The sequence below is a fragment of the Halobellus limi genome, from assembly GCF_004799685.1.
GTDB classification, from domain to species: Archaea; Halobacteriota; Halobacteria; order Halobacteriales; family Haloferacaceae; genus Haloquadratum; species Haloquadratum limi.
Window position 1 is genome coordinate 446,051 of record NZ_CP031311.1, and the last position, 108,979, is coordinate 555,029.

General features: G+C 66.8%; 117 protein-coding genes, 4 tRNA genes and 1 pseudogene (2 of these 122 cut by a window edge). 66 read left to right on the forward strand and 56 right to left on the reverse strand.

Translation table 11 applies throughout. The annotated features are described in order from the left end of the window. The 5 genes from rpoA2 to DV707_RS02235 form a co-directional block, all read left to right on the forward strand. On the forward strand, positions 1-753 hold the 3' portion of the coding sequence (gene rpoA2 / locus DV707_RS02215; RefSeq protein WP_103990815.1) for a DNA-directed RNA polymerase subunit A''. It extends 483 nt beyond the left edge of the window; the window shows 753 of its 1,236 coding nt (coding positions 484-1,236); its start codon lies off the left edge, out of view; its stop codon occupies positions 751-753. A gap of 3 nt (positions 754-756) precedes the next feature. Beyond that, complete coding sequence (locus tag DV707_RS02220; RefSeq protein WP_103990814.1) at positions 757-1,179, forward strand: NusA-like transcription termination signal-binding factor; 423 nt, start codon at positions 757-759, stop codon at positions 1,177-1,179. A 115-nt stretch (positions 1,180-1,294) separates the two neighbouring features. Then, a complete protein-coding gene (locus DV707_RS02225; protein ID WP_394337394.1) occupies positions 1,295-2,227 on the forward strand; it encodes a mechanosensitive ion channel family protein in 933 nt (310 codons plus the stop codon). 218 nt (positions 2,228-2,445) lie between these two features. After that, a complete protein-coding gene (locus tag DV707_RS02230; protein WP_089768796.1) occupies positions 2,446-2,874 on the forward strand; it encodes a 30S ribosomal protein S12 in 429 nt (142 codons plus the stop codon). Between the two features lies 1 nt (position 2,875). Next, the gene (locus DV707_RS02235) at positions 2,876-3,490 is read left to right on the forward strand and encodes a 30S ribosomal protein S7 (RefSeq protein WP_103990813.1); all 615 of its coding nucleotides are present in this window, start codon (positions 2,876-2,878) and stop codon (positions 3,488-3,490) included. A 161-nt stretch (positions 3,491-3,651) separates the two neighbouring features. On the opposite strand, the gene DV707_RS02240 is transcribed toward DV707_RS02235, so the two are convergent. Then, the gene (locus tag DV707_RS02240; RefSeq protein WP_103990812.1) at positions 3,652-4,416 is read right to left on the reverse strand and encodes a DUF5781 family protein; all 765 of its coding nucleotides are present in this window, start codon (positions 4,414-4,416) and stop codon (positions 3,652-3,654) included. A gap of 233 nt (positions 4,417-4,649) precedes the next feature. Here DV707_RS02240 and DV707_RS02245 point away from each other — a divergent pair, with 233 nt between their 5' ends. From DV707_RS02245 to DV707_RS02305, 13 genes are all read left to right on the forward strand, one after another. Beyond that, positions 4,650-6,839 carry an elongation factor EF-2 gene (locus DV707_RS02245; protein ID WP_103990811.1) on the forward strand — a complete coding sequence of 730 codons (2,190 nt, stop codon included), beginning with the start codon at positions 4,650-4,652 and terminating at the stop codon, positions 6,837-6,839. A 155-nt stretch (positions 6,840-6,994) separates the two neighbouring features. Then, positions 6,995-8,119 carry a sensor histidine kinase gene (locus tag DV707_RS02250; RefSeq protein ID WP_103990810.1) on the forward strand — a complete coding sequence of 375 codons (1,125 nt, stop codon included), beginning with the start codon at positions 6,995-6,997 and terminating at the stop codon, positions 8,117-8,119. A 240-nt stretch (positions 8,120-8,359) separates the two neighbouring features. Further along, positions 8,360-8,983 carry an amino acid-binding protein gene (locus DV707_RS02255; protein WP_394337393.1) on the forward strand — a complete coding sequence of 208 codons (624 nt, stop codon included), beginning with the start codon at positions 8,360-8,362 and terminating at the stop codon, positions 8,981-8,983. Continuing rightward, the gene (locus DV707_RS02260; RefSeq protein WP_103990809.1) at positions 8,980-9,939 is read left to right on the forward strand and encodes a homoserine dehydrogenase; all 960 of its coding nucleotides are present in this window, start codon (positions 8,980-8,982) and stop codon (positions 9,937-9,939) included. The genes DV707_RS02255 and DV707_RS02260 overlap by 4 nt, the downstream gene beginning before the upstream one ends. Before the next feature lie 161 nt (positions 9,940-10,100). After that, positions 10,101-11,366: a translation elongation factor EF-1 subunit alpha gene (gene tuf, locus DV707_RS02265; protein WP_103990808.1), complete on the forward strand. Its 1,266-nt coding sequence runs from the start codon at positions 10,101-10,103 to the stop codon at positions 11,364-11,366. Continuing rightward, the gene (gene rpsJ / locus DV707_RS02270) at positions 11,367-11,675 is read left to right on the forward strand and encodes a 30S ribosomal protein S10 (protein ID WP_049985148.1); all 309 of its coding nucleotides are present in this window, start codon (positions 11,367-11,369) and stop codon (positions 11,673-11,675) included. Positions 11,676-11,860: 185 nt separating this feature from the next. After that, positions 11,861-11,932: transfer RNA gene (locus DV707_RS02275), tRNA-Ala, on the forward strand. Positions 11,933-12,214: 282 nt separating this feature from the next. Beyond that, positions 12,215-12,481, forward strand: coding sequence for a DUF7563 family protein (locus DV707_RS19365; protein WP_455429284.1), 267 nt, complete (start codon positions 12,215-12,217; stop codon positions 12,479-12,481). Continuing rightward, positions 12,478-13,002 carry a hypothetical protein gene (locus tag DV707_RS02285; protein WP_103990806.1) on the forward strand — a complete coding sequence of 175 codons (525 nt, stop codon included), beginning with the start codon at positions 12,478-12,480 and terminating at the stop codon, positions 13,000-13,002. Before DV707_RS19365 ends, DV707_RS02285 begins: the two co-directional genes overlap by 4 nt. After that, complete coding sequence (locus DV707_RS02290) at positions 12,999-13,619, forward strand: DUF488 domain-containing protein (RefSeq protein WP_103990805.1); 621 nt, start codon at positions 12,999-13,001, stop codon at positions 13,617-13,619. Before DV707_RS02285 ends, DV707_RS02290 begins: the two co-directional genes overlap by 4 nt. Continuing rightward, a complete protein-coding gene (locus tag DV707_RS02295; protein WP_103990804.1) occupies positions 13,616-15,376 on the forward strand; it encodes a DUF7845 domain-containing protein in 1,761 nt (586 codons plus the stop codon). Before DV707_RS02290 ends, DV707_RS02295 begins: the two co-directional genes overlap by 4 nt. An 803-nt stretch (positions 15,377-16,179) precedes the next feature. Further along, positions 16,180-16,440 carry a hypothetical protein gene (locus tag DV707_RS02300; RefSeq protein ID WP_103990803.1) on the forward strand — a complete coding sequence of 87 codons (261 nt, stop codon included), beginning with the start codon at positions 16,180-16,182 and terminating at the stop codon, positions 16,438-16,440. Between the two features lie 123 nt (positions 16,441-16,563). Beyond that, positions 16,564-17,019: a universal stress protein gene (locus DV707_RS02305; RefSeq protein ID WP_103990802.1), complete on the forward strand. Its 456-nt coding sequence runs from the start codon at positions 16,564-16,566 to the stop codon at positions 17,017-17,019. A 363-nt stretch (positions 17,020-17,382) separates the two neighbouring features. On the opposite strand, the gene DV707_RS02310 is transcribed toward DV707_RS02305, so the two are convergent. From DV707_RS02310 to DV707_RS02320, 3 genes are read right to left on the reverse strand one after another with little or no spacing between them, the layout of a single operon-like run. Beyond that, positions 17,383-17,988, reverse strand: coding sequence for a site-specific integrase (locus DV707_RS02310; RefSeq protein WP_103990801.1), 606 nt, complete (start codon positions 17,986-17,988; stop codon positions 17,383-17,385). Between the two features lie 48 nt (positions 17,989-18,036). Next, positions 18,037-18,417, reverse strand: a complete 381-nt coding sequence (locus DV707_RS02315; protein WP_160113916.1) for a PIN domain-containing protein — start codon at positions 18,415-18,417, stop codon at positions 18,037-18,039. Continuing rightward, positions 18,407-18,646 (reverse strand): antitoxin VapB family protein, encoded by a 240-nt coding sequence (locus DV707_RS02320; RefSeq protein ID WP_103990800.1) that lies wholly within the window; start codon positions 18,644-18,646, stop codon positions 18,407-18,409. Before DV707_RS02320 ends, DV707_RS02315 begins: the two co-directional genes overlap by 11 nt. A gap of 261 nt (positions 18,647-18,907) precedes the next feature. Here DV707_RS02320 and DV707_RS02325 point away from each other — a divergent pair, with 261 nt between their 5' ends. From DV707_RS02325 to DV707_RS02340, 4 genes are all read left to right on the forward strand, one after another. Beyond that, on the forward strand, positions 18,908-19,192 hold the full coding sequence (locus tag DV707_RS02325; protein WP_136361784.1) for a ribbon-helix-helix domain-containing protein: 285 nt from the start codon (positions 18,908-18,910) through the stop codon (positions 19,190-19,192). 43 nt (positions 19,193-19,235) lie between these two features. Beyond that, entirely contained in the window at positions 19,236-19,460 is a 225-nt protein-coding gene (locus DV707_RS02330; RefSeq protein ID WP_103990798.1) for a type II toxin-antitoxin system RelE family toxin, read from the forward strand. A gap of 171 nt (positions 19,461-19,631) precedes the next feature. Beyond that, a complete protein-coding gene (locus DV707_RS02335; protein ID WP_136361785.1) occupies positions 19,632-20,255 on the forward strand; it encodes a hypothetical protein in 624 nt (207 codons plus the stop codon). Between the two features lie 55 nt (positions 20,256-20,310). After that, entirely contained in the window at positions 20,311-21,315 is a 1,005-nt protein-coding gene (locus DV707_RS02340; protein ID WP_103990797.1) for a Cdc6/Cdc18 family protein, read from the forward strand. A gap of 27 nt (positions 21,316-21,342) precedes the next feature. Here DV707_RS02340 and DV707_RS02345 read toward each other — a convergent pair whose 3' ends face one another. Next, a complete protein-coding gene (locus DV707_RS02345; RefSeq protein ID WP_136361786.1) occupies positions 21,343-22,245 on the reverse strand; it encodes a hypothetical protein in 903 nt (300 codons plus the stop codon). 216 nt (positions 22,246-22,461) lie between these two features. Between DV707_RS02345 and DV707_RS02350 the strand changes: the two genes are divergently transcribed. Continuing rightward, positions 22,462-22,740 (forward strand): hypothetical protein, encoded by a 279-nt coding sequence (locus DV707_RS02350; protein WP_103990796.1) that lies wholly within the window; start codon positions 22,462-22,464, stop codon positions 22,738-22,740. A gap of 71 nt (positions 22,741-22,811) precedes the next feature. Here DV707_RS02350 and DV707_RS02355 read toward each other — a convergent pair whose 3' ends face one another. From DV707_RS02355 to DV707_RS02365, 3 genes are all read right to left on the reverse strand, one after another. Further along, a complete protein-coding gene (locus DV707_RS02355; protein WP_136361787.1) occupies positions 22,812-23,030 on the reverse strand; it encodes a hypothetical protein in 219 nt (72 codons plus the stop codon). 5 nt (positions 23,031-23,035) lie between these two features. Next, positions 23,036-23,434: a hypothetical protein gene (locus DV707_RS02360; protein ID WP_103990794.1), complete on the reverse strand. Its 399-nt coding sequence runs from the start codon at positions 23,432-23,434 to the stop codon at positions 23,036-23,038. 64 nt (positions 23,435-23,498) lie between these two features. Continuing rightward, complete coding sequence (locus DV707_RS02365; RefSeq protein ID WP_200820873.1) at positions 23,499-23,753, reverse strand: MarR family transcriptional regulator; 255 nt, start codon at positions 23,751-23,753, stop codon at positions 23,499-23,501. A gap of 417 nt (positions 23,754-24,170) precedes the next feature. Here DV707_RS02365 and DV707_RS02370 point away from each other — a divergent pair, with 417 nt between their 5' ends. Then, entirely contained in the window at positions 24,171-24,476 is a 306-nt protein-coding gene (locus tag DV707_RS02370; protein WP_136361788.1) for a hypothetical protein, read from the forward strand. A gap of 11 nt (positions 24,477-24,487) precedes the next feature. On the opposite strand, the gene DV707_RS02375 is transcribed toward DV707_RS02370, so the two are convergent. Beyond that, positions 24,488-24,790 carry a hypothetical protein gene (locus DV707_RS02375; protein WP_103990791.1) on the reverse strand — a complete coding sequence of 101 codons (303 nt, stop codon included), beginning with the start codon at positions 24,788-24,790 and terminating at the stop codon, positions 24,488-24,490. 101 nt (positions 24,791-24,891) lie between these two features. Between DV707_RS02375 and DV707_RS02380 the strand changes: the two genes are divergently transcribed. From DV707_RS02380 to DV707_RS02395, 5 genes and pseudogenes are all read left to right on the forward strand, one after another. Continuing rightward, positions 24,892-25,230 carry a hypothetical protein gene (locus tag DV707_RS02380; protein ID WP_103990790.1) on the forward strand — a complete coding sequence of 113 codons (339 nt, stop codon included), beginning with the start codon at positions 24,892-24,894 and terminating at the stop codon, positions 25,228-25,230. Further along, positions 25,223-25,981 (forward strand): DUF6884 domain-containing protein, encoded by a 759-nt coding sequence (locus tag DV707_RS02385; RefSeq protein WP_103990789.1) that lies wholly within the window; start codon positions 25,223-25,225, stop codon positions 25,979-25,981. The genes DV707_RS02380 and DV707_RS02385 overlap by 8 nt, the downstream gene beginning before the upstream one ends. Continuing rightward, entirely contained in the window at positions 25,974-26,147 is a 174-nt protein-coding gene (locus DV707_RS18405; protein WP_160113915.1) for a hypothetical protein, read from the forward strand. Before DV707_RS02385 ends, DV707_RS18405 begins: the two co-directional genes overlap by 8 nt. Beyond that, entirely contained in the window at positions 26,144-27,181 is a 1,038-nt protein-coding gene (locus DV707_RS02390) for a tyrosine-type recombinase/integrase (protein ID WP_103990788.1), read from the forward strand. Before DV707_RS18405 ends, DV707_RS02390 begins: the two co-directional genes overlap by 4 nt. A 337-nt stretch (positions 27,182-27,518) precedes the next feature. Further along, positions 27,519-27,835, forward strand: a pseudogene (locus tag DV707_RS02395) (RPA12/RPB9/RPC11 RNA polymerase family protein). Positions 27,836-28,270: 435 nt separating this feature from the next. Here the strand turns inward: DV707_RS02395 and DV707_RS02400 are convergent. Next, a complete protein-coding gene (locus tag DV707_RS02400; RefSeq protein ID WP_103990786.1) occupies positions 28,271-28,660 on the reverse strand; it encodes a RidA family protein in 390 nt (129 codons plus the stop codon). Positions 28,661-28,873: 213 nt separating this feature from the next. On the opposite strand from DV707_RS02400, the gene DV707_RS02405 reads away from it, so the two are divergent. Then, positions 28,874-29,338 carry a hypothetical protein gene (locus tag DV707_RS02405; protein WP_103990785.1) on the forward strand — a complete coding sequence of 155 codons (465 nt, stop codon included), beginning with the start codon at positions 28,874-28,876 and terminating at the stop codon, positions 29,336-29,338. Positions 29,339-29,343: 5 nt separating this feature from the next. On the opposite strand, the gene DV707_RS02410 is transcribed toward DV707_RS02405, so the two are convergent. From DV707_RS02410 to DV707_RS02435, 5 genes are all read right to left on the reverse strand, one after another. Continuing rightward, complete coding sequence (locus tag DV707_RS02410) at positions 29,344-30,207, reverse strand: hypothetical protein (RefSeq protein ID WP_103990784.1); 864 nt, start codon at positions 30,205-30,207, stop codon at positions 29,344-29,346. 148 nt (positions 30,208-30,355) lie between these two features. Next, positions 30,356-30,649: a stress response translation initiation inhibitor YciH gene (gene yciH / locus DV707_RS02415; RefSeq protein ID WP_049985144.1), complete on the reverse strand. Its 294-nt coding sequence runs from the start codon at positions 30,647-30,649 to the stop codon at positions 30,356-30,358. A gap of 159 nt (positions 30,650-30,808) precedes the next feature. Further along, positions 30,809-33,016 (reverse strand): transglutaminase TgpA family protein, encoded by a 2,208-nt coding sequence (locus DV707_RS02420; protein ID WP_103990783.1) that lies wholly within the window; start codon positions 33,014-33,016, stop codon positions 30,809-30,811. Continuing rightward, positions 33,013-34,350 (reverse strand): DUF58 domain-containing protein, encoded by a 1,338-nt coding sequence (locus DV707_RS02425; protein ID WP_160113914.1) that lies wholly within the window; start codon positions 34,348-34,350, stop codon positions 33,013-33,015. Before DV707_RS02425 ends, DV707_RS02420 begins: the two co-directional genes overlap by 4 nt. A gap of 44 nt (positions 34,351-34,394) precedes the next feature. Next, positions 34,395-35,369 (reverse strand): AAA family ATPase, encoded by a 975-nt coding sequence (locus DV707_RS02435; protein WP_103990782.1) that lies wholly within the window; start codon positions 35,367-35,369, stop codon positions 34,395-34,397. Between the two features lie 441 nt (positions 35,370-35,810). Between DV707_RS02435 and mutS the strand changes: the two genes are divergently transcribed. Together mutS and mutL are read left to right on the forward strand one after the other, a co-directional pair. Beyond that, positions 35,811-38,636 carry a DNA mismatch repair protein MutS gene (gene mutS, locus DV707_RS02440; RefSeq protein ID WP_200820872.1) on the forward strand — a complete coding sequence of 942 codons (2,826 nt, stop codon included), beginning with the start codon at positions 35,811-35,813 and terminating at the stop codon, positions 38,634-38,636. Beyond that, entirely contained in the window at positions 38,629-40,341 is a 1,713-nt protein-coding gene (gene mutL / locus DV707_RS02445; RefSeq protein ID WP_103990780.1) for a DNA mismatch repair endonuclease MutL, read from the forward strand. The genes mutS and mutL overlap by 8 nt, the downstream gene beginning before the upstream one ends. Positions 40,342-40,377: 36 nt before the next feature. Here the strand turns inward: mutL and DV707_RS02450 are convergent, their stop codons facing one another. Then, positions 40,378-40,728, reverse strand: coding sequence for a DUF7573 domain-containing protein (locus DV707_RS02450; RefSeq protein ID WP_103990779.1), 351 nt, complete (start codon positions 40,726-40,728; stop codon positions 40,378-40,380). A 91-nt stretch (positions 40,729-40,819) separates the two neighbouring features. On the opposite strand from DV707_RS02450, the gene DV707_RS02455 reads away from it, so the two are divergent. Then, positions 40,820-41,065 carry a hypothetical protein gene (locus DV707_RS02455; RefSeq protein ID WP_103990778.1) on the forward strand — a complete coding sequence of 82 codons (246 nt, stop codon included), beginning with the start codon at positions 40,820-40,822 and terminating at the stop codon, positions 41,063-41,065. Between the two features lie 81 nt (positions 41,066-41,146). Here DV707_RS02455 and DV707_RS02460 read toward each other — a convergent pair whose 3' ends face one another. Together DV707_RS02460 and DV707_RS02465 are read right to left on the reverse strand one after the other, a co-directional pair. Beyond that, entirely contained in the window at positions 41,147-41,899 is a 753-nt protein-coding gene (locus DV707_RS02460; RefSeq protein WP_103990777.1) for a coenzyme F420-0:L-glutamate ligase, read from the reverse strand. A 128-nt stretch (positions 41,900-42,027) separates the two neighbouring features. Beyond that, positions 42,028-42,543, reverse strand: a complete 516-nt coding sequence (locus DV707_RS02465; RefSeq protein WP_103990776.1) for a metallophosphoesterase family protein — start codon at positions 42,541-42,543, stop codon at positions 42,028-42,030. A gap of 57 nt (positions 42,544-42,600) precedes the next feature. On the opposite strand from DV707_RS02465, the gene DV707_RS02470 reads away from it, so the two are divergent. Beyond that, on the forward strand, positions 42,601-44,016 hold the full coding sequence (locus tag DV707_RS02470; RefSeq protein ID WP_103990775.1) for an NUDIX domain-containing protein: 1,416 nt from the start codon (positions 42,601-42,603) through the stop codon (positions 44,014-44,016). A 169-nt stretch (positions 44,017-44,185) separates the two neighbouring features. On the opposite strand, the gene engB is transcribed toward DV707_RS02470, so the two are convergent. The 7 genes from engB to DV707_RS02505 all read right to left on the reverse strand — a co-directional run bounded on the left by engB (position 44,186) and on the right by DV707_RS02505 (position 50,043). Next, entirely contained in the window at positions 44,186-44,806 is a 621-nt protein-coding gene (gene engB, locus DV707_RS02475; protein WP_103990774.1) for a GTP-binding protein EngB, read from the reverse strand. A 111-nt stretch (positions 44,807-44,917) separates the two neighbouring features. Further along, positions 44,918-45,415, reverse strand: a complete 498-nt coding sequence (locus DV707_RS02480; RefSeq protein ID WP_103990773.1) for a redoxin domain-containing protein — start codon at positions 45,413-45,415, stop codon at positions 44,918-44,920. Positions 45,416-45,453: 38 nt separating this feature from the next. Beyond that, positions 45,454-46,020, reverse strand: coding sequence for an NUDIX hydrolase (locus tag DV707_RS02485; protein WP_103990772.1), 567 nt, complete (start codon positions 46,018-46,020; stop codon positions 45,454-45,456). A gap of 35 nt (positions 46,021-46,055) precedes the next feature. Then, positions 46,056-46,523, reverse strand: a complete 468-nt coding sequence (locus DV707_RS02490; RefSeq protein WP_103990771.1) for a DUF5809 family protein — start codon at positions 46,521-46,523, stop codon at positions 46,056-46,058. A gap of 312 nt (positions 46,524-46,835) precedes the next feature. Beyond that, the gene (locus DV707_RS02495; RefSeq protein ID WP_103990770.1) at positions 46,836-47,327 is read right to left on the reverse strand and encodes a DUF5810 domain-containing protein; all 492 of its coding nucleotides are present in this window, start codon (positions 47,325-47,327) and stop codon (positions 46,836-46,838) included. Positions 47,328-47,394: 67 nt separating this feature from the next. Then, positions 47,395-47,886, reverse strand: coding sequence for a GNAT family N-acetyltransferase (locus DV707_RS02500; RefSeq protein ID WP_103991250.1), 492 nt, complete (start codon positions 47,884-47,886; stop codon positions 47,395-47,397). A 177-nt stretch (positions 47,887-48,063) separates the two neighbouring features. After that, positions 48,064-50,043: an aconitate hydratase gene (locus DV707_RS02505; protein ID WP_103990769.1), complete on the reverse strand. Its 1,980-nt coding sequence runs from the start codon at positions 50,041-50,043 to the stop codon at positions 48,064-48,066. A 284-nt stretch (positions 50,044-50,327) separates the two neighbouring features. On the opposite strand from DV707_RS02505, the gene DV707_RS02510 reads away from it, so the two are divergent. From DV707_RS02510 to DV707_RS02530, 5 genes are all read left to right on the forward strand, one after another. Then, positions 50,328-50,795: a deoxyuridine 5'-triphosphate nucleotidohydrolase gene (locus tag DV707_RS02510; RefSeq protein WP_103990768.1), complete on the forward strand. Its 468-nt coding sequence runs from the start codon at positions 50,328-50,330 to the stop codon at positions 50,793-50,795. A gap of 133 nt (positions 50,796-50,928) precedes the next feature. Next, the gene (pan2, locus tag DV707_RS02515; protein WP_103990767.1) at positions 50,929-52,158 is read left to right on the forward strand and encodes a proteasome-activating nucleotidase Pan2; all 1,230 of its coding nucleotides are present in this window, start codon (positions 50,929-50,931) and stop codon (positions 52,156-52,158) included. Positions 52,159-52,302: 144 nt separating this feature from the next. Next, positions 52,303-52,773 carry a pyruvoyl-dependent arginine decarboxylase gene (locus DV707_RS02520; RefSeq protein ID WP_103990766.1) on the forward strand — a complete coding sequence of 157 codons (471 nt, stop codon included), beginning with the start codon at positions 52,303-52,305 and terminating at the stop codon, positions 52,771-52,773. Positions 52,774-52,826: 53 nt separating this feature from the next. Beyond that, entirely contained in the window at positions 52,827-53,207 is a 381-nt protein-coding gene (locus DV707_RS02525) for a DUF5811 family protein (protein WP_103990765.1), read from the forward strand. A 142-nt stretch (positions 53,208-53,349) separates the two neighbouring features. After that, positions 53,350-54,246, forward strand: a complete 897-nt coding sequence (locus tag DV707_RS02530; RefSeq protein WP_103990764.1) for an alpha/beta fold hydrolase — start codon at positions 53,350-53,352, stop codon at positions 54,244-54,246. 69 nt (positions 54,247-54,315) lie between these two features. Here DV707_RS02530 and infB read toward each other — a convergent pair whose 3' ends face one another. Beyond that, the gene (infB, locus tag DV707_RS02535) at positions 54,316-56,124 is read right to left on the reverse strand and encodes a translation initiation factor IF-2 (RefSeq protein WP_103990763.1); all 1,809 of its coding nucleotides are present in this window, start codon (positions 56,122-56,124) and stop codon (positions 54,316-54,318) included. Between the two features lie 228 nt (positions 56,125-56,352). Between infB and DV707_RS02540 the strand changes: the two genes are divergently transcribed. Further along, the gene (locus DV707_RS02540) at positions 56,353-56,610 is read left to right on the forward strand and encodes a PRC-barrel domain-containing protein (RefSeq protein WP_103990762.1); all 258 of its coding nucleotides are present in this window, start codon (positions 56,353-56,355) and stop codon (positions 56,608-56,610) included. Between the two features lie 16 nt (positions 56,611-56,626). Beyond that, on the forward strand, positions 56,627-57,085 hold the full coding sequence (locus tag DV707_RS02545; RefSeq protein WP_103990761.1) for an NOB1 family endonuclease: 459 nt from the start codon (positions 56,627-56,629) through the stop codon (positions 57,083-57,085). Between the two features lie 37 nt (positions 57,086-57,122). Here DV707_RS02545 and DV707_RS02550 read toward each other — a convergent pair whose 3' ends face one another. Further along, entirely contained in the window at positions 57,123-57,869 is a 747-nt protein-coding gene (locus DV707_RS02550; protein WP_103991249.1) for a CPBP family intramembrane glutamic endopeptidase, read from the reverse strand. A gap of 121 nt (positions 57,870-57,990) precedes the next feature. On the opposite strand from DV707_RS02550, the gene DV707_RS02555 reads away from it, so the two are divergent. Then, positions 57,991-58,392: a DUF6276 family protein gene (locus tag DV707_RS02555; RefSeq protein ID WP_103990760.1), complete on the forward strand. Its 402-nt coding sequence runs from the start codon at positions 57,991-57,993 to the stop codon at positions 58,390-58,392. 105 nt (positions 58,393-58,497) lie between these two features. Further along, positions 58,498-59,307 carry a class I fructose-bisphosphate aldolase gene (locus DV707_RS02560; RefSeq protein WP_103990759.1) on the forward strand — a complete coding sequence of 270 codons (810 nt, stop codon included), beginning with the start codon at positions 58,498-58,500 and terminating at the stop codon, positions 59,305-59,307. 611 nt (positions 59,308-59,918) lie between these two features. Here the strand turns inward: DV707_RS02560 and prf1 are convergent. After that, positions 59,919-61,169, reverse strand: a complete 1,251-nt coding sequence (gene prf1 / locus DV707_RS02565) for a peptide chain release factor aRF-1 (protein ID WP_103990758.1) — start codon at positions 61,167-61,169, stop codon at positions 59,919-59,921. A 120-nt stretch (positions 61,170-61,289) separates the two neighbouring features. Here prf1 and minD point away from each other — a divergent pair, with 120 nt between their 5' ends. Next, a complete protein-coding gene (gene minD / locus DV707_RS02570; protein ID WP_103990757.1) occupies positions 61,290-62,774 on the forward strand; it encodes a cell division ATPase MinD in 1,485 nt (494 codons plus the stop codon). 53 nt (positions 62,775-62,827) lie between these two features. After that, complete coding sequence (locus DV707_RS18555) at positions 62,828-62,971, forward strand: hypothetical protein (RefSeq protein WP_170216804.1); 144 nt, start codon at positions 62,828-62,830, stop codon at positions 62,969-62,971. Between the two features lie 130 nt (positions 62,972-63,101). On the opposite strand, the gene argS is transcribed toward DV707_RS18555, so the two are convergent. Next, the gene (gene argS, locus DV707_RS02575) at positions 63,102-64,856 is read right to left on the reverse strand and encodes an arginine--tRNA ligase (protein ID WP_103990756.1); all 1,755 of its coding nucleotides are present in this window, start codon (positions 64,854-64,856) and stop codon (positions 63,102-63,104) included. Positions 64,857-65,087: 231 nt separating this feature from the next. Between argS and DV707_RS02580 the strand changes: the two genes are divergently transcribed. The 3 genes from DV707_RS02580 to DV707_RS02590 all read left to right on the forward strand — a co-directional run bounded on the left by DV707_RS02580 (position 65,088) and on the right by DV707_RS02590 (position 67,580). Further along, a complete protein-coding gene (locus DV707_RS02580) occupies positions 65,088-65,798 on the forward strand; it encodes a DUF120 domain-containing protein (protein ID WP_103990755.1) in 711 nt (236 codons plus the stop codon). Next, on the forward strand, positions 65,795-66,556 hold the full coding sequence (gene ribB, locus DV707_RS02585; RefSeq protein ID WP_103990754.1) for a 3,4-dihydroxy-2-butanone-4-phosphate synthase: 762 nt from the start codon (positions 65,795-65,797) through the stop codon (positions 66,554-66,556). Before DV707_RS02580 ends, ribB begins: the two co-directional genes overlap by 4 nt. Positions 66,557-66,650: 94 nt before the next feature. After that, the gene (locus DV707_RS02590) at positions 66,651-67,580 is read left to right on the forward strand and encodes a branched-chain amino acid transaminase (RefSeq protein ID WP_103990753.1); all 930 of its coding nucleotides are present in this window, start codon (positions 66,651-66,653) and stop codon (positions 67,578-67,580) included. Positions 67,581-68,064: 484 nt separating this feature from the next. On the opposite strand, the gene DV707_RS02595 is transcribed toward DV707_RS02590, so the two are convergent. Next, positions 68,065-68,652, reverse strand: a complete 588-nt coding sequence (locus tag DV707_RS02595) for a DUF502 domain-containing protein (protein WP_103990752.1) — start codon at positions 68,650-68,652, stop codon at positions 68,065-68,067. A gap of 128 nt (positions 68,653-68,780) precedes the next feature. On the opposite strand from DV707_RS02595, the gene DV707_RS02600 reads away from it, so the two are divergent. Beyond that, on the forward strand, positions 68,781-69,320 hold the full coding sequence (locus DV707_RS02600) for a CDP-2,3-bis-(O-geranylgeranyl)-sn-glycerol synthase (protein ID WP_103990751.1): 540 nt from the start codon (positions 68,781-68,783) through the stop codon (positions 69,318-69,320). Positions 69,321-69,499: 179 nt separating this feature from the next. Here the strand turns inward: DV707_RS02600 and DV707_RS02605 are convergent, their stop codons facing one another. Both DV707_RS02605 and DV707_RS02610 read right to left on the reverse strand, forming a co-directional pair. After that, a complete protein-coding gene (locus DV707_RS02605) occupies positions 69,500-70,372 on the reverse strand; it encodes a metallophosphoesterase family protein (RefSeq protein ID WP_103990750.1) in 873 nt (290 codons plus the stop codon). Next, complete coding sequence (locus DV707_RS02610) at positions 70,372-71,142, reverse strand: hypothetical protein (protein ID WP_136361789.1); 771 nt, start codon at positions 71,140-71,142, stop codon at positions 70,372-70,374. The genes DV707_RS02605 and DV707_RS02610 overlap by 1 nt, the downstream gene beginning before the upstream one ends. A gap of 457 nt (positions 71,143-71,599) precedes the next feature. Between DV707_RS02610 and pyrE the strand changes: the two genes are divergently transcribed. The 5 genes from pyrE (at position 71,600) to DV707_RS02635 (ending at position 76,425) form a co-directional block, all read left to right on the forward strand. Next, positions 71,600-72,124, forward strand: a complete 525-nt coding sequence (gene pyrE / locus DV707_RS02615) for an orotate phosphoribosyltransferase (protein WP_103990748.1) — start codon at positions 71,600-71,602, stop codon at positions 72,122-72,124. Positions 72,125-72,269: 145 nt separating this feature from the next. After that, positions 72,270-72,989 carry a phosphoribosyltransferase family protein gene (locus DV707_RS02620; protein WP_103990747.1) on the forward strand — a complete coding sequence of 240 codons (720 nt, stop codon included), beginning with the start codon at positions 72,270-72,272 and terminating at the stop codon, positions 72,987-72,989. 141 nt (positions 72,990-73,130) lie between these two features. Further along, the gene (locus DV707_RS02625) at positions 73,131-74,519 is read left to right on the forward strand and encodes an NCS2 family permease (RefSeq protein ID WP_103990746.1); all 1,389 of its coding nucleotides are present in this window, start codon (positions 73,131-73,133) and stop codon (positions 74,517-74,519) included. 100 nt (positions 74,520-74,619) lie between these two features. Further along, complete coding sequence (locus tag DV707_RS02630; protein WP_103990745.1) at positions 74,620-76,035, forward strand: aryl-sulfate sulfotransferase; 1,416 nt, start codon at positions 74,620-74,622, stop codon at positions 76,033-76,035. 132 nt (positions 76,036-76,167) lie between these two features. Beyond that, positions 76,168-76,425 carry a glutathione S-transferase N-terminal domain-containing protein gene (locus DV707_RS02635; RefSeq protein WP_103990744.1) on the forward strand — a complete coding sequence of 86 codons (258 nt, stop codon included), beginning with the start codon at positions 76,168-76,170 and terminating at the stop codon, positions 76,423-76,425. A gap of 108 nt (positions 76,426-76,533) precedes the next feature. Here DV707_RS02635 and DV707_RS02640 read toward each other — a convergent pair whose 3' ends face one another. Beyond that, positions 76,534-77,511 (reverse strand): transcriptional regulator, encoded by a 978-nt coding sequence (locus DV707_RS02640; protein ID WP_103990743.1) that lies wholly within the window; start codon positions 77,509-77,511, stop codon positions 76,534-76,536. 127 nt (positions 77,512-77,638) lie between these two features. Between DV707_RS02640 and DV707_RS02645 the strand changes: the two genes are divergently transcribed. Continuing rightward, on the forward strand, positions 77,639-78,916 hold the full coding sequence (locus DV707_RS02645) for a tRNA(Ile)(2)-agmatinylcytidine synthase (protein ID WP_103990742.1): 1,278 nt from the start codon (positions 77,639-77,641) through the stop codon (positions 78,914-78,916). A gap of 38 nt (positions 78,917-78,954) precedes the next feature. Here DV707_RS02645 and DV707_RS02650 read toward each other — a convergent pair whose 3' ends face one another. Beyond that, positions 78,955-79,407 (reverse strand): DUF7382 domain-containing protein, encoded by a 453-nt coding sequence (locus tag DV707_RS02650; RefSeq protein WP_103990741.1) that lies wholly within the window; start codon positions 79,405-79,407, stop codon positions 78,955-78,957. A gap of 75 nt (positions 79,408-79,482) precedes the next feature. On the opposite strand from DV707_RS02650, the gene DV707_RS02655 reads away from it, so the two are divergent. The 3 genes from DV707_RS02655 to DV707_RS02665 are packed head-to-tail and all read left to right on the forward strand — an operon-like array spanning position 79,483 to position 81,383. Further along, positions 79,483-80,646 carry an ATP-binding protein gene (locus DV707_RS02655; RefSeq protein WP_103990740.1) on the forward strand — a complete coding sequence of 388 codons (1,164 nt, stop codon included), beginning with the start codon at positions 79,483-79,485 and terminating at the stop codon, positions 80,644-80,646. A gap of 21 nt (positions 80,647-80,667) precedes the next feature. Beyond that, positions 80,668-81,009 (forward strand): CrcB family protein, encoded by a 342-nt coding sequence (locus DV707_RS02660; protein ID WP_103990739.1) that lies wholly within the window; start codon positions 80,668-80,670, stop codon positions 81,007-81,009. Next, entirely contained in the window at positions 81,009-81,383 is a 375-nt protein-coding gene (locus tag DV707_RS02665) for a fluoride efflux transporter FluC (protein ID WP_103991248.1), read from the forward strand. The genes DV707_RS02660 and DV707_RS02665 overlap by 1 nt, the downstream gene beginning before the upstream one ends. A gap of 196 nt (positions 81,384-81,579) precedes the next feature. Here DV707_RS02665 and DV707_RS02670 read toward each other — a convergent pair. From DV707_RS02670 to ahaH, 16 genes are all read right to left on the reverse strand, one after another. Next, a tRNA-Asp gene (locus tag DV707_RS02670) sits at positions 81,580-81,652 on the reverse strand. Between the two features lie 22 nt (positions 81,653-81,674). Continuing rightward, positions 81,675-81,747, reverse strand: a tRNA-Asp gene (locus tag DV707_RS02675). A gap of 22 nt (positions 81,748-81,769) precedes the next feature. Next, positions 81,770-81,842, reverse strand: a tRNA-Asp gene (locus DV707_RS02680). A gap of 256 nt (positions 81,843-82,098) precedes the next feature. Further along, complete coding sequence (locus DV707_RS02685; protein WP_103990738.1) at positions 82,099-82,782, reverse strand: V-type ATP synthase subunit D; 684 nt, start codon at positions 82,780-82,782, stop codon at positions 82,099-82,101. A 36-nt stretch (positions 82,783-82,818) separates the two neighbouring features. Further along, positions 82,819-84,042 carry a Brp/Blh family beta-carotene 15,15'-dioxygenase gene (locus tag DV707_RS02690; RefSeq protein ID WP_200820848.1) on the reverse strand — a complete coding sequence of 408 codons (1,224 nt, stop codon included), beginning with the start codon at positions 84,040-84,042 and terminating at the stop codon, positions 82,819-82,821. Positions 84,043-84,046: 4 nt separating this feature from the next. Next, entirely contained in the window at positions 84,047-84,865 is an 819-nt protein-coding gene (locus DV707_RS02695; protein WP_103991246.1) for a lycopene cyclase domain-containing protein, read from the reverse strand. Between the two features lie 143 nt (positions 84,866-85,008). Next, positions 85,009-85,704, reverse strand: coding sequence for a bacteriorhodopsin (locus DV707_RS02700; RefSeq protein ID WP_275046274.1), 696 nt, complete (start codon positions 85,702-85,704; stop codon positions 85,009-85,011). 138 nt (positions 85,705-85,842) lie between these two features. After that, the gene (locus DV707_RS02705) at positions 85,843-87,612 is read right to left on the reverse strand and encodes a PAS domain-containing protein (protein ID WP_103990736.1); all 1,770 of its coding nucleotides are present in this window, start codon (positions 87,610-87,612) and stop codon (positions 85,843-85,845) included. A gap of 159 nt (positions 87,613-87,771) precedes the next feature. Further along, the gene (locus tag DV707_RS02710) at positions 87,772-89,205 is read right to left on the reverse strand and encodes an ATP synthase subunit B (protein WP_103990735.1); all 1,434 of its coding nucleotides are present in this window, start codon (positions 89,203-89,205) and stop codon (positions 87,772-87,774) included. A 1-nt stretch (position 89,206) separates the two neighbouring features. Further along, complete coding sequence (locus DV707_RS02715; RefSeq protein WP_103990734.1) at positions 89,207-90,976, reverse strand: ATP synthase subunit A; 1,770 nt, start codon at positions 90,974-90,976, stop codon at positions 89,207-89,209. Between the two features lie 3 nt (positions 90,977-90,979). Further along, positions 90,980-91,306, reverse strand: coding sequence for a V-type ATP synthase subunit F (locus DV707_RS02720; protein WP_103990733.1), 327 nt, complete (start codon positions 91,304-91,306; stop codon positions 90,980-90,982). Next, positions 91,303-92,349, reverse strand: a complete 1,047-nt coding sequence (locus DV707_RS02725) for a V-type ATP synthase subunit C (RefSeq protein ID WP_103990732.1) — start codon at positions 92,347-92,349, stop codon at positions 91,303-91,305. The genes DV707_RS02720 and DV707_RS02725 overlap by 4 nt, the downstream gene beginning before the upstream one ends. Next, the gene (locus DV707_RS02730) at positions 92,346-92,927 is read right to left on the reverse strand and encodes a V-type ATP synthase subunit E (RefSeq protein WP_103990731.1); all 582 of its coding nucleotides are present in this window, start codon (positions 92,925-92,927) and stop codon (positions 92,346-92,348) included. The genes DV707_RS02725 and DV707_RS02730 overlap by 4 nt, the downstream gene beginning before the upstream one ends. A 25-nt stretch (positions 92,928-92,952) precedes the next feature. Further along, positions 92,953-93,192 carry a hypothetical protein gene (locus DV707_RS02735; RefSeq protein WP_103990730.1) on the reverse strand — a complete coding sequence of 80 codons (240 nt, stop codon included), beginning with the start codon at positions 93,190-93,192 and terminating at the stop codon, positions 92,953-92,955. 225 nt (positions 93,193-93,417) lie between these two features. Continuing rightward, complete coding sequence (locus DV707_RS02740; protein WP_103990729.1) at positions 93,418-95,667, reverse strand: V-type ATP synthase subunit I; 2,250 nt, start codon at positions 95,665-95,667, stop codon at positions 93,418-93,420. Further along, entirely contained in the window at positions 95,654-95,986 is a 333-nt protein-coding gene (ahaH, locus tag DV707_RS02745; RefSeq protein ID WP_103990728.1) for an ATP synthase archaeal subunit H, read from the reverse strand. Before ahaH ends, DV707_RS02740 begins: the two co-directional genes overlap by 14 nt. Before the next feature lie 133 nt (positions 95,987-96,119). On the opposite strand from ahaH, the gene DV707_RS02750 reads away from it, so the two are divergent. Then, the gene (locus tag DV707_RS02750; protein ID WP_103990727.1) at positions 96,120-96,743 is read left to right on the forward strand and encodes a methyltransferase domain-containing protein; all 624 of its coding nucleotides are present in this window, start codon (positions 96,120-96,122) and stop codon (positions 96,741-96,743) included. A 62-nt stretch (positions 96,744-96,805) separates the two neighbouring features. Here DV707_RS02750 and DV707_RS02755 read toward each other — a convergent pair whose 3' ends face one another. After that, positions 96,806-97,303 (reverse strand): type IV pilin, encoded by a 498-nt coding sequence (locus DV707_RS02755; protein ID WP_103990726.1) that lies wholly within the window; start codon positions 97,301-97,303, stop codon positions 96,806-96,808. A gap of 207 nt (positions 97,304-97,510) precedes the next feature. Continuing rightward, entirely contained in the window at positions 97,511-98,881 is a 1,371-nt protein-coding gene (locus tag DV707_RS02760) for a DUF7096 domain-containing protein (protein WP_136361790.1), read from the reverse strand. A gap of 277 nt (positions 98,882-99,158) precedes the next feature. On the opposite strand from DV707_RS02760, the gene DV707_RS02765 reads away from it, so the two are divergent. Continuing rightward, complete coding sequence (locus tag DV707_RS02765; RefSeq protein WP_103990724.1) at positions 99,159-100,532, forward strand: helix-turn-helix transcriptional regulator; 1,374 nt, start codon at positions 99,159-99,161, stop codon at positions 100,530-100,532. A gap of 151 nt (positions 100,533-100,683) precedes the next feature. After that, positions 100,684-101,526, forward strand: a complete 843-nt coding sequence (locus DV707_RS02770) for a polyprenyl synthetase family protein (protein ID WP_103990723.1) — start codon at positions 100,684-100,686, stop codon at positions 101,524-101,526. Between the two features lie 33 nt (positions 101,527-101,559). Here the strand turns inward: DV707_RS02770 and DV707_RS02775 are convergent, their stop codons facing one another. Beyond that, the gene (locus DV707_RS02775; RefSeq protein WP_103990722.1) at positions 101,560-102,690 is read right to left on the reverse strand and encodes a DUF373 family protein; all 1,131 of its coding nucleotides are present in this window, start codon (positions 102,688-102,690) and stop codon (positions 101,560-101,562) included. 139 nt (positions 102,691-102,829) lie between these two features. Between DV707_RS02775 and DV707_RS02780 the strand changes: the two genes are divergently transcribed. Then, positions 102,830-103,825 (forward strand): radical SAM protein, encoded by a 996-nt coding sequence (locus DV707_RS02780; RefSeq protein WP_103990721.1) that lies wholly within the window; start codon positions 102,830-102,832, stop codon positions 103,823-103,825. Positions 103,826-103,966: 141 nt separating this feature from the next. Here DV707_RS02780 and DV707_RS02785 read toward each other — a convergent pair whose 3' ends face one another. Beyond that, entirely contained in the window at positions 103,967-104,653 is a 687-nt protein-coding gene (locus tag DV707_RS02785; protein WP_103991245.1) for a hypothetical protein, read from the reverse strand. Positions 104,654-104,835: 182 nt separating this feature from the next. Between DV707_RS02785 and DV707_RS02790 the strand changes: the two genes are divergently transcribed. Both DV707_RS02790 and DV707_RS02795 read left to right on the forward strand, forming a co-directional pair. Next, positions 104,836-105,333 carry a TRAM domain-containing protein gene (locus tag DV707_RS02790; RefSeq protein WP_103990720.1) on the forward strand — a complete coding sequence of 166 codons (498 nt, stop codon included), beginning with the start codon at positions 104,836-104,838 and terminating at the stop codon, positions 105,331-105,333. Positions 105,334-105,414: 81 nt separating this feature from the next. After that, positions 105,415-105,927 (forward strand): Tfx family DNA-binding protein, encoded by a 513-nt coding sequence (locus DV707_RS02795; protein WP_103990719.1) that lies wholly within the window; start codon positions 105,415-105,417, stop codon positions 105,925-105,927. Between the two features lie 39 nt (positions 105,928-105,966). Here DV707_RS02795 and DV707_RS02800 read toward each other — a convergent pair whose 3' ends face one another. Both DV707_RS02800 and DV707_RS02805 read right to left on the reverse strand, forming a co-directional pair. Beyond that, positions 105,967-107,172: a mannose-1-phosphate guanylyltransferase gene (locus DV707_RS02800; RefSeq protein ID WP_103990718.1), complete on the reverse strand. Its 1,206-nt coding sequence runs from the start codon at positions 107,170-107,172 to the stop codon at positions 105,967-105,969. Continuing rightward, positions 107,172-107,474: a DUF7091 family protein gene (locus tag DV707_RS02805; RefSeq protein ID WP_103990717.1), complete on the reverse strand. Its 303-nt coding sequence runs from the start codon at positions 107,472-107,474 to the stop codon at positions 107,172-107,174. Before DV707_RS02805 ends, DV707_RS02800 begins: the two co-directional genes overlap by 1 nt. 228 nt (positions 107,475-107,702) lie before the next feature. Here DV707_RS02805 and DV707_RS02810 point away from each other — a divergent pair, with 228 nt between their 5' ends. Further along, on the forward strand, positions 107,703-108,632 hold the full coding sequence (locus DV707_RS02810) for a replication factor A (protein WP_103990716.1): 930 nt from the start codon (positions 107,703-107,705) through the stop codon (positions 108,630-108,632). Position 108,633: 1 nt separating this feature from the next. Beyond that, positions 108,634-108,979 carry the 5' portion of an RPA family protein gene (locus DV707_RS02815; protein WP_103990715.1) on the forward strand. 311 nt of this gene lie beyond the right edge of the window, so the window shows 346 of its 657 coding nt (coding positions 1-346); it begins with the start codon at positions 108,634-108,636; its stop codon lies beyond the right edge, outside the window.

The window sequence follows — 108,979 nt, forward strand, 5'->3', positions numbered from 1 at the left end:
GTCGACCTCAACGAGGAGACGCTCGAAGAGCGGTGGCCGACCGTCGACAGCACGGACACCGTCGCCCAGGAGATCGCCGAGACCATCGAGGACTCCCTCGGGGTCAACACGCGTCGCTCGGAGACGCTCATCGAGTTCGGCCCCGACGAGCCGAGCTACCGCCGGCTCCTCCAGCTCGTCGAGGAGCTGCGCGAGATCGTCTTCAAGGGGTTAGAGGACATCTCGCGCGTCGTCATCCGCAAGGAGGACAACGAGCGGACCGACGGCGAGGAGTTCGTCCTCTACACCGAGGGGTCGGCCTTCGGCGACGTCCTCACGATCGAGGGCGTCGACGCCACGCGGACGACGAGTAACAACATCCACGAGGTCTACCGAAACCTCGGCGTCGAGGCCGCCCGCGAGACCATCATCAACGAGACGATGGAGACGCTGCGCGAACAGGGCCTCGACGACGTGAACATCCGGCACCTGATGCTCGTCGCCGACATCATGACGAACCGCGGCGAGATCGAGTCGATCGGGCGCCACGGCATCTCGGGCTCGAAGGACTCCGTCCTCGCCCGCGCCGCGTTCGAGGTGACCGTCAACCACCTGCTCGACGCGGCCGTCCACGGCGAGGAGGACGACCTCGACGGCGTCATCGAGAACGTCATCGTCGGCAAGCCGGTCTCGATCGGGACCGGCGACGTCGACCTCCGGATGGGGTCGATCGAGGCCGACGGCGGCGTCGAGCTCGATCCCGCGGACGACTGACCGATGCGGATCACGCTGTCGGACGACGCGCGCCGGTACATCGCCCGCTTCGAGGACGAGACGGGGGCGACCGCCCGCGACTGCCTCGTCTACGACGAGCGGGTCGTCATCCTCGTCGCGGCCGGCGAGATGGGTACCGCGATCGGTCCCGGCGGCGAGCACGTCCGCGCGGTCGAGGAGTCGATCGGCCGCGACGTGGAACTCGTCGAGGACGCCGACACGCCGGTCGCGTTCGTCGAGAGCGCGCTCGCGCCCGCGGCCGTCCGACACGTGACGCTCTCCGAACAGGGCGGCGAGCGGATCGCCTACGCCGAGGTGCCGGACGCCGACCGCGGCGTCGCCATCGGCACGGAGGGGAAGAACATCGAGACGGCGCGGACGCTCGCCGAGCGGCACCACGAGATCGACGACATCCAGTTGACGTAGCCGCGTTCGACCGCCGCCACCGACTGGGATCTCGCTCTGTCGACCGCCGCCGACCGGGAGCCGGCGTTCCCGCTTCCACGCCACACTTTTTGTCCCGGTCCCCGTCTGTCCGGTCGTGCTCTCCGAACTGTTCGGGCCGGTTCTGGCGGGGACGACCCAGATCGTTCCGCCCGGACTGTTCGACGGGGTCGTCGCCGAGTCGTACGCCGACCTGGCTCGCGGCCTCCTCGGATTCGTCGTCGCCGCGGCGGTGACGTACTCGCTCGGCCGCCTCGTCGTCGTCCCGCTCGCCGTCCGCATCGTCGCCGCGCGGAACCGGAACAACCCCACGATCGCCTCGGCGGCGCGGACGTACGCGCACGCCCTCGTCGTCGTGGTCGCGGGGTTCGTCGGCGTCGCCGGCGCGGGCCTGTGGTCGCTCCTGACGAACCTCTCGATCGTCGTCGCCGCCCTGACGCTCGTCGTCGGCGCGGCGAGTCAGGACGTCGTCGGCTCGCTCACGAGCGGGCTGTTCCTGGTTTCGGATCCCGACTTCAACGTCGGCGACTGGATCGCCTGGCCCGGCGGCGAGGGCGTCGTCGAGGAGATCGACTTCCGGGTCACCCGGGTTCGGACGCCGAACAACGAGACGATCACCGTCCCGAACACCGAACTGACGGCGAACGCGCTCACGCGACCGTACGGCCGCGCTCGGTTCCGCGTCACGGAGACGGTCGACGTCGCCTACGGCGACGACGTGGAGCTGGCGCTCCGCGAACTGACCGAGGTGGCCCGCGAGGACGACCGCGTCCTCGACGATCCGTCCCCGACCGCCACGCTCGTCTCGTTCGAGGGGAGTTCGGTCCGCACGCAGGCGGAGTTCTGGGTCGAGGATCCGATGGACGTCGACCTCGTGACGCTCCAGTCGGACTTCAGACGCCGGGTGAAGTCCCGGTTCGACGAGGTCGGCCTGACGCTCGGGCCGCCCTCGGGACACGAACTCAGCGGCGAGCTCGACGTCGCCGTCGAAGGGGAGCCGACCGCTGCGTCCGGCGACGACCCCCGGTGAGCGGCGCTCGCCGACCGCTCCGCGAATCGAACTGTCGAAGGACCCGAAACGACACGCTCTCCGTGCCGTTCAGTCGCTCTCCTCCGACGAGTGACCGTAACCGAGACCGAAACGACGCCCTCAGATCCGTCCTTAGGGGTCGCTAACCCGCCCTGCGGCCGTCTCGCCGGATCCGAAAAGGGAGGCTTAAGTAGCTCCGCCGGGAACTCAGGGTCACTATGGCGAACGGCAAATACGCCGCGCGAAAACTCAAGCAGGACCGGCAGAAGCGCCGCTGGTCCGACTCGGAGTACGCGCGACGCGAGCGCGGTCTCGGTGCAAAGTCCGACCCCCTCGAGGGAGCCCCGCAGGGGCGCGGAATCGTCCTCGAGAAGGTCGGGATCGAAGCGAAACAGCCCAACTCGGCCATCCGAAAGTGCGTCCGGGTGCAGCTCATCAAGAACGGGAAGCAGGTCACCGCCTTCTGTCCGGGCGACGGCGCGATCTCGTTCATCGACGAGCACGACGAGGTCACGATCGCCGGGATCGGCGGCGCGAAGGGTCGTGCGATGGGCGACCTCTCCGGCGTGAACTACAAGGTCGAGAAGGTCAACGGCGTCTCGATGATCGAACTGGTCCGCGGCAACGCAGAGAAACCGGTGCGCTAAGATGTCCGAGAGCGAAGCCCCCGAGCCGGATTCCCCGGCCGACAGCGAGGAAGCGGAGACGAACGCGCAACTGTTCGGCGTCTGGGACGTCACCGAGATCGAGTACTCGGACCCCTCGACGGAGCGCTACATCAACGTCACGCCCATCGCGCACACGATGGGACGACACGCCGGCAAGCAGTTCCAGAAGTCCGAGATCAGCATCGTCGAGCGCCTCGTCAACCGCCTGATGCAGACCGAGGAGAACACGGGCCACAAGCAGAAGACGATGAAGATCGTAAAGGAGGCCTTCGAGATCGTCCACGAGCGCACCGAGGAGAACCCGGTGCAGGTGCTCGTCCGCGCGGTCGAGAACGCCGCCCCGCGAGAGGAGACCGTCCGCCTGAAGTACGGCGGCATCTCGGTCCCGCAGGCCGTCGACGTCGCGCCCCAGCGCCGCGTCGACCAGGCCCTGAAGTTCATCGCCGAGGGCACCCAGCGCGGCTCCTACAAGACGCCCCAGAGCGCCGACGAGGCGCTCGCGCAGGTCCTCATCGGCGCGGCCGACTACGACGTCCAGTCGTACGCCATCGGCCAGAAAGAGGAGTCCGAGCGCGTCGCCGAAGCGGCACGGTAACCCGTTCGCACCCGACGTTCGGTTTTCTCTCCGTCCTCTCTCCGTTCTCTCTTCGTCTACTCCTCGCCTTCTCTCCGTTCTCCCGCTCCGCTCGTTCGACAAGCGACGGCGTTCCGGACCTTCCGCGCTCCGCTCGTACCGCCGGACGTACGTCCGGAATCTCAGTCGGCGGCGACGTCCCCGCCGGGGTCGCCCACGACGTACGCGCGGGTGGCGTCGACGAGCGCCTTCCGGTAGTCGCTCGCGGAGGGGTCCTCCCCGAGCGTGCGGAACCGCCGCTTGAACGCGTCGAGGTCGACGCCCGGCGCGTCGTCGGCGGCGGCGTGTGCCAGGTCGTAGATGCGGTGGTCCCTGTCGACGACGTCGTGGCGCTCGACGAGTCCGAGCGCGAACGCGGCGTTGACGGCGGTGATGTCGGGATCCGACCCGGCCGTGACGCGGCGCGAGTCGGGCCACGGCGAGGGGTCCGGGCGCGTCGCCACCGCCCGCGCCAACTCGGATTCGAGGAAGGCGACGAGTTTCGCCGGCGGCATCACAGACAGGGTGATGTCGTCGGCGTAGATGTCCTTCATATGGTTCGCGATCTGATAGCAGTGAGCGACCTTTCGGCGTTCGACCGACTCCCCGGAGAGGGCCAGAAAGAGCGCCTCCTCGGTCTTCATGTGGTGGGAGGCGTGGCCCTCCTCGTTGCGGGCCATGTGTGCGAGTTCGTGGACCACCAGCCCCCGAGCCATCGCGCTCGTCGCCGCCTGTCGCGAGATGTTCAGCACGTGGTGGTCCTCGTAGTGGGCCGCCCAGGTCCGCTCGTCGGGATCGGACCTGACGTCGACGTACACCGGCAGTTCGAGGTCGTACTCGGTCTCGAACAGGTCGCCCGCGCCGAGAAACGGGTCGGCCGGGACGTCGCCGCGTACTCGAAGGTCCATGTGTGTCCTTCTCAGGGAGTGATCGACCAAGACTCTTGCCCCGCCGTTCCGGTCCGCACCGTCCGGATCGCGTCGGGACCCGGTGTCGGGGGCATGTCGGTCGCGCTTGGCTCGACCGACGGCCGGCCGTGTGACAAACCGAAGCATACCCGCGTATCGACGGTCGTATCCGTCGATTTCGGCATCGGCAAAACACTACCCTTTTGACCCTCCTACCGGTACTGGGTCGTATAATGGGCCGACGAAAGAAGATCGTACAAGAGTGTGAGCAACTGATGGACAAACCGGAGCAGATCCGGAACATCGCCATCGCGGCTCACGTCGACCACGGGAAGACCACACTGACGGACAACCTCCTCGCCGGGGCGGGGATGATCGCCGACGAGGGCGAGGCGACCCGGCTGATGATGGACACCGAGGAGGACGAACAGGAACGCGGGATCACCATCGACGCGGCGAACGTCTCGATGACCCACGAGTACGAGGATCAGAACCACCTGATCAACCTCATCGACACGCCCGGCCACGTCGACTTCGGTGGCGACGTCACGCGGGCGATGCGCGCCGTCGACGGCGCGCTCGTCGTCGTCGACGCCGTCGAGGGCGCGATGCCGCAGACCGAGACGGTCGTCCGGCAGGCGCTGCGCGAGGGCGTCAAGCCCGCGCTGTTCATCAACAAGGTCGACCGACTCATCTCCGAGCTCCAGGAGGGGCCCCAGGAGATGCAGGAGCGGCTGATGGACGTCATCGGCGACGTCAACGAACTCATCCGCGGGATGACAGAAGAGCGCGACGACGTCGACGACTGGACGGTCTCCGTCGAGGACGGCACCGTCGCGTTCGGCTCGGCGCTCTACAAGTGGGGCGTCTCCGCGCCGTCGATGGCCCGGACCGGCATCGGCTTCCCCGAGATCATCGAGATGGAACGCAACGACGAGCGGCTCGAACTGCACGAGCAGTCGCCGCTGTCGGACGTCGTCCTCGACATGGTCGCCGAGCACTTCCCCAACCCGCTCGACGCCCAGCCCCGCCGTATCCCGCGCGTCTGGCGCGGCGACGACGAGTCCGAGCTCGCGGCGCAGATGCGCGAGGTCGACGCCGACGGCGAGGTCGTCTTTATGGTGACGGACATCTCGATGGACCCCCACGCCGGCGAGATCGCCACCGGACGGCTGTTCAGCGGCACGATCAAACAGGGTCAGGAGCTGTACGTCTCGGGCACCGCGGGCAAGAACCGCGTCCAGTCGGTCGGGATCTTCATGGGCGGCGAGCGCGAGGAGCTCGACCGCGGCGTCCCGGCGGGGAACATCGCGGCCGTCACCGGCCTGCGCGACGCCATCGCCGGCTCGACGGTCTCCTCCGTGGAGATGACGCCGTTCGAGTCGATCGAGCACATCTCCGAGCCGGTCATCACGAAGTCCGTCGAGGCGAAGAGTATGGACGACCTGCCGAAGCTCATCGAGACGCTCCAGCAGGTCGCGAAGGAGGACCCGACCATCAGGGTGGAAATCAACGAGGACACGGGCGAGCACCTCATCAGCGGACAGGGCGAGCTCCACCTCGAAGTCATCACCCAGCGCATCCAGAAGAACCAGGGCATCCCGGTCCAGACCGGTGAGCCGATCGTCGTCTTCCGCGAGGCCCCCCAGCAGCAGTCCCGCGAGGTCGAGGGCGTCTCGCCGAACCGGCACAACAAGTTCTACATCACCGTCGAACCCCTCTCCGACGACATCGTCGAGGCGATCAAGCGCGGCGAGGTCTCGATGGACATGCCGGAACTGGAGCGCCGCGAGGCGCTGCAGGAGGCCGGGATGGACAAAGACACCTCCCAGGAGGTCGAGCACATCCACGGGACGAACATCCTCATCGACGACACGAAGGGGATCCAGCACCTCAACGAGACGATGGAACTCGTCATCGAGGGGCTCGAGGAGGCCCTCGACGACGGTCCGCTGGCCAACGAGCCCGTCCAGGGGTCGCTCCTCCGCCTGCACGACGCGAAGCTGCACGAGGACACGATCCACCGCGGCCCGGCGCAGGTCATCCCCGCAGTTCGGGACGCCGTCCACCGCGCGCTCATCGACGCCGACATCAAACTGCTCGAACCCATCCAGAACGTCCGAATCGACGTTCCCTCCGAGCACATGGGCTCGGCGTCCGGCGAGATCCAGGGCCGCCGCGGCCGCGTCGACGACATGTTCCAGGAGGGCGACCTGATGGTCATCGAGGGCATCGCGCCCGTCGAAGAGATGATCGGGTTCTCCTCGGACATTCGCTCTGCGACCGAGGGCCGCGCCTCGTGGAACACCGAGAACGCCGGCTTCCGCGTGCTCTCCGATAACCTCCAGCGCGAGAAGATCATGGAGATCCGCGAGCGCAAGGGAATGAAACTCGAACTGCCGCAGTCCGTCGACCAGTTCTAGGCCGCGTCCGAATCGACTCTCGGCCGCGCGCCTCGACTCGACGGCTGCGACCGTCGGCCCGCCGACGTCGCCGTTCGATCCGCTCTTCGCAGACGATTCTCCGTATCGATACTCGGGCCAGTACTTTCAAGCGACTCTCCGTCCTGCGCGCACCTATGCGCACTCGAATCGTCTCTCTTCTCGATCAGATCGGATTCGGCTCGCCGCCCGAGTCGATCACGCCGACGAACCCCTCCGCCCTCCGCGTCGCCGCCAGCGCCGTCGTCTCTCTGACCGGCCTCGCGCTGCTCGTCCCGAACCTCTTTCCGGTGTTCGACGGCGGGGGCGCGTTCTCGATCGCGCTCGGCCTCGTGGGGGCGCTCGTCTCGCTCGGCCTCGTCGCCGTGGGCGGCCTGCTGTACTACAGCGGCTTCAGCGACCGCAACGCGGTCCGGATCGCCGTCTGGAACGTCCTCGGCGTCGCCGTCCTCGGGAGCGTGATGCTCGCGCACGCGATCGCGCAGAACCGCCTCTCGGGCGGCATCGCGCCCTCGATGTTCACCGTCGGGAACCTGCTGGCCGTCGGCGCGGCCGCGCACGTCATCATCGGCGTCTACGACGCGCGTCGGGTCCGCGCCGAGCAGCTCGCCCGCGAGCGACGGCGGACGGCGGTCCTGAACCGGGTGCTCAGACACAACCTCCGGAACGAGGCGCAGGTGCTCGCGGGTCACGCGGACATCGTCGCCGGCGTTCCCGACGCAGAGCGGATCCGTCAGTCGGCGGCGGTGCTGAAACGCAGCGCCGAGACCGTCGGCAGCCTCGCTGAGGGCGCGAAGACGATCACCCGCGAACGCGACAGGGCGGCCGAGGAGTACGGACCGACCGATCCGGCGGCGGTCTTGGAGGCCGCCGTCGAGCACGCCCGCGATCGGTTCCCCGGGAGGTCGTTCGAGTTCGACGCGCCGGACGACCTCGACGCGACCGTCCGCGCCAGCGACGGGCTCCGGACGGCGCTGGACGAACTGCTGGAGAACGCGGCCGAACACGGCGAACCGCCGATCGAGGCGTCGGTGCGAGTCCTCCCGGACACGGTGGAACTGGCTATCACCGACCACGGCGACGGGATCCCCGACCACGAGCGGGACGTCGTCGCGGGCGAGACCGACATCACCCAGTTGACGCACGGGAGCGGACTGGGGCTGTGGGTCGCGAAGACGGTCGCGGGCACGCACTGGGGGTCGCTGTCGTTCTCGGCGACCGACGACTCGACGACGGTGACGCTGTCGGTGCCGCGGGCCTAGCCCGACGGCGCCGGGATCGACCGCCGGCCTTTCGCCGCCGGCAATGCGTGCCATCGACGAAGGCTTATATCGGTCCGGGAGTTGACGTTGGGGTATGTGTACGGAAATGATCTCGCGGTCCGGACCCCCGCTCGGTGGGGGCCCCGGAGTCGCCGTCTCCCGACGCGTATCGCGCGGTGATCCCGTCGGACGTCTCGCTCCGGCGGACGAGGGCTCGAACTCCAAGGGAGTGACCCACCTGTGACGTCCGCGCTCGGATCCGACGCCGAGTCGGACGCGGAGTCCGACGCCGACGCGGAGCGGGCGTCCCGGTCTCGCGGCGGGATCGACGACGCCGGCGACGCCGAGCGCGACCCCCAGCCCCACACGATCCGCCTCGAACTCGCGGACGAACCGGGGCAGTTGCTCGCCGCGCTGGAACCGATCTCGGAGAACGGCGGGAACCTGCTTTCGATCTTCCACGAGCGCGGCAACGTCACGCCCCGGGGTCGGATCCCCGTGGAGGTCGACGTCGAGGCCACGCCGGACCGCTTCGACGCGATCGTCGACGCGCTCCGCGAGGAGGGCGTCAACGTCGTGCAGGCGGGTGCGGAACACTACGCCGAGGAGGTCGCCGTGCTGCTCGTGGGCCACCTCGTCGACACCGACCTCTCCGATACGCTCCGCCGGATCGAGGCCAATCCGGCGACGTCGATCGCGGACTTCTCGCTGAACGCGCCGGAGGGCCGGAGCGACACGTCGAGCGCGCGTCTCCGGATGGCGACGCGGGCCGGCGAGACGGCGGCGGCGCTGGACCTCGTCCGCGCCATCGCCGACGAGAAGGACCTCCACGTCGTCGAACCGCTCGCGGGGGGTGCGGTATGAGCGACGGAAAGCGCCTCGCCGTCATCGGTGCGGGCGCGGTCGGCAGTTCCGTCGTCGACCTCGCCGCGGAGTACGGCCACTCGGTCGTCGCGTTCGCGGACTCCGCCTCGGCGGTCGTCGACGCCGAGGGGATCGACGCCGGGGCAGCGCTGGACCGGAAGTCGAGCGAGGGAGTCGTCGGCGACGACGACCCGGACGCGGCGCTCGACTCCGAGTACGACGTGCTCGTCGAGGCGACGCCGACGACGCTCGGGGACGCCGAGCCCGGGTTCTCACACCTCGCGTCCGCCCTGGAACGCGACCGCCACGTCGTCCTCGCGAACAAGGGCCCGGTCGCCGAACGGTACGCCGACGTCCGGGAACTGGAGCGCGAGAGCGCCGGCGAGGTCCGGTTCGAGGCGACGGTCGGCGGGGCGATCCCGATCATCTCGACGGTCGAGGACCTCTCTTCCTCTCACGTCACCGCCGCCCGCGGCGTCCTCAACGGCACGGCGAACTTCATCCTCTCGCGGATGGCCGCCGAGGGGATCGACTACGAGCACGTCCTCGCGGAGGCGCAGGATTTGGGCGTCGCGGAGGCCGACCCGACGTTCGACGTCGAGGGGACCGACGCCGCGCTGAAGTGCGTCATCCTCGCGAACGTGCTCTCGGCGGGCGAACGGGAGTTCACGCTCTCGGACGCCGACGTCGAGGGGATCACGAACGTCCCCGGTAGCGCGCTCGAACTCGCCGCGGAGGACGGCCGGACGATCCGGCTCGTCGGCGAGGCGACGCGCGACGGCATCCGCGTCGGGCCGCGCCTGGTCCCACAGAACGCCGCCCTCGCGGTGACGGGGACTCGGAACATCGTGCAACTGGAGACGACGCACGCGGGACAGCTGAACCTCAGCGGACGGGGGGCTGGCGGGCCGGAGACGGCCTCTGCGGTCCTCGGCGACGTCGGCCGGCTCGACTGAGCGGCGGGGGAGGATCCCCCCTTCACCGCCGATATCGCCCGTGGTAGATGCTCCCACAAACCGCGATACGGCGGCGTTTCGGCCGTCTACGTATCGAAATGGTTTTAGGGCTTTCTGGCTAAAGAAGCCGGTACAGAGCGCCTTAGCGCGTGACCCACACTATGAGTGACAAACCGCACCAGAACTTGGCCATCATCGGCCACGTCGACCACGGGAAGAGTACGCTGGTCGGGCGACTCCTGTACGAGACAGGATCCGTCCCCGAGCACGTAATCGAGCAGCACCGAGAGGAAGCCGAAGAGAAGGGCAAAGGCGGCTTCGAGTTCGCCTACGTCATGGACAACCTCGCCGAGGAGCGCGAGCGTGGTGTCACCATCGACATCGCCCACCAGGAGTTCGACACCGACGACTACTACTTCACCATCGTCGACTGTCCGGGCCACCGTGACTTCGTGAAGAACATGATCACGGGCGCCTCGCAGGCCGACAACGCGGTGCTCGTCGTCGCGGCCGACGACGGCGTCGCGCCCCAGACCCGAGAGCACGTGTTCCTCGCCCGCACGCTGGGCATCAACGAGCTCATCATCGGCGTCAACAAGATGGACCTCGTCGACTACAGCGAGGACTCCTACAAGCAGGTCACCGAGGAGGTTCAGCAGCTCCTCAACCAGGTCCAGTTCAACTCCGAGGACGCGACGTTCATCCCGATCTCGGCCTTCGAGGGCGACAACGTCGCCGAAGACTCCGAGAACACGTCGTGGTACGACGGCCCGACCCTGCTCGAAGCGCTCAACGCCCTGCCGGAGCCGCAGCCGCCGACAGACGCGCCGCTGCGCCTGCCGATCCAGGACGTCTACACCATCTCCGGCATCGGGACGGTCCCGGTCGGGCGTATCGAGACCGGGACGATGAGCCCCGGCGACAACGTCTCCTTCCAGCCGTCGGACGTCGGCGGCGAGGTCAAGACCGTCGAGATGCACCACGAGGAAGTGCCGCAGGCCGGCCCCGGTGACAACGTCGGGTTCAACGTCCGCGGCATCGGCAAGGACGACATCCGCCGCGGCGACGTCTGTGGCCCCGCCGACGACCCGCCGTCGGTCGCCGAGACGTTCAAAGCGCAGATCGTCGTGATGCAGCACCCCTCGGTCATCACCGCCGGTTACACGCCGGTCTTCCACGCCCACACGGCGCAGGTCGCCTGTACGATCGAGTCGATCGATCAGAAGCTCGACCCCGCCTCGGGTGAGGTCGCCGAGGAGAACCCCGACTTCATCCAGTCCGGCGACGCCGCGGTCGTCACCGTGCGACCGCAGAAGCCGCTCAGCATCGAGCCGTCGGGCGAGATTCCGGAGCTCGGTTCCTTCGCGGTCCGCGACATGGGGCAGACCATCGCGGCCGGGAAGGTCCTCGAGGTCAACGAGCGATAGATGCAGCAGGCACGCGTCCGTCTCGCCGGCACGAGCCCGGACGACCTCGACGACATCTGCGACGATGTCCGCGAGATCGCGAACAAGACGGGGGTCAACCTCAGCGGACCGATTCCGCTGCCGACGAAGACGCTCGAAGTGCCCGCGCGGAAGTCCCCCGACGGCGAGGGGACGGCCACCTGGGAGCACTGGGAGATGCGCGTCCACAAGCGTCTCATCGACATCGACGCCGACGAACGCGCGCTCCGTCAGCTGATGCGGATTCAGGTGCCGAACGACGTCAGCATCGAGATCGTCCTCGAAGACTGACCGGTCGGACTCACCGACGACACGACGCCCCCTTTCGACCCGACGTCGCGGTCTCGCGACGACACAGGGTGTGGCGCTAAGGCGTCGACGTCACTTCGTGACGTCTCTTCGTTGTGGTGTGATCAGCACGCACGCGGGAGACGAAACAGAAGGTACAAATGACGCGCCGCCTTCGGACGTAATGCGGGCTCGTAGATCAGCGGTAGATCGCTTCCTTCGCAAGGAAGAGGCCCTGGGTTCAAATCCCAGCGAGTCCACTCCCTTCTGGCCTTCTCGCGAAGGCTCGGATACCTCGCTCGTGAGCGCCTCGCTCAGTATTCTTCACTGAGCGACCGGTGTAACAAACCCTCGAAGGATGTGAAGTTCGCCACCTTCGGGCTCGATCCCCGCGCCGTCCCCGAAGGAAACGGCGATATCGGAGGCAATTCTCGGTGCTCTGAGACTCGCGGTCAGCTTATCTGCGAGTTCTGCGGCGGAGTCATCGAGAATCCCAATCAACGCTGTCCTGCTCTCGATGACGGGAGGTGCCGATCCCTATGATGGACCTCTCACGAGGTTCGTCTTCCGGGCCCTCGGAGTGCCTCCACTGCGGTTCTCACGTGAGCCGGAACTTCCGGCGTACCTTCGGCGACGACGAGCAGCGGGCGCACCGCTGCCTCGCGTGCGACAGCCGCCCGCGCGTCCAACAGGGCTCTGCCGCCGGTCGTACTGTTCCCTATCCGGATCCTGAGGATCAACGCGAACGGAACAAGGGCCCCCGCGTTCGTGCCGCTGAACGGGTCGCCAACCGAGGTGAGGACTTTTGAGTCTCACTTCCGATCCCGAGCCCGCGGATCCCAAAGAGATCGGGAGGGACGTTGAGGGTCGTGTCGTCGACGCGCTCGGTCTGATTCGCGCGGCGGACGATCCCAACGCGTTCTACGATGCCGTCACGACCGGCGTCATCGCACCTGAGACCGTCGACTGTGAGGTTCCCGTTCAGTTCGGTGTGCCGCTGATTCAGACGGGCATCGAGATCGAGACGAAGGGAACGCGACGTCGAATCTCCAACGGTGAAGAACGGAGTACGTTCGGACGGTGGGTGTTCAAAGGGCGAGATCACGGACAGCACGCGAAGCTCCTCGACGCGAACGCCTACTACGCGCTCACCGCCTACGACGTCGTCGACAACGCGCGAGTTCTCCTCGCGATCGCGATCATTCCAGCCTCGCTCGTCGACGAACACCTCCGCGATCGGTGGTACTCGATCGATCGAGCAGAAGGGACGATCGCCCGGCTCTCTTGGAAGCACATCTTCGACGACCTCGACGGAGGTGACGGCCGGTGATCCGGTCGACGTACTTTTCGGCACTCGCGAACGGCGACGTCGAGCCCGCCTCGGAGTCGAAGGTGATCGCGGTCGTCCGCCGTGATCCGCCCGAGTGGACGGAGGAATTCGTCGATCGTCACGTGCCGACGCTCGCGCCGCCGGAGGATCTCCTCGACTCCTACAAGACGGTCGAAGAGGCCGCCGAACGAGACAACCACGATGACCCCCGACGCGTCGCGTGGGAGAGCGTCGGCTTCGAGGATCGGTACCACGATCATCTCGATACGGGTCCGGTCCAGCAGGTTCTCGAAGCGGTCGAACAGGAAGCCACCCAGCGCGCCGTGTGGCTCGTCTGCTGGGAAGCGTCCGAACGGTGGTGTCACCGACGACTACTCCGACAGCGGCTTCAGGACGGCCACACCGAGACGTTCTCGACGGACGTCTCACTCCCGCCGAAGGAAAACGAGTACCCAGGTCATCGCATCGACGAGATTGCGTGTCATCCAACCCAGCACGAGTTCGTCGACGGGCCCGCGCCGCACACGAAGGTCTGTGATCGCTGCGGGCTCGGGTCGACGACGATCACCGACTTCCTCGATCAGGATTCGGGAGCTTCAGGAGTTGAGAGCCGATGACTGCGGGGAGGTTCATCGAGCCGCAGTCCCACGAAGCGGATATTCACTTCATCTTCGCCGAGGACGGGCTCGATCCCTACTACGCGCTCAATGCGGTGATTCGGAAAGAGCACGACGATTGGCAAACCGAGGGGAAGCCCAAGACGACGATGGAGTTCAGAGGCGAGACGTGGGCGCTCGTCGCTGACTACGATCAACAGCCAATCGATCCGTGGAGTCACGAGAGCTACCGAATGGAATCCGCCCCGCTGTTTCGGATCTACTTCGCCGCGAAAGACGCATTATACGACGGGAAACCGGCAGATCAGTCGGGGAAGGTTCGGGGCGGAACGATGACGATCCGGCCTCGATGGCCGAATATGACCAAGGACGGTGGGACACCGGTCCGTGGTGTGCCGGATCTTGGAAAGCCGTATATCGACGTTCAGGTGCAGGCGTCGAACATCGAGCATAGTTGCTATCCAGAACTCGTCAGAACAGCGATGGCTGCGTTCGACGTCTCCCACCGGTACTTCGAGAACCCGCACGAGATGAGCAATATCAACGACTTGGCTCGGTACGTCCGCGTGCGCCGCTCGAAGTCGAGTCCGCTGTACGCCGCGGACGGACCGATCGCCCGGACGCACGCGGTTCTGGAAGCTGGCCAGGAAGGGTACCGAAAACATGTCGAGGACCACACGAAGGTTCCTGGCTATCACGTTAGCACGATCGTCGATGACAAGCGAGCCCGCGATATCATCCCGGGTCAGCAGCTCGGAAAGGAAATCAAACACTACTACCCGAGAGATCCCTCCTACTACGAGCCCGGAGACGCGCTATACCACCCGAAGCTCGAAGTCGCCTATCAAACCGCACGGACTGATGAGACGCTTCGATGGAGCGATCTCGACGAGGCGGTTCGCGAACTCGACGAGGCGATCTACAACTACCTCGACTGGGCGGATCTGCCGGTCCGAGCCGACGAGGAGACGTTCAGATCCGACGAGTATTTCGATGCGTCGGCGGAGTCGCACCGGTCGGTAAAACTCGTCGACTGCCCGCTCCCCGACGTCGAGGACGAACAGGAGCACGTCGTAATGCGACTGTGGGGGAACACGCTCGAATCCGATCGCGATCTCATCGACTCGCTCGTCACCGACGGTGGGAAGCCGACTCGCGAGGAATTGGCGAATCGAACCGGTTACTCCTATCGAACGGTCCGCCGGTTCGTGAACCGCTGCGAGGACGTCGTGCGCGACGCCTACGATGGACTGAGCATCGACTCGAAGCACAAGGAGCAACTGCTGATCGACCGCGTTCGGACGGCGGAATCGCAGTTCCGCGAGAGCGTCGAGCACGCGGTACTGAACGCGGCCGACGTCGTCGAGAACCGAGGCCGCTCGAAGTGGTCGGAGGTCAAACAGCGGTACAACGTGAGCCTCTCGGATGGAAAGACGAAACAGGTTCTCGACGTCGGATACCGTCCCGAGGACCGCGAGGATCTGGCTGACGTGATTCGATCGATTCGGCTCGCCGCTCGCGAACGCTTTCGATCGATCCGGCGGTTCGCCCTGGAGGTGACGACGATCGACGGGGAACACCGCCGAATCCCGAACCTCGAATCGTGGAGACCGGGCGCGGCGAAGACGACACGAGAAATCAGTAAGCCGGACTGGGTCGACGACGCCGAGCAGCTCGCGGACGAGCGTTACGGTCGGGCGCTCGACGACCTCGCAGACGCGCGACGTCGGAAGGTGATCGACGAAGTCACCGAGTAGCGCGGTCGGTCGTGAGAGGCATCACTATCCTGAACCCTCGAATTCGGGGCTCGCGCGACAAATCCTCGGTTTTATCGCTCATTTTCGTGTCATTTTCGCGGTGATTTCCTCGACTCGGAGATCTCGACGTCGAGGGCGACCGGCCGGGGGGAGGCCGATCGTCCCTTAGCAGGTGTGGCTAAGGCCACGGACCCAAAAGACACCGCACACCCTCGGACGAGTCAGCGCCGCGCGCCCCTGGAGGGCGCGCAAAAAATCGGGCCCCTACGTGCGTGAGAGCGGATCCGCGCTTCCCCACGCGGCTGTGGCCTCGACCGCTCGCACGGACGGGCAGTATCCGCGGAAGCGCGCTCGACCCCCCGCGCGTCCTGGTGCGCGACGCCGTACGCGGACCCCCGCTCGTCTGCCTGGCTCTACTCAGCGTCGAGGCAATGACACATACATAATAATACAATCATATCGTATTATGTATATTTCGTCGACGTCGCTATTCGGGGGGTAGGGGGGTGGTCGCCGTGGATGTTAATCCCGCGCGCGTGTGCGAAGCGATCGATCGCGGCGCTCGCGATCGGTCTATCAGCGGCCGGAGGCGTAGATCCCGATCTCCGATCCGGGCTCGGTCGCTTTTTTTGATATTCGCTCGTAAAACCGATTTTCGTGTTGCACCTACTCCCCCCATTCGCCGTGATCGAGCCGAACACCGTCGCCGGTAAATCAAAAGAAGATTCGGCTAACCGGGATGTTTCCTCGTGAGATGCTGTTCGGGAGATAGTTTTATCATAGGTGGTTGTCACGCGACGGCTATGCAGAAACTCAGAAAAGACAGCGGTTCCGGCGTCGTCACGATCCCGAAGCAGTATCTCTCGCTCGACGACGTCATTGAGGACGGCGAGTTCGGCGAAGAGGTGGCTGTTTCCGTCGAACGCCTCGATCGTCGATGCTACGTGGTTCGGATTCCCGACGACGGTGGACTTCCCGATCTCACGGAGACGGAGTTCGTCGAGCGGCTCGTCGGCCAACGGCTACTCAATTCTGACTTGTCTCGATCCAGTCTCGCGGACTGATTTTCAAACTGGATTGAAATTCTCAATCCGGTCAGTACAGGGGAATCACGTAACGGCCAATAGGGCAATAAGAATGAGGTGATTTGGCGGAGGATCTATATTTTGAGGCATCGAAAATAGAGTATGTCCAACAGCTTATTTCAGACCACGGTCGTTCCAATTGGTGATCCCGACGATGCCGCAGACACTGCACAAATTATCGGGAAATTCATTCCGAAAGGTGGTAAGATCCTCGTCGCTCACGTCGTTGAAAAAGGTGGGGGCGCTCCTGATAAAGCGAGCCTTGAGCAACGTGAACAGTTCGCTGAAGACGCATACAATACCTTCGTTGAGACGTTGCCAGATGGAGACTACTCCATTGAATTTCTCCCACTGTACGGACGGGATGTGGCCGAGACGATTATTCAAGGGGCTGAAGAAGTCGATGCGACTGCCATCGCATTCGTACCCCGAGGTGGAAGTCGGTGGATCAAGTTCCTCACTGGTGATGTAGCACTTAATCTGGTTGAAAACAGTTCTATCCCCGTTATTTCATTACCCCACAAAGACGCACAGTTGGAGACGAGTCAACATTCGTGAATATTTTTAATTATCTTGGATTTTGTCCCAAGCTTCCGCACACTCTTGGCAAAGATAGCCTGTGAAATCGTCTACCTCATATTCGGATACTGTCGTATCCTTCTCACATCGTTCACACCTCATTGTTTTATGACTCTTGAGCGGGCGGAGAATTAATTCTTGATGAAACAACGAGCCATAATTTCGTCTGATATTCCGTCGATTCTCGGGGCGCTGTGAATCCGGCACAAGTGCTTATTTACACGGCCTCTCTTGTTCATTCGAGAACCAGATTCAGCCACGGCTATAGACGTCCAACACGCAGTCTTTATCAATTGACTCTTTCACCTCAAGTAGTCTGGAAAAAATCTTCTATAGAGTAATTCAAACGAGCCCCGCTTCTTCGAAGGCGTCGTTGACGACGTCGGGCGTCGGGGCGTTTAGATACGGCTCGATCGCCTGAAACGAGTCCCAGCCGCCGACTTGCATCACCACGCGTGGATTCACCTGCTCGTCGACGAGGAGACGCTGGGCGAAACGTCGGCGGAGGTCGTGGCTGCTCACGTACTGGAAGTCCTCGTCGACCGTCTGCTCGGCCGCCCGTTCGGCCGTGCGCTTGACCACGTTTCTGATCCCGCGCTCGGAGAGCGGCACCAGCGGCTCCTCGCGGCCGATGTCCTCGGCGGTCTGATATCGATGGACGTCGCCCTCGACGTCCTTCGGGAGGTACGCATCTCGCGGCTTCCCGCCGCTCCCGGTGGTATCCTTCCCCTCGGGAACTCGGAGGCGGTAGTGCTCTCCGTCGTCGGTGCGCTTGACGTGCTTCGGACAGATCTGCGGGATCTCGAAAGCGCGGAGTCCGACGTAGCCGCCGAGTTGGATCACGAGATCGTCTCGGTGCGTCGCCGCTGCTCGGCGGAGATCTTCCAGCTCGTCGTCGGTCATCCACACGTGGTACTGATCAGGCTTCGAGGTAGCTTCTAATCTCATCTCGTCTGGCTGGAGAAGGATAGCAAATAAGCCTACGGGAGCGGCCGGTCAGTAGGTTTCGACGTCGACGCCCAACGTCTCGAAATCGTCGACGTTCCGCGTCAAAACAGCCTCGTCTTCGCGTTCCGCAGCAGCCGCGATCGCTGCATCACCCTTCCCAACGACGTTACCGGATTCCCCCAGCATCCGTCCGGCACGGCGCGAAAGATCGACGTCCATCGGAATGAACGGAAGCGCCTCGATTATTCGTCGAATCTGACGCTCTTCCTCCTCGTCGGCGACACCCGTTCCGATCCCGATATATAACTCCGTGACGGTCATCGCGGGGAGCTTCATCACCACACCGCTCTCTTCCAAGGATTCGGCTTTCTGTTCCGCACCTTCATCGCCGGCGAGGAGATCGAGGACGAACGCCGTATCAAGTATCACGGAATCGCTCCCGCAGCTCGCGAACCTCCTCGACGTCGCGCTCGTCGGCCTCGTCGATCGCGTCTCGCATCGTGTCGACGTCTTCGGTATCGAGGAGTCCGGCGAGGTCGGTGATCGACGGTCGATGAGTGAGGCGGTCGACGGCCTCCGAGAACGTTTCGTCCTCGCGCTTGTGCGCCTCGATATAGGCGTACGTATCCTCGTCGAGGCGGACCGATTTCGTTCCCATAGCTGTAGAAACAACCGTGTCGGGCTTGAATCTGATGCTGGACTGCACTCTGTTGGGTCTCTGGGTGATCTCACACTGCCCTCCCGCTGCTACGTCGGTTCCGAGTTCTCTGGAGAAGGTTGCAAGATGGAGCTACGGGAGCGACGTGATCGGTGCGGAATCAGGGTCGGATTCGGCTGTTCGTTTCCGACTTGAATAACAAATCGGTAGGTGCCCTGAACAGTGGGAAAGCTAATCTGTGAGACAGACGTCTCACAGCATATGAGCACCGACACCGACGGGCCTGAGAACGGGCGAATGGTGAAGATCGACGCCCGTGTTCCGGCCTCGGTACTGGAGGAGATCGACGAGGAGTACGAGCGCCGTGGGTACGCCTCGCGTTCGGAGGCGATCCGTGACGCCCTTCGCGATTGGCTGAACCCGTCGGTGACGCTGTCGGAGGAAACGATCGACGCCCTGGAGACGAGCCGCGAGCAGCGCGAGCGTGGCGAGACTCGATCCCTCGACGACGTCGCGGAGAAGTACGACGTCGACCTCGACGAGTAGTCACGAATGCGGAGGTCGAGATTACGCCGCAAGCAGACGAGCAGTGGCACAACTCGAAGACGAAGCCCGCGAGCGGATTCTGAAGAAGCTCGCCGAGGCGCGAGAGTGGACCGATCACCGCCTCGATCCGCTCAGTGGATGGCCCTACTACAAGCTCCGCGCCGGTGACTATCGGGCGATCATCACGTGGCATCGCGAGGCCGACGTCCTCGTCGTCGAGGCGGTCGGGCATCGGCGAAACGTGTACGATCGGCACCTCCCGCCGTAGGGAAGCGTACGAAATTCCAGACAGGTCGGAGATCTGCTTTACCTCTTAAATCTCAAGTGACAGCTACCGATTCGTCCGATTCTCTGGCGAATTGTAGTTATCGAGAATAAGTAGCCGAGTGCCTAATTCACTTTTTTGTTGAAGCCCCGTAGAAGTCAAATTCACAAAATAATGCCAGACGACCAATCGCCATTCAGAGAGCTTCTTGAAGGGGTTATTCCTATTAACAAAATTTCAGACACCGTTGATCTCCTAAGATCACCTAGATGGCGTGATTTCTTCATTATGATCTATGGGGTAGGGCTTGTTTTCAGTATATGTAGTGTGGCTGTCTTGATATTAATAGCACTATTTGCTCAAGTCTCGACTTCCAACGGTGCCCTGGGTTCACTAAAAACGTTTTTTCTAAACGCAGGAATTCCAATTCTCGCAATTTGGTTTTTAGCTAACTATATTGCCAGAGCAGTCAACGCCACCATCGAGCCAAGACTACCCTTCGAAGACGAAGCCGAAGAACTAGCGAGCCACTTCGACAAATATCAAGGAAGGCCCGCTTTTGAGACACTCGTCACAATAATTCACACTCTGACTTTTTTCCTGTCTCTCAAGATCCTAATTCTGTACCGGAACAATTTGATAGTCCCGTACCCAGATGTCACCGACATATCTACGCTCGCTGTGTCGATCGTGATTTTCTCGTTTGACCTCGGATATATTGGCCTGTTTTTGTGTATAATTTATCAATCAATGGAATTTCTCTTACGCTTGTATGAAGTACTGATCGATGATATCTGATCACTTCCACTCCGGACGGCTCGCCTACAAGTAATCGAACCGAGTACGCCGAGCCGTGATCCGAAACGCCCGCGTTCTCAAGGAAGAGTGGGTTCCGGAGGAACTTCACTACAGAGAAGGTCAGCTCCAGAACTTATCAGCACACCTCAATCCCGTCGCTCGCGATCTCGTTTCGTCGACGGTGATGATCACCGGCCCGTCCGGAACGGGGAAAACGACGATCGCGAAGTACATCGTTCGCCAGCTGGAGCAGGAAGTCCTCGGGATCCGCTGGGGGTACGTGAACGCGATCTCCGAAACCTCGATGTCCTCGATCGTCTACTCACTTCTCCGCGACGCCGGCCGTGCGAACGATCTCCGAGCGAAGGGAACGCCGAGAGGGGTGTTGTTCGATCGCCTTCGCGACCTCGATGATCACTTCATCGCGATCGTCGACGAGATCGACGTCCTCGACGACGAGAAAACCATTCAGGCGCTCTGGGAAATCCCGAACGTCACGCTCGTACTGATCTGCGTCGACGAGGACGACTTCTTCGCCGATCTAGATTCCACCGTCGCCTCGCGGATCCGTGGCGCGGCGAAGGTGTCACTGGAGCGGTATCACCACGAGGAACTCGTCGACATTCTCTGGAGTCGGATCGACACGGGCCTAGCGTCGGGCGTCGTCGACGAGGAGACCGTCGAGTACATCGCCGACGTCGCTGCGGGGGACGCTCGCCACGCGATCACGCTGCTCCGCCGTGCGATCCGTGAGGCCGTCGAGAAGGGAGACGAGCGGCTGACTGTTCAGCACGTCGTGCCGGTTCGGGAAGACGCACGTGAGGAGATCCACGAGCGCCACGTGGATACTCTTGGGACGCACCAACGGCACCTCTACGAGATCATCAAGGACGCTGGGGAGATCGACGCGTCGACGTTGCACGCTCGGTATGAGGATCGGGTTCAGGATCCGAGGGTGAGGAGCACGCGACGGAAGTATTTGCAATCGCTGGAACACTACAATCTGATCGAGTCGTCGGGGTTGGGGCGTGGAACGAAGTATAGTTTCAGGCCTCCATAATACCTGTCTCGTGCGATAGCCCGGAACTCATCCATAATTTTCTAACCAATCGTGTGGAACATCGCACTTGGGACATCGTTTCCAACCTTCCTCGTATGGGTAAAATTCGTAGCCGCAATTGTCACAGGAAATCTCAACCAATACTCTTGTAGTTCCTACCTCCACCTCTGATTTATCTCGATCGGACCAACCTATGGGAAGTACGTTTGAGATATATTGATTCGTGTAGTCTTCATAAACGCGCTTAAGCTCTCTACCATACAAAGCCGAGAGAACTTCGCCACCACACCTGGAGGCCTTCTCGATATCAGGGAAATCAGACTTTGGCCTTGTCGCTAATGATCGCCAATCGTGAGCAAACCGATTCCGTACTTTGGCCAGTGTTCGAAGTTTGTCTCTCTCAATCTTGCTAATTAACTCCTCTCCCCGGTATGCAGATTCTAAACAGAGTTCCCACGAAAGGAAATTCCCATTACTGTCTTTCCACTGGCCAATCTTCATTTTGATGAACGTTTCTATAAACGCAGATTGTCTAAGAATTGCAGTATCGTATTTCCCTTCTTCTAAGAGTTCATTTTGCATTGTGCGTTCATACCTAAGCATAGGAATGAATGGACCGTCAACTAGATTCGACTCTTGACTCAGAAATTCAAATATGTCATATTCAATTTGGTATACTATTCTTATGAACGGGCGTTGATCGGTTGAAAGTGGGTATTTTAATACCTTTATCCGATCTTCTAGAGTCTGATTTTCACCGAGCAGCCCGCCACGTAGCATCCGTTCATTCGCTTCTCTCTTTTCTTCTGACGATGGTCTGCGGAAACCTATAGCAATCTCAAAGTACTCTTCGCATAGTCTAACGAGATCGTCCGAATGGCCTTGCACTGATATTCGTCGATCTTTTGGAAGAAAAGGCGGATCTTGCATATTCACTACTATCTCTAATTGACATTAAAACACACTCTCGATCACCTCATTTCCGATATTCCGATAATCGCATCACAGCTCCATTTCCGATATTTCCGATATTTTGCCGTCTGCGGACCCCTAGTGTACCTAAGAACGCCGAAATCGCCATTTCCGTTCCGTTTCCGATATGACGCCCGGTTTCACTTTTTACATACCCATTGACGCACCGCGTGGATGCAACGAATACCACCAAATCCACGGAACGCGGACCACGTCACGAGGATCGAACCCAACGTCATCGACGAGGCTGACGTCGGAACGATCACACTGTCCGTCTTCGACAATCGGGACAGCCGTGTCGTCGTCGACGGCGGAAGCGACACGTGGGAGTTCGTGATCAACGAGGAGATCGCGTACTCTCGCTGGGACCATCACGAGCTGCCTGATTGGATCGAGCCGGTCCTCTCGCAGATCGGGATTCGAGCCTTGCGCGCCGAAGAGGAGGGCGTGTGATGCGGCTACGGCTCAGGGTGATCGTCCTCGTCGACGTCGCCCGCGAGGAACTCACGACCGAGATTGATCGGTCATTTCAACATTCGACGGCCTGCGAGAGTCTCCATAAGACCGATAACGATCAGGAAGGCCACGGTCGCAGTCAGGAGCATAATCATCATCTCGCTCAGGAACGGTATCCTGAGTCGTTCGACAAAGTCCAGTCGGGGGACGAAGTAGAACGTGAGTGCCGCGAGAGCGATCTCTATGGGGAGCAACCACGAGTCGAGTATCTCCCGGAATTGTCCCACCGACATTATTCGATCCCTAGTGGAACATCATCGTCGTCGCTATTAGAATCTTCTTCCGGCCTGCCTTGGACGTACACAATCCGAAGCAAAAGAAAAAGACCAACGCCGAGAGCCCAAGCCGCCAGTGTGAGCGTGTTCAGCCGTGGTGAGAGCCACTCAACACTCACCCGGTCGGTCAGTTCGCTGAGTGTATTCACTGCGGCTACTAACAACAGGACGCTGGAGCCCGAGACCAAAATAAACCCAACTCGCGCGTATCCGGTTAACGGCTCGTCGTCATTCTCGAACAGTCGGCGGACGATCAGTTGGAGCAGGATCGCGACCGCAGGGAGCAAGAGCGCAATCAACTCGACGAGGCGTAACCCTATCGAGAGACCCGTCGTAGTTGAGGCCGTCGTCGCCATCGTTGTCTACGAAAGCTATGGGCATCCATATAAAACGTCAGATGCCAACCTAGAAATTCGCTTGTTACGGCTCGGGGAGATCATCCTCGCCGACGTCGCCCGCGAGGAAGTCTCGACCGAGATCGGTCAGCTCGTAGATCCCGTCATCGCTTTCCAGAAGTCCGGCTTCGGTCAGCACTCGAAGCCGTTTATAGACGTACTGCCGGTCGTACTCAATGTTCTCAGCGAGCATCTTGGGCGAGATCAATATATCGTGGTCCTCCAGAAAGAGAAAAATCTCGTAATCAACGGGCGAGAACCACGATATTCGCTCTACCATCTCTTCGATTTTATCTCTCGACATAGTGCAAAAATCACCATCATCGTTGTTAGTTCTAACTACGTTCATATTCTCAATAAGAATACGTTCGTAGTCAAGATTTATATAACCGCAGTTGTATCGTGGATAGTGACGGCGCTCACCGGATACTCTGGGTCTGGAAAATCTCCGGACCACTGCCCTAAGCAGCGGTCCGGTGAGTGGTCGTCAGATCCTATGACAACCGACTCTAGCAATGTCGGGGCAGCGGATAAAACCCCCGACACGGCGGACGCATCGACGACGAACGACACGTGCGGAATCTGCGGGCGCGAGGTCACGGGGATCTCCGCGCGCGCTCCCGGTCGGCGCACGCTCGAACCGTGCGGTCACGCTGTCTCGTTCCTGAGCGCGGGCCAACTGCGAGCGCGTGAACGAATGAGCGAAAGTGGGCGAATGCTCACCGACGGCGGCGAGCAGACCCTGCAGGGCTACGATATGGCCGAGCACGTCGACGTGGAGGCCGCCGTCAAGGCGATCGAGGAGTCCGACGACGTTCGGGACGTGTACCTCGACGTCGTCGCTGGGTTGACGCAGTCGATGAAGGTGATCGTCGGCGGCGACAACCCGAGCACGATGGCGTTTTACGACGCGCTCCGGGAGCACGGGCTCACGATTCGGTGGGCAGCTGTTCGACCCGACGGATCACTTCGCGTGGCCCTCGATGCGGGGAAAGGCGAATGATCCGTTCGACGTTACCGGTTGTCGACGAAGCAGTCTGTGTCGAGGGCGTCGATCTCGGCGTACATCTTCGATTCGACCTCGGCGATCTGCTCGTCGTCTCCGCTCATCGGGACATCCGCGAACGACTCCGCGAGGTGGTCGAGCGTGGCGTAACAATCGAAGCAGACGACCGCGGCCGGCCCGTGCGGGAAGTAATCGAAGTCCCGGTTCTCACGGAGGTACTGCCCGAGCCTGTTGGGGAACGAGAAGTACTCCGGGTGCTCGCCGAGCGACTCCCCGCAGCGGGCGCAGTGATCGGGTTCGGATTCGGACATTGTGACAATTCAGGTATGAGATACGACGAGCAAGAGCTTTCGGGTGAATCGGAGAACCGGCTACGAACTGACGGGTACGGCGACGAGGACGGTGGTCGGCGATGAGCAGCACCGAGACGTTCACCCGCCTCGACGTCGACGAGCGCCGCGATCTCCTCGAACGCGTCGAGGCGATCGAGCCCGGCGCGCGGGTGCGGATCTCCTACGATTCCGCTCGAAGCTCGAACGATCAGACGGTGGAGGCTCGCGTCGTCGACCAGGACGACGTCGCGCTGTACGGTCGCACGAGTGATCTGAAAGGAAGCGTCTACGTCGACGTCTGGAACCTCGACGCGAAGTACCACGCGGGCATCGTCGTGAAGACGACCGGCGGACGGCTGTCGAACCGAGAGCCGAGTCTGGGCGAACTCCTCGACGTCGAGGTGATCGACGATGAGTGACTCGAAGACGCTCGTACTCGTCGGCTGCGGCGCGGCGAAGCGAGACGAGCCCGCCCCGGCGAAGGATCTCTACACGTCGACGTACTTCGCGAAGAAACGCGAGTACGCCGAGACGGTCGGCGACGCGTGGCTGATCCTCTCGGCGGAGCACGGGCTCATCGCCCCCGAACGGGTGATCGATCCGTACGAGACGAGTATCGACGATCTCGACGACGATGCGCTCGACGTGCTCGCGCACGACGTCGGATTGTCGCTGATCGATTGGACCACGAACGAGATCGCGAAGGGCTTCGACGTCGAGGAGATCGTCGTGCTCGCGGGTCGGAGGTACGTCGATCCGCTTCGGGAACGCGACGCGTTCTCGGCGGGGATCTCTCCGGCGGTCACGTTCCCCCTCCAGACGAACGATCTCGGTGGGATCGGCGAGCAAATGCGTTGGCTCGCCGAGCGCGTCGAGGCCGTGAGCGCGGAGCAGCCGAGTCTCGTCACTGACGGCGGAGAGTATCCACACCCGCTTGAGGACGTCGACGGCCTCGAAGAGATCGAAGTCGAGTGCGCCGTCGCGATCGAGACGCCCGACGAGCCGGCATACTGCGGCGGGTGGAGCGACACGGTCGAACTCGCCGCGCCCGCCCAGTTCGATCCTGATACCGCGCGGATCACGCTTCCGGGCTTCAGTTGGGAGTGTCCCGAGTGCGGCCAACCACACGAGTTCGAGGTCGAGGGAATCCGGGTGAGTAATCTTGTCTGAGCGATCCGGAGACGTCGTCTATCACGTCGTCTGCCACGGGTGCGACTACGAGGACGTCGTCGAGGACGATCGCGGGCTCGCGGTGACGAGCGAGATTCTCCACCGGAAGCAGACGGGTCACACTGTCGAGTACGCGGAGATCGGCCCGGGTGGTCTCACACGATGAAGGACGAGGAGAACCACGAGCGCCGTCGTGACCACTTGAAGCCGATGACGCCCGAGGAGGGCGTTGAGCGCTGGCTGGAACAGCGAGAGCCGAGCGTCGCGAAGTCGACCTTTCAGAACAACCAGACCACGATCGAGCAGTTTCTCTCGTGGTGTCGGGACGAGGGAATCGAGAATCTGAACGAACTCACCGGCCGCCGCATCGCCGACTACGTGCATCACCGACGCCAGGACGTGAAGCCGATCAGTCTCCAGAAGGAGCTGTCCGCGGTTCGGCTCGCACTCGCGTATTGGGCGGATATCGACGCCGTCGAACCAGGCCTTCGGGAACGCGTTCACGCGCCGGAGGTCGCTGACGGTGCCAAAGCGCGAGACGTGAAGGTCGATACGGAGGTCGCCGAGGAGATCTTGGGGTTCTTGGAGCGGTATCGGCGCGCTACCCGGGAGCACGTGGTGTTAGCCCTCTGGTGGCAGACGGGGATCCGACTCGGTGCGATTCGGGGTTTCGATCTGAGGGACCGTCGACCGGATGATCAGGCGCTCGCGATCAAACACCGACCCGAGGAGGATACGCCGCTGAAGAACGGCCGTGAGGGCGAGCGCTGGGTTTGGCTCGGTGAGGGCCTCTATGACCTCGTTCAGGAGTACATCGATATCCATCGGATCGATGTACGCGACGAGTATGGCCGTCAGCCGCTGTTCACGACTCGACAGGGGCGGGTGAGCGATTCGACGCTCCGGGACCTCTCGTACCGTTGGACCCAGCCGTGTCGGTGGGACGAGTGTCCGCACGGTCGGGAGCAGGAGTCGTGTGAGGCCTACGGGACGCCGAACACACCGAGTAAGTGTCCATCGACACGATCGCCGCACGGGTGGCGTCGCGGCTCGATCACCGATCACTTGGCTCGCGGTGTTTCGCCCGAGGTCGTTTCTGAGCGGATGAATGTCTCGCTCGAAGTGTTGTATCGACACTACGACGCTCGACAGCCGGACGAGAAGATGGCTGTTCGCCGTGAGCACCTTCAGGAAAAATAAACCGATGAGAGAAGTCATCAACGCGAAGCACGATTTAGATAGTCGCGCAGTTTTCCGATCAACACTCTCCCAGCGAGTCCACTCCCTTCCCGCCTTCTCGCGAAGGTCTCACTTCTTCGCTGGAGAGCCCTTCGCTCGACAATCTTCGCGGAGCGCAGACGTCCGTCGACGAGCGATCGTCGCTCTCGAGACCCTCCATCGCAGGCTGCTTATACTGTCGGCTATCCCGTTCAGAGCGCGTCATAGAAACTTCTCCCGTCTGTCTATCCTCAAGCGTGCGACCACGACAGGTCGGAAGTTAACACATATATCCGACAACTGCGTATTCCAGTTTTATATGCGATTCTGTGACGAGTGTGGTTCGATGATGCACACGGAGGGCGACACGTGGGTGTGTCGCTCCTGTGAGAACGAGGAGCCGCGGGACTCGCAAGCAGAAGCGGCGATGGCGACCCAGGATGTACAGCGGGACGGGGGGCACCCGCCGTGGCCGACGCGACCCAGGGCTCCACCGAGACGATGCAGGAGCCTTGTCCGGACGAGGACTGCGACGGCGACCGAGCCTACTACGAGATGATGCCGAAGCCGGGCGGCTCCTACGAGGTTCGGCTGTTCACCTGTGTCGAGTGCGGCTACAAGTGGCGCGAGTCCTGACAGCGCATCTCGCGAACCCCGCCGCTTACATATTACAGAGACCCCCACGTCAGGCTCTCAGCTCCCGGATGATCTCGGTCTAGTCCCACACATCGATTCCAAACCGACTCCCACGACGTTCTTGAGGTTATCAACACCCTCTGTCACGAGAGCCTTCGTTGGGATGTTCCTTCTCCCGATTATCGGTACGGTAATCGTTGGAATACTCTCTCCCGAAACGGAACCGAAGACGGGGCGGTGATCGGACTCCTCGGTCACCCAAAACGCTCGATTCGACTTCTGTGTCTCGCACCGGCTTCTGTAACCTACATATCCCAACATTTTCTACCGGTTGCACCACGGAAACTCGGCTGTGAATGGGTCTACGACGCGCGGAGTTCGAGACATTCGCGATCCTTGAGTCATCGAACGCTTCACGGATTTACGGCCGGCCGCTCAGCCGTCCACGACCGCGACGGCCTCGACCTCGACGAGGAGCTTCGGATCGATCAACCGACTCACCTCCAGCATACTCGTCGCCGGGCGGATATCGCCGAAGTACTCGCCGTGCGCGTCGCCGACGGCCTCCCAGTCGTCGATGTCGGTGACGAACATCCGGGTCCGGACGACGTCCGCTAACGAGCCATCGGCCTCTCCGAGCGCTTCCTCGACGTTCGCGAGCGCTCGCCTGGTCTGCTCGTAGGGATCGCCCTCGCCGACGACGTTGCCCTCGTCGTCGGTCGCGGTCGTACCGGAGACGTGAATCTGAGAACCGATCCGGACGGCCCGGGAGTAGCCGACTCTCGATTCCCACTCCGTGCCCGAAGAGATTCGGCGGCGTTCCATACGTTCTGGCTGCGCGCCGGTTTGAAACGCGTTTCGGGTGATCGGAGGCAGTGTTCAGATACGCGATTGCCGGCCGGGAACCCGTCGTTGGGTGGGAGGCTGAAAGAGAGCGTTCGAGGGCGTCTCACCGTCGGTTTCACTTCTCTCGCTCCCCTCTGAACAGTACCTGAAGCCTCCAGTAAACTTTTGTCACCGTTGTCGAATCACGCGTGTATGGCAGTACTCGTCTTCGGGGTGTGGCTTCTGCTGTGGGGGGTCGTGGGGGCGTCGCTCGTGATCACGACGACGACGCCGGCACCGACGACCGCGCTCGGTCTCCTGTTTCAATCCCCCGGCCAGTTCTACCTGGAGGGCGTTCTCACCCTCCGTCAGTTCGCGCTCTTGACGACAATTCCCGCCCGCTGGACCGACGTCGGCTACGCGGTCGTGGCGACGATTCCGCTGATGATCCACTTTTCGCTGGTCGGTCTCGCGGCCGATTTGACGGTAGCGCGTTCGTCCGACGGCCCCGGGTTCGTCGAGATGATCTTCGTTGTCGGAGTGCCGCTCGCGCTCCTCGCGCTCTTCGGCGCGGCGGCACTCGAACTCGGCGCGCAACTGCTCGTCGTCTCGATCCTCGCCCTGGGCGTCGGATTCCTCACGCTGTTCCTCGCCAAAGGGCTCGCGGCACTCGGGTGAGTCGCTCACGGCCGGCCGATCCGGCGGTGTCGCTGCCAGAGGTAGTACCCACCGGCGGGGACAGAGACCATCCAGACGAAGGGCAGGAGTATGTTGCACAGGTGGGCGACGGCCACGCCGGTCCACACTCGGCGGTCGGGGCTCCAATCGGCGTCGCTCTCGTCGACGGCCCGTGCGTCGAGATACAGCGAGAGGCTGAACACCGGGATGAGCAGGACGCCCCCGACGAGCGAAAGGACGAGCACGAACGGCAGCAACGCACCGACCGACGGCGCGACGTCGTAGACGAATGCCGCGTTGTCCGGCGTGCCGAGCGTCGCGAAGACGATCGGTGCCGACACGAGGACCACCGCGTAGGTCGCAACCGTGAGCGCGACGCCGTAGTACCACCGAGAGACGCGCCCGGATCGCTGCGATCCCGTCTCGTGGGGCGCGTCCGCCTCACGGGAGGTGTTCTCGTCGGTGGTATCGTACCACCCGTCACCGTCGTAGACGTCGCTTGCGACGTCGCCGGACGTCTCGGTGGATCGCCACCGTCGCAACAGGTACGCCGAGCCGACGAAGAGGAGCAGCGGCGAGTCGACGAGGGCGAGCCCCGCGATGGGGACCACGATACCGACGACGCCCCAGAGCCGATAGTTCGGCGACCACGACTCCGCGCTCCGGCCGACCGCGCGGGCGTCGAAAAACAGCGACACCGCGAACACGGGGATCAACAGCATACTCACCAGGACGAACACCGCGGGGACGAAATCGAACGCGGTCGGCGATCCGCCCGACTCCGGGAACAGCAGCTCGAGACCGATCCAGCCGAGGACTTCGAGGAGCGGAGGGAGGGCGACGCCGACCCACCAGTCTGAGTCGACCATACGGACGGCGCGGGCGCGAGCGTGAGAACGGTTTCGGTCCCCTCGCCCGCTAGTCGTCTAGTCGCCGCGAACGGCACTGCCGCTCGGCGGAAGATGGGTGTTGAAAAGTCGCCCGACGCGCGGTGCGCAGGTAGCGGTCAGGTCCCGATCACGCGACGTTGAAGCCCTTGTCGCGGAGGAAGTCCTCGACGCGACCGGTGTGGTTCCCCTGGAGTTCGATCGAGCCGTCCTCGACGGTGCCACCGCAGGCGAACTTCGACTTCAGATCCGAGGACAGGCTGTCCATGTCTACGTCCTTGGGGTCGAACCCTTCGATGACCGTTACCTCTTTTCCGTAGCGGCGCTCGTCGATGCGGATGGTGATCTCCTGGGACTCTTTGGCGACGTCCTCGCAGACGCAAAGTTCCTCAGGGAGTCCGCACGTCGAGCAGACTTCCGACATTACAGTCCGAAACTACAAGATGGGGATATTAAACAGTATCGGGACCCCGCGGCGGTCACGCCCGCCGCTGTCGCGCTCGTCGCCTCGTCTGCGGCGCGCGCCGCTGGCGAACTGACGCCGGGAGGGACCGGTGCGGCCGCCCCACCGAAGCCACCGGACTCACCGAAGCCACCGGAGGATCGGCGTCGACGCGCGAACCAGCCGATCGACCGTCGACACCGCCTCGTCGGCCTCGCGCTCCGTGACGCCGTCGCCGTACTGCGCCCGTTCGTACAGTTCGACGACCCGTCTGGCTTCCGCCGCCGAACGCGACTCGCCCGTCGGCAGCGATTCGACGTAGGCCCGCGGCGTCTCCCCCGGACGGCGCGCTCGGTGCTCCCGTTCGAGGAGGGTGCCCAGCCTGTCGTAGGCGCGGCGAACGTCGGAGTCCGGGTCGCGACGGCGCTGGAACTGGACGGAGAGCAGTCCGATCGCTCGCTCCGCCATCGTCGTCCGGCGTGCCCCCGCGGCGACGCCGACGAGGCCGATCAGCGCGACGACGAGCGTCCGCCGGGTGGGCATCGTCGGGAACGGACCCGCTCCGCCGTCCGATGGGCCCGCGGTCGGCACGGCTTCTGCGAACCCGTCGGCGGGGGGCTGCGTTCCGTTCGTCGGGTCCGTGGTGGTGACCTCACCCGGCGTCGACGGGCTCTCCGCGCCGGTGCCGTTCGGGGTGTCGGTCCCGTTGCTCGGTATCGGCGTCGTCCCGTTCGGCTCGCCGTAGTCGATGTTATCGAGGCCGCTCTGTTGCGCCTCCGCGATCCGGGCGTCCTCTGCGGTCTGTCGCGGTCCCGACGGCGTCGGATCGAACCGGACCCAGCCGGTGTCGGGGAAGTAGACCTCGACCCACGCGTGGGAGTGGAGACCGCGGACGACGTGCGTGCCGTTTCCGAGGTCCTCGCCGGAGGTGTAGCCGGTCACGAAGCGCGCCGGGACCCCCTGCGAGCGGAGCATCACGACCATCGTCGTCGCGTAGTAGGTACAGTAGCCGGCGTCCATCTCGAAGAGGAAGGCGTCGGCGACGTCGCCGGTCGGGCGCGGGACGCTCAGGGAGTACTCCTTGTTCTCTTCGAGGTAGGACTCGATCGCGACGGCCTTGTCGTAGGGCGTCTCCTCCTCGCCCGCGACGGTCTCGGCCCGTTCGCGGACGCGGTCGGTCGTGCTCTCCGGCAACTGGAGGTACGACGAGGACACGCGATCGGGGTAGTCGGTCCCGGCCGCCCGGAGCCGCTCGCTCGTCGAGTTCGGCACGCGACTCGTGACGGTGTAGTTCTCGCCGGCCTGCAACGTCGTCTCCGGTCGGATCCCGCCCTGTGGGGTGACGACCGTCTCGGACGCCACCGCGCCGCCGACGTCGACCGGCTTCCACGCCGCCGGGAGGATCGAGAGCGGCGCCTCCGCGGTGACGGTCTGTTCGAGTTCGCGCGTCGACCCCGGTGGACCGGAGAGCCGACCGTCGTACGGGCGCGTGTTGCCCGTCCGGACCCAGCCGTCGCCCGTGTAGCGATCGTAGGCGGCCGTCTGCCAGTACTCGGACCGGGGGCTCTCGACCGTGAATCGAACGTCGGGCGAGAGGCGGATGCTCCCGACGATGTCGACGTTGTCCCGGGACTCGACGATGCTGGCCTCGACGGTCGGCGCGCCGCGGTCCGGCAGGAGCGGCGACCCCGCCGCCCCCGGGACGACCGAGAACGTCGCCGAGACGACGATCATCGCCGCGAGCAGCGCGGTCAGCACGTCGGCCTGCGCCAGTCCGCCGCCGTGACGCTCGAACGTGGACGCCGCGACCGTCGTCGTCGCCCCGAGCACGCCGACGACGGTCGCCACGGCGTCGGCGTCGCCGGTCAGCACGACGAGCGCGAGCGCGAGGCTCCCCGCGACCACCGCCGAGACGTACCGCCGCCTGACGGCGAGATACCACGAGAGGAACACCGGGCCGGGGACGACGGCGATCGCCCACACCCCCGCGCCGACGAGGCGGAGGATCGACAGCCCAGTCAGCAGGGCCAGCGTGTCGTTGACTACGCGCTCGGGCGTCAGCAACGCCACCTGGCTCTGCGGCAGCGCGAAGAGGTAGGTCAGAAGGCCCAGAAACAGGAGTCCCGAGGTGACTCCCAGCGCCACGCGGACGCCGACGTACCGCCCCACGAGCGCCGCGAGCGCGATCGACGCGACGACGACGGCGGCGAACTCGGGACTCCCGCCGACGACGTCCGTGACGCGCCACAGGACGCTCGCGTAGGCCCCGGTCAGCGCAGTCAGGCCGACGAACGCGAGGCCCCTCTCGCCGTCGACGCGCCGCGACCGTCCGCCCGGAATCGAACTCATCTCGACACCGCTCCCGACCCGTGTTCATCCGGGGCCTCCCTGTGCTCGACGCTCGCCGCCGCCTCCGGATCTGCGACGGGTCCGGTCGCTCCTCCGTCGGCGGCGACGGATCCGGTCACCCCTCCGTCGGCGGCGACGGATCGGGTGGCCCGCCCCTCGACGACGTCACCGCCGTCGACCAGCGTCTCGAAGTCGCGTTCCCGGCCGTCGAACCGGACCGTCGTCGAATCGGCTCCGGCGACGATCTCCACGTCGGCCGATTCCCTGGGGACTGGGCCGCCTTCGACCACGGCGAGGTGATCGAGCAGTTCGCGGCGTCGACCGGCGGCCGCCTCCACGCTCCCCGAGGGTGTCGTCAGCGTGACGCCCGCTCCGTCGCGAACGAGCGAGAGGCACACCGACGCGGCCGCTTCGGCCATCGCGTCGGCCGCGCCGTCGTCGTTCGTCCGCGCGCTTCCGTCTCCTGTACCCCCACCGTCGTCTTCCGGCCGCTCCACGCCGACTCTCGTCTCTCCGGTGACGGTCCCGGCGGCGACGGTGACGTGTTCGGGGTCGGCGTCGGCGGTGAACTCCCGGACCACGAGGCCGTCGCGCTTCGCCGAGGACTTCCAGTGGACGTCCCTGAGCGCGTCGCCCCGCACGTACTCGCGCAGGCCGTCGAACTCGTCGCGCCCCGCCGCGGAACGGGACCGAGACGCCGCCCTGAGGTCCGCCCGGACGGCACCCGACAGCGACCGCACGCGCGGGAAGGCGACCAGCGCGTCGCGGGCGTCGACCTCGCGGGTCCGTTCGACGAGTCCGAGGACGTCAGTCGCGACGACCGACGCGGGACCGATCTCGTGCTCGCCGCGACGCTTCGGGGTGACGTCGTAGGTCACGGCGTCGCCGCCGACGGTCGCTTCGATCACCGCTTCCCGGTCCCCGGCCGTCGTCGTTCCGCTCCCGGCCGTCGCCGCTCCGTCCCCGGCCGTCGTCGTTCCGCTCCCGGCCGTCACCGCTCCGTCCCCGGCCGTCGCCGCTCCGTTGTCCCCCGGCTCGCCCCGAACGTCGGCCGGGAGCCGGTCTCTGACCGTGGCGGGATACGACTCCGGCGCGTCGAGCGTCAGTTCGACGACGCCGGTCGTTCCGGACTCGGCGGCGGGCGGGAGCCGCCGCTCGATCGACGGTTCCGGTGCGCGCCAGACCTGGACGACCGCCGCGACCAGCGCGACCGCGATCGGAAGCACGACGGCGTCGAGCGTCCGCGGCCCGAACACCGCGCCGGCGGCGAGCGCACCGGCCCCTACGGCGAGGACCGCGTACCCCCGTCGCGTCGGCCTGAGGTTCGGCGTCATCTCGTTTCCTCTCACCTGTCGTTCCGCTCGCTCACGCCCCTCGGTCACTCGACGGCGACGTCTTCGAGCGCCCGCTCGACGATCTCTCGTCCATCGACCGACGAGTCCGTCCGGATCCGGTGGCTCAACACCGTCGGCGCCTCCGTCTGAACGTCGTCGGGGAGGACGTACCCGCGACCCTCGAACATCGCGCGGGCCTGCGACGCCCGGACGAGCGCGATCGCCCCGCGCGGACTCGCCCCCAGGCGGGCGTGCTCCCGCGTGTAACCCGCCAGCCGCGAGACGTACGCGCGGACGGGTTCCCGCACGGTGACGCCGGCGACGGTCGCGCGCGCTCGGCGGACGTCCTCGACGGTGGCCACCGCGTCGAGCGACTCGATAGGGTGCTCGCCGGCGACCCGCCCGAGCAACTCCGTCTCCTCGGCCTCGGTCGGATAGCCGAGGCGGATCTTCTTCGTGAACCGGTCGACCTCGGCGACCGGCAGCTCGTAGGTACGGCCGGGTTCGACGTCGTTCTGCGTCGCGATGACGGTGAAGGGGTCGGGAACGGGGTGGGTCTCGCCGTCGACGGTCACCTGTCCCTCGGCCATCACCTCCAGCAGCGCCGCCTGCGTCTTCGGCGGCGCGCGGTTGATCTCGTCGCCGAGGACGACGTTCGCGAACACCGGGCCGGGCTGGAACTCGAACTCGCGGGTCTTCTCGTTGAACACGCTCACGCCCGTCACGTCGGAGGGGAGGAGGTCGGGGGTGAACTGCACGCGGTTGAACGAGCAGTCCAGCGAGGTCGCGACCGCGCGCGCGAGCATCGTCTTGCCGACGCCGGGGACGTCTTCCAGCAGGAGGTTGCCGCGGGCGAAGAGCGTGACCAGGATGTGTTCGATGGCGTCGCGGTGGCCGACGATGACGCGCTCGACGTTGTCGACGATCCGGGTGGTCAGCTCGGTCGCTTCGTCGATGTCGAGCCGCGAGACCGAACTCGACCGCGGTTCCGGGTCTGGGACGGCGTCTGCGTCAGTCATGGATAGGGCAGCGTGTGCGAGTCGGGCCGGTCGGTCGACGGGCCCGACACGCTATCGTGGGTCCATAACTCCCGCGCACACGTAACTCTGCTGGGCGTCTGCGCCGGCTCCGAACGTCCGATCGGCCGCGTCCGGAAGCACCTCCGTCCGCGACTCGTTCCCGCCGTCGCCGACGCATATGTCCGTTTCGCCGCCGGCCCACCGCCGCGTCCCGCGCGGGTTTCCCGTCCGCTTTTGGTGTTCGACCGCCGTCCGATAGGTATGGAACGGGCGGAGTCCGACACGGACCGCGAGGCCGAAGCGCGCGTCGGGAGCGACGACGTCGACTCGGCGTCGGAGTCCGACGCTGTCTCGGGAGCCGACGGAGCCACGGGCAATGAGTCGACGACGCCCGCCGCGGACGGGGAGTCGGAGCCCCGCCCCGAGGGGCCGCCCGAGAAGATGCTCGCGCGTCGCGAGGAACTCACGCCGATGCTCTCGCAGTACCTCGATCTCTGTGAGGCCCACCCGGACGCGCTCGTGCTCTTTCAGGTGGGCGACTTCTACGAGGCGTTCTGCGAGGCCGCAGAGACGGTCGCCCGCGTCTGCGAGGTGACGCTCACCCAGCGCGAGGACTCGACGGGCACCTACCCGATGGCGGGGATCCCGATCGACAACGCGGCGTCGTACCTCCAGTCGCTGCTCGATGCGGACTTCAGAGTCGCCGTCGCCGACCAGGTCGAGGACGCCGAGGAGGCCTCGGGACTGGTCGACCGCGCGGTGACGAACGTCGTCACGCCGGGCACCGTCGTCGACGACGAGCTGCTCGACCGCGCGAGCGCGACGTACCTCGGCGCGCTCGTCGGCGGCGAGCGCGGCGACGATGACACACAAAAATCGACCGACAACACCGGCTCGGCCGCCCTCGCGACGCTCGACGTCTCGACGGGCGAGTGTCAGGTGACGAGCGCCACCGAGGACCGGATCCGCGACGAACTCGAACGCCTCGCGCCGGCGGAACTCCTCGTCGCGTCCGCGACTGACGTCGACGCCGGATCCCTGGGGTTCGAGACGATGGTGACCGATCACGAGGCGGCGGCGTTCGACCTCGACGAGGCGGACGAGACGCTCTCGGGGTACGTGTCGGAGCCGACGGCCGTCCTCGATTCGCCGGCCGAGCGGCGCGCCGTCGGCGCGCTCCTGGCGTACGCGGAGTACACCCAGGGCGACGACGGCGCGCTCTCGTACGTCTCCCGCGTCCGGCGGTACGACCTGCGGCGATCGCTCCGGCTCGACGCCAACGCGATGCGCAGCCTCGAACTGTTCGAGTCGCGCCACCCCGGCCGGGGCGAGACGCTGCTCGACGCACTCGACCGGACGGCGTGTGCGCCCGGCCGCCGGAAACTGGAGGCGTGGCTCCGCCGGCCGCTGATCGACCGGGGAGAGATCGAGCGCCGCCACGACGCCGTCGGCGAACTGCTCGACCGGCCGCTGGCCAGGGAGACCGTCCGCGACCACCTCGCGGGGGTGTACGACCTCGAACGCCTGGCCGCGCGGGTCTCCCGCGAGCGCGCGAACGCCCGGGACCTCCGCTCGCTGAAGGCGACGCTCGACGTCGTCCCGGAGGTGAAGGCCGCGCTCGACGACGCCGAGTCGGCGGCGCTCTGTGACCTCCGGGGCGACCTCGACGAACTGCGCGAGGTCCGCGACCTGATCGACCGGGCGATCGTCTCCGACCCGCCGCAGGAGATCACCGAGGGCGGGGTGATCCGTGAGGGGTTCGACGACGAACTCGACGAGATCCGCGCGAGCGAGCGGGAGGGCCGCGAGTGGGTCTCCTCGCTGGAGGAGCGCGAGCGCGAGCGGACCGGTATCGACTCCCTCGAAGTCGGGTACAACCAGGTCCACGGCTACTACATCGAGGTGACGAACCCGAACCTCGATCGCGTTCCCGACGACTACACTCGGCGGCAGACGCTGAAGAACGCCGAGCGGTTCTACACCCCCGAACTGAAGCGCCGCGAGGACGAGATCCTCTCGGCGGCCGAGCGCGCCGACGCCCTGGAGTACGAGGCGTTCTGCGAGGTGCGCGCTCGGGTCGCGGAGGCGACGGACAGGCTCCAGTCGCTCGCGGCGGCGCTCGCCCGGCTGGACGTCCTGGCCTCCTTCGCCGCCGTCGCCGCGAGCGAGCACTACGTCCGGCCCGCGATGGGCGCGGAGACGCTCCGGATCGAGGAGGGCCGGCACCCGGTAGTCGAGCGCACGCAGGAGGAGTTCGTCCCCAACGGGATCGACTTCGACGCGGGTCACGTCGCCGTCATCACGGGGCCGAACATGAGCGGGAAGTCGACGTATATGCGGCAGGTCGCGCTGATTTGCCTGCTCGCGCAGGCCGGGTCGTTCGTCCCCGCGACGTCGGCGGAACTGCCCATCTTGGATCGCATCTTCACCCGGGTCGGCGCGTCCGACGACATCGCGGGCGGGCAGTCGACGTTTATGCGCGAGATGTCGGAGCTGACGGACATCCTCCACGACGCCACGGAGGACTCGCTGGTCCTCCTCGACGAGGTCGGCCGCGGCACCTCGACGGCCGACGGCCTCGCCATCGCCCGCGCGACGACCGAGTTCGTCCACGAGGAGGTGGGCGCGACCACGCTGTTCGCCACGCACTACCACGACCTGACCGGCCTCGCCGAGGACCTCCCGAACGCGTTCAACCTCCACTTCACCGTGAGCAAGGGCGACGGAGCGCAGGCGTCGGCGACGGACGACGAGGGAGAGCCCTCGACGACAGTGGACGCGCCGTCCGCTTCTGCGACCGAGTCGGAGGTGACCTTCCTCCACCGCGTCGCAGAGGGCCCCTCGTCCTCGTCCTACGGCGTCGAGGTGGCCAAGCTCGCCGGCGTCCCGGACCGAGTCGTCGAGCGTGCCCGGGAGTACCTCCGGGAGTCGTCGTCGCGAGGCGACTCGGCGTCGCGGGACGCCGAATCACCCCACCCGACGACGGACGCGGAGCCGACGCGACCGGAGTCGACGGACGCGGCGTCGAACGGCCGCGACGACACGCTCGCCGCCTACGTCGACGGGCTCGACGGGTCCGCCGATCGAAGACGCCCCGACGAGGCCGCCGACCGGAGTCGACTCGACGGGTCCGCCGACAGCGACGCCGACCTCACCGACGCCGAGCGCGCCGTCCTCGCGGAACTCCGCGACGTCGACGTCGCCCGCACGACCCCGCTCGAAGCGCTCAACACGCTGGAGGACCTACGACGCAGACTGGATGAGTGACGATTCGCCGGGCTCGGCGGCCGAGGACCGAGCGGTTCGACGCCTCGACGACGCCACGGTCGCGAGCGTCGCCGCCGGCGAGGTGATCACACGGCCGGCCGACGTCGTCGTCGAACTGGTCGAGAACGCGCTCGACGCCGAGGCGACCCGGATCGACGTCGACGTCGCGGGCGACGGCACCGAGCGGATCCGCGTCCGCGACGACGGCCGCGGGATGAGCCGGCGGGACGCCGAACTCGCGGTCGAGCGCCACACGTCGAGCAAACTCGCGCCCGACGCCGCGGTCTCCGCGGTCGACACGCTCGGCTTCCGGGGGGAGGCGCTCGCGAGCATCGCGACCGTCGCGCGCCTCGAACTCCGGACGAACGACGGCGGGCCGCGCGGGACCCGCGTCGTCGCCGAGGGCGCGCCAGAAGCGATGCGGACGGACCCGGTGGGGCGGGGCCGGGGGACGACTGTCACCGTCCGGGACCTGTTCGGCGAGACGCCCGCCCGCCGGGAGTCCCTCGGGGCCTCCAGAACGGAGTTCGCGCGCGTGAGCGACGCCGTCTCCAGGTACGCCCTCGTCCGTCCGGACGTCGCGTTCTCGCTGACCCACGACGGTTCCGACGTCTTTTCGACGCCCGGCACGGGCGCGTACGACGACGCGCTCCTCGGCGTCTACGACCGCGAGGTCGCCGGGCGGGCGACCGAACTCGACGCCGGCCGGCGCGTCGAGTCGGAGGGGGCCGACGCGGACGAACACGGCGAGATCACGCTCTCGGGGACGTTGGCACCGCCGTCTCTCACCCGCGCGCGCCGAGATCACGTCTACGTCGCGGTCGACGGACGACCCGTCCGCAACGAGCGACTCGGGCGCGCCGTCGTCGCGGGGTACGGCGACCTGCTCCCCGACGACCGCGCGCCGATCGCCGTCGTCTCGATTTCGCTCCCCGAGTCGTGGGCGGACCACAACGTCCACCCGCGAAAGCGGACGGTCCGACTCCGCAACCCAGACGAGGTCGAGCAGGCGGTCGAGTCGGCCGTCCGCGACGCGCTCTCGACGGTCGACCGCCGCCGGAGCGAAGACCTCTCGATGGACCTCGGCGACTCGCTGGAACCGGTCTCGGACACTGAGTCCGCCTTCGACGACGTCTCCGTGATCGGGCAGTTCCGGGACCTCTACCTTCTGTGTGAGCGCGACGACGACCTCCTCGTCGTCGACCAGCACGCGGCGCACGAGCGGATCAACTACGAGCGCCTCCGCGACGCGGTCGACGGCGAGACCCCGACGGCGACGGTCGACCCGCCGGCGCGCGTCGAACTGACGCCGGCGCAGTACGCGACGGTCGCGTCCTCGACCGACGAGTTGGCCGCGCTCGGCTACGACCTCGACCCGTTCGGCGAGACGACGGTGCGCGTCCGGTCGGTCCCCGCGCCGATGGGCCGGGCGGCCGCCCCCGAGAGCGTCCGCGACGCCGTCGACGCGATCCGCGGGGGAACGACGCCGGAGTCCGGTCGCGATGCGCTGTTGAAGGACCTCGCGTGCCACCCGTCGCTGAAGGCCGGCGACGAACTCACCGACGAACGGGCCGCGGCGCTCCTCGAACGACTCGGTGAGTGTGAGAACCCCTACGCCTGCCCGCACGGTCGCCCGACCGTCCTCGCCGTCGAAGAGGAGACGCTCGTGCGGGGGTTCGGTCGGCGCGGCACGCGGATGGAGTGAGGTCCCGGAGTCGGAGGGTTCGGGGCCCGAGGCCGCTCACCACTCCTTGCAGTCCGCACAGACGCGCTCGTCGCCCTGCAGCCAGAGGCGATCGACAGTCCGGCCGCAGCCGGGACACTCGACGCCCTCGGGGTCCCACTGGTACGTCGCCGTCGCGGGTTCGACCTCGGCGTCTCCGATGGGGTCGGACGCGGTGTCAGTGGTTTGGGACGCCTCGTCGGTCGATTCCCGGGACGTTTCCTCGGCCGATCCCCGGGACGCTTCCTCTTCCGGTCCGTCGGCCTCCTCGTCCGCAGAACCGTCTTCTCCGTCCGCCGTCGACTCTCGGTCCGCCGCGTCGCTCGCCCCGTCGACCGCGAACTCGTCCAGCGAGCGATCCCGCGCCATATCCGGGTGAAGCGACGGGAGCGGCTTAGCCGTGGCGACTCCGCGCGGCGGCGTTCCGTACACACATATACGATGCGGTCCAACGACCGGTATGGTCACGGTCATCGACTTCGTCGTGCAGTTGCTCACGAGCGTCGTCAGCCTCGTCGAGATATTCCTCACCGACGTCCTCCTCGGCGTCGACCCGATCACCGCGATATCCTTCCTCGTCGGGGCCGGCCTGACGGCCGCCGCGGTCGTCGCACTGGCGTATCTCGCGCTGGGCGCGCTGGTGAATCAGCTAACCGGCCTCGGATCGAGCGCGCGCGAGTCGGTGCCCGAGCGCACCCCGCGGTAGCGACGGATCACCTCGCGTTCTCGCTCCGACCCTTTCGCCCCGATTTTCTCCTTCGCGTTCTCGCTCCCGACTCTCTCGCTCTCACTCGCCCGTCCACGCGCGGATCGCCCGCCGGATCACGTCGGTCTCGACCTCGCGGAAGTGCGCGTCGTGCTCGCCGTGGTCGCCCCACTCGAAGTCGCGGACGACGACGACGGGCGTGCCGCCGTCGCCCTCGCCGGCGAGGAGGTTCGCCGCCGCGGCGAGTTCGTCGACGACGCTCTCGACGGCGACGGAGAGTTCGCGGCCGTCGCGGTCGGTCTCGCCGCGCCAGTCGCGGCCGGGCGCGAGGCCGGCCCAGCCGATCGCGACGCCGCGCTGGCCCTCCCGGAACGGCCGCCCGCAGGTGTCGGTGACGACGACTCGATCCGCCGGGAGTCCCTTCCGGATCCGCTCTGCGCTCTCGGAGGGGCGCTCCGGCAACAGGAGGAGGTCGCCGTCCGGCACGTTCGAGCGGTCGATGCCGGCGTTGACGCCGACGTGGCCGAAGCGCGTCTCCGTCAGGAGAAACGGCGCCTCCAGGAGCACCTCGACGCTCTCTTCGAGGACGGCCTGGGCGAATCGGGGGTCTCTCTCTTTCCCGGTGCGCGCTTCGAGATTCGCGGCGACCTCTCTCGCCCGCGGGCCGGCGGGGAACTCCGCGAGGTCGGCACTTCGACCCTCGGCCTTCGAGACCACCGTCGAGGCGACGCAGACGACGTCGTCGGGGCGGAGGTCGACGCGCTCGCGGATCAGCGCCGCGAGGTCGTGACCCGCTCGCACCTCCGGGAGGTCGGGGACGGCGAACAGTTCCATACGGCGAAGAGCGCGCCCGCGGACAAAAAGCGAACAGGTGCTGGCCAGCGTCGCCGGTACGTCGAACGAGCGGGTGCGGGTCGTCGCCGGCCCGTCGATCGGGGGATCCTTCCGACGCGAACGGATCGCTACCCGCCGTCGCCGCGGTGCAGCGTCACCGACACCGCCTCGCCGTCGACCGTCGCGGCGTACATCGTCGGCTCCGATCCGGGGGGCGCTCCGGTCGCGCTCCCGGGGTTGAGCAGCCGTACGCCGTCGACGACTTCGTCGAGGGGCTCGTGAGTGTGTCCCGCGACGCCGACGGCCTCCGGGCCGCCCTCCTTCCGAACCGTTTCGGCGACCCGGGACTCGTACCCGCGTCGGGGGCCCGCCCCGTGCGTGAGGACGAACGCGACGTCCTCGACGCGGAGCGTCTCGACGACCGGCAGGTCGAGAGACGGGGGATCGATGTTGCCGACGACGGCCGTGAGCGACCCCTCGCCGCCGGCCAGGTCGACGATCCGTTCGTAGGCGGCCGCGCTGTCGAAGTCGCCGGCGTGGACGACGTGGTCGGCGGCGCGGATCCGGTCTTCGACCCACGCCGGAATCGAGTCGGCGCGGGAGGGCACGTGCGTGTCGCTGACGAGCGCGAGTTCGACGGTCATACCCGGAAGAGAGGGGCCACCGAAAAGACGTTTCGCCCCGGGCGCCAACGAGAGGATATGGCTCACGTCGTCACGTGCTTCGTCCGTGAGCGGGGGAAGGTGCTTCTCACCCGGCGGAGCGACGCTGTCGGCACGTATCGGGGGCGCTGGGCGGGCGTCTCGGGATACGTCGAGGAGGAAGCCGACGGGGTCGACTCCCCCGACGCCGATTACGACTCTCTCGACGCCGATTCCGACCCCCTCGACGCCGAGCGCGACGCCCGCCGCGAACTCCGCGAGGAGGTCGGCCTGACGGCCGAGGACCTCGAACTCGTCCGGACCGGCGAGCCGGTCGCCGTCGACGACGAGCAGGGCTCCTTCGTCGTTCACCCGTTCCTCTTCGAGAGCGACACCCGCGAGGTGACGACGAACGAGGAACTCGCCGAAGTCGAGTGGGTCGACCCGACCGCGATTCTGGAGAGAGAGACCGTCCCGCGGCTCTGGGAAACCTGGCGGCGGGTCGCTCCGACCGTCGAGACGGTTCGTGAGGACCGAACCCACGGGTCGGCGTGGATCTCCGCCCGCGCGCTCGAAGTCCTCCGCGACGCGGCCGCGGAGGCGGGCGTGCGTGCGGACGAGGACGGGAGTGCGGAAACGGCGAACCGGGCGGACGTCCTCGATGTCGCGGACGACCTCCGCGGGGCCCGCCCCGAGATGGCGGCGGTCGCGAACCGCGTGAACCGCGTCGTCGCCCGGACGCTCCGCGCCCGCGACGATCCCGAGCGCCTCGTCGAACGGGCCATCGAGGCACTCGAAGCGGCGTTCGAGGCCGACTCGGCGGCGGCGAGGACGGCCGCGACGCGACTCCGGGACGCGGACGCGACCGCGGTCGCGACGCTCTCGCGGTCCGGCACGGTTAGGGAGGCGATTGCGGAACTGACCGCCGGCGGCGATCGGCCCCTCTCCGAACTCGTCGTCGCCGAGTCGCGCCCCGAGTGCGAGGGCGTCGCCGTCGCGGAGTGGGCCGCCCGCGAGACGAACGCGTCGGTGACGCTGACGACGGAGGCCGCGCTCCCGACGGCGCTCGCCGACCGCGGCGTCGACGCCGTCGTCGTCGGTGCCGACTCGATCCTGCCGAACGGCGACGTGGTGAACAAGACCGGGACGCGCGTGCTCGCCCTCGCGGCGCGGGAACTCGACGCTCCCGTCTACGCGGTCGCCTCGAAGGACAAGGTGCGGCCGGCGGGCGAAGAAGAGGGCGACGGCACGAACGACGGCGAGGGCGACGACGCGCAAGCGGACGTTCCCGACGTCGAATCGCCCGCCGAGAACGTATACGACGGCGACGCCGACGTCTCGGTCCACGCGCCCACGTTCGAGGTGACGCCCGCCGCGCTCGTCGACGGAATCGCCACCGAAGAGGGTCTGTTGGACCCCGAGGAGGTACGACGAATCGCCGAAAGGCACGCCGAGAACGCCGCCCGGGTGGGATGAGTTGATCTCGGAGGTCGTCCGCCAGCGCTCGAAGCGAGGGATACTTCACTCGTGCGCGCCGATTCGAACGCGGTGGCGATGACGAGGGTTACCCCCACTCAGCCCCTTGTGATGACACCTTCTCACCGAGCCACCGTTCACCGACCGACGACGCGCTGGGTCGCCCGATTCAGCTGACGAACTTCAACAGGTCGTCGCGCTTCTGCTCGTGAAACTGCGTCCGCAGCGCCTCGTTCAGCGCGTCGATGTCGCCGCGCTTCGCGCTGATCGGTGCGATGGTCTCGCGCCACTGCTTCCACGGCGGATGGAGGCCGAGGCGGTCGCAGAGGTCGTCGAGCCGCTCGTCGCGGTCGTCGACCTTGTCCATCTTGTTGACGGCGACGATCGTCGGGACCTCCAGGTCCCACAGGAAGTGAAACAGTTCGACGTCGTGGGGGATCTCGTCGGGACCCGAGTGCCGATCGATGATGTCGATCACGCTCTTGCCGTCGACGACGAGCACGGCCGCGAGGACGTCGTCGGCGTTCGACTCGATGTAGCGAACGAGGTCGGTCTTGATCTGCTCGCGGTGTTCCTCCTCGACGCCGGACATGAATCCGAAGCCGGGGAGGTCGGTGAACATGAAGTTCTCCGAGACCCAGTCGAAGTGATTCGGCGACCGCGTCACGCCGGGTTTCTGCCCGGTCGTGAACTTCGAGTGGCCGGTCAGCTCCCGCATCAGCGTCGACTTCCCGACGTTCGACCGGCCGACGAGGACGACCTCCTCGCGGTCCGGGCGATCTTCGAACATAGCGGATAAAGGCCGTCGTCGGGGTTAACGGTGACGTTCGGCCGTCCGCCGCAACCGCGGGGACGTCGGTGTCGCCGGACCCACAGGAGTCACCGACCTCCGCCGAGCGCATCACGCCGTCGCGGCGTCTTCGACTGCCTCCGCGACCTCCACGACGAGTTCGTCGAAGTCGGGGTTTTCCCCGTCTTTGACCCACTTGTAAGCCACCACTCCGTCGGTGTCGACGACGAAGACGCTCCGCTCTGCGACTTCGAGCATCCCGTACATTCCGTCGAGGACGACGTCGTACTCGTAGATCACCTCGTGGTCCCAATCGGAGAGCATCGGGAAGTTCAGTCCCTCCTCGCGGATCCAGACGTTCTGCGAGAACGGGAGGTCGACGCTCACGCCGTACACCTGCGCGTCGAGGTCGTCGAACAGCCCCATCGAGTCACGGAAGGAGCACATCTCTTCGGTGCAGCCGCTGGTGAAGGCGGCCGGATAGAACGCCAGAACGATCGGCCCGTCCGGGATCGCCTCGGAGAGCGTGAACGGTTCCATGTCGTTGTACGCCTCGCCGCCGGCCAGCGGCAGCGTGAAGTCGGGTGCCTCGTCTCCGACGTCGACCATAGTCGTCGGTCGGCGCGGTGGCATTTCACCGTTGCCCCTCACGGGAGGAGTCCCTCCTCGCGGGCCAGCAGCACGCCTTCCAGCGTCGCGTCGTTCATCGACGACGAGCGCGCGACGTCGAGCGCCTCCGTCACCGGAACGGAGTGCACTGAGAGGAACTCGTTCTCGTCGAGGTCGCGTTCGACGGGCGTGAGGTCCGTCGCGAAGACCAGCCCGCGGCGGTGTCTGAGCACGCCGGTCGAACACCAGAAATCCTCCAGCAGCGCGGTACTCTCCGCCTCGAACCCCGTCTCCTCGCGGAGTTCCCGCGCCGCGGCAGCCGTGAACGACTCGCCCGCCTCGACGATTCCCGCCGGGAGCTCCAGTTGCGTCTCTCGGATCGTCGGTCGGTACTGTTCGACGAACACCAGCGAGTCGTCCTCGACGGCGACGACGACGACCGCGGTGGCGAGTTCAGCCCAGTAGTACCGCTTCGTCGACCCGTTCGGCTGCTCGACGAGGTCGTAGCCGCCGGTGTACCACCCCGTCTCGTACTCCGTCGCGGACTCGCGGACGGGCCACTCCGGTTCGGGCAGGGACTCGTGTCTGCGTCCGTCGTCGGTCATACGCGTCCCTCCGGAGGGACGGGGCTTAACCGTGGTCACTCCTCGGCGGTCGACCCGGCTGACGTCGGGTCGGCGTCCTCCCCGTCCTCGAACCGCGGCCGGTAGACCCGAGCGAAGGCCTGCCGGCGGAGCGTTCCCACGGCCGCCTCGCGCTCGTTCTGGTAGGTCGCGGCGACGACCGTCTCGGCGAACGGGGCGGCGTGCCAGACGACGCGGTCGACGTCCTCGCTGCCGAGTTCGATCACCTCGTAGTCGGAGTTAGTCTCCAGCCACTCGTCGAACTCCTCGCGGGTGCCGACGGTGACGGCGAGTCGCTCGGCGAAGACGACGTTCCGCGCCCGTTCGACGACCTCGCCTGTCACCCGCTCGCGGTACTCCTCGCGGTCGAACTCCATCGCCTTCGCCGCCTCCCGGACGACCTGCTGTGCGGTCGGACCGGCGGACTCGAAGGCCTCAGTCGCCTCCGCGATCGATTCCGGCGACAGCGTTCCCTCGGTCTCCATACGCTCTCGTCTGCGACTCTCACACAAACGCTTTCGGTCTCGTTCCCTGCGACGGTCGACCGAGGGCGCTCCTCCCGGCATCGCGACCAGCGCTCCGGCGTGGGTTTATATACGAACGAGGCACCAGAGGCCTCGTGATCTGAACGCTGTCCCGCGCCGGGCAGCGGGTGTTCGGCACGCCGGCGCGGGTACGGCTGGCCCGAGCGCCAGCCGCGGTGTGCCGACTGTCAGCCATACTCCGTCGCCGCTCCCGACGCCGTCGCGTCTGCGCCCTCGACTGTCGCATCGCGTCGCGTCTGCACCCCCCGACTGTCACACGGCGTCGCTGTTCGCATCGCCCGCCTCGTCGCCCGGGTCTTCCGTCTCGCTCCCCTCGGCGGACGATCTCGAATCGTCTTCGTCCCCCTCGCCGTCGAGCATCTCGGCGGTCATCGCCCGCGCCTCTTCGAGCACGTCTCTCGCCTCCTCGTCGAGCGTCCCCGCGCCGGCCGCCGCCGCGGCCTCCGGGTCGATGCCGGCCGGCCGGGTACCCTCGACCCCCGGCTGCCGGTGCCCGTGGTCGTGGCCGCCGTGACCGTGGTCGTGGACGGTGTCCTCGAACACCTGCTCGTAGTCCGTCTCCTCGGCGAGTTCGGCCACCTTCGGCGCGAGTTCCTCCTCGCCGTGCGCCGACCAGTCGTCGACGTGTTCGTCGAGCCACGCCTCGTGCTCGTCGCCGTGGACCATCGCGGTGAACGCCAGATGGTTCGCGAGGTGCGTCGCGTCCTGCTGGGGGATCTCACAGACGGGACAGGCGAAACCCATAGCCGCGGGTACGTCGCAGACGTACAAGTGCGTGTGGTTCCCGACCGATCCGTCGGAGCGTTCGCCCTCACTCCGCGGAGCGCCACGCCTCGACGTCGACGACGAGGATCAGCGCGTCTTCGCCGTCGCCGTAGTAGCGCGGCACGCGCCGCGTCGGCTCGAAGCCCTCCTCGCGGTACAGCGAGCGAGCGGCGTCGTTGCCCTCGCGAACTTCGAGCTTCACAACCACCGCGCCGGCGAGCGCGAGCCCGAAGAGGGCCTCGCGCAGGAGGCGACGGCCGACCCCCTCGCCGCGCGCGTCCGGGCGGACCGCGAGGTCCTTGATGTGACCGATGTCGCGACCGTTGTTGGGCATCACGTCGCCGACGACGTAGCCAAGCAGGGTGTCGTCGCCGTCGACGCCCGGTCCGACGGCGACTAAGAACGCCGGCGCGTCCAGCACCGACTCGAACGCGGCGTAGGGCCACGGCTCCGAGAAGGCGTTCCGCTCGATTCGGAGCACGTCGAGCAAGTCGGCGCGGTCGGCGGGCCGGACGGTGACGGCCGGCGTCGCACCGATGTAGGAGTCGCCTCCTCCCGCGTGATTCCGCGCTCCCTCGTCACTGGACGGTCCGCTCACGTCCCGGGCTAGGGGACTGCGTGGCAAAAGTCCGCTGGCTCGTCGTCGTAGCCGCCGCTCGGAACTGACTCCAAAAAACGGAGAATCGGTGTCGAAACCGCTCGTAGAGCGGTCCGCTCAGTCGTCCGCGGGCGTCGCGCCGCTGCTTCCCTCGTCGGCGTACTGCTCCTTCGTGAGTCGGAGCTTGCCGCCGGCTTCGAGGATGCCGCGCTCGCGCTCGGAGGCGTCGAGTTCGGCGGTGGCCTCCCAGTCGCCGTTCACGCGGATGGTGAACTCGGTCTCGCCGGCAGCGACGGCCTCGGCGACGTCGGTGACGATCTCGACGTCGTCGCCCTGGTCGATCCGCTCGTAGGTCTCCTCGTCGATCGCCAGCGGGACGATCCCGAAGTTGAACAGGTTCGCCTTGTGGATGCGGGCGAACGACTGCGCGAGGACGGCCTCGATGCCGAGGTACTGCGGGCACATCGCCGCGTGCTCCCGGGAGGAGCCCTGGCCGTAGTTCTCGCCCGCGACGAGGACGCCGCCGTCGGCGTCGAGCGCGCGCTGTGCGAACGTGTCGTCGACGCGCGAGAGCGTGAACTCCGAGAGCTTCTCGATGTTCGAGCGGTACTTGAGGATGTCAGAGGTGGCCGGGATGATGTGGTCCGTCGTGATGTTGTCCTCCATCTTCAGGAGCACCTCACCCTCGATGTCGGCCTCAAGCGGCTCGCCGATCGGCGCGGAGCCGATGTTCGGGCCCTTGACGAGACCGTCGTCGACGGCCTCCTCGGGCTCGATGATGTCGGTCTTCGAGCCGTCGTACTTCTCGGGGAGCTCGACGCCGGGGGCCTCGAGGTCGCCGAGTTCGTCGGCGAGGTCTCGGGGGTCGACGAGTTCGCCCTTGATCGCCGCGGCGGCGGCGACCTCCGGCGAGGCGAGGAAGACGGAGTCGTCCTCGATGCCCGAGCGGCCCTCGAAGTTGCGGTTGAACGTCCGCACGGACACGGAGTCCGAGGAGGGGACGTGGCCGATGCCGATACAGGCACCGCAGGTCGCCTCCGAGAAGTTGACGCCGGCCGCCATCATCTCGGCGGTCCAGCCCTGACGGGAGAGGATCTCCGAGGCCTGCTTGGAGCCGGGCGCGACGATCATCTCGGTCTTCATGTCGACCTCGCGGCCCTCCAGCATCTTCGCGGCCGGGAGGATGTCCTCGTAGCCGCCGTTCGTACAGGAGCCGACGATGACCTGCTCGACCGACTCGCCGGCGACCTCGCGGACCGGTACGACGTTGTCCGGCATCGAGGGCTTCGCGACGAGCGGTTCGATCTCGGAGAGGTCGATGACGACCTCGTCGGCGTACTCGGCGTCCTCGTCGGGCGAGAGCTCGACGTACTCGTCCTCGCGGCCCTGTCGTGCGAGGTAGTCTCTCGTCTTCTCGTCGGTCGGGAAGATCGAGGAGGTCGCGCCGAGTTCCGTCCCCATGTTGGTGATCGTCGTCCGCTCCGGAACCGAGAGCGTCTCGACGCCGGGGCCGGTGTACTCGAAGACCTTGCCGACGCCGCCCTTCACCGAGAGGCGTCGCAGCATCTCGAGGATGACGTCCTTCGCGCTGGACCACTCGGGGAGTTCGCCTTCGAGCCGGACGTTGACGACTTCCGGCATCTCGACGAAGTACGCGCCGCCGCCCATCGCGACGGAGATGTCGAGGCCGCCCGCACCGATCGCGAGCTGGCCGAGGCCGCCGGGCGTCGGCGTGTGGGAGTCCGAGCCGAGCAGCGTCTTACCGGGCGCGGCGAAGTTCTCCTTGTGGACGTTGTGGCAGATGCCGTTGCCCGGACGGGAGAAGTACGCGCCGTAGGTCCCGGCCGCCGAGCGCAGGAAGCGGTGGTCGTCGGTGTTCTTGAAGTCGAACTGGTAGGTCTGGTGGTCGCAGTACTGCGCCGCCAGCTCCGTCTGGACCTCGTCGAGTTCCAGCGCCTCGAACTGCAGCCACACCATCGTACCGGTCGTGTCCTGTGCGAGCACCTGGTCGATCTCGATCCCGATCTCCTCTCCGGGTTCGAGGTCGCCCTCGACGAGGTGGTCGTCGAGGATTTTTTCCGTGAGCGTCTGTCCCATAACACCGGAGAATCGACCGTCTACGATTATAAATCCCGCGTGTTTGAGGTCGGAGATATGTCCCTTATACACATAGTGGGTCCTAATTCGATACGAACAGGCACCGTCGTCGTCGATCGATTTTCCGTCCGCAGACACGGTAGGAGGCATACCGGTACACGGCCTGGGGGGGTGTCTGGGTCCACCGGACGAGTGGCATCTCCGCGAAATACTGTCCGGACTCCGAGGGGAGCCGCCCGCCGGGAGAGCGATACGGTTTTGCGCGCGGAATCCGCGCTTCCGCTATGTTCCGCTCCGGCCAGTTCGTCGCCTCGCAGATCGAGTCGGTCTCCGACGAGCAGATCCAGCCGAACGGCGTCGACCTCACGCTCGGCGACGTCCTCGAACAGACCGAACCCGGCCGCGTCGGGGTCGACGGCAAGACCGTCGGCGCCCGTGAGCCCGTAGATGCCGACGCGGACGTCTTCGACCTCGACCGCGGGGGCTACATCCTCCAGTACGCGGAGACGATTTCCGTCCCCGAGGATCACGTCGGGTTCCTCTACCCGCGCTCGACCCTGATGCGGAACTCGTGTATGCTCAACACGGCCGTCTGGGACGCCGGCTACGAGGGCAGAGGAGAGGGGCTCCTGCAGGTGCACCACCCGATCAGACTCGAACGCGGCGCGCGCGTCGCCCAGCTCGTGCTGGCGGAAGCGTCCCACGACGACGTCTACGACGGGACCTACCAGGGCGAGCGAACCGATCGGTAGAGCGCGGAAGCGCACCCGCTCACGCGGTCGTCGCAGGTCGCGTTCGGGGGATCGGCGGACGCGTCCCGGCTCCCACAAGCCACCGGGGTTACCCAAAGGCACATTTACGACCGACTCCAAGTGCGGGCAACTGATGTCCCGTAGTCCGTCCCTTCCAGATCGTCCGCGTCTGGACCTCGACCCGGAAATGTCGGACGCCGAACGCCTCGCGGCGATCCGCCAGCACTACGAACGGCTCCTCAACGTCAACGACGAACTCGACGAACGGCTCTCTTCGGCGACCGACCGCCAGGAGGAGCTGCGCGAGGAGGTCGAACAGCTGAAACGTCGCAACGAGACGCTGAAGACCTCCTCGCTGTACCTCGCGACGGTCGAGGAGCTGACCGACGACGGCATCGTCATCAAACAGCACGGCAACAACCAGGAGGTGCTGACCGAGGCGTCGCCGCACCTCGACAGCGAACTCGAAGCGGGCGATCGAGTCGCCATCAACGACTCCTTCGCCATCCAGCAACTGCTGGACGACGAGACCGACTCCCGCGCGCAGGCGATGGAGATCGAGGCCTCGCCGGCGGTCTCCTACGAGGACATCGGCGGCATCGACGAACAGGTCCGGGAGGTCCGCGAGGCCGTCGAGGACCCGCTCACGAACCCGGAGATGTTCGAGAAGGTGGGGATCCAGCCGCCGTCGGGCGTCCTCCTGTATGGGCCCCCGGGGACGGGCAAGACGATGCTCGCGAAGGCCGTCGCCAACGAGACCGACGCTACCTTCATCAAGATGGCCGGCTCCGAGCTGGTGCGGAAGTTCATCGGCGAGGGCTCGCGGCTCGTCCGCGACCTCTTCGACCTCGCCGCCGAGCGCGAGCCCGCGGTGATCTTCATCGACGAGATTGACGCCGTCGCCGCCAAGCGGACGGACTCGAAGACCTCCGGCGACGCCGAGGTCCAGCGGACGATGATGCAGCTCCTCTCGGAGATGGACGGCTTCGACGACCGCGGTGACGTCCGTATCATGGCCGCGACGAACCGCTTCGACATGCTCGACGAGGCGATCCTCCGCCCCGGCCGCTTCGACCGCCTCATCGAGGTCCCCAAGCCCGCTCCGGAGGGTCGCGAACAGATCCTCGAGATCCACACCCGCGACATGAACGTCGCCGCCGACGTCGACTTCGCGGACCTCGCCGAGCAGCTGGAGGACTACTCCGGCGCGGAGATCGCCGCGCTGGCCACCGAGGCCGGGATGTTCGCCATCCGCGACGACCGCACCGAGGTCCGCAGGCAGGACTTCGACGACGCCTACGAGAAGGTCGAGGACGCCGAAGAGCAGACGACGATTCCCGGGCCGACGACCTACCAGTACTGAGCGGTCGGCGCTGGCCGGCCCCGACGGGGTCCCGTCGCTCCGATCCGCGGTTCAGCCGCCCCGATCCGCGGTTCCGTCGCTCCGATCCACGCTCCTGTCGACTCGATCCGTAACCGCTTATTCTCCGCGCCGCCGTTGTCCGGTATGAGCACGATTCGGATCGTCCGCGGCGTCGGCGACGCGCCGACGAAGATGGCCTCCTACGACGCGGCGCTCGCCGACGCGAACGTCCACAACTACAACCTGGTTACGGTCTCGTCGGTGATCCCCGCCGGCGCGACCGTCGAGGACGTCGGCACCGCTCCCGATCTCGGTCCGGCCGGGGACCGCCTCACGGTCGTCGAGGCGCGGGCGACGACCGGCGGCGTCGGCACCGTTTCGGCCGCCCTCGGTTGGACGGTCGGACCGGGGCCGGGGCTGTTCTACGAGGCCTCCGGCGAGGACCCCGGCGCGGTGCGGCGAAGCGTCGAGGTCGGTCTCGCCGCCGGCCGCGACCTCCGCGAGTGGGTCTTCGACGACGAGCACGTCACGGTCACGACGGCGGAGGCCGACGGCGAGGGGTACACGACCGCGGTCGAACTCGCCGTCTACGGCGAGAGCGAACCGATCTTTTGACCCCGCCGACGCCTTTATCACTCGTCTTCCCCTACTGGCAACGACACTCCCTAATGAACGGAAACAACCCGTACGCGGGCGCACCCGGCGTCGTCGATGCCGGCCGTCCCGAGGACATCGATCTCTCGGCGGCACAGGTACGAGAACTCCGTACTGCCGTTGCCGGTATCGTCTCTCGGACGCAGACGTACCTGCCGGAGGGGTACGCCGTCGGCTCGGAACTCTCCTACGGGGCCAACGGCCCGCAGGCGACCGTCGCGGTCCGTCCGCCGGCCGGCCGCCCGGTCAGCGCCGGGTTCACGCCGGACGAGGAGGACCTCGAATCGGGGCTCACCGACGAGGACCGCGACGAGGTGGCCCGCGGCCTCGCCGCGAGCGCGGCGCTCCAGGTGATGAACACCGTCGGCGACGGTCTCACGCCGACCGCGCGGTAACTCGATTTCGGGACCGAACGCGCACGCGTTCGGTAACGGCTTTCTATTTTTTCACCCCCGACGAAGGTCCGACCCACCGGACGCGTGCACCGGATGCTCCCGACCCAACGATTATGGCCGTCGCAACCGACGACCCGGCACGATGAGTCCACACGGCTCGCCGAACGCGCCCCTCCCGGACGTCCCCTCGGCCGAACGGGCGTTCCGCGAGGTGGGCGACGTCACGCTGCACGTCGTCGCCGCGGGCGACCCCGCGGACCCGCTGGTCGTCCTCCTGCACGGCTTTCCGGAGTTCTGGTACGAGTGGCGCGCTCACGTCGAACACCTCGTCGACGCGGGCTACCGCGTGCTCGTGCCGGACCAGCGCGGCTACAACCGCAGCGACAAGCCCTCGGGGCTCGACGCCTACCGGATGGGCCGCCTCTCGGCGGACGTCGTCGACCTCGTCGAGAGCGAGGAACGCGAGACGGCGCACGTCGTCGGCCACGACTGGGGAGCCGCCGTCGCGTGGGACGCCGCGCTCCGGCATCCGGGGACGGTCGACCGACTGGGCATCATCAACGTCCCGCATCCGACGGTCTTCGAGCGGTTCCTCAAAACGAAGCCCAGACAGATGGCAAAAAGCTGGTACATGTTCTACTTCCAGCTACCGAAACTGCCCGAGTGGAACGCGAGCCGCAACGGCTACGAGTTCGTGACGTCCGCGATGCGAGAGGGGGCCCGTCCGGGGACGTTCTCGGAGACGGACTTCGAGCGGTACCGCGCCGCGTGGGCCGAGGAGGGCGCGCTCACGGCGATGATCGACTGGTACCGGGCGCTCTTCCGCCGGCGCGACGACCCGCCGCGCGAGCGCGTCGCGGCGCCGACGCTGGTGCTGTGGGGCGAGAACGACCAGGCGCTCGTCCCCGAGATGGCCTCCGAGAGCGTCACGTACTGCGAGGACGGTCGACTCGAACGGTTCCCCGAGGCCACCCACTGGCTCCCGCACGAGGAACCCGACCGCGTTTCGGACCTGCTGGTCGAGCATCTCGACGGCTGAGGCGGTGTCGCCGCGTCAACAACGATGCCGTGCCGTAGATTGGAACGCTCGCGTGAGCCGCAGACGGGGTTATTTCCCCCAGAAGGGGTCGCGCTTTCTGTGCTTGTCGAGGTAGCTCGTCAGCGCCTCCAGTTCGTCGGCCGGGATGTCGTCTGCGAGTTCCTGTTCGAGGATCTTCGCGTGCTTCTCGGGCAGGTCGATCCACAGTTCGTCGCCCTCATCGATCTGTCTCCCCACCGTGGGGCCGTCGATGGCGACCGACACGCGCGTCCCCGCGCGCGCCTCCGAGACGTCCTCGCCCTGCTCTTGGATGCCCGAGAGCTGGCCGACGCGGGTCGTCTCGTTGCCCTCCCACTTCACGACGTTCTGGTTGTTCTTCAGCGTCCCCGAGAGCACCTCGACGCCGACGACGGCGGGATCGGACTGCCGGAACACGTGGTCTTCGAGGATGCGGAAGCGACACGGCCGGACGATCTTGTCGAGCACCGTCTCCTGCTGTGCGCGCTCGATCTCGTCGACGTAGCCCTCGTACCCCTCGACGAGCTGGTAGATGACGTCGTCCTCGAACAGCCGCACCTCGCTCTCGTCGAGTTCGCTCTCGGCGTTCGAGAGCACGTCGACGTTGAACCCGAGGATGACGCGGTGCTTCTCCTCGTTGGCCGTCGAGGCGACCGCGACGTCCCGCGGGGCGACGTCGCCGACCTCCGCGCGGAGGATCGGGACCTCGGCCTCCCGGAGGGCGTTGGCCATCGCTTCCAGACTCCCAAGCGTGTCGGCCTTGACGACGACGCCCTCCTCCTCGGTGGAGACCTGGATCTCGGCGAGTTCGGACTCGACCTCCTCGATCACGTCGTCGAGGTCGCGGTCGCGGACGACGCGGATCGGCGCGCCGGCCATCGCGTCGTCGAGTTCGGGCGCGGCGATCTTGATCCCCGCGGCGGCGCGGACCTCCTCGACCTTGTCGAAGCGCTTCTCGACTCTGATCTCCGCGTTCGGTCGGGGCTGCAGGAGCGCCCGCACCTCGGTCACGATCGGGCCGTCGATCCCGCCGACGACGATCTCGTCGTCCGCGCGGACGCTGCCGTCGTAGAGGACGACGTCGACCGTCGCGCCGAACCCCCGCTCGTCCTTGACTTCGAGCACCGTCCCCGCGCCGGGGCCGCTGACGTCGACGGCCATCTGCTCCTTCATGTAGCGCTGGGAGAGCCCCATCAGGACGGCGAGCAGGTCCGGGATCCCCTCGCTTGTGATCGCCGAGAGGGGGACGACGCCGACGTTCTTCGTGAAGTTCTGGACGCGCCAGTACAGATCGGCAGAGAAGCCCTCGTCGGAGAGGTCGCCGATGATCTCATAGAGGTTCTCGTCGAGTCGGCTCTTGGCGTTCTGCGATTGCTTCTCGTAGGTCTCCTGGATCGGTCGCCCGTCGTTGGGGTTCCACCCCGGCGTGGTGTCGATCTTGTTCGCGGCGACGACGAACGGCGTCCCGGTCCGCTGGAGGATCTCCAGCGCCTCGATGGTCTGCGGTTGGAAGCCGTCGTTGACGTCGACGACGACGACCGCGATGTCCGCTAACGCGCCGCCCCGAGAGCGCAGCGTCGTGAACGAGTGGTGACCCGGCGTGTCGATGAACAGTAGCCCCGGCAGGTCGAAGTCCGTCGGGTCGACGAGGTCGCCGGCCATCTCCGAGACCGTCTCTAAGGGGACCGCCGTCGCGCCGATGTGCTGGGTGATCGCACCGGCCTCGCCCTCGCTCACCGCGGAGCCGCGGATCGTATCGAGGAGGGTCGTCTTGCCGTGGTCGACGTGGCCGAGAACGGCGACTATCGGTGTCCGTAGCGCGTTCGATTCGGCTGTCGAGGCGGCGTCGGTGTCAGACATAGAGAATCACCCCGGAGAAATTCCTTACCGTAACTCACTGCTGGACTGTAGTTAAGTCCATCGTCATCCGCGGACGGCGGCGATCACGTCCGCTGTGGCTTCCGACGAGCGAGTTCGGATTCACCGCGACTGCCGCCCTCGTGTCCGATGAACACTCCGGCGCCGATCGGACCGCCCGTTCTCGCGCCGCCCGTGGCGTTTATGTGATAGTACGAAGTAGCGTGAGGTATGCCGGACGAACTCGCGGAGGACCTCTCCGGGAAGGGCGTGATGGGGGCGGACGGAGCCCAACTCGGAGCGCTGTACAACGTCGAGATGAACGTCAAGACCGGGACGATCGGCGATCTGCTCGTCTCGCCGTACGAGGACGTCAATCCGAACGCGCTCGGATTCGAGACGGGGACCGACGAGGAGAACGAGACGATCGTTCGCGTCCCCGTCTCCCGCGTACAGGACGTCAAAGACTACATCGTCGTGCAACCATAACTGAAGGCGACGTCCGATGCAGGTTCTCGATTCTTCGGCGTTCATCCACGAGTACCACACCACAGACGAGATCGCCTCCATTCCGATGGTCCGCGAGGAACTGGAGGGCGAGGCGTCGTACCGTTACGACGCCGACGAGGGCTCCGGGATGCACGTCCACATCCCCGCCGCTGGCACTGTCGAGAAGATCCAGCGCGCGGCCCGCGAGACGGGCGACTCCGAGACGCTCTCGGAGACCGACGTCAGACTGCTCGCGGCGGCGTTCGAACTCGACGCCGTCCTCGTCACCGACGACTACGCGATGCAGAACGTCGCCGACCACGTCGACGTCGAGGTGAAGATCATCGCCCGCGAGGGCATCTCCGAGACGCGCGAGTGGACGTTCCAGTGTCAGGGCTGCGGGCGGGAGTTCGACGAGCACCGGGATCGGTGTCCGATCTGCGGGACGGAGCTGGCGCGGAAGAACCCCGCCTGACGGGATCGGAGGGGTGTTTGTGCGTTCTCGCCGCGAGCTATCCGACCAGCCCCGTCGTCGTCGCGTAGACGGCCGCGAACTGGACGGTGTTGAACAGCCCGTGGACGACAGCCGGGACCACGAGGTTCTCGCTCTTCTCGTAGACGACCCCGAGGACGCCGCCCAGAACGAGGACGGTCCCGAGCGTCGCGAGCAGGCCGTCGCCGCTGTAGGAGGAGAGATGCACCGCGGCGAAGACGGCGCTCGCGGCTGCGACGGCGATGGGCGTCCCGTAGGCTCGCCGGAACTGCCCCTGGACGATCCCCCGGAAGATCAGCTCCTCGGTGGGCCCGACGAGCAGGATCGTCACCGGGATCAGATACAGGAAGTAGACCGGCTGGCCGCTCCCCTGGTCGACGATGGCGCTGTCTGCGCCCTGGATGCCCAGGGCACCGAGCACCGCGGTAGCGCCGACGTACAGTGCGAGCAGCCCGGCGAAGCCGCCGACGAGCCACTTCAGATCGCGGCGGGTCGGGTAACGCGTCGGAACCAGATCCGTCTGGTCGGTCACGACGAGGTAGCCGACGCCCGCGACGCCGAAGCCGACGAACTGGAACGCGCTCTGCAGCGCCAGCCCGAGCGCGCTCTCGCGGCCGATTCCCGCGGCGTCGAGGAGCGGATAGCCGAGCGAGACGGCGATCGATGCCACCAGCACGACGAGGAGCACGACGACGAGCGCGCCGCCGATCGCGCGGAGGTGCGTCCGCGGGTCGTCGATCGGGAGCGAGCGGGCGTCCGAGGCCATTGATCGCTTCGAGGTACGGCATCGGCGCGAATAGGGATACCGGTCCCGTGGCGTCGGATCGGGGTCGCCGCCGCGTCCGCGCGTCGGGACGTCTTTCATCGTCGCCGCCGTACCGTCTCCCATGACGACTCACTGTGAGGTCTGTGACCGCCCGCTCGTTCGGGTGGCGGTCCCGTCAGATCTCCGCGAGCACGCCCCCGAAGGGGCCGCGACGGTCGGGACCTGTCCGCGCTGTCTCCGCACGTATCCGACCGCGGACGACGAGGGTTCGGAACCGGACGGGGAGGCGAAGCTTCCGGCGGCGATTCCGGACGGCGACGGTGGCGTCGCGCTGCTGCTCGCGCTCGCGCTCCTCGACTCGCTGGCGACGAACCGCGCGGCGATCCAATCGCTCGTCGAGCACGCGGAGGCGTCGGGGGCGGACGTCTTCCTGACGCTGGATCGACTCGCCGCCGACGAGTCCGTCGACCCCCACGTCGACCTGGAGCGTCGCCGCCGACAACTCGTGTCGCTGCTCGATTAGTGACGAGTAACCTGACTCGGTAGGGACGGTGATAGTGATCCCTCTAGGAAAAGCTCCGGAGATAGCGGGGAAAGAATAAAACTCGGTAGAGGTGTACTCGTATATATGAAGGACATCGAGGAGAGTCCGATCACTCGGAACGGGAATTCGTTGATCCTCGCGTACGATCACGGTACCGAACACGGGCCGGTGGATTTCGAGCCGATGCCCGCGAGCGCGGATCCCACGCACGTGTTCGACGTTGGGCGGCACGACGCGGTGACGGCGATCGCGCTACAGAAAGGCCTCGCCGAGTACTACCGGCTGTGGGAGACGGAGAACGACGTCGAGGGCGGGGCACCGCTACTCGTCAAGTTGAACGGCAACTCGAATCTCGCCGCACGCGAGGACTACTACTCGCCGAAGCAGTGTTCCGTGCGGTACGCCGTCGAAGAACTCGACGCTGCCGCGATCGGGTACACGATGTACGCGGGGTCGGTCCACGAAGACGAGATGTGGACGGATTTCCGTGAGGTGCAAGAGGCAGCGCGGGACTACGGCGTCCCGGTGGTGTTGTGGAGTTACCCGCGTGGACGGGGGATCCAGGAGAACGAGGAGTACACTGGGCAGACGGACCCGGACGTCGTCGCGTACGGCGCTCGCCTGGGTCTCGAACTCGGCGCCGACGTGGTCAAGTGCAAGTACCCGGGGAGCCAGGAGGGGTGGCAGGCGCTCGAAGACGTCGTGGGCGAGTTGAAGACGGTGATGAGCGGCGGATCGAAACGCAGCGACGAGGCGTTCCTCGACGACGTGTCCTCGACGCTCGAAGTCGGCGGGAACGGACTTGCGGTCGGGCGAAACATCTTCCAGCGTGAAAACCCCGAACCACTGCTGGACAAACTCGAAACCGTGATATTCGAGGACGAATCCGCTTAAGCCCGTTCGCACCGTTTGCGTCCCTTTGTCGGGAGGTTCTTGGAACCCACCTTTTGCGCTGCGGACCGGCTTTGCCGGTCCTCGTCTACGGCCAGCGAGACGGCTTTGCCGTCTCGCGCTGGCAAAAGCTGGATCAAAAGCACTGCGAGCCTCCCGTTGGTCGGCTCTTGGCCTCGCCGCCGGCGAGTCATCCGGCAATCTGCCGGGCTCTTCGAGCCGTCACCAGAAATCTCCGATTTCCGGTTGGCGAACGAGAGCTCCGATCTCGTTAACGCTCGGTCGTCGGGTGACAGCTCCGAGGATTGCCCGATAGCTCTCGCTGTCCTGATAATGATTACTCTCGTCTCTTCCCGCCGAGCGCCGGCAACGGGGGGTAGCGCCCGGTGGTGAAAAGTGAGAGTAATCCTAACGAGTGGTTGCTCAAACGTAATTACAGGGCCATTCGAAACGAATTAGCTACGTAACTGAGCCTGCGTGTTGGGCATCCGCGAGCGGAGCGAGCGGTTCACCGACGGAGCCGCCGAAGGCGGCGGAGTCGGACGCTTTTTGGTCCAGCTTTTTGCAACGAGCGGTGCGCCGAAGGCGCACCCGAGTCAGCAAAAAGGTGGGTGTTAGACGCCGGTCGAGTACCGCAGGATGCCGGCGATGCCGCCGAAGGCGTCGTGGAGCTGCTCGCCCTTCTCGAAGTCGGTCGAGATGAACTTCGTCTCGGTGCCGCGCTGTTCGGCGATCGACATCAGGTGGTCGATCACGTCGTCGCGGTCGACCTTCTCTGCCTCCTCGCCGCACTCGCTACAGACGTGGTCGGGGTCGCTGTGACGGCTGTCGACCACTTCGTACTCCTCGTGACCGTTCGGACACTCGTAGATCACGACGTCCGAGCGCAGGTCCTCCGAGAGGAGGAGGCGGTCGACCGAACCCATCATCAGGTTCTTGCGAGTCGGACCGAACCCGTAGGTCGCCTCCTCGCCGGTGTGGAGGTTCTCGAAGAACTCCTCCATCTCGGCTTTGTCCTTCATCACCTCCTGGTCGGCGAGGACGTCCTGGGCGGCGTCGACGAGGTCGTGGAGGCCGGACTCGTCGGTGTAGGAGACGTCGAACTTCCCGACGACGAGGTCCTGTAGCTCGTGGTGGAGGTAGTCGCCGTCGAGGAACTCGTCTTTCGTCGGCGAGGGGCCGCCGACGAGGATGCCGTCCATCTCGTGGCGCTTCGGGACGAAGAGGTCGTCGGCCATCCCGGCGATCTCCTGATAGAAGTTGTCGATCGCCTCCAACCGTAGGCGGGCGAACCGCTGGGCCGACTGGCCACCCTTTCGCTGCTTGCCGGGGACGAGCGACGAGGCAGACTTCACCGGCTCGACGCGCTTGCCCTTCAGCCAGCCGACGTTCGCCTCCCGGCGGTCGAGGACGATCAGGCCGAAGAGGCCCTTGTCGGTCAGCATGTCCTCCAGCGGCTGGGTGAGGAAGTTCGAATCGCAGTGGTAGCGGAACGACTGGACCGGCTCCGGCGGGCTCTCTAAGGTCCGCGTGACCATATCGGTCTGGCCGCCGCCGGCGTCGACCGCGCCCGAGAAGATGACGATGCCGTTGTCCGGGGGGTAGGTGTCGTAGTAGCGGAGCCGGTCCTTGATCGACGTCAGCGCGTCCTGGACGTTCGTCCGGGTCTGCTTGGACTTGATGTTGGACGCCTCCGAGTGCTCCTGGGTGACGTGGGCCACGACGTCGGAGATCTGCTTGTCCGGGGGGATGTAGATGGTGACGAGCTGCGTGCCGGAACCCTCGTACTCTTTGAGTTCCTCGATGACCTTCCGGAACTCGTACTTCCGGCGGTCGTCGCTCATCTCTTCGGCGTCGGTACTCATTATGGGGTATTGGCCCTCCAGTGGGTAAGTAACCTACGACTGGGCACCGACGACCGTCGCCGAGCCCTCGATTTCCCGGACAGATTTATAAGCTCAACGCGGGAGTCACGGAACGAACCTATGGGACGTGTGTACGCAGTCGTCAGTTCGAAGGGGGGTGTCGGCAAGACGACGACGGCGGCGAACCTCGCCGCCACGCTGGCCGCCGCGGGCGAGCGCGTCGCCGTCGTCGACGGCGACCTGGGGATGGCGAATCTCGCGGGCGCGCTCGGCGTCTCCGTCGGAGACGTGACGATTCACGACGTGCTGGCCGGCGCCAGCGAGGTCGAGGAGGCGATTTACGAGGGCCCGCACGGGTTGGCCGTCCTTCCCGGATCGTCCGACCTCGACGCGTTCTCGCGCGCGGACCCGGAGCGGATCGAGGGCGTCCTCGACGACCTCCGGGCCGACTACGAGTACGTCGTCCTCGACACCGGCGCCGGACTCAGCAACGACACCGTGGTCCCGCTCACCCACGTCGACGAGGCGCTGCTCGTCTCGACGCCGGCGCGGGACGCGCTCGGCGACACCGACAAGACCCGACAGGTGGCTGACCGTCTCGGCGTGACGGTGGCCGGTGCCGCGATCACGCGCGCCGACCCGGACGCGGTAGACCGCGAGCGGATCGGCGACCTGCTCGACGCCGAGGTGCTGGAGGTGATCCCCGACGCGGCCGTGATCGCGGAGGCGTCGGAGGCGGGCGAACCGGTGACCACGTTCGCGCCGGGGAGCGCCGCCGCGACGGCCTACCGCGCGCTCGCCGAGGCCCTCACGGGAGTGGACCTCCCCGAGGAGACGGCCGGGACTGTCGACGGAACGGCCGGCGCCGACGAGGGCGACGGGGGTGAGGAGCGTGAGGCGGACGAAGACACCGCCCCCGACGCCGAAGCACGGACGGACGCCGATGCCGAGGCGAGCGATTCAGTGCCGCCGTCGGACGCTGATCGGTCGGACGACGACATCGTCGTCGCCGGCTCGCACGAGGCCGACCGCCCGCCGGCGGGCGTCGAAGCCTCCGACGACGGCGACACGGACGCCGAACTCGCCCCGGACGACGACATCGCCCCGGACAGCGGCCTCGACCCCGACGACGAACTCGCCCCCTACGAACACAGCGTCGAGACCGACGATCCGGCGGTCGAAACGGTCGGGTCGGCGGACGGAACCACGGACACCGGTCCCGACGGTGAGGAGGCCCCCGAGGAAACGGAACCACTCGTGGAACCGGCCACGCCGGCCGAGATCGATGCCGCCGAACCGGACGCCGAATCCGACCCCGACGGCGGCGTCTACACGACGTCGCTGGAGGAAGAACCCGCGGACGACGTCGGGGACGGAAGTGATACGGAATCGGTCGACGTAGATTCGGCGTCCGACGCGGATTCAGCATCCGACACGGATTCGGCGTCCGACGCGGATGCCTCCGACGACGCCGAGAGCGACGCGGACAGCGACGCCGGGGACGAGTCGACCGCACCGGACGACGACACTCCCGACCGGAAGCAGGGCGAGTCCGACGACGACGGCGACGGCAAGAAGGGCCTCTTCGGGCGGTTCTTCGGGTGATCGTCCGCGCCGAAGCGGGAGCTTCTTTTATGCGGGTGTGATGAGTCGTCGATATGGCAGAGAAAGATTCGCGCGTTCCCTTCTGGTGGCTCGTCGTGTTCCTACTGTTGGCGCTCGGAGCCGCCGTCGCGACGGTGTTCGCCGTCGGCGGCGAACTTATGGGGATGATCGCCCCGCTCGCGCCGCTCGCGTTGTGAGTGGTTCCAGCAGGCGTTCGTAGCGGTTACCCCTGCACGCGTCCGATCGGACGGCGGAGGCGACCGGACGTGTGCGCGGTCGTAACGACGTGCTCGGTTGCAGCCAGCCTGCGGTGAACTCCCCCGGCGCTCACATCGAATCCGGCGCCTCGATCCCGAGGACGTCGAGCGCGTTCGCGACGGTGTGTCTCGACGCCTCGACGAGTCCCAGCCGGGCCGCGGCGACGTCGTCGTCGTCGGCGTTGAGAACCGAACACTCCCGGTAGAAGGTGTTGAACGTCTCGGCGAACTCGCGGGCGAACGTCGCGACGACGTGGGGTTCGAGGTCGTCCGCGGCCGCCTCGATGACGGCCGGGAAGCGCGCGATGTCGCGGAGCAGCGCCCGTTCGGCGTCGGTGTCGAGAACGGAGACGTCGGTCGAGGCCTCGATCCCCGCGCCGGCCGCCTCGCTCTCGATGCCGCGACAGCGCGCGTGGACGTACTGGACGTACGGGGCCGACTGCGCCTCGAAGTCCAGCGCGCGCTCCCACTCGAAGGTGATCCCCTTCGTGGGCTGCTTCGAGACGATGTCGTAGCGGACCGCGCCGATCCCGACCTGGCGGGCGATCCGCTCGATGTCGTCTTCGCTCAGTTCGTCGTTTCTGATTCGGGAATCGAGGCGCTCTTCGACCTCCTCGCGAGCGCGCTGGATCGACTCGTCCAGCAGGTCGTCGAGGTCGACGCCGGTCCCCTCGCGAGTCGACATCCCGCCCTCCGGGAGGTTGACCCACGAGTAGAACGTCTGCCGGAGCTTCTCCGTGTCGTTGCCCAGGATTTCCAGCGCCGCTTCGAGCTGTTCGGCCTGGAGCTTGTGATCCTCGCCGAGGACGGTCACCGCCTCGTCGTAGTTCTCGAACTTCCACTCGTGGTGGGCGAGGTCGCGCGTGGTGTAGAGCGTCGTGTCGTCCGAGCGCAGGAAGACGAGGTTCTTTTCGAGGTCGAACGCCGAGAGGTCCAGCTGCCAGGCGTCCTCCTCGTAGACGGCGTGCTCGGTGTCTTTCAGCCGCTCGACCACGTCGTCGGCGTCGCCGTTGCGGATGAACTGCGTCTCCTTCACGAAGCGGTCGAACTCCGCGGGGAGCCGTTCGAGCGACGCTCGCATCCCGCCGAGAACCTGATCGACGACGACGGCGACGCGCTCGTAGGTGTCCTCGTCGCCCGCTTCGAGCCCCCGCATGATCTCGGCGATCTCGGCCTCCGCTTCCTCGACGACGTCCTCGTCTTCGTTCTCCAGGAACTCGTTGCCCTTCCGGTAGTAGCGGACGAGGTCGTAGTCCGCGCGGTCGCGTTCGGGTTCGGGGAGGTCCGAGTCGTCGAACGTCTCGTAAGCCCAGGTGAACACGGCGACCTGGCGGCCGGCGTCGTTGACGTAGTAGTGCCGCTCGACGTCGTTGCCGGCGTAATCGAGCACGCGGGCGACGGCGTCGCCGAAGATCGGGTTCCGTGCGCGCCCGACGTGGACGGGGCCCGTCGGGTTCGCGCTCGTGTGCTCGACGACGACGGACTTGCCGGTCGAGGGGAGTTCGCCGTATCTCTCCTCGCGGCCGGCGGCGAGGGTGTCGGCGTAGTAGGCGTCGGAGACGTAGAAGTTCACGTACGGTCCCTGCGTGTCGACGCCGGCGACGTACTCGTAGCCGTCGAGGTCGATCGCGTCGGCGACGTCCGCGGCGACCGACGGCGGCGCGGCGCCGACTTCGCCCGCGAGGCGGAAGGCGACGCTCGACGCGAGCGTCGCCGGGACGTCCTCCGGGGGCTCCTCGACTCCGAGGTCGTCGGCCGGGAGGTCGAGGGACTCGAGCGCCGCCTCGACCGCGTCCTCGACCTCCGTACGGAAGGCTCTGAACATACTCGCCGTTCAGCAACCGCGGCTAAAGGCCTTTCCGAACGGGCTCGGCCGGTCGTCCGCGCGTTCCCCGGAACGCCACTGCGATACCGCTATCGACGCATTTAGGAACTGCCTCGACCAACTCTGAAACGTCTCACAGGAACGTGATCGCAGCCCCGGACCAACCGTTCCATTTTCGTTACGAATCTCATAGCCGTTATCCTTAACACGGCGGCCGTCCAATTCCGGACAATGTCAGAATCGGCAGTCTCCGCCGTCGGGCACGACGAGCTGGCGGCGCTGAAGTTCGTCGCCCTCGCGGGCGCGCGGTCCGGCCCCGTGAAGATCTCCTGTTCGGACCTCGCCGGCCGCCTCGACGCCTCCAACCAGACCGCGTCGAGACGGCTCCAGCGCCTCGAAGAGACGGGTCACGTCGACCGCGACGTCGTCGCCGACGGGCAGTGGGTGTCGCTGACCGAGTCGGGCGAGGCGGCGCTGCACCGCGAGTACTCACACTACCGACGCATCTTCGAGGGGACGGACCCCTCGACGGTCGAACTCGACGGCGTCATCACGAGCGGGATGGGCGAGGGTCGGCACTACATCTCGCTATCGGGCTACATGGAACAGTTCGAGGAGCGACTCGGCTACGAGCCGTTCCCCGGGACGCTCAACGTCGACCTCGACGAGGAGAGCGTCCGGTCGCGATCCGCGGTCTCGTCGCTCCCGGGCATCCCCATCGACGGCTGGGAGGACGAGGAGCGGACGTTCGGTCCGGCGACGTGTTACGACGCGACCGTCGAGTACGGCGGCGACGCCGCGGAGACGGCGCACATCATCGTCCCCGAGCGGACCCACCACGACGAGACCCAACTGGAGGTCATCGCGCCGGTCCGGCTCCGCGACGCGCTCGGGCTGGAGGACGGCGACGTCGTCACCGTCAGCGTGGAGGCGGTTCGATGACCCGGACGACGACGGACGTCGCCCCCGACGGTGCCGGAGAGGGCGACGCGGCGACCGAGGCCGAGGCGACGACCGAGACTGACTTGGGCGCCGAGGACGCCGTCGACCGCGCGATCGCCGCGTTTCGGCGCGGTGATCCGGTCCTCGTCCACGACGCCGCCGACCGGGAGGGCGAGACGGACCTCGTCTACCCGGCGGGCGCCGTCGACGCCGACGCCGTGGTTCGACTCCGGCGCGACGCCGGGGGGTTGATCTGTGCGGCCGTTCCCGACGACGTCGCCGACGCGTTCGGCCTCCCCTTCCTCGAGGACGAACTCGACCACCCGGCGGCCGCCGATCACGACCTCGGGTACGACGACCGCTCGTCATTCTCCTTACCGGTGAACCACCGCGAGACGTTCACCGGGATCACCGACGACGACCGCGCGCTCACGATCCGCCGTCTCGCCGAGGCCGCGTCGACGGCCCGAACGCCCGACGCCGACTACGACGTCTCGGACTTCGCCACGGACTTCCGCACCCCGGGCCACGTCCACGTCCTCCGCGGCGCACCCGAGCTCCTCGCGGACCGCCGCGGCCACACCGAACTGGGTCTCGCCCTCGCCGAGGCGGCGGATCTCCCCCCCGCGGTCGTCGTCTGTGAGATGCTCGACGCGGAGTCCGGCGGCGCTCGGACGCCGACCGCCGCGCTCGAGTACGCCCGCCGGAACGACCTCGTCTACGTCGAGGGCGCGGACCTCGTCGAACGCCTCGGCTGAGTCTCGTCGCAGGCGACTGACGACGACGAACGACCCGTAGACCGTCGCAGACGCGCATATATGGTTTTATGTTCCGTGGTGCAAACCACGGCATATGGGATTCGAAGAGATGGACGTCGGCACGATCTGGCAGGACGGCTCGTTCGTCGACTGGGACGACGCGACGGTTCACGTTCTCACGCACGGCCTCCACTACGGCACTGGCGTCTTCGAGGGCGTCCGCTGTTACGACACCGAGAACGGCCCGGCGATCTTCCGCTGGGAGGAACACCTCGATCGCTTCTACCAGTCGACGCAGCCGTACGACATGGAGTTGCCCTACTCCCGGGAGGAACTCACCGAGGCGACGCTCGAACTGCTCCGCCGCGAGGAACTGGAGTCCTGTTACATCCGCCCGGTCGCCTTCTACGGCTACGGCTCTCTGGGCGTCGGGCCGAAGGACAACCCCGTCAACGTCGCCATCGCGGCGTGGCCGTGGGGCGCGTACCTCGGCGAGGAGGCGCTCGAACGGGGCGTCGACGTGATGATCTCCTCGTGGCGCAAGTACGCCTCCAGTCAGATGCCGACGAACGCGAAGACGACCGGTCTGTACGTCAACTCGCTCTTGGCCGGCGAGGAGGCCCGCCGCAACGGCTACACCGAGGCGATCGTCCTCAACAAGGAGGGCAACGTCGCCGAGGGCCCCGGCGAGAACATCTTCCTCGTCCGCGACGGCGAGATCTACACCCCCGGGCTCGCCGAGGGCATCCTCGACGGCATCACGCGGAACACCGTGATCGAACTCGCCCGCGAACGGGGCTACACCGTCCACGACCAGGCGACCATCTCCCGCGGCGAACTCAACACCGCCGACGAGCTGTTCTTCACCGGCACCGCCGCGGAGGTCACCCCCATCCGAAAGGTCGACAACGTCGTCATCGGCGACGGCTCCCGCGGCCCCGTGACCGAGGAACTCCAGCAGGCGTTCTTCGACCTCGTCGAGCGGCGCGACGACGCCCACGACGAGTGGTTCACGTACGTCTAGACACCCACCTTTTTCCACGATGGGTTTCCTCGCGGCGCTTCGCGCCGCTGCGGGAACCCATCGCGCAAAAACCTGGAGGGAAAAATGCCGCGAGGCTCGCGTTCGTCGCCGGCGCTACGCGCCGGCTTCCAGCGGGACCTTCGGTCCCGCCCGGCTCGCCTCGCGGTACGAATCGGTTGCGACCCCCGACCGCACAGCACCGATCCACCGCATCGGAGCGCGCTGCTAATCGGATCTCCCTACTGTCCTGGATCGCCCTTCAGGATTCCTCGCCGTCGACGCCGAGTGAGAACCTTATCTCGATCGATTGATGGGGAAGCTCTCAGTTGATGGGAGAGCAGATCGCTCTCGCAGTGAGGTTGGTTACGCTCTCACGCTCTCGTACCGCAAGCGAGGCCGCAGGCCGAGCGAGCGGGTCTTTTTCCCTCCAGGTTTTTGCGCGATGGGTTCGCGAAGCGAACCCGAGGCGCAAAAAGGTGGATGTTTAGTCTTCGGTTCGCGCGTCGATCTCGATCGGCGAGGTCCGCTCCTCCTCGCCGAACCCGGCCGACAGCACGCGCGTCAGCGCCTCCTCGACGCTCTCGTCGGTCTCGGTCAGGTCCTCCGGCTTGACCTCCATCACGAACCCGGTCGTGATGTTCGGTGCGGTCGGCATGAACAGGACGACCCGCCCGTCGTCGGTCGTCTTCCCGGTCTTGAACGCCGTCATCCGCATCCCCTGCCACGGTTCGACCTTCACCGGCTTCTGGAGGTCGTCGGTGCCGGAGACCGCGGTCTCGACCGCGAGCTTCGACGCGTTGTAGAGCACGCGGATGAGCGGCACGCGGTTCATCGCCGCGTCGAGGTACGTCTCGAACAGCCGGCCGACCGTGGTCCGCATCAGGTAGCCGATCGAGAGCACGAGCATCACGAAGACGACGACGGCGACGACGAAGCCGAGCGGTTCGTCCAACCGCCGGATGACGGGCAGGTCGACGATTCTGGAGTACAGGTAGTTGAGAACGAGCAGAATGACGAGGACCGGCGTCAGAACGATCAGTCCGCTTGCGAAGTCTCGCCTCCAGGAGGACATCTCTCGAAGCGTACGTCTCGCTGAAGGGTTAAAGTGACTGGTGTCTCCGCGTTCGGACCCACCGGGCCACGGCGGCCCGACCGTCCGAATCGGGGACACTTTTGTCCCCGCCGCCGGACCCGACAGTTATGCTCGATCTCGTCGCCGTCGCGTTCTGGGCGATGCTCCCCGCGTACGTTCCGAACAACGCCGCCGTCCTCGCCGGCGGCGGCGCACCCATCGACGGCGGCCGAACGATGGGCGGCCGCCGGCTCCTCGGCGACGGCAAGACGTGGCGCGGCACGGCCGTCGGGACGGCCGTCGGCGTTCTCCTCGCTCAGGTGCTGAACCTGGTGGCTCCGACCGTCGGTCAGTCGATCGGCGTCGACCTCCCGACGTTTCCGCTCGCCGCCGCCGTCGGTCTCGCGCTCGGGGCGATGCTCGGCGACATCGGCGCGTCCTTTCTCAAACGCCGGACGGGTCGGGAGCGCGGCGCCGCGTTCCCCGTCGTCGACCAACTCGACTTCGTCGCCGGCGCGCTCGTTTGTGCCGCGCTCTTCGACTTCGGGTGGTTCATCGAGACCTTCACGCTGCCCGTCGTCGTCGTCGTCCTCCTTCTCACGCCCGTCCTCCACGTCGCGACCAACGCAATTGCGTATCTTCTGGGGCTGAAAGACGAACCCTACTAATCCACCTTTTTCCACGGCGGGGTCCGCAGGACCCCGCCGCGCAAAAACCTGGAGGGAAAAAGACCGCCGACGAGCGGCCGAAGGCCGCGACGTCGGCGGTGAACTGCTCGCTCACTGCGTTCGCTCGCGGATGCTCAGTACTAGAACCTAACTGTCCCCTTGCGTAAGTCGTATGGCTATCAGAACTTCTTGTTGAGGATCTCGTTCTCCTTTCCTGTGTTGTGGTCGATAGTGGTCGCTGTCGCCTGTGTCGAGTCGACATCGAGGTAGGCGTACGTTGTGACGCCCCCATCGAGGACGTGATAATAGTGCTTCTTGTACAGGTACTCGACTCCATCGACATTCGATGAACCTTCAGAGGTCATCTGTGCAGTGTGACCCTGCGGACACACGACCTTGTCGTACGACGAGAGAACGTCGTGGATCGCGTTGTAGTTTCGACACACCCAGTAGAGATCTGCCAAACTCTGACTATCGGTCGCTGCCGACGCTTTCGGATCTCCCGGCGTGAACCACGCGTGGTGGTGGAAGTACACGATTTTGGCGTTGTCGCCCGCTTTTTCGAGTTCCCGATCTAACCACTGGAGATCACTGTACGGGACATATCCAGTGGTCCAGCCGTAGCCACTCTCAGGAGAGCCGCTAACCCACCCCGAGCCGGCCGTGTTGACCATTAACACCGTTACGTCATCGTATTCTTTCTTGTACTGCAGTCGGGCCCGGTCGTCGGACTCGACGAAGTACTGCAGGGGGACGTCATGATTCCCCGGCGTACAGATCACGTTATCGCCGTATCCGCTGTTGTCTACCAGTTCCCAGAACCGGTCGTAATGTTCCGTTTGAGAGTGTTCGTAGTCGCTGTCGTAGAAGGCGTCACTCTGGAAGACGGCGTCGCCGTTGAAATATAGATCTTGGATATCATAATCCCTGAAGAGTGAGGTAATATCCTCGGTCAACCGCTCGCCGGCACCAGGAAGTTCGGATGGACCGTTCGGTTCGGGCTCCGCAAATGGATCGACGTGACTGTCGGAGAGCCACCCAATTTTGACCATTATAGCGCCTCCAGTTCGAGCGAAACAGTCGTCGTGTTCTTGATCGTCGCTGCTTGGTTCGGATCGTCCGTTTTCACCTCTATGATGAATGAATTCACCGGATTCGGTGATCCGTTTGGCATCCCCATTACGATATCTTCGTGATCCGAGAGGTACGCTTCATCGTACACCTGTGTGCTGCCTTTCCCGGTAACCTCCAAAATCGTCTGTTTGACCGGGTCCTCTTCGAGTGGGACTGGCCCCTTCGTCGGATTCACGTACATCTCTCGGTTTGCGATCGAAATTCGGAGACTCGCCGTCGAGCCGGAGTTGTTCTCTATGTGGGTCACCGTCCGGAGGATGGGTACCTGCCCCGGTGGGAACGGAATCAGACCGTAGCCGATGTTCGAGCCGGTCTCTTCGTAGCTTGTGCTCGTCGTCGAGACGTCTTCGTGAAAGGGCTGTACGAGCCACGCCGGCCGCCTGGTTCCGGAGACCTGCAGTGAATGTGCGTACTGGCCGATTCTGACTTTCCCGAACTTATCCCCGGGCAGCACCTCATCGATCCCCGCTTCCATAGCGAGAGCCGCAGACCCCTCACCCGGCGTTGTTTGCTGCTCGTCTTCCGCTGCTTCCGCCGTTGTCTCACCGGGAGACCTGCCTAGCATCGATCCAAGCCCACTCCCAATGGCGACACCCCCGACGCCGGTGAGAGCCGTCCGCCTCGTGATAGAGAATCGCCCCGATTCTTCCTGTTGTTCGCCACCATCTGACGTGCCACTACCTGGCATACCAGCAACAACAGTAGTTACAATAAATAAATCTATCCAAATATACAAAGGGTTGTAATCAAAGTAGGGACAGAAACAAAAAATAGTAATATAGTAAACGTAGTGGTTAAGGCGAGCAAGTAGGCAAATTAACGCTACAAAATTCATAAAAACACGACATTCGATAAATCACACGTTACTCTACTTCGGAGTTGAGAGTTACAGTTGTGCTTTCAGAATCCGTCCGTAGAGTGGTTGTGTGTCGTTACTCGCCAGCAAGTGGAATACCCTGTCCAGCCTCGCTCTGAGGAGTAATTCGGCCTCGCAGACGTGAAGAGAACCTCGTTGAATAGTTCCGTGATACGCTCCACCTCACGACGCTCTCGACTTCATTCCCTCCCGTTGATCTCCTGACCTCTTTTTCCACTCTCGCTCGGAATCGTCCCGTTTAAGCGACTCCCCCGCGCTTTCACACGCAATGACGAACGACGAACTCATCGCGGCGCTGCGCGACGCCGACGCGGTCAAGTTCGGGGAGTTCGAGCTCTCCCACGGCGGCACCTCCGAGTACTACGTCGACAAGTACCTCTTCGAGACCGACCCGGGCTGTCTCCGCCTGATCGCCGAAGCCTTCGCCGAGGAACTGGACGGCGAGAAGCTCGCGGGCGTCGCGCTCGGCGCGGTCCCCCTCGTCGCCGTCACGAGCGTCGAGACCGACTCGCCGTACGTCATCGCGCGGAAGCAGGCCAAGGAGTACGGCACGGGCAACCGAATCGAGGGCCGCCTCGACGAGGGCGAGGAGGTCGTCGTCCTCGAAGACATCGCGACGACCGGCAAGAGCGCGCTCGACGCCGTCGAGGCGCTCCGCGACGCCGGCGCGGTGGTCGACCGCGTGCTGGTCGTCGTCGACCGGCAGGAGGGCGCACGCGAGCGACTCGCGGAGGCCGATATCGAACTCGACGCCCTCGTGACCGCCGAGGACCTCCTCGAAGACGCCTCCTGACCGCCCCGCCATCTCCGCCTCCCGCTCACAGCCCGTTCGTCTCGGAGCGCCGCCGCCAGCCGCCCGGAGTCATCCACGTTTGTGGTCTTTTTCGAGAGAATTCGTATCGATATATTCATACTTGCGAAACCTCGCAGATCAGTGTATGAACAGAGCGGAGAAAGCGGCCCTCCAGTTACAGTCGGTTGCGGTTCTGCGGATGCTCAAGGAGACCCGGACGTACGACGAACTCGCCGATCTCACGGGCCTGCCGGCCGGCGACCTCAACCGCTACGTCAACGGCCACGTCCTTCCCGGTGCGGAGCGAGCGCGTGACGTCGTCGACGGCGTCGGCCGCGACGCCCTGGCGACGGAACTGCGCGCCCGCGTCGAGTTTGACGACGGCGGCTACGTCGACAACTCCGGGGTCGTCTTCGACCAGTCCTTTCTCGACCTCGTCGCCCCCGTCGCCGCCAACGCGCTCGACTTCGAGCGCCCGGACGTCGTTCTGACGGCCGCGACCGACGGGATAACCCTGGGCGCGGCGATGGCGAGTTACTTCGACGCCCGCGTCGCGTACGCGAAGAAGTCGAAGGAGACGGCCGTCGAGGAGTTCATCGAGTCCCGACAGCGTCTCGCCTCCGGGATCGAACTGACGTACTACCTCCCCGAACGGGCGCTCTCGGGCGGCGAGAACGTCCTGATCGTCGACGACCTCATCCGCTCGGGCGAGACCCAGGAACTCTTACTCGACATCGCGACGCAGGCCGACGCCGACGTCACCGGCGTCTTCACGCTCATTGCGGTCGGCGAGGAGGGGATCGACCGCGCCCGAGAACTCACCGACGCGCCCGTCGGCGCGCTCACGACGTTCGACGACGGGTGAGGCGTCCGTAGTTTCCCGCCCCGTTTCGACACGGCCGGCCGCCCGTCCGATCGGGACCGGCCGTTCGTTTCGACCGCGGCCTCGGGGTCGTTCGATGAAAACGCTTATCGAGTGGTTCCTAGTTATGCTCACACGTGCATTATGGGACTCGTTGAATCCGTCTCAGACTACTTCGGTGTGCAAGAACACGGATCGTCCGTCCGAACCGAACTCCTCGCCGGACTGACCACGTTCCTCACGATGTCGTACATCGTCGTCGTCAACCCCGCGATCCTGGCCGGTGCCATCTCGATCGAGGGGATCTCCCAGGGCGAGATCCAGTCGATGCTCGCCGTCGTCACGATCATCGCGGCGGCGACGGCGACGTTCGTGATGGCCGTCTACGCCAACCGGCCGTTCGCGCAGGCGCCGGGACTGGGGCTGAACGCCTTCTTCGCGATCACCGTCGTCGGCGCGCTCGGGGTGCCCTGGCAGACGGCGCTCGCGGCCGTCGTCGTCGAGGGGCTCCTGTTCATCGTTCTCACGGCCATCGGCGCCCGCGAGTACGTGATCAACCTCTTTCCCGAACCCGTGAAGTTCGCCGTCGGGACCGGTATCGGGCTGTTCCTCGCGATCATCGGCCTCCAGGCGATGGGAATCGTCGTCGACGACCCCGCGACGCTCGTGGCGCTCGGCGGCGTCGCCTCGAACCCGGTGGCGATCGTCTCGATCCTCGGACTGTTCTTCACGCTGGCGCTGTACGCCCGGGACGTCCCCGGATCGATCGTCCTCGGCATCGCGGTGACCTCGGTGATCGGCTGGCTCGTCACCGCGTTCGGGCCGGTCGCCCCCGACGCGGGGCTCGTCGCCGGCGCGACGTCGACGACCTACGACATCACGCCGCTCGCGGGGGCGTTCGTCTCCGGGTTCGGTAACGTCGAGGCGTTCACTTTCTCGCTCATCGTCTTCACGTTCTTCTTCGTCGACTTCTTCGACACCGCCGGGACGCTCGTCGGCGTCGGTCAGGCGGGTGACTTCCTCGACGAGAACGGCGACCTCCCCGACATCGACAGACCGCTGATGGCGGACGCGATCGGAACCACCGTCGGCGGGATGCTCGGCACCTCGACGGTGACGACGTACATCGAATCGGCGACCGGCGTCGAGGAGGGCGGCCGGACGGGACTGACGGCGCTCACCGTCGCCGCGCTCTTCGTCGCCTCCTTGGTCGTCGTTCCGCTGGCGGCGGCGATCCCGCTGTACGCTTCCCACATCGCTCTGGTCGTCATCGGCGTCGTGATGCTCCGCAACGTCGTCGACATCCAGTGGGACGATCTCACCCACGTGATCCCCGCCGGCCTGACGATCCTCGTGATGCCGTTCACCTACTCGATCGCGTACGGCATCGCCGCGGGCATCGCCTCCTACCCGGTGATCAAACTCGCCGCGGGAGAGCGCGAGGACGTCCGCGTCGGTCACTGGGTGCTCGCCGCGGCGTTCGTCGTCTACTTCGTCGTCCGGACGGGCGGCGTCCTCGCCGCGCAGGTGTAGCGGGCGAGCGCCCGGCGGGTCGGGAGCGCCCGTCCGGTCGGAGTCCCGCAAGCCACCGTGGACCGCAAGAGATTCATCCGCCACCGCCGCACCGACGTGTGTGAACCTCCCCTCGACATCCCGAGCGAACGCCGCTCGACTCGTCGCTCTCCTCGTGGTCGTCTCCCTCCTCGCGCCGTCGGCCGTCTCGGCGCTGACGTACGACCCCGCCGAGGAGCCGGACCTAGAGCGCGGCAACATCACGAGTCCCGCGAACAACTCGACCGTCATCAGCGTGCAGGGGTTCACCTTCCGGGGCAACACGAACGCGAAGAAGCCCGCGCGATTGGTCTCCGTCGACGAACGGGGGAACCTCGAGTGGACCCACGACGACAACGTCGGCGGCAACGCCTGGTTCTTCGACGTCGACCCGCTGCCGAACGGGAACCTCCTCGTCTCCTCGCCGCGCGCCGGCGACACGGTCCTCTTCGAGTTGGACCCCGACACCCGCGAGCGCGTCTGGCAGGAGCGCTTCGAGATGACCGACACCCACGACGTCGCGTATCTCGGCGACGACCGCATCGCCATCGCGAACATGCGGAACTGGAACGAATCCGCGGGCCGAAGCGACGACCGGATCGTCGTCTACAACCGCTCCTCCGAGGAGTTCACCTGGGAGTGGTACTTCCGGAACCACTACCCCGAGAGCACCGACGGCGGCTACAGCAGCGACTGGACGCACGTCAACGACGTCGATCCGGTCGGCGAGGATCACCTGCTGCTCTCGCCGCGCAACTTCGATCAGGCGATCGTCGTCGACATAGAGACCAAAGAGATCGTCGAGCGTCTCGGCAGCGACGGCAACTACTCGGTGATGCGCGAGCAGCACAACCCCGACTGGCTGGTGAGCGAGGAGGGGAACCCGACGATCCTCGTCGCCGACAGCGAGAACAACCGCGTCGTCGAGTACGCGAAGGAGGACGGCGAGTGGGTCCGGACCTGGGAGGTCGGCTCCAACACGCTCACGTGGCCGCGCGACGCCGACCGGCTCCCCAACGGCAACACGCTCGTCACCGACACGCTCAACCACCGCGTGATGGAGATCACGCCCACCGGCGAGGTCGTCTGGGAGTACTACGCGACCTGGGGCCCCTACGACGCCGAACGGATGGGCACCGGGCCCGAGTCGTCCGGACCGACGATTCGGGACATGAACACCTCCGGGACCTACCCGATCACCGGGAGCGCGAACCTCACCGCCGGCGGCAACGACAGCGTCGGTTTCGACGGCCGGATCCGAGCCACCTTCGCCGGCACGCCGATCGAGGGGCCGATGAACGAGTTCGCCACCCGCTGGGCGCACGTGACGCCGTGGCTCCGCCCCGTCTGGATGTCCGGCTGGGACTTCGTCTGGGCGATCTCCGCCGTCCTCGTCGGCGCCGTGTGGGTGAGCGGCGAGTTGATCGCGGGGCGACGGAAGGTCGTCGCGGGCGCTCGCCGATTCCTCGCGGAGGTACGGCGACTCGTCGAACGGTGATACGCCGTCGCTCCCCGCCACACCGATCGGTGATTCGCCGCCGGTCTCGATCACACCCCGCCCCGACCCATCGTGCGTTTTCCGCGCACTCGACCACGTGACTCTTTAGGGCTCACCCGCTACTCGGAGGTGATGTCAGATCTCGTCCTGTACGAACTCGACGGCTGTCCATACTGCGCGAAAGTCACCGACAAGCTGAACGAACTCGGCCTGGAGTACGAGTCGGTGATGGTCCCCTCCGCGCACAGCGAGCGGACCGAGGTAGAAGCGGTCAGCGGCCAGACCGGCGTCCCCGTGCTCGTCGACGAGGCCAACGGCGTCGAGGGGATGTCCGAGAGCGACGACATCGTCGAGTACCTCGAACAGACGTACGGCGACGCGGCGAACTGAAACTCCCGACCGGGACGCGGCACTTCGAGAGACGGTGTCGACGGCGGTTTCTGCGATACGCGTGTTTCGATCGGCCGGTCGAACAGCGACCGCCTCGGTTCGACTCCCCTACGCCTCGGACGGTTCCTGCGACCGGTCGCGGATGAGGTCGCGGATCTCGTCGGGGTCGTCGATGCCGGCCAGTTCCTCGCAGCTGACCAGCGCGGTCCCCTCGACGGCCTCGCGTTTGGATTGGTCCTCGGTGAAGTAGACCGAACGGGTCTGGGTGACCTCCCCGAGCGAGGACATGATCCGCGCGCGTTTTTCGGCGCTACGGGTGAACGCGGAGTGACCGGTGAGCATCGGCATAAAGTCCCGCCGGCGCTCGTCGTCCTCGCTGACCGCCTTGAACGGCGCGCGGGCGGTCGGGTGGACGGTGAATCCCGCCCGCGTCAGGACGTGGACGACGTGTTCGTCGTCGGATTCGGGGTCGGGGTCGTCGGGCGTCGGCTCGGCGTCGCGGACGTCCTCGGCCCCGTCCATCACTTCGACGGGGCTCGAGAACGGCTGATCGAACATCTCTTCGAGCTGGATCGCCACGTCGATGCTCGCGTTCATCCCGTCCTCGTACTTCGAGACGGTCCGTCGCGAGACGCCGAGCTCCGTCGCCAACTGACCGAGACTCCACCCGCGCTCGCGGCGCTCGTCCGCTAAGAGGTCGCCGTCGATGTTGACGTAGAGGCCGCCCGGCGCGGCGTAGATGAGCGGCGGGACGCCCTCGACGAACAGGTCCAATGCGGTGTCGGGGTTGAACACCGGCACGCCGTGTCGGAAGTACACGACGCCCGGCTTCAGGTCCTCGTCGCGCGTCCGCAGCCCGACGACCATCGGCGTCGCGTCGAGGTAGGTGCCCAACCGTCGCATCTCCTCGCCGGTCGTCCCGTCGAACGCGTCGATGTTGCCGAGTATCTTCAAAAGCACCAGGTCCTCGCCCCGCCTCGCGGCGACGTCGAAGCTCTTCGGTCGGATCGCACAGCGCTCGCTGACGAGGAACCCGGCGTCCTCCAGCATCGCCGTGACGTTTCCGACTAGCGCGGACCGTGACATAGGGGTATATAAGCGATTCAGCGCATATATACGTTGTGCCGTCCGTTCGCCGGCGACACCGCTCAGTCGGGCGATTCTCGCGACCGTCCCGAAAGCCGTTAGCCGACGCGTCGACTACGACCCGCCGATGACGATCATCGGCCTCGACGACACCGACTCCCGCGAGCGGGGGATGTGTACGACGTATCTCGCGACGCGGCTGGCCGAGGCCGTCGAGGTGGAAGGTGGAACGGTCGACCGACGGCTCCTGATCCGGCTCAACCCCGCGGTCGAACACAAGACCCGCGGCAACGCCGCGCTCGCGGTCCACACCGACCTCGACCCGGCGCGGGCGCTCGAACTCGCCGTCGCCGAACTGGAACCCCTCGCAGAGGTCGAGGACCCCCGGACGAGCCCCGGCGTCGTCGTCGCCGACGACGAACCCGCGGACGTTCCCGACGCGATCGCCGACTTCACCGGACGGGCGATCCGCGACCTCCTCGAACCGGCCGAGGCGCTCGAACTCCTCGAGGACGCGGGCTATCGCCACCGCGGGTGGGCCGGCGGCCGCGGCCGGATCGGGGCGCTCGCCGCCGTCGGCGCGTGGACCGCCCTCGACGAGTGGACCTACGAGCACATCGCCTACCGGGCGTTCGACCGCTGCGGGACGCCCCGAGACGTCGACGAGGGATCCGTCTTCGAGGCCGCAGAACGGGCCTATCCCGTCGCCTGGGACACCGTCGACCGCGTCGAGAGACAGGCCGTCTGCGTCCCGAACGCGCCCGGGCCGATCCTCTACGGCATCCGCGGCGACGACGCCGGCGTCGTCTCGGCCCTGGCCGGTCGAATCGAGAGCGAGCCCGTCGAGCGGGCGGCGACCTTCCTGACGAACCAGGGGACGGACGTTCACCTGCGCGAGGGCGCGCTGGGTGACCTCCGCGACGGCCGCGCCTACCGCGTCGACGGCACCGTCGCGAGCGACCCCGAGACGCGCCGCGGCGGCCACGTCTTCTTCGAACTCGCCGACTCGGACGGGGGCGACGCTCGCATCGACTGCGTCGCCTTCGAGCCGACGAAGCGCTTCCGCGACCGCGTCCGGTCGCTCCGCGCAGGCGACGAACTCACCGTCTGCGGCGAGGTGGGAGGCGGCACGCTCAAACTGGAGAAGTTCGCCGTCCGGTCGCTGCGGCGGACCGAGGAGGCGAATCCCACCTGCCCGGCGTGCGGCCGCTCGATGGCGAGCGCCGGTCGCGAGCAGGGCTACCGCTGTCGCGACTGCGGGACGTCGCGGTCGGATCCCGCGACCGTCGACCTCGACCGCGACCTCGACGTCGGCTGGTACGAAGTGCCGCCCTGCGCCCGCCGACACGTCGCGAAACCGCTGGTTCGGGGCGGCTTCGACGCGCCGGTCCACCCCGAGCGGTGAGTGCGGGTCGTTCGCGAGCGCGAACGTCAACGGCCCGCTCACGCCTCGACGACCAGGATATCCGTGTTCGCCCGGCGGTCGACGTACTGGCTCCCGGACGGCGGCTTCACGTCGACGACGAGGGTCCCGGTCTCCTGGTTCGCTCGCGTGTCGACGTCGACGGTGACGCTCGCGACCCCGTTGGCGTCCGACTTCGCCGTCACGACGCCCTCCATCTCGGCGCTGCCGTCCTTGACGATCACCGTCGCCCCCTCGACGCCGTCGCCGTCGTCGTCGACGACAACGAGTTCGAGTTCCCGCTCGCCGGGCTCGACCACGTCGGGCGTCGGGCGGACGTCGAGTTCCGAGACGGCGAGCCCCTGTACCCCCGAGAGCATGTTCAGCATCACGCTCATCGTGGCGACGCCCACCACGAGGGCGATCACGAGTCTGATCGGCAGTCCTTCTATCGCGCGGTCGTCGCCGGCGAACCGTTCGAGTTCGTCGAACATACCGCCCGTGGTCCCGTCTCCGTATATAAACGCTCGGCCGAGGGTTCAAGTCGGAAGGCGGGTCCACTCCCGCCGATGCACACCGAAGTCCTCGGCCGATCCGCCGACGAGACGAACGCCGACGGGACGACCGCCGGCGAGACGAGTACTGCACCCGTCACGGCCGTCCCCGACGCTCGGGGGGCCTTCGCCGGCACGTTCGGCCACCACCGCGCCCGAGACGGGAGCCGCGGCGCCCCCGTTGGGATCGATCTCGACCGCCCGCACGCCGCGCTCGTGGTCGGCAAGCGCGGCTACGGGAAATCGTACACGCTCGGCGTCCTGATCGAGGAGGCCGCGCGGACGCCCGGCGTCGCGCCCGTCGTGATCGATCCGATGGGCGTCTTTCGCGGACTCCTCGGGGACGCCACGGGCGATCCCGTTCCGGCGCGCGTGATCGACGACCCGACGATCCGTGCCGACGCCGTCCCGCCGGCACGGTGGCCCGCGCTCGTCGGTGCCGATCCCGACGGTTCCGCCGGCGCGCTCGTCTGGCACGCGGCGGGGGCGGCGGCGACGCTCGACGGGATGCGCGATATCGTCGCCGATTCCGACGCCGGCGACGAGGTCCGGCGAGCGGCGGCCAACCGCCTTCGACGCGCCGCTTCCTGGAGGATCTTCGACCCGGCGGGTCTCGACGCCAGCGCCCTCGCCGACGGCGCGGCGACCGTCCTCGACTGCTCGCGGCTCGACGACGCCCCGTCGAATGCCGTCGCCGCGGGGGTCGCGGCCGCGCTGTACGACGCCCGCGTCGGCCGAGCATCCGCCGAGGAGGGCGGCTCACCGGCCGTCGACCGACTACCGTGGCTCTTCGTCGACGAGGCGCACGTCTTCTTCGAGGGCGTCGCGAGCGTGCCGCTCCGGACGATCCTCACCCGGGGCCGCGCGCCCGGCGTCTCGCTCGTCGCCGCGACGCAGCGCCCGAGCGCGCTCCCCGAGGTCGCCGTCTCCCAGTCGGACCTCCGGATCGTCCACCGACTCACCGCCGGCTCCGACGTCCGCGCGCTCGCGGCTGCCGACCCGTCGTACGTCGACGCCGACCTCGTCGACTCGATGCCGACCGCCCCGGGGGAGGCGCTCGTCGTCGACGACACTGCGGAGGCGACCCGGACAGTGGCCGTTCGCAGGCGGGACACGCCCCACGGCGGATCGAGTCCCCGGGCCTCGGCCGCGGCGCGCGCCATCGAAACTGATGAGTGAACGCTCGCGGGAGTGTCTGCGATGGCAGACCGTCTCGTTCCGGTGCTCGTCGCGCTCGGCGGATTCCTGGGCGCGACGTCGCGGTATCTCCTCGGAACGGTCGTCGCCGGGGCGGGGGGAACGCTCCTCGCCAACGTCCTCGGGAGCCTCGCGCTGGCGCTCGCGGTCGGTCTCGTCCGATCCACCCGACTCCGGTTCTTCCTCGCGACCGGCCTCCTCTCCTCCTTTACGACCTACAGCACCTTCGCCGTCGAGACGGCCACGCTCGGACCGACGCTCGGCGCCGCGAACGTCGCCGCCAACTACGCGCTCGGGTTCGCCGCCACGCTCTTGGGACTGCTCGTGGGGAGGCGGTGGTCGTGATGGGCGGTGTCGCGGACCTTCTCGGTACGCTCCCGACGGCCCTGCTCGTCGGCCTCGGCGGCGCACTCGGCGCGCTCGCTCGATACGCCGTCGACGTCGCGCTCGACGGGGGCCGACGGAGCACCTTCGCCGTCAACGCCGTCGGCAGCCTCGCCCTCGGTGCGCTCGTCGCGGCCTCGCCCACGGACGGGACGCTCGCGCTCCTCGGAACCGGGTTCTGCGGGGCGTTCACGACCTTCTCGTCGTTCGCCGTTAACGTCGTCCGGGCGGCCGACGCGGGCCAGTTCCGACTCGCCGTCGCCGACGCCCTCGGGACGCTGGCGGCGGCGCTTCTCGGTGTCGGGATCGGCGTTTGGCTCGGCGGCCTTTGGTAGGGATGGAAAGGGGCTTCCGAGTTGTTCGCGTGCCGCTCTGCGTCGGAGACACTCGGTCAAAATCGGACCGGCGGGATTCGAACCTCGGTCGTTCCGCTTCGCTCCACTCCCTGATTCGAATACCTTGGTAATCGCTTTGCCGACGCGGGACTCACTCGTCGCTTCGCTCCTCGTTCGTGTTCGCGTCGGCAAAAAGCGCCCGAGGCGGGATTTGAACCCGCGTCACGACCGTGACAGGGTCGTATGATGGGCCACTACACCACCCGGGCACACATCGGAGCAAAACCAAAGCGCCCGAGGCGGGATTTGAACCCGCGTCACGACCGTGACAGGGTCGTATGATGGGCCACTACACCACCCGGGCACACATCGGAGCAAAACCAAAGCGCCCGAGGCGGGATTTGAACCCGCGTCACGACCGTGACAGGGTCGTATGATGGGCCACTACACCACCCGGGCTTGCTCCACTTCCTCGTAACCCGGTAGTCTAATTAAGACTTATCATCTGACGGCGGCGTGGGAGCGGTCACCGAAGACGCGCCGTGACGCCGTGGCCGTCACACGAGCGGCGTGTCCTCGGACGTGCCGGTTGGCGGCCCACCGAAACCGCGTCGACGTGACAGCGGAAACGACGTGACAGAACAGCGACAGAACGGGAAAATCGGCCGAAGAGGTCGTTTCCGGACCCGAGGCGGTCGAGGATCGAGAGATCCGGTCAGTCGTCCGCGGGTGCGGCGGCGGCCGCCTCCGCGGCCTCCTTCTCTTCTTTCTCCTCTTCTTCTTTCTTGTTCTTGATCTTCTTCAGGCGGAAGATCTCCTCGCGTTCCTGCTCTTCGAGCTTCTGCTCGATGTACTCCTTGTTCTCGTTGAGTTCGGGGAGCAGTTTGAACTCTAGGGCGTTGACCCGCCGCTTGGTCGTCTCGATCTCCTTGAGCATCTTCTTCATCGCCGTCTCGACCTCCGCGGCGAGGATGATCGTCTCTAAGAGTTCCTCGTAGGCGTCGGCCGCCTCGTCGATCCGCGCCGAGGAGCCGAGCAGCCCGTACCCGCGCTGATCGAGGCTCTTTCTGACGCGCGAGGACTCGATCTGCGGGACGACGACGCCCATAATGTTCTTCGACTGGGTGGTGATCTCCGGGTGCTCTTTCAGCGCCGCGGCGGCCCCGCGGACGGCGACGTCGCCCTCCATCGCCCGCGCCATGTTGATCTTCTTCTGGGCGGTCTCGTAGTTCTCGTCGAGCTCCGAGCGGACGTCCTGCGCCTGGTCCAGGATGTCCATGAACTCCATAATGAGGCCGTCGCGCTTCTGTTCGAGCGTGTCGTGGCCCCGCTCGGACAGTTCGATGCGATCCTCGATCGCCATCAGGTTCTTCCGGGTCGGTTTGACGTCTTTGGCCATCTTGTAGGTGGCTAGTGAACCGAGCCTGTTAACCTTTTACTGTTTATCCACGAGACGGGCGAGACCGGCGCTCTCTGCCCAGTCCATCCACGTCACGATCACCACGTGAGGAAGCGTCAGCACGGAGATGAAGACGAGGTACAGCGCCGCCGCTGATCGAAGGTCTGCCTGCGTTCCGATCCCGCCCGCGACGGTGACGTCTCCCACGACGACGATATCTCCCACGACGGCGATGGCGAGCAGCAGCAGGACGGAGACGACCGTCAGCGGGAGCGCGTCTCTCCCCGTCCGCAGCAACGCCGGGAGGGGCCCTTCCTCGGCGAACGCCGTCCGAGCGGCCGGATCGACCGCGATCAGCCTGGCGATGTGGCGGATCGAGTGCCACACGCAGAAGTACACGCCGACGGCGAAGAGCGGCGGGACCAGGAGGAAGTACCCCCACAGCAGGACCGTCTCGCCCGCGTCGAGCAGCCAGACGCCGTCCCCGTCGCGGCGCCCTCCCGCGAGCAACGTCGCGACGGTCACCAGCGCGAACCCGCCGCCCAGCGCGCCTCGAACCGTCGGCGACAGGAGCCACGCGGCGTCGAGTTCTGAGCCGAACAGCGCGACCCACGCCCCGACGACGACCCGGTACTCCTCCGGGTGGGCCAGAAGCGGCACCAGCATCGGGAGTCCGCCCCGGACGAGCACCGTCCCGGTCCGGACGCCGCGGCCGTCGAGGTGTCTCGCCCCGAGCGCGTCGAGCGCGTAGAGGTCGCCCTGTCCCCAGTGGAACCACGTCAGCGCGACGAACAGCGCCGCCGACGCGACCGGGAGGGTCCACCACAGCACCCCGTAGGCGCTCCCGAGGACGAGATACAGGAGGCCGACCGCGAGGAGCCACGTCGCCGTGGGACGACGACCGGCGGCCCGCGCCGGTGCCAGGTGGTCGACGGCGCCGTGCGGCAGGCCGAAGACCGCCAGACTCACCGCCAGCGGGCCGTAGCGGAGCCACCACGGCAGCGTCGGCAGTCCGGCGAGCGCGGACGCGACCGCCCAGGCGAGCGTGAGTCCGCCGAGGACGATCCAGGCCGGCCGGACGCCGACTCCCCGCATCACCGCGGCGGCGACCGAACTGCGGTCTCCCGGAACCTCGATGGCCCGTGACGGCGCCGGCCCGCCTTGACGGCGGTCGGTCGATTCGGTCGCGTGGCGTCCGGTCGGCTCGCTCGTACGGCGGTCAGTCGACTCGTTCGCGTGGTGCTCACTCGACTCGTTCATAGTCTCAGTCGCCGCGATCGACCGTCGCCGCGGGTCTCGTCACCGATCGATCGTCGGCCGTCGAGTCCCCGTCGAACCGGGCCATCACCAGCCGGTAGAGGACGAGCCCCTGCACGACGAAGAGGTTCGTCACGAGGAAGAACGTCGCCTCCTCGATCGGGAGCCCGGCGACGGTGATCCCCGTGGTGTACTGCCCGGAGAGCACCCAGATGCCGTACTCGATGGCGACTCGATCGACGACACACAGATACAGCGTCGGGAGCAGCGTCCCGAGCGCGACCGTCCGCCGCCGCGCCCAGAGCTGCGGCGCGCCGACGAGCCACTGCAGCGCCAACACCGGCGCGGCCCACGCGAGTATCGCCCCGAGGTAAAACGTCCCGTCGGCGCCGAGCGACTGCCAGCCGACCAGACCGATCACCGCCGCGACCGCCAGCGCACCCGCTCGCCACGCGACGGGCCTCGAAGCCTCGGGCCACCCCGTCGGGAAGTCGAGGTGTGCGAGCCACAGCGCCGTGATCCACGGCTGTACCAGGATGAACAGGTACTCTTCGAGCGGCGCGTGTCCCAGCGTCAGGAGCGTCGTGCCGTCGCCGTACCACCACACGCCGCGGGCGATGAGGTAGTTGTCCCACGGGGTCGTGTACGCGATCGCGACGACGGTGATGACCGCCACCCCCGCCCAGTAGTTCCGCCACCCGTCGCCGAGAACCGCTCTTTCCTCCGCGATCCGCGTCCGGCTCACGAACCCCGTCGCACACAGAAACAACACGGCGGGGAGCAGGAACGCGAGGTGGAACTGTAGGTACGTGAACTGGATGGTCATCGTTGTCTCCGCGGGGTCGCCCGGTTTCGTGGTCCGGGGGTTGGTGCCGGCGACTCGCCGGTGGCGTTCGTCGGTCGCGATCCGCACTCTCCCGCTCTATTCGGGTCCGAGCCCTCCGGACAAAGGGGTTGCGGCCGAGACGGTCAGTCGGCCGGTTCAGGCTCGGGGCTCACCGAGCCGGCGGCGTCGAGCACCTCGCGGCTCGACAGCAGGATGATACCGAATCCGACCTTCGCGACCAGGTCCAACACCATGAAGCCGGCCGTCTCGACGTACAGCGGGACGAGCTGCAGTCCCTCGGTGCCGACGATCCACCAGACCGGGTAGATCAGCCAGACCACCACGATCAGCGTCCGGAGGGTGCTGAACGTCGACGCCGCGGAGCCGGACAGCTCACTCGCCTTCTCGTCGAGGGAGCCGTACAGCATGTACAGCAGGACGAGCAGGAAGCCCGTCGAGACGCCCCACCAGACCAGTCGCCGCGCCCCCTCCGAGAGCACGCCGGGCCCGGCCGAGAGCGTGGCGACGACGCCCGTCCCGATCATCAGCATGTCGAGCCCGACGAGCGAGGACAGCTCGTTTCTGTTCGCCCCGACGAGGAGGCCGAGGTCGATGAGCAGAAGCGGCGTGGTGAAGAACCAGTCGGTGTACCTGGCCCAGTAGATGGGCAGTTCCTCGCCCCCGACCGTCACCATCGTCAGTCCGAACCCGAGCGCCATCGCGAGGTAGTTGACGAACGCGATGGCGGTGATGAATATCGTGACGATGTAGAACTCCTGTCTGCGCCTGTCCGTCTCGCCCCAGCCCCTGGCGATGAAGTACAGCATCCCCAGGAACATTCCGAGTGTGCCGATCCAGAGCCATATTCCTTCGCTGCCTGGTTGTGGCATAGTACGTTCTACAGTACGAGGGGAAACGTGGTAAGCGACGTACACAACTAGTTTGGGTCGCGACCCCGTCCCGCGGTTCTGTGACGCTTACCGATCGAGCACCGCCGCCGCGAGTTTCCGCTGGGCCGCGCGGAGGTGCTGGTGGAACGTCGACCGACAGACGCCCATCGAGTCGGCGATCTCCTCGCCGTCGGTCTCGTGTGGCCACTCGAAGTACCCCGCCGTGTGCGCGCGGACCAGCGCCGCGCGCTGTCGCTCCGTCAGCCTTGATTCGAGTTCTGCGACGAACCCCTGGTGGGTTTCCTCGCGCCGCTCCCGCCGGCGGTAGCCGACGAGTTCCGCGTTCTCGAACCGGTCTCTCGCCGCCTCGCTCAGCGACTGGGCGAGGGCCTCGCGTCCGACCTCGACGGTCACGCGGGCGGCCTCCGAGTCGACCTGCCAGTCGCGCAACTCCCCGCTGTGGTCTCTGAGCAGATCGCGTAGCGACGCGTTACCGATCGACAGCTCGGCGACCGGCGCGTCCGCGTCCCCGCCGAGCACGCCGTGGACGGTCACGCCCGCCGCGTCGGCGGCTTCGCGCAGCGCGGCCGCGTCGAGGCCGTCGGCGTCGACGACCTCGAACAGCAGCGACGGTCCCTCGCGGTCGCCGACGCTGCCGGCGTACTGGAGCCGACCCCCCAGTGCCGAGGCCAACTCCACCAGCGGGTGCGTCCCGAGCGCGAACCGGACTTCGACGACCTCCTCGCCCTGCAGGGTCCGCTGGCTCTCGATCGCGTTGATGCCGACGGCGACCGTCCGCCCGAGGGCCGTCAGGACCGCGCGCTCGTAGCTGTGGAACTCGTCGTTCCGAACGTACACGGCGATGGCGCCGTACGCCGCCTCCCCGTGGTGTAACGGGACCCCCGCGACCGCCGTCGATTCCGCCGACTTCCCCGGTTCGATCGGTTCGATGTGGACGTACCGGTCCTCGAGCGCCTCGGTGATCGCCGTCTCGACGGCGCCGACGTCGGGTTCCCCCTCGGCGGATCGGTCCCCGCCCGACGCTCGGAGTTGCACGCTCTCGCCGGGATCGCGCTCGCCGGCCTCGCCTTCGGGCGGCCGACGACCCTCGTCGGACTGCGTGAGAACCCCCTCGTCCCGCGTGGGAATCCCCTCGGCGACCCGGGGGACGACCGCGTCGGCGGCGGGGTCGTACCGACCGATCCACGCGCCCACGTATGTGTCCGCGATGCTCCGGACGACCTCGCGTTCGAGCGCCGCCCGCGACGACGCCCGGGTGACGGCTTCGGTGACGTCGGCGACCACGCCGTCGAGTCGGTCCAGGAGGCGTTCCTGGGCGATCCGCTCGCGCTCGATCCGGGACGCCCGCTCGGCGGCCGCCCGCTCGGCCCGCTTGCGGCGCGTGACGTCCTGCTGGAAACCGACGTAGTAGGCGACGTCACCGGAGTCGTCCCGCAGCGGCGCGAGCGTCACCTCGTTCCAGAACACCTCTCCGCTCCGCCGGTAGTTCCGAATTTCGACGGTCGTGGCCCGCTCCTCCTCGATCGCGGCGCGCATCCGTCCGACGGGCTTCTCGCGGGTCACCTCTCCCTGCAGGAACCGGCAGTTCCGCCCGACCGCGTACGCCGGCGGGTAGCCGGTGATCCGCTCGAAGGCGGCGTTCGCGTAGATCAACGGCATGTCCGGCTTCCTCGCGTCCGCGATGGTGATCCCGACCGGCGCTTCGTCCATCGTGCGCGTCTTCAACGACTCGTCGACCGCATCGGTGCTGGCCGACTTGGCCGCCGCCGCGACGCCGTCTCCGCGCTGTCTCACCGCCGATCTCGTTCGAACGCCCGGATCCGCCCCCCGTGTCATACGTACGCAACCGACCGGAGGAACAAAACGCGTGTGGCCGATCCGGGGGGTGCCACACCCTGCGTGAGGGGAGCGAGACGGTCGACCCCTTCCCGCGGATCGGCCGTGTCGCCACTCGCCGAATCGGCTCGTGAAAAGGTCGCAGTCGGCGTCGGCCGATCAGTCGGCCGTCGCTTCCGTCTCGGTTTCGTCGGCGTCGGCGGAGACGTCCTCGCGGTAGTACTTCTCGATGAACTCCTCGTCGACGCGGTTGAGCTCCTCCGTCGGCAGCATCGACAGGAGGTCCCAGCCGATCTCGAGGGTCTCTTCGAGGTCGCGGTTCGTGTCGAAGCCCTGGTCGATGAACTCCTCTTCGAACCGGTCGGCGAAGTCGAGGTACTTGTTGTCGCGCTCGGAGAGCGCCTCGCGACCGACGATGTTCACGAGGTCGCGCAGGTCCTCGCCCTCCGCGTACGCCGCGTACATCTGGTCGGAGACGTCGGCGTGGTCCTCGCGGGTGAGGCCCTCGCCGATGCCGTCGTCCATCAGCCGAGACAGGCTGGGAAGGACGTTCACCGGGGGCTGTAGCCCCTGGCTGTTGAGGTCGGGGTCGACGTAGATCTGCCCCTCGGTGATGTAACCGGTCAGGTCGGGGATCGGGTGGGTGTCGTCGTCGCCGGGCATCGTGAGGATCGGGATCTGCGTGACCGATCCCTCGCGACCCTCGATTCGGCCGGCGCGCTCGTAGAGCTGCGCCAGGTCGGTGTACATGTATCCGGGGTAGCCGCGTCGGCCCGGGACCTCCTCGCGGGCGGCCCCGATCTCGCGGAGCGCCTCGCAGTAGTTGGTCATGTCCGTCAGGATGACGAGGACGTGGTAGTCCTTCTCGAACGCCAGGTACTCCGCGGTCGTGAGCACCATCCGCGGGGTGACTGTCCGCTCGACTGCGGGGTCGTCCGCGAGGTTCATGAAGACCACCGAGCGCTCCAGCGCGCCGGTGCGCTCGAAGTCCTCCATGAACTCGTTGGCCTCCTCGGCGGTGATCCCCATCGCGCCGAAGATGACCGCGAACTCGGAGCCTTCGTCGTCGTCTCCTTCTTCCTCCTCGGGGACGGACGCCTGGCGGGCGATCTGCATCGCCAGTTCGCTGTGGGGCTGGCCCGAACTCGAGAAGATCGGGAGCTTCTGGCCCCGGACAAGGGTGTTCATCCCGTCGATGGCCGACACCCCGGTCTCGATGAACTCCTCGGGGTACTCCCGGGAGTAGGGGTTGATCGCCGCGCCGACGATGTCCTGTCGCTCCTCGGGGACGATGTCCGGACCGCCGTCGATCGGCCGGCCGGAGCCGTCGAGCACCCGCCCGAGCAGATCCTCGGTGACGGGCATCTTCATCGTCTCGCCGAGGAAGCGGACTGATGCGTTCTTGTCGATGCCGCTGGTGCCCTCGAACACCTGGATGGCGACGACGCCGTCCGAGGATTCGAGCACCTGCCCGCGCAGCGTCTCGCCCTGTGCCGTCTCGATCTCGACGATCTCGTCGTAGCCGATGGCCTCGTCGACCTCGGCGAACACCAGCGGACCGCTGATCTCGGTGATGGTTTGGTACTCTTTCATGTTAGTAGAGACTCCGGAGCTCTTCTGTGATCTCCGATTTGAGTTCGTCGACGTACTCCTCGTAGTCCTCCTGGACGCCGATCCGGTTGATCTTCGGCGCGGAGTCGATGTCGATGATCTCCTCGATCGGGACGCCGGCCTCGAGCGCGTCGAACGCCTCGTCGTTGAACGTCTCGATCGTCGTCAGCATCAGGTACGTCTTCTCCGGCGGACAGTAGGTGTCGACCGGGTGGAACGCGTTCTGCTGGAGGTACGCCTCGCGCAGGTACCGCGCGACTTCGAGGGTCAGCTGCTGGTCCTCGGGCAGCGCGTCCTTGCCGACGAGCTGTACGATCTCTTGCAACTCCGTCTCCTCGTCGAGGACGTCGACCGCCCACTGGCGCTTCTCCGGCCAGTCGTCGGCGACCTCCTCTTGGAACCACGGATCGAGCTGATCCTTGTAGAGGGAGTACGACTCGTTCCAGTTGATCGAGGGGAAGTGCCGACGTTCCGCGAGGTCGGCGTCGAGCGCCCAGAACGTCTTCACGATGCGCAGCGTGTTCTGGGTGACCGGCTCCGAGAAGTCGCCGCCGGGCGGGCTGACCGCACCGATCGCGGAGACGGAACCCTCGCTGCCGTTGATGTTCTCGAAGTAACCGGCGCGCTCGTAGAACTGCGAGAGCCGCGCGGCGAGGTAGGCGGGGTAGCCCTCCTCGCCGGGCATCTCCTCCAGCCGGGAGGAGATCTCGCGCATCGCTTCGGCCCACCGCGAGGTGGAGTCGGCCATCAGCGCGACGTCGTATCCCATGTCGCGGTAGAACTCCGCGATGGTGATCCCCGTGTAGACGCAGGACTCGCGCGCGGCGACGGGCATGTTCGACGTGTTCGCGATGAGCGACGTCCGGGCCATGAGCGGGTTCCCGGTCGCGGGGTCTTCGAGCTCCGGGAAGTCGTCGATGACCTCGGTCATCTCGTTGCCGCGCTCGCCGCAGCCGACGTAGATGATGATGTCGGCGTCGGCGTACTTCGCGAGCTGGTGCTGGGTGACCGTCTTCCCGGAGCCGAACGGCCCCGGAATCGCGGCCGTCCCGCCCTTCGCGATCGGGAACAGGCCGTCGAGGATCCGCTGCCCCGAGACGAGCGGCGTCCGCGGGGTCTTCTTCTCGACGGTGGGACGGGCCTCACGGACCGGCCACTCCTGTCGCATCTGGATCTCGACGCCGGTGTCGAGCTCGGCGACCGTGTCCTCGACGGTGAACGAGCCGGACTTGACGTCGACGACCTCCGCGGTCTCGCCCTCCTCGAGGGCGTCCGGCGGCACCATCACCTTGTGGTCGATGGTGATCGTCTCCTCGACGACGCCGACGACGTCGCCGCGGCCGACCTCGTCGCCCTCCTCGACGGTGGGCTCGAACTCCCACTGCTTGTCGAGTTCGATCCCCGGGGCGTCGACGCCGCGGTCGAGGTAGGGGCTGCCCATCTTGTCCTCGAGGACGTCCAGCGGACGCTGGACGCCGTCGTAGATGGTGTCTAAAAGCCCCGGACCGAGGTCGACGCTCAGCGGCTCGCCGGTGTTCTCGACGGGCTCCCCGGGGCTGATCCCCGAGGTCTCTTCGTACACTTGAATCGTCGTCGTGTCGCCTTCGATCTCGATGACTTCGCCCATCAGACCCTCGTCGCCCACGTAGACGACGTCGTTCATTCGGGCGTCGAGATCGCGGGCGACCACGACGGGTCCACTCACGCTCGCGATGATGCCGTCCTCGCGGACGGTCTGTGCTGTCTGACTCATGTATTAGTTGTCCTCCTCCATCAGGTCGATTCCGATGGCTCGCTTGATCTGGTCGCGGAGGCCGCCCGCGCCCGCGCCGCCGCCGAGCGTGACCAGCGTCGGTTCGATGCTGGTCTCGACGGCCTCGCGGACCGATCGCGAGAGGTGATCGAGGTCGTCGTCGTGCATCACCACGATGCCGACGTCGTCGTCTTCGAGCACCTCCGTGACGGCCTCGTCGAGCTGTTCGTCCTTGTCCTCGTCGGCGACGGTCTCGAACTTCCGGACGCCCGCGAGGCGGAACCCGGTGGTGAAGTCCGAACTGCCGACGACGGCGATTTCCTGGCTCATAGGATCACCAGCTCCTGTTCGATCTGCTCCTCGGAGAGCCCCGCCTCGCGCCCCCGGGCGATCGCCCGGATGTTGTCGACCTCGCGCTCCTTCGCGAGGATGTACGACGCGATCGGGGTGATCGAGAGCGGGAACACGTGTCCGAGCGCGTCCGTGTACTCCAAGAGCGCGATGTCGAGCGCGCGCTCGAAGTTGATGAGGCTCTCCGCGGACTCGAGTTCGTCGAGCGCGGCCGAGAGGTCGTCGCCGTACTTCGACTCCCGGATCTTCTCGACGAGTTCGTCGCGGTTCTGCGCCAGCGTCGCCAGTTCGCTCGCCGAGAACAGCGACCCGCCGTCGATGTAGTACTCGGCGGGGTCGATGTCCGCGCCGCTCTGTGCGAGCCGCAGCGCGTTCCGGGCGTTCCGGAAGTCGATCTCGGCCTCCAGGAACTCGCGGTACTGCTGGGTGGCCTCGTCGACGACGAGGTCCTCCAGCAGGTGCTCGTAGTACGTCCTGTCGATGGCGTTCTCCAGGGGAACGAGCACGCTGGTGTCCTCGTAGTCGCCGTAGGCGTCCGCCAGACCGGGGCCGAAGATCGTCCCCGAGAGGCGGTCGACGACGTCCTCGATGCTCGGCGCGTCGAGTAGCTGATCGACCAGTTCCTCGTCGAACTCGCCGGCCCGAATGAGGTCGTCCGCGATCGCTTCCCGGTCGGCTCCGGAGTAGATGCCGCGGATGACCGTCTTGACGTTCCAGGCGTCGAACTTCCGGAGGTATCGCGCGATCAGATCGTAGAGGCGACCGTCGGCCCAGCGGAGGAGGTCGTCGAACTGCTTCGCGAGGTTCCGGTTGAGCGCGTACTCGATGAGGTCGACGCCGGAGTGGCGCGCACCGAGCGCGTTGATCTCGGTCTCGTAATCGGACTCCTCCATGAACCGTGCGATCTCGGCCGGCCCCATCCGAATCAGCTTTCGGTACTCCTCGTCCCCGTACAGGGCGCTTCGACGCGCCCGGACGCGGGCTGTCACGTACTCGGGATTGGAACCGCCGGCGCTACTCATTGGTCGAACAGTCTCTCGCTCACGTCCTTGAGGTTGTCCTCCCAGACGCCCTCAAGCACGGAGTCGAAGGTGTTGTTCACTCGAACCCGGGAGTCTTCTCCCTCGACGACGACGCCGCCGAGACAGTCGTACTCGCCGGCGTACTCGAAGCCGTCGTACTCCGCACAGAGGGATTCGAGCAGGTCGGCGTCGTCGGCGCGACCGTACACCGACACCGACTCGTCCTCGTCGAACTCCGACGTCGCGTCCTCGAGGAGGGCGCTCGTCAGCTCCTCGCGCTTCTCCGCGGGGAGGTCGACGAGTTCCGATTCGACCCGGCTGCGGACGTCTTCGAGGACGTCGCGGCGGGCCTCGAGCCGTTCCTGTTTCGATTCGAGCTTCGCGGAGGAGAGCGCCTGCTCGCGCTCCTGGGCGATCTGGCGCTCGACGTCCTCCTCTCGCGCCTCGCGGAGTTCCTCGGCGTCTTTCTCTGCCGTCTCGACGATCTCCTCGGCGCGACGTTCGCCCTGCTCGCGAATTTCCTCCGCACGCGCGCGGGCTTCGTCTCGGATGTCTTCGACGACGTTGTCCAAACTCATTGATGGAAAGGGGTCGAGGGGGCGTTTAGACCAGGAATACGACGACCAGCGCGAGGATGACGAGCGTCTCCGGAAGGACGGTCAGGATCAGACCGTTGACGAAGAGGCTGTTGTCTTCCGCGATGGCGCCCATCGCGGCCGCGCCGATTCCGCGCTCGGCGTAACCCGCGCCGAATGCCGCGAGACCGACCGCGAGTGCGGCGGCGGCGGACGGTTCAAGAGCCGGGGCAGCTGCCTCAGTCTGCTGTAGGAGTGCTTCGAACATTGTTTTAGGTGTTGACCGGATAGTCGTCTCCGAACGTGCGTAATTGAACCCACGCGTCTCATAAAGCTTCCCAAACTGACTCGCCGTATCGGGTGCGAAGCGCCCGGAACTGCCGGTATTCGTGGGATTTGAGAATCAGTACCACGGCTATCCGCGCCGATCGCGCGGTGGTCGAAGTCTCGGAACCGGCGGTGTGGCGAACGTCGAATCCGAGGCTGGTTCGCGTCAGTCTTCGGTCGTGAAGCGTCGCTCGTAGCCGAACGGCTCGTACTCGCGGCCGCCGCCGTCGAAGAACTTGTTGAAGAACTCGACGTACTCGAGACGCACCGCCTGCAGGCCCGCGCTCGTGACGCCGAGCGCGAGGACGAGCAGGTGCCCGAGCACGAGCACGAGCAGACCGATCAGGATCGTCGCGGCGTCGCCGTGGACGAGGCCGCCGAACATGATCTCGGTCACCTCGTAGCCGTGGTAGCTCAGGGTTTCACCCTGCCCGAGGGCCGCCACCGCATCGGCGTCCGGCATCCCGCCGAGACCGAAGTGCCAGCCGCCGTGGTCGTCGACGTACACGCCGAAGAACAGGAGGTTGACCGTGAAGGCCATCCCCGCCTTCGCGAGCAGCACCGCGGCGATCCGGGTGTACGAGAGGACGTTCACGAGCACGTTCAGGAACTCGACGGCCTCGATCGGCTCTCCGACCGCCAGCAGGACGAAGCCGACGGCGAAGACCGCCAACCCGGCCCACCCGATCGCCGCCGAGAAGCCGCCGAAGCCGATCGGCAGGACGCCCTGCGCGGTGAAGGTGGTGTAGATGAACTCCGGCGCCGTTCCGCGGACGACGTCCGAGAAGATCCACACCCACAGGCCGTTCATCATTAGCAGCCACGAGCCGTTCTCGTAGACCGCGTGCTTGAGGTCGTGGAGTTCGTAGTCCTCGACGAAGCCGAAGATCCACGCCACGTTGAGGTGGAAGATGCCGACGAGGATGCTCACGACGAGCCAGCCGCGGGCCCAGTCGATGCCCGCCGGCGAGAGGCCCTTCTCGATCGGGGCGTGTGCGAGGCCGACGACGCCCTCCCAGAGGTACGTCGAGATGACGTGCAGGCCGAACAGCTCGCCGTACAGGACGCCGAATATCGCGGTGAAGATCCCGGCCGCGAGCGTGACTCCACCCATGCTCCGGAAGGCCGGACGATCGGCGAAGTTGGTGTAGAGGTAGTAGCCGATCGCGGTGTAGATGATCCCGTACCCGAGGTCGCCGATCATGAACCCGAAGAAGGCCGGGAACGTCAGGAACAGAATGACCGTCGGGTCGAACTCGTAGTAGCTCGGCCGGTTGACCGCCCGCACCAGGATCTCGAAGGGCTTGACCGCCCCCGGGTTGTCCTGGACCGTCGGCGGTTCGTCGTCGGCCATCACGACCGCGCTGCCGCCGTCGGCGCGGGCCGTCTCCGAGCCGCCGTCTGCGGCCGCGGCGGTCCCGCCGTTGCCGCCGTCCCCGCCGGAGGGGACCTCCTCGCGAACGTGGTCGGTGCCGTCCCTCGAGAACGTCGCGCGCTCTAACTCCTCGATCTCGGCGCGTTCGCCGACGGCGTCCTTGATCGCGCCCTTGAACTCGGTGTACCGCTCCGAGGGGATCCACCCCTCGGCGATGAAGGCGTTCTCCGTCGTCGCGAAGGAGAGCGGCGCCTCGGTCTTCTGGACGTCGATCGAGAGCTTCTCCTCGGCGGCGAGCAGGAAGCCGGCCGCGTCCATCTTCTCGGCCTCGAGTTCGTTCTCGACGGTCGCGAGCTTCGATTCGAGCTGCTGTTTCTCGTGTTCGAGCTCGCGCTTGTACTCGTCGGGGGTGCCCTCGGCGTCGGGGATCTCGAAGGCGGTGAAGTCGGCCCCGACGAGGGCGTCGACGAGCGCGGAGTCGTCGGCGTCGGCGGTCGGCCGCGCGAAGACGCCGAGGACGTCGTCGCCCGAGAAGATCTCGTGTGAGCGGAGGTCCTCGGAATCGATGATCGTGCGCTCGATGGCGTCGCGGTCGCCGGTCCCCACGGCGACCTGCAGCGTGTCGTAGCCGGACAGCAGATCGAGGTCGATGCCGAGATCGACGAACGGGTCGATCGCATCGATCCGGTCTTCGATCTCTCTGATGTCCTGTCTGAGGTCCTGTCGGCGGTCGTCGAGTTCGTTGACCCGCGTCCGGATCGCCTCTAACTCCTCGTCGAGCGCCTCGTCGGTGACGATGCGCGTCGGTCCGGCGTCCTCGGCGTCGACGTCGAGGATGCTCTCCAGCGAGCGGACCGTGACCAGCCGATCCGAAGACTCCTCGGCTCCCTCGACCGGATCGCCGGGCTCGAAGCCGTCCCAGGACCCGTCGTACTCGGTGACGTGCAGGAGGTTCAGGCCGTGGGCGGTCTCGATGACCTCGTCCATCACGGCCTTCGATCCCGTCACCGAGACCTTGCTCATCTGCTCAGGTCTGAGCATGTACCGCCTCCTCGAACTGACTGATCGCGTACTCGACCGCCTCGTCGGCGTTCTCCTCGGCCGACGCGACCAGTTTCTTGCGCGCCTCCCGGCCCTCCTCGAGGAGTTCCTCCCGCTCCTCCTCGATCTCCTCGCGGGCCTCGGCGAGCCGCTCTTTCTCGTACTCGTCGGCCGCCCGTTCTGCGTCGGTGCGGATCTCCTCGGCCTCGCGTCGCGCCTCCTCGATGCGCTCGTCGCGGTCCTCCTCGGCCTCCTGTACGATGTCGTCGGCCTCGGATTCTGCCGTTTTGATCCGTTCGAGAACCTCTGGTCTCGGCATATTCGTATCACCGAAACGTTGCGCGAGCGCCGTATAAGGTGTTTGCGGAACGCTCTCGCCAGCCGTCGACGAGCCGGGGAGCGGTGAAACCGGATCCGCAGCGTTATGATTCCCCCGTCCTAACCGCCGCGCGATGGGTGTCCTCGAAGACAAGGCCAACGCGCGCCTGTTCTACAAGTACCTCTCGAAGGTGTACGACCGGATCAACCCCTTCATCTGGAACGAGGAGATGCGCGACGAGGCGCTGGAGTGGCTCGCCATCGAGGAGGGCGACCGCGTCCTCGACGTCGGCTGCGGCACCGGCTTCGCCACGGAGGGGCTGCTCCGCTACACCGACGACGTCCACGGCCTCGACCAGAGCCGCCACCAGATGGAGAAGGCGTTCGCGAAGTTCGGCACCCGCGATCGCGTCCGGTTCTACCGCGGCGACGCCGAGCGGCTCCCCTTCGCCGACGACTCCTTCGACGCGATCTGGTCGTCGGGATCGATCGAGTACTGGCCGAACCCGGTCGCGGCGCTGTCGGAGTTCCGTCGGGTCGTCAAGCCGGGGAGTCGCGTCCTCGTCGTCGGCCCCGACTACCCGAACAGCTCGCTCTTTCAGCGCCTCGCGGACGCGATCATGCTCTTCTACGACGAGGAGGAGGCCCAGCGGATGTTCGAGGAGGCCGGCTTCGTCGACATCGAACACCACATCCAGCAGGCGTATCCGGGCAGCCCGAGGGCGATCACGACCATCGCGCGCGCACCCGAGAAGTAGAGGCGGCCCCCGGTTCGATCGGTTCGCTCCCTCCGGGGCGATCACCCGGCGTTCGGTAGAGCTCAATCGACCGTCCCGCGCACCCGACTCACCCGGTCCGAGTCGACGTAGACCGTGACCGACACCGTTCGCCCGCGTCGCAACGCCGGCGCGTTCGTCGCCGCCACCCGGAAGGACCCCGTCTCCCCGACCGACCAGACTCCGTCGCTCGCGAGATTGAACGGGCCCGTCGGCCCGCCGCGGAAGCCCCTGGCGGCGAAGAACGGGACCGGCGGCTGATACCGGAGTTCCTCGCCGTCGACCGCCACGACGATCCGCGTCTCCGAGAGGTCCAGCGGGGGTCCCGCCTCGTGCGTCAGAGCGACCGCGTCGCCGTCGAGCCTGAGCGACAGCGCGACCGTCTGCCCCGACGATCCGGTCTCCGCGCCGCCCGCGAGTTCGGGTTCACCCGCCGCCTCCGCGACCGCCTCGGCGCCGGCGGCGACGACACCGCCCAGTACGACCCCGAAGAGGAGCAGGAGCACGACACCGATCGCCGACGCCGACGCACGGGCTGTCACGGGGCGTCTGGTGCGCGATGGCTTATGAACCTACGGCCCCTGTCTCGTCCGGCCGGTCCCGGGCCCAGCCCCCGCTGCCGGTCGGTCGACAGTTACGGCGGTAGCGAGGCGAACGCCCACCCGTTCGTACTGATTGCTCTCGTCTCTTCTCGCCGAGCGCCGGCAACGGTGGTGGCGCTCGGCGGTAAAACGTGAGAGTAGTCAGTGTCACTCCGCCGGCGTGACCGTCTCCATTCCTTCCTCGCCCGAACTCTCGTTGAGTTCGCCGTAGACGAACGGCGCCGCCGTCGGTTCCACCGAGAGCACGACGACCGAACTCCCGTCGATGGCCGTCACCTGGTAGGTGCCGGCCGGTGCGAGCGTCCACAGCGATCCGTCCTCGCCGGTCTCGCCGACGACGGAACTCCGGCCGCCGGCCGGGCCGACCGTGATCTGCGCGTCGACCGGCTCGTCGTTCGAGGTGGCGTTGAGCTGCAGCCGGACGGGACCGCCCGGATACGTCCGGTGGGCGGTGAGTTCCAGTCCGTCTTTGATCGCCGACGTCGGCGACGACGTCGTCACCCGATCGATCGGCCGGTACTGGTGCTCTTTGAATACGCGCTGGCTCCTGCTGTCGACGAACGCGACGAGGCGTCCCCGCTCGTGCTCGACGGTCACCCGCGTGCTGTCGCTGTCGGGGTTGCCGACGACGTCGTCGCGGAGGCGCAGCTCCGTGATCGTCGGGTACGCCGCCTCGGTCGCGTTCACCGCGTCGGCGAGCGAGAAGGCGCCGTCCTCCCCTCCACGGAGCGCCCCGCGGTAGGACTCGCGCACGTACGTCCCGTCGCGGATGACGCCGAGGACGACGCTGTTCTCCCCCGACTGGACGAAGAAGCGCGCCGAGTCGGCGTCGCCGTTGAGCACCGCCGCCGCGTGTCCGCGGACCGGTCCGGTGAGCGTGTTCAGTTCGAGTTCGACGTTCCCGAACCGGGCCGCGGAGATGCTGAACCCGGGAGTCGACTGCGTGAGCGTCTCGATCCGGTCCCGGCGTTGCTGGAGCTCCCGCGCCTCGGCGTCGATCAGCGCGAGTTCGTAGAGGAGTCGTCGCGGCGGGAGTTCGCCGCGGCCGTAGGCGCCGACCACCTGCCGCTGTCGCGTCCGGAGCGTGATGATCCGCTGCTCGATCGCGCTGATCTCCTGTAGGAGGTACTGCTGGCGCTTCTCCGGCGAGTCGGCGGATTCGATCCGCTCGACCACCGCCTCCGTCTCCAGGCGCGCGTCCGTCGTCGCCCTGGAGAACGCGAGCCCGCTCCCGAGTTCGACGTACTCGGTTTCGAGCGTGCTCCGCGTCGTCTCACCGGGCGGGATCCCGAGGACGTTGATCGAGTCCCCCGCCGTGTCGTTCGATCCCGCGACCTGCATCGGCGGGCGTTCAGTGAGCGAGGAGGACTGAAGCGAGGCCGTCGCTGTCGGTGGGACGGACGGCCCTGCGGTCGAAGCAGAGGCCGGGGCCGGCCGACCGTCCGGCAGCGCCGGTACCGCTCCGGCGACCGCCGAGAGGACCAGGAGGAGGGCGAGCGAGAGGGCGACAGCGCGCATACGAGGAGCGTATCGCCGTGGCGTTATTAAAGTCGCGCCATTCCCCGTGGCGGCGTGCCGCCGTACTGCGGCGGCCGTAATTTCGCCTGCCCGGTACAGACGTGATTTCGCCCGCCCGGTACAGACGTGATTTCGCCCGCCCAGTACAGACGTGAGTCCGGCGGGTCGAACCGGGCGGGATTCCGCCGAGCCGAACCGGCAGAAACGGGCGGGATCCGCTGGACCGAGACCGCACCGATGGAAAGCGTTTTGAGCGTTCCACCTACACTCTCATCAAATGCGGACGTCCGCGCTGTGGTTCGCCCTCCTCCTCGTCTTCGCTGCTGTCGCGCCAGCGACGGCGCTCGCCGCCGACGGCCGATCCGCGCCGGGAGCGGAGCTCTCGACGGCTCCCGCGGATACCGCCACGGCCGCTGTCGAGACCGGTTCTCCCGACCGGATCGCCGCCCTGCGCGCTCCGGAGGTGCACCGGCAGGTCGACGACGAGACGCCGCCGCGGACCACCGTCGAGATCTCGCTCCAGTCCGACCGGAGCGCCGAGTGGCGCGTCGAGACCCACTACGCGCTCGACACCGAGAACGAGACGCGCGCCTTCCGGACGCTCGCTTCGCGCTACGAGTCCGGCGACGCCGACGTCGGGCCGAACGCCGTGCTGTTCGAGGCGCTCCAGCGGCGAGCGAGCGAGTCGACCGGGCGCTCGATGCGGATCGAGAACGTCACCTACCACAGTTCGATCGACGAGTCCGCCGAACGCGGCACGCTCGCCGTCACGTTCCGGTGGACGAACTTCCTCCGGGAGGGCGAAAACGAGACGCTCGTCCTCGACGACGTGTTCACGCTGCCGACCGCCGAGACCGACGAGCGCCGGACGTGGCTCTCGATCTTCGACGCCGACCAGGAGATCCTCATCCGTCCGCCCGACGGCTACACCGTGACCGGGACGAGCATCGCGGTCCAGCAGCGCGAGAGCGCGATCGTCCTCGCCGAACCGTCCGACTTCGAGGGCGAGGAGGCCGAACTCCGCGTCACGTACTCGCCGGTCGGACCCGCGGACCGGCTCCCGATCGGGGTCCTCGCAGGCGCTGGGATCGTCGCGCTCGTCGTCCTCGCCGCCGTCTGGATGCTGCGAACCCGCTCCGGCGGTGCCGGCGCCCCCTGGGGATCGTCGCCGCCGGACGACGGGGCGCCGCCGACTGCGGAGGCCGACGCCGACGGGGGAAGCGACGCGCCGTACGCGGGGACGGCGGCCGAGGCGGACGGGCGGAACGGCACCGGCGAAGCGGGCGGGCCGCCGTCGGGAGCGGAGCGACCCGCCTCCGCCGACGCGGACGCCCCCGCCGGTGCGGATATTCCCGACGACGCCGTGAACGAGACCGAAGCCGACCTCTCGCTGCTGTCGGACGAGGAACGGGTCGAGCGCCTCCTCGAACGGAACGGCGGGCGGATGAAGCAGGCGACGATCGTCGACGAGACCGACTGGTCCGACGCGAAGGTCTCCCAGTTGCTGTCGGCGATGGCCGAGGAGGGGCGCGTCGACAAGCTCCGTCTCGGACGCGAGAACCTCATTTCGCTCCCCGACGACGCCGAGAGCCGAGACGCCGAGCACCGGGACGCTCGGGACGGAGACGGCGGCTCCGCCGGGGACGCGTAGGCGTCTCGAAATTCCGGGCGTGACCCGCCCGGTTCGGACGAGTGCACGTCTCGCAGAACGGGTCTGAATCTCGCTCCGGCGACCCGTGAGCGGCGCCGACCCGATGTGGTTTCCGGAACCTCTTTTGCCGCGCCATCCTCAGCGAGGGGTAATGGAGTATCTGGAGCGTCGCGTTTCGATGGTCGAAGAGCGCCTCGAGGCGGTCATCGAGGCGGTCGACCCTCCGGAGCTATCCGACGAGGTCGCACACGTCGCGCTCGCGGGCGGCAAGCGGGTCCGGCCGGCCGTGACGATCCTCGCCTGTGAGGCCTGCGGCGGCGACCCCGACGACGCGGTCGACTTCGCGGTCGCGATCGAACTCGTGCACAACGCCTCGCTCGTCATCGACGACATCATCGACCGCTCGGACGTCCGCCGCGGGACGGCGAGCGCGTGGGCGGAGTACGGGTACGGCCCCGCGATAATCGCCTCCGACGGCCTGCTGGGGGAGGCGTTCGCGCTGCTGTCGCGGAACGACCACGCGACGCAGATCGTCGCCGAGTCGATGGTCGAACTCGGCGAGGGCGAGGCCACCGAACTCGTCGCTCGCCCCACGGACGAGGGCGAGTACATGGGCCTCGCCCGCCGGAAGACCGGGGCGCTGTTCCGCGCCGCGGCCGAACTCGGCGCGGTCGCCGCCGACGCGGACCCGTTCACGATCGAGGCGTTCGGCGAGTACGCCGAGCGGGTCGGCGTCGCGTTCCAGATCCGCGACGACGTCCTCGACGCGACGGCCGACGCCGACGACCTCGGGAAGCCGACCGGTCAGGACGCGGAGATGGACCGCCCGTCGCTGGTGCAGGTCACCGGACTCTCCGCCGAGGAGGCGAACCGGCGGGCCCACGACCAGTCCGAACAGGCGCTAGACGCGCTCGCGGCGTCGGAAGTCGACGACAGCGAGCCGCTGGGCTACCTCCAGGACCTCGCGGAGTTCGTCGTCGTCCGCGAGCGGTAGTCGGGGCCCTCCTCGGAACCGGTTCTGCTTCGCTCACCCCTGCGCGGCCTCCGCGGCCGTCGGGAACCGCGACTCCGCGATCGCGAACGCGAGCGTGCTGAACACGCCCAGAAGCGTCCCGGCGGTGAGACCGATCGCCAGTTGCGTCAGCGAGAACGACCGGACGCCGTCGATGCTCGCCGGGAGGAAGAAGCCCGAGACGACGTAGAGGACGACGGCGATGGCGACGACGTAGAAGGGCGCGTTGAGGTACCGCCACTTGAACCGGTCGGCGAGGTACTCGTCGGTCACCTGTCCGAGACTGGAGGTGACGCCGGCGGCCGCGAACCACTGGACGGCCCCGTGGACGAGCGCCGCCAGGGCGATGAGCGGCGGGATCGGGTCGCTGACGCTCGCCCTCGCGGTCTCGAAGAGCGCGTACCCGCGGAAGCCGCCCACGACGATGAGCGCGGCGGCGGCGACGTAGGTGATGAGCGTGACGCGGCCCTCGTAGAGGACGTCGCGGACGCGACTCGCGGTGTCGTCGACGGCGTCTTCGAGTCCGAGTCCGCGGAAGAGCGTGTAGAGCCCCAGAAGCGCCGAGATGACGCCCAGAACCACCGCGCCGGGCACGTCGAAGAAGCTCGCGATCGTGACGAACGGGTAGATGAGGAGCAGGATGCCGAGCGGCACGAGGATCGTCCCGCGTGTCTCGGGGTCGGCGAGGACCTGCTTCATCGTGTAGTAGATCGATTCGAGGTCCTGCGCCTGCCGGACGACGACCCGGCGGACGCTGTCGATGGGGACGCGCGAGCGGACGATCGGCAGCACCGACTCGTCCTGGGCGCCGTCGGTGATGACGATGGCGCTGACGTTCTCGCCGGTCGACAGGCCCGCGAGCACGCGGTCGATCTCCTCGCCGATCGCGCGGTTGGCCTTCACGTCGCCGCCCTGAGTGCCCGTGACGGCGGCGACGGTCACCTCCTCTTCGACGTCGGGGTCGGCGGCGAGTTCGTCGTACTCGTGGATCCCTTGAAACAGCACGTTGACGTCGGAGTCCTCCGGGTCCGCGGTCGCCAGTGAGACGGCGGCCGACTCGACGGCGTCGCGGCCGACGACCGGCGTCTCCAGCCCCGTCTTGCGGCCGAGGTCGTCGTCGAGGTCGACGCAGAGGACCAGAAGCATCTGCGGGGACGTACGCCGTCGGAGTATATCTGTTTTCGGGAGCGTCCGAGCCGGGGACGACCCGCCCATCGGCGGTTCGGAACGCGCCGTCCCAAGTAGCACGACTTTTGGGTCTCCGGGCGGTATCACACACAACGAAATGATCTCGAAGGGCTGTGAGCAGTGCGCGAAAGGCGGAAAGATGGTGCTCTTCGTCTACGGCTACTGCGACCAGCGCGACTGCTTTTACTGCCCGCTCGGCGAGAACCGAAAGAACGTCACCGACGTCTACGCCAACGAGCGCCTCGTCGAGTCCGACGACGACGTCCTCGAGGAGGCCCACCGGATGGACGCCCTCGGCACCTCGATCACCGGCGGCGAACCCCAGGAGGCCATGGAGCGGACCTGTCACTACCTCTCGCTTTTGAAAGACGAGTTCGGCGAGGACCACCACACGCACCTCTACACCGGGATCACCGGCGGCCGGGAGAACATGCGCCGGCTCTCCGAAGCGGGCCTCGACGAGATTCGCTTTCACCCGCCGTACGAACTGTGGGGCGACCTCCACGGCACCGAGTGGGAGGAGATCCTCCACGTCGCCCGTGAGGAGGGGCTCACGCCGGCGTTCGAGATTCCGGGCATCCGCGCCGAAGAGGAGTTCTTGGAGTTCCTCGACGAGGGCGCCGCCGAGTTCTGCAATATAAACGAGTTCGAGATGAGCGACGGCAACTACCGCCGGATGCAGGAGCAGGGCTACGAACTCCAGGAGGGCCACATGTCAGCCGTCGACGGGTCGAAAGAGGAGATCCTCGATGCGATGGGCGACCACGAGCGCGTGTACTTCTGTACCTCCGTGTTCAAAGACGCCGCCCAGCACCGCAACCGACTGAAGCGGATGGCGCGGACGATCCGGCGTCCCTTCGACGAGGTGACCGACGACGGCACGCTCGTCTACGGCAAGACGTGGGTCGGCTCGGACACGCTCGACGCGCTCGGCGTCCCCGAGGAGTTCTACTCGGTGAAATCCGAGCACGTCGAGGTCGCGTGGTGGCTCCTAGAGGAAATGATCGAGGAGGGCGACGTCTCCGAGGGCGAGATCGTCGAGCAGTACCCGACCGCCGACGGGACCGTGGTCGAGCGGACGCCGCTGGCCTGATGACGCGAGCACGCGAAGCGTTCGAGCGGCCGAGCCGTTAGGCGAGGCTTTTGGTCCAGCTTTTCCCGAGCGAGCGGAGCGAGCGCAGCGGAAAAGGTGGGACTGGGACCGTGGTCGAGCGGACGCCGCTGGCGTGATTCTCTATCGGATCCCGCCGGCCCGTTCCAGCGTCAGCGCCGCGTAGAGGCTCGGAACGAGGGCGACGGCCGTCCCCACGAGGAGCCACTCGCCGAGCGGCCCGCCCGTGAGGACGCCGATCGCGACGACCCCGACCCCGAGCAGGCCGCCGGCGGCCGCTCCGCGCCGTTTCGTCCGCGGACCGAAGTCGACGCCGCGAGCGGTGCCGTACAGCGCGCTTCCGAGCGCTGCAATGGCCCCCGCGGCGACGCCGACGAGCGGTTGCGCGACGAACAGCCCGAACACGACGAGCGCGAGGCCGACGGCGCCCCCGGTCGACACCGTCGCTCGCGGCGGGAGCGGGTTGACGTCCGCACCGTATCGGACCGCGTAGCTCGCGGGCGGCGCGCCGAGGACGAGGCCGACCAGGGCGCTTCGGAGCAGTCCCCCCGGCGAAGGATCGTCGAGGAGAACGCCGAACGCGCCCGCGAGGGCGATGACGACGCCGGCGGCCAGGAGCCAGCGCGGGCGGATCGTCGCCGCGGGGTCGTCGTCGCGGACGATGCCGAAGCCGACGAACGGGTAGGAGACGAGCGCGCCGATCACCGCCGTCGCGTAGAGTCCCCAGCCGAGCGTGACGCCGGTCACGACGACCGAGAGGCCGAGGAAGACGCCCGTGACGACGGCGAACTCGGGGACGCGGCGACTCATACTCCCTATCGGGTCGAGACGGCGGAAAGCGTTGCGGTCGGCGCCGGACTCGTGGTGTCGACCGTCACCGCGGATCGCGCGCTCGCGTCGCCGCGCGTCCACGCGCTCGTGAACGCGCCGCCGCGTGCAGACCCGATAGTAGACCCGCAAGGGTTTAGACACGCGGTGGAGTAGTTCACGCTATGTCTGACTGTCCGCTGGCCGACGACTGTCCCCGGTATTCGGAGCGAATCGACGGGATGGGATGTCAGTACTACGGCGACCGCGGCGGCGCGGAGTGGTGTAACAACTACGACCAGCCGATCCGCGACCTGAAGGCGCAGCCAGTCAAGCCCGGCGAGGAGGTCGTCGTCGACGTCGACGACATCCACGAGAGCGGCGCCGGCGTGGGGCGGACCGACGACGGCTTCATCGTCCTCGTCGACGGACTCCTGCCGGAGGCGCGCGCGGTCGTCCGCATCGACCGCGTGAAGTCGAACCACGCCACCGCGAAGACGGTCGTCGAACGCCTGCCGCTCGACGGCGACGAGGAGACGGACGACGAGGGCGAGAGCGGATCCGACGGCGACGGGGACGACGCCTCCGACGCCGGCGACGGTTCGGAGTCCGAGAGCGAGGAGACCTCCGGCCCGGGACGGCCGACCGCGCTCGGCAGCCGAGACAACTTCTGGGGCGGGTAGCCGCCCGCGAGCGCCGGGGGGAGACCGAACGGACAGTCGTTCTTCTGTAGCTTTTTTGCAGCGGACACCCAACGAACCGGTATGGACAACGTCGAGGACGCCGGTGACGACGCCGCGGAGTCGGAGGACGCCGAGGAGTTCGACGTCGAGGAGGCCCTCTCGGAGGTGGGGTTCGACGCCGAAGAGAGCGTCTTGACCCGTCGGCAGGCGGAGGTGCTCGTGCTCCGCGAGCGGGGCGTCCGACAGTCGCGGATCGCGTCGATGCTCGGGACCTCGCGGGCGAACGTTTCGAGCGTCGAGTCCAGCGCCCGGCGGAACGTCGAGAAGGCCCGCGAGACGGTCGCCTTCGCGGAGGCGCTCACCGCGCCGGTGCAGGTCTCCGTCGACGTCGGGACCGACCTCTACGACGTCCCGAAGAAGGTCTACGACGCCTGCGACGAGGCGGGGGTGAAAGTGAACCGGACCGCCCCCGAACTGATGAAGATCGTCTCCGACGCCGCCGGCGACGCCATCCAGGGCCGCGAGGTGCGCGAGTCGCTGCTCGTCGGCGTGACGACCGGCGGACGCGTGCAGGTGCGGCGCTCCGCGGAGTGACGCCGCCGTTTCGACCCCGAAAACGGCCGACCCAGAGGCTCAGAACTCCCCTCGTTCCTCCAGCGAGCGCACGAGCGACTTGACGTCCTGAGCACGTTCCTTCGGCACGACCAGCACGCGGTCGTCCCACGCCACGACCGCGAGGTCGGAGACGCCGACCAGCGAGACGTGTCGGTCGTCCGCGGCGACGACGTTGTCGGCGGCGTCGAGCGTCCGGAGCGCGACGTCGCCGGCGGTCACGTTTCCGTCCCCGTCGGCGTCGAGGACGCGTTCCAGCGCGTCCCAGGAGCCGACGTCGTCCCACGGAAACGAGACGGGCACGACGGCGACGTCCTCGGCCCGCTCGAAGACCGCGTTGTCGACGCTCACCGGCTCGACCGACTCGAACGCCGCGGTCGCGCCCGGACCTCCCGCGGTCGGCGGCTCCGCCGACTCATCAAGCGCCTCGAGCAGCGGGGCCAGCGGCGACGACGCCGCGGCGTCGACGAAGACCTCCGGCCGCCACGCGAACAGGCCCGCGTTCCAGTAGTGACCGGCCTCGACGTACCGCCTGGCGGTCTCGGCGTCCGGTTTCTCGTGGAACGACTCGACCGGTCGCCAGTCGGCGTCGGGCGCGGATCCCGCTGGGCCGTCGGGCGCGGATCCCGCTGGGCCGTCGGGCGCAGGTCCCGCTGGGCCGTCGTACGCAGACCCCGCCGGTTCGATGTACCCGTAGCCCGTCTCCGGGCGGGTCGGCTCGACGCCGAAGGTGACGAGCCGGTCCTCGGCTGCCGCAACCGCAGCGCCCCGGCGGACGGCGGCCGCGAAGCCCTCGCCGACGAGGTGGTCGCTCGGGAGCGCGAGGACGACGCAGTCGTCGTACCCGCGCGCGATTCTGTGAGTCGCATACAGCAGTGCCGGCCCGGTGTCGCGGCCGGCGGGTTCGACGAGCACGTCGGCGTCTGGGACGCGCGCTGCGACGCCGTCGGCGTACGACTCGCGGGTGACGACGACGACCTCGTCAGCGGCGTCGCGGGCGCGCGAGACGGTCCGTTCGAGGAGCGATTCCCCGCTCTCGCCGGCCAGCGGGAGGAACTGCTTCGGCCGGTGCGATCGGCTCGCCGGGTAGAGCCGGGAGCCGGTCCCGCCGGCGAGAACGACGGCGACGACCGGGAGCGGGACGTCGGGCGTCGTCGACGAGCGGTCGTCGGGACGGGCGTCGGCGGCACCGGCGTCCGCGACGTCGTCGGGTTCGGTCCCGGACATCACCACGTCTCCACGATGCCGTCTCCGACGTCCTCGACGCAGCCCTCGCAGTCGGGGTGGTCCCCCTCGAAACAGGCCGGATGGCCCTCGCCGTCCACGGCGACGGCCCGTCGCTCGGCGTGGCGGCGGCAGACGATCCGGAGGCGTCCCTCGCCGTCCCGCGGGAGCGAGTCCGGAACGGCGTCGCTTCCGGGGCCGGTGCTCTCGTCGCGGCCGTCGCGGTAGGCGTCGCGTGCGCGGGCGTACTGTCGCCCCGCCTCGCGGAATTTCTGTCTGACGAGACGTTCGAGACGGTCTTCCATCGGCCGGATATGCGGCTGCGACCGTGATAAGGACTGTTGGTGGGGCCGAACGGCGCCGGCCGTTCGTACCGGTCGCCTCTCCGTCCCTCGATCGACCGCACTCGGCCTTCACACTGCCGTTCTACCCACTGATTTCCACTTTCACTCCGCTTACGATACTTTATTACACATCGCGCACCAAACGCCCTGTGCCTCCCAACGGAAAACAAGGCGGAGGCGAGTGAAACTATGTCAGACCTGCGAACACACGCAGCGGAGATAGCCGAACAGTTCTCGGACCACTTGGACGTCGACGAAGACGAGGTCGAAGAGCGACTGGAGAACCTCGTCGAGGAGTACCGCGTGCCCGTCGAGGAGGCGCGCCGGTCGGTGATCAACAGCTACCTCGAAGAGGCCGGCCTCGAACGCGACGAGATCGGCCGCGGCGGCAACGACGAGGTCCACCTGGCCGACATCGACCAGGACGAGCAGTGGATCGACGTGACCGCCAAGGTCGTCGAACTGTGGGAGCCCCGGAGCGATTCGATCGCCCAGGTCGGCCTGCTCGGCGACGAGTCGGGTCGCACGAAGTTCGTCGCCTTCGAGACCTCCGACCTCCCGGAACTCGAAGAGGGCGCGGTGTACCGGCTGGGCAACGTCGTCACCGACGAGTACCAGGGCAACTTCTCGGTGAAACTGAACAAGACGACCTCGATCGAGGAACTCGACGAGGACATCGAGGTCGGCGACGACGCGATCACCGTCGAGGGCGCGCTCGTCGACATCCAGTCCGGGAGCGGCCTCATCAAGCGCTGCCCCGAGGAGGGCTGTACGCGCGTCCTCCAGAACGGCCGCTGCTCGGAACACGGCGACGTCGAGGGCGAGTTCGACCTCCGGATCAAGGGCGTCCTCGACGACGGCGAGGAGGTCTACGAGGTGATCTTCGGCCGCGACGTCACCGAAGACCTCACCGGCGTCACGCTCGAGGAGGCCCAACAGATGGCGATGGACGCCCTCGACACGACCGTCGTCGTCGACGAGATGCGCGAGGACCTCCTCGGCACCTACTACCGCGTCTCCGGCCCCGAACTGGGACGCTACGTCCTCGCCGACGAGGTCGAACGGCTCACCGAACCGGCGGACCCCGAAGCGGTGCTGATCAAAGCGAGGTCGATCTGATATGAGCGCAAACGAGATTCCGTCCCGAGAGGTCGCCCGACGTGTGTTCGCAGACGAGTTCAACGACGCCGCCTTCACGTTCAAAGAGTCCGACGACGACCGCGCGCCGGTCTACCTGCTGCTGCCGACGGGCGCGAAGGCCAACCGGGTGTTCTTCGTCGGGACGTTGACCGAAAAGGACGACGTCGGCGAGGACAACGAGTACTGGCGCGGCCGCATCGTCGATCCGACGGGGACGTTCTTCGTCTACGCGGGGCAGTACCAGCCGGAGGCCGCGAGCACGCTCCGGGACCTCGAACCGCCCGCCTACGTCGCGGTCGTCGGCAAGCCCCGGACGTACGAGACCG

Excerpts from the sequence above, each read along its gene's own strand:
- DV707_RS02220 (WP_103990814.1), top strand. The coding sequence starts at position 757 with ATGCGGATCACGCTGTCGGACGACGCGCGCCGGTACATCGCCCGCTTC.
- DV707_RS02230 (WP_089768796.1), top strand. The coding sequence starts at position 2,446 with ATGGCGAACGGCAAATACGCCGCGCGAAAACTCAAGCAGGACCGGCAG.
- DV707_RS02235 (WP_103990813.1), top strand. The coding sequence starts at position 2,876 with ATGTCCGAGAGCGAAGCCCCCGAGCCGGATTCCCCGGCCGACAGCGAG.
- DV707_RS02240 (WP_103990812.1), bottom strand. The coding sequence starts at position 4,416 with ATGGACCTTCGAGTACGCGGCGACGTCCCGGCCGACCCGTTTCTCGGC.
- DV707_RS02245 (WP_103990811.1), top strand. The coding sequence starts at position 4,650 with ATGGGCCGACGAAAGAAGATCGTACAAGAGTGTGAGCAACTGATGGAC.
- DV707_RS02250 (WP_103990810.1), top strand. The coding sequence starts at position 6,995 with ATGCGCACTCGAATCGTCTCTCTTCTCGATCAGATCGGATTCGGCTCG.
- DV707_RS02260 (WP_103990809.1), top strand. The coding sequence starts at position 8,980 with ATGAGCGACGGAAAGCGCCTCGCCGTCATCGGTGCGGGCGCGGTCGGC.
- tuf (WP_103990808.1), top strand. The coding sequence starts at position 10,101 with ATGAGTGACAAACCGCACCAGAACTTGGCCATCATCGGCCACGTCGAC.
- rpsJ (WP_049985148.1), top strand. The coding sequence starts at position 11,367 with ATGCAGCAGGCACGCGTCCGTCTCGCCGGCACGAGCCCGGACGACCTC.
- DV707_RS19365 (WP_455429284.1), top strand. The coding sequence starts at position 12,215 with ATGGACCTCTCACGAGGTTCGTCTTCCGGGCCCTCGGAGTGCCTCCAC.
- DV707_RS02295 (WP_103990804.1), top strand. The coding sequence starts at position 13,616 with ATGACTGCGGGGAGGTTCATCGAGCCGCAGTCCCACGAAGCGGATATT.
- DV707_RS02300 (WP_103990803.1), top strand. The coding sequence starts at position 16,180 with ATGCAGAAACTCAGAAAAGACAGCGGTTCCGGCGTCGTCACGATCCCG.
- DV707_RS02305 (WP_103990802.1), top strand. The coding sequence starts at position 16,564 with ATGTCCAACAGCTTATTTCAGACCACGGTCGTTCCAATTGGTGATCCC.
- DV707_RS02310 (WP_103990801.1), bottom strand. The coding sequence starts at position 17,988 with ATGAGATTAGAAGCTACCTCGAAGCCTGATCAGTACCACGTGTGGATG.
- DV707_RS02320 (WP_103990800.1), bottom strand. The coding sequence starts at position 18,646 with ATGGGAACGAAATCGGTCCGCCTCGACGAGGATACGTACGCCTATATC.
- DV707_RS02325 (WP_136361784.1), top strand. The coding sequence starts at position 18,908 with ATGAGCACCGACACCGACGGGCCTGAGAACGGGCGAATGGTGAAGATC.
- DV707_RS02335 (WP_136361785.1), top strand. The coding sequence starts at position 19,632 with ATGCCAGACGACCAATCGCCATTCAGAGAGCTTCTTGAAGGGGTTATT.
- DV707_RS02345 (WP_136361786.1), bottom strand. The coding sequence starts at position 22,245 with ATGCAAGATCCGCCTTTTCTTCCAAAAGATCGACGAATATCAGTGCAA.
- DV707_RS02350 (WP_103990796.1), top strand. The coding sequence starts at position 22,462 with ATGCAACGAATACCACCAAATCCACGGAACGCGGACCACGTCACGAGG.
- DV707_RS02360 (WP_103990794.1), bottom strand. The coding sequence starts at position 23,434 with ATGGCGACGACGGCCTCAACTACGACGGGTCTCTCGATAGGGTTACGC.
- DV707_RS02365 (WP_200820873.1), bottom strand. The coding sequence starts at position 23,753 with ATGGTAGAGCGAATATCGTGGTTCTCGCCCGTTGATTACGAGATTTTT.
- DV707_RS02370 (WP_136361788.1), top strand. The coding sequence starts at position 24,171 with ATGAGCGAAAGTGGGCGAATGCTCACCGACGGCGGCGAGCAGACCCTG.
- DV707_RS02375 (WP_103990791.1), bottom strand. The coding sequence starts at position 24,790 with ATGTCCGAATCCGAACCCGATCACTGCGCCCGCTGCGGGGAGTCGCTC.
- DV707_RS02380 (WP_103990790.1), top strand. The coding sequence starts at position 24,892 with ATGAGCAGCACCGAGACGTTCACCCGCCTCGACGTCGACGAGCGCCGC.
- DV707_RS02385 (WP_103990789.1), top strand. The coding sequence starts at position 25,223 with ATGAGTGACTCGAAGACGCTCGTACTCGTCGGCTGCGGCGCGGCGAAG.
- DV707_RS02390 (WP_103990788.1), top strand. The coding sequence starts at position 26,144 with ATGAAGGACGAGGAGAACCACGAGCGCCGTCGTGACCACTTGAAGCCG.
- DV707_RS02400 (WP_103990786.1), bottom strand. The coding sequence starts at position 28,660 with ATGGAACGCCGCCGAATCTCTTCGGGCACGGAGTGGGAATCGAGAGTC.
- DV707_RS02405 (WP_103990785.1), top strand. The coding sequence starts at position 28,874 with ATGGCAGTACTCGTCTTCGGGGTGTGGCTTCTGCTGTGGGGGGTCGTG.
- DV707_RS02410 (WP_103990784.1), bottom strand. The coding sequence starts at position 30,207 with ATGGTCGACTCAGACTGGTGGGTCGGCGTCGCCCTCCCTCCGCTCCTC.
- yciH (WP_049985144.1), bottom strand. The coding sequence starts at position 30,649 with ATGTCGGAAGTCTGCTCGACGTGCGGACTCCCTGAGGAACTTTGCGTC.
- DV707_RS02420 (WP_103990783.1), bottom strand. The coding sequence starts at position 33,016 with ATGAGTTCGATTCCGGGCGGACGGTCGCGGCGCGTCGACGGCGAGAGG.
- DV707_RS02425 (WP_160113914.1), bottom strand. The coding sequence starts at position 34,350 with ATGACGCCGAACCTCAGGCCGACGCGACGGGGGTACGCGGTCCTCGCC.
- DV707_RS02435 (WP_103990782.1), bottom strand. The coding sequence starts at position 35,369 with ATGACTGACGCAGACGCCGTCCCAGACCCGGAACCGCGGTCGAGTTCG.
- mutS (WP_200820872.1), top strand. The coding sequence starts at position 35,811 with ATGCTCGCGCGTCGCGAGGAACTCACGCCGATGCTCTCGCAGTACCTC.
- mutL (WP_103990780.1), top strand. The coding sequence starts at position 38,629 with ATGAGTGACGATTCGCCGGGCTCGGCGGCCGAGGACCGAGCGGTTCGA.
- DV707_RS02450 (WP_103990779.1), bottom strand. The coding sequence starts at position 40,728 with ATGGCGCGGGATCGCTCGCTGGACGAGTTCGCGGTCGACGGGGCGAGC.
- DV707_RS02455 (WP_103990778.1), top strand. The coding sequence starts at position 40,820 with ATGGTCACGGTCATCGACTTCGTCGTGCAGTTGCTCACGAGCGTCGTC.
- DV707_RS02460 (WP_103990777.1), bottom strand. The coding sequence starts at position 41,899 with ATGGAACTGTTCGCCGTCCCCGACCTCCCGGAGGTGCGAGCGGGTCAC.
- DV707_RS02465 (WP_103990776.1), bottom strand. The coding sequence starts at position 42,543 with ATGACCGTCGAACTCGCGCTCGTCAGCGACACGCACGTGCCCTCCCGC.
- DV707_RS02470 (WP_103990775.1), top strand. The coding sequence starts at position 42,601 with ATGGCTCACGTCGTCACGTGCTTCGTCCGTGAGCGGGGGAAGGTGCTT.
- engB (WP_103990774.1), bottom strand. The coding sequence starts at position 44,806 with ATGTTCGAAGATCGCCCGGACCGCGAGGAGGTCGTCCTCGTCGGCCGG.
- DV707_RS02480 (WP_103990773.1), bottom strand. The coding sequence starts at position 45,415 with ATGGTCGACGTCGGAGACGAGGCACCCGACTTCACGCTGCCGCTGGCC.
- DV707_RS02485 (WP_103990772.1), bottom strand. The coding sequence starts at position 46,020 with ATGACCGACGACGGACGCAGACACGAGTCCCTGCCCGAACCGGAGTGG.
- DV707_RS02490 (WP_103990771.1), bottom strand. The coding sequence starts at position 46,523 with ATGGAGACCGAGGGAACGCTGTCGCCGGAATCGATCGCGGAGGCGACT.
- DV707_RS02495 (WP_103990770.1), bottom strand. The coding sequence starts at position 47,327 with ATGGGTTTCGCCTGTCCCGTCTGTGAGATCCCCCAGCAGGACGCGACG.
- DV707_RS02505 (WP_103990769.1), bottom strand. The coding sequence starts at position 50,043 with ATGGGACAGACGCTCACGGAAAAAATCCTCGACGACCACCTCGTCGAG.
- DV707_RS02510 (WP_103990768.1), top strand. The coding sequence starts at position 50,328 with ATGTTCCGCTCCGGCCAGTTCGTCGCCTCGCAGATCGAGTCGGTCTCC.
- pan2 (WP_103990767.1), top strand. The coding sequence starts at position 50,929 with ATGTCCCGTAGTCCGTCCCTTCCAGATCGTCCGCGTCTGGACCTCGAC.
- DV707_RS02520 (WP_103990766.1), top strand. The coding sequence starts at position 52,303 with ATGAGCACGATTCGGATCGTCCGCGGCGTCGGCGACGCGCCGACGAAG.
- DV707_RS02525 (WP_103990765.1), top strand. The coding sequence starts at position 52,827 with ATGAACGGAAACAACCCGTACGCGGGCGCACCCGGCGTCGTCGATGCC.
- DV707_RS02530 (WP_103990764.1), top strand. The coding sequence starts at position 53,350 with ATGAGTCCACACGGCTCGCCGAACGCGCCCCTCCCGGACGTCCCCTCG.
- infB (WP_103990763.1), bottom strand. The coding sequence starts at position 56,124 with ATGTCTGACACCGACGCCGCCTCGACAGCCGAATCGAACGCGCTACGG.
- DV707_RS02540 (WP_103990762.1), top strand. The coding sequence starts at position 56,353 with ATGCCGGACGAACTCGCGGAGGACCTCTCCGGGAAGGGCGTGATGGGG.
- DV707_RS02545 (WP_103990761.1), top strand. The coding sequence starts at position 56,627 with ATGCAGGTTCTCGATTCTTCGGCGTTCATCCACGAGTACCACACCACA.
- DV707_RS02550 (WP_103991249.1), bottom strand. The coding sequence starts at position 57,869 with ATGGCCTCGGACGCCCGCTCGCTCCCGATCGACGACCCGCGGACGCAC.
- DV707_RS02555 (WP_103990760.1), top strand. The coding sequence starts at position 57,991 with ATGACGACTCACTGTGAGGTCTGTGACCGCCCGCTCGTTCGGGTGGCG.
- DV707_RS02560 (WP_103990759.1), top strand. The coding sequence starts at position 58,498 with ATGAAGGACATCGAGGAGAGTCCGATCACTCGGAACGGGAATTCGTTG.
- prf1 (WP_103990758.1), bottom strand. The coding sequence starts at position 61,169 with ATGAGTACCGACGCCGAAGAGATGAGCGACGACCGCCGGAAGTACGAG.
- minD (WP_103990757.1), top strand. The coding sequence starts at position 61,290 with ATGGGACGTGTGTACGCAGTCGTCAGTTCGAAGGGGGGTGTCGGCAAG.
- DV707_RS18555 (WP_170216804.1), top strand. The coding sequence starts at position 62,828 with ATGGCAGAGAAAGATTCGCGCGTTCCCTTCTGGTGGCTCGTCGTGTTC.
- argS (WP_103990756.1), bottom strand. The coding sequence starts at position 64,856 with ATGTTCAGAGCCTTCCGTACGGAGGTCGAGGACGCGGTCGAGGCGGCG.
- DV707_RS02580 (WP_103990755.1), top strand. The coding sequence starts at position 65,088 with ATGTCAGAATCGGCAGTCTCCGCCGTCGGGCACGACGAGCTGGCGGCG.
- ribB (WP_103990754.1), top strand. The coding sequence starts at position 65,795 with ATGACCCGGACGACGACGGACGTCGCCCCCGACGGTGCCGGAGAGGGC.
- DV707_RS02590 (WP_103990753.1), top strand. The coding sequence starts at position 66,651 with ATGGGATTCGAAGAGATGGACGTCGGCACGATCTGGCAGGACGGCTCG.
- DV707_RS02595 (WP_103990752.1), bottom strand. The coding sequence starts at position 68,652 with ATGTCCTCCTGGAGGCGAGACTTCGCAAGCGGACTGATCGTTCTGACG.
- DV707_RS02600 (WP_103990751.1), top strand. The coding sequence starts at position 68,781 with ATGCTCGATCTCGTCGCCGTCGCGTTCTGGGCGATGCTCCCCGCGTAC.
- DV707_RS02605 (WP_103990750.1), bottom strand. The coding sequence starts at position 70,372 with ATGGTCAAAATTGGGTGGCTCTCCGACAGTCACGTCGATCCATTTGCG.
- DV707_RS02610 (WP_136361789.1), bottom strand. The coding sequence starts at position 71,142 with ATGCCAGGTAGTGGCACGTCAGATGGTGGCGAACAACAGGAAGAATCG.
- pyrE (WP_103990748.1), top strand. The coding sequence starts at position 71,600 with ATGACGAACGACGAACTCATCGCGGCGCTGCGCGACGCCGACGCGGTC.
- DV707_RS02620 (WP_103990747.1), top strand. The coding sequence starts at position 72,270 with ATGAACAGAGCGGAGAAAGCGGCCCTCCAGTTACAGTCGGTTGCGGTT.
- DV707_RS02625 (WP_103990746.1), top strand. The coding sequence starts at position 73,131 with ATGGGACTCGTTGAATCCGTCTCAGACTACTTCGGTGTGCAAGAACAC.
- DV707_RS02635 (WP_103990744.1), top strand. The coding sequence starts at position 76,168 with ATGTCAGATCTCGTCCTGTACGAACTCGACGGCTGTCCATACTGCGCG.
- DV707_RS02640 (WP_103990743.1), bottom strand. The coding sequence starts at position 77,511 with ATGTCACGGTCCGCGCTAGTCGGAAACGTCACGGCGATGCTGGAGGAC.
- DV707_RS02645 (WP_103990742.1), top strand. The coding sequence starts at position 77,639 with ATGACGATCATCGGCCTCGACGACACCGACTCCCGCGAGCGGGGGATG.
- DV707_RS02650 (WP_103990741.1), bottom strand. The coding sequence starts at position 79,407 with ATGTTCGACGAACTCGAACGGTTCGCCGGCGACGACCGCGCGATAGAA.
- DV707_RS02655 (WP_103990740.1), top strand. The coding sequence starts at position 79,483 with ATGCACACCGAAGTCCTCGGCCGATCCGCCGACGAGACGAACGCCGAC.
- DV707_RS02660 (WP_103990739.1), top strand. The coding sequence starts at position 80,668 with ATGGCAGACCGTCTCGTTCCGGTGCTCGTCGCGCTCGGCGGATTCCTG.
- DV707_RS02665 (WP_103991248.1), top strand. The coding sequence starts at position 81,009 with ATGGGCGGTGTCGCGGACCTTCTCGGTACGCTCCCGACGGCCCTGCTC.
- DV707_RS02685 (WP_103990738.1), bottom strand. The coding sequence starts at position 82,782 with ATGGCCAAAGACGTCAAACCGACCCGGAAGAACCTGATGGCGATCGAG.
- DV707_RS02690 (WP_200820848.1), bottom strand. The coding sequence starts at position 84,042 with ATGAACGAGTCGAGTGAGCACCACGCGAACGAGTCGACTGACCGCCGT.
- DV707_RS02695 (WP_103991246.1), bottom strand. The coding sequence starts at position 84,865 with ATGACCATCCAGTTCACGTACCTACAGTTCCACCTCGCGTTCCTGCTC.
- DV707_RS02700 (WP_275046274.1), bottom strand. The coding sequence starts at position 85,704 with ATGTTCCTGGGGATGCTGTACTTCATCGCCAGGGGCTGGGGCGAGACG.
- DV707_RS02705 (WP_103990736.1), bottom strand. The coding sequence starts at position 87,612 with ATGACACGGGGGGCGGATCCGGGCGTTCGAACGAGATCGGCGGTGAGA.
- DV707_RS02710 (WP_103990735.1), bottom strand. The coding sequence starts at position 89,205 with ATGAAAGAGTACCAAACCATCACCGAGATCAGCGGTCCGCTGGTGTTC.
- DV707_RS02715 (WP_103990734.1), bottom strand. The coding sequence starts at position 90,976 with ATGAGTCAGACAGCACAGACCGTCCGCGAGGACGGCATCATCGCGAGC.
- DV707_RS02720 (WP_103990733.1), bottom strand. The coding sequence starts at position 91,306 with ATGAGCCAGGAAATCGCCGTCGTCGGCAGTTCGGACTTCACCACCGGG.
- DV707_RS02725 (WP_103990732.1), bottom strand. The coding sequence starts at position 92,349 with ATGAGTAGCGCCGGCGGTTCCAATCCCGAGTACGTGACAGCCCGCGTC.
- DV707_RS02730 (WP_103990731.1), bottom strand. The coding sequence starts at position 92,927 with ATGAGTTTGGACAACGTCGTCGAAGACATCCGAGACGAAGCCCGCGCG.
- DV707_RS02735 (WP_103990730.1), bottom strand. The coding sequence starts at position 93,192 with ATGTTCGAAGCACTCCTACAGCAGACTGAGGCAGCTGCCCCGGCTCTT.
- DV707_RS02740 (WP_103990729.1), bottom strand. The coding sequence starts at position 95,667 with ATGCTCAGACCTGAGCAGATGAGCAAGGTCTCGGTGACGGGATCGAAG.
- ahaH (WP_103990728.1), bottom strand. The coding sequence starts at position 95,986 with ATGCCGAGACCAGAGGTTCTCGAACGGATCAAAACGGCAGAATCCGAG.
- DV707_RS02750 (WP_103990727.1), top strand. The coding sequence starts at position 96,120 with ATGGGTGTCCTCGAAGACAAGGCCAACGCGCGCCTGTTCTACAAGTAC.
- DV707_RS02760 (WP_136361790.1), bottom strand. The coding sequence starts at position 98,881 with ATGCGCGCTGTCGCCCTCTCGCTCGCCCTCCTCCTGGTCCTCTCGGCG.
- DV707_RS02765 (WP_103990724.1), top strand. The coding sequence starts at position 99,159 with ATGCGGACGTCCGCGCTGTGGTTCGCCCTCCTCCTCGTCTTCGCTGCT.
- DV707_RS02770 (WP_103990723.1), top strand. The coding sequence starts at position 100,684 with ATGGAGTATCTGGAGCGTCGCGTTTCGATGGTCGAAGAGCGCCTCGAG.
- DV707_RS02775 (WP_103990722.1), bottom strand. The coding sequence starts at position 102,690 with ATGCTTCTGGTCCTCTGCGTCGACCTCGACGACGACCTCGGCCGCAAG.
- DV707_RS02780 (WP_103990721.1), top strand. The coding sequence starts at position 102,830 with ATGATCTCGAAGGGCTGTGAGCAGTGCGCGAAAGGCGGAAAGATGGTG.
- DV707_RS02785 (WP_103991245.1), bottom strand. The coding sequence starts at position 104,653 with ATGAGTCGCCGCGTCCCCGAGTTCGCCGTCGTCACGGGCGTCTTCCTC.
- DV707_RS02790 (WP_103990720.1), top strand. The coding sequence starts at position 104,836 with ATGTCTGACTGTCCGCTGGCCGACGACTGTCCCCGGTATTCGGAGCGA.
- DV707_RS02795 (WP_103990719.1), top strand. The coding sequence starts at position 105,415 with ATGGACAACGTCGAGGACGCCGGTGACGACGCCGCGGAGTCGGAGGAC.
- DV707_RS02800 (WP_103990718.1), bottom strand. The coding sequence starts at position 107,172 with ATGTCCGGGACCGAACCCGACGACGTCGCGGACGCCGGTGCCGCCGAC.
- DV707_RS02805 (WP_103990717.1), bottom strand. The coding sequence starts at position 107,474 with ATGGAAGACCGTCTCGAACGTCTCGTCAGACAGAAATTCCGCGAGGCG.
- DV707_RS02810 (WP_103990716.1), top strand. The coding sequence starts at position 107,703 with ATGTCAGACCTGCGAACACACGCAGCGGAGATAGCCGAACAGTTCTCG.